This window comes from Bacillus xiamenensis (assembly GCF_001857925.1).
Lineage (GTDB): Bacteria > Bacillota > Bacilli > Bacillales > Bacillaceae > Bacillus > Bacillus xiamenensis.
This window is the reverse complement of record NZ_CP017786.1, coordinates 1038087-1153429: the sequence shown is the minus strand read 5'-3', so window position 1 is coordinate 1153429 and position 115343 is coordinate 1038087. Positions and strand designations below refer to the sequence as shown.

Annotated in this window: 115 protein-coding genes, 11 tRNA genes, 3 rRNA genes, 3 pseudogenes and 2 riboswitches (2 of these 134 cut by a window edge); of the genes and pseudogenes, 100 read left to right on the top strand and 32 right to left on the bottom strand. The window is 42.0% G+C overall.

Annotated elements, in window-relative coordinates; genetic code table 11:
• Positions 1–70 carry the 3' portion of an IclR family transcriptional regulator gene (locus tag BK049_RS05920; RefSeq protein ID WP_008357091.1) on the top strand. 692 nt of this gene lie to the left of the window's left edge, so only the last 70 of its 762 coding nucleotides appear in the window; its start codon lies off the left edge, out of view; its stop codon occupies positions 68–70.
• Between the two features lie 45 nt (positions 71–115).
• Here BK049_RS05920 and BK049_RS05915 read toward each other — a convergent pair whose 3' ends face one another.
• Positions 116–751 (bottom strand): FMN-dependent NADH-azoreductase, encoded by a 636-nt coding sequence (locus BK049_RS05915; protein ID WP_008357093.1) that lies wholly within the window; start codon positions 749–751, stop codon positions 116–118.
• A 413-nt stretch (positions 752–1164) separates the two neighbouring features.
• Between BK049_RS05915 and BK049_RS05910 the strand changes: the two genes are divergently transcribed.
• The 3 genes from BK049_RS05910 to BK049_RS05900 all read left to right on the top strand — a co-directional run bounded on the left by BK049_RS05910 (position 1165) and on the right by BK049_RS05900 (position 5184).
• On the top strand, positions 1165–1797 hold the full coding sequence (locus tag BK049_RS05910; protein WP_071168069.1) for a GDSL-type esterase/lipase family protein: 633 nt from the start codon (positions 1165–1167) through the stop codon (positions 1795–1797).
• Between the two features lie 86 nt (positions 1798–1883).
• Positions 1884–2966 carry a C45 family autoproteolytic acyltransferase/hydrolase gene (locus BK049_RS05905; protein ID WP_071168068.1) on the top strand — a complete coding sequence of 361 codons (1083 nt, stop codon included), beginning with the start codon at positions 1884–1886 and terminating at the stop codon, positions 2964–2966.
• 130 nt (positions 2967–3096) lie between these two features.
• A complete protein-coding gene (locus BK049_RS05900) occupies positions 3097–5184 on the top strand; it encodes a BglG family transcription antiterminator (protein WP_071168067.1) in 2088 nt (695 codons plus the stop codon).
• Positions 5185–5200: 16 nt separating this feature from the next.
• On the opposite strand, the gene BK049_RS05895 is transcribed toward BK049_RS05900, so the two are convergent.
• Entirely contained in the window at positions 5201–5812 is a 612-nt protein-coding gene (locus BK049_RS05895; protein ID WP_034738626.1) for a class I SAM-dependent methyltransferase, read from the bottom strand.
• Between the two features lie 160 nt (positions 5813–5972).
• On the opposite strand from BK049_RS05895, the gene BK049_RS05890 reads away from it, so the two are divergent.
• Positions 5973–6842: an SDR family oxidoreductase gene (locus tag BK049_RS05890; RefSeq protein ID WP_071168066.1), complete on the top strand. Its 870-nt coding sequence runs from the start codon at positions 5973–5975 to the stop codon at positions 6840–6842.
• A gap of 293 nt (positions 6843–7135) precedes the next feature.
• Positions 7136–7549 (top strand): pyridoxamine 5'-phosphate oxidase family protein, encoded by a 414-nt coding sequence (locus BK049_RS05885; RefSeq protein WP_071168065.1) that lies wholly within the window; start codon positions 7136–7138, stop codon positions 7547–7549.
• A gap of 627 nt (positions 7550–8176) precedes the next feature.
• On the opposite strand, the gene BK049_RS05880 is transcribed toward BK049_RS05885, so the two are convergent.
• Positions 8177–8359 carry a FeoB-associated Cys-rich membrane protein gene (locus tag BK049_RS05880; RefSeq protein ID WP_008357110.1) on the bottom strand — a complete coding sequence of 61 codons (183 nt, stop codon included), beginning with the start codon at positions 8357–8359 and terminating at the stop codon, positions 8177–8179.
• Positions 8360–8753: 394 nt separating this feature from the next.
• On the opposite strand from BK049_RS05880, the gene BK049_RS05870 reads away from it, so the two are divergent.
• Entirely contained in the window at positions 8754–11003 is a 2250-nt protein-coding gene (locus BK049_RS05870; RefSeq protein ID WP_244887372.1) for a hypothetical protein, read from the top strand.
• 75 nt (positions 11004–11078) lie between these two features.
• Here the strand turns inward: BK049_RS05870 and BK049_RS05865 are convergent, their stop codons facing one another.
• Positions 11079–11375 carry a DUF3817 domain-containing protein gene (locus tag BK049_RS05865; protein WP_008357116.1) on the bottom strand — a complete coding sequence of 99 codons (297 nt, stop codon included), beginning with the start codon at positions 11373–11375 and terminating at the stop codon, positions 11079–11081.
• 852 nt (positions 11376–12227) lie between these two features.
• Here BK049_RS05865 and topB point away from each other — a divergent pair.
• The 13 genes and pseudogenes from topB (at position 12228) to BK049_RS05800 (ending at position 29315) form a co-directional block, all read left to right on the top strand.
• Positions 12228–14414 carry a DNA topoisomerase III gene (topB, locus tag BK049_RS05860; RefSeq protein ID WP_071168063.1) on the top strand — a complete coding sequence of 729 codons (2187 nt, stop codon included), beginning with the start codon at positions 12228–12230 and terminating at the stop codon, positions 14412–14414.
• 188 nt (positions 14415–14602) lie between these two features.
• Entirely contained in the window at positions 14603–15685 is a 1083-nt protein-coding gene (locus tag BK049_RS05855; RefSeq protein WP_071168062.1) for a glycosyl hydrolase family 8, read from the top strand.
• Entirely contained in the window at positions 15666–16517 is an 852-nt protein-coding gene (locus BK049_RS05850; protein WP_071168061.1) for a GGDEF domain-containing protein, read from the top strand. Before BK049_RS05855 ends, BK049_RS05850 begins: the two co-directional genes overlap by 20 nt.
• Entirely contained in the window at positions 16507–18222 is a 1716-nt protein-coding gene (locus BK049_RS05845) for a DUF2334 domain-containing protein (protein WP_071168060.1), read from the top strand. The genes BK049_RS05850 and BK049_RS05845 overlap by 11 nt, the downstream gene beginning before the upstream one ends.
• Positions 18223–18259: 37 nt before the next feature.
• Entirely contained in the window at positions 18260–19483 is a 1224-nt protein-coding gene (locus BK049_RS05840) for a glycosyltransferase family 2 protein (RefSeq protein ID WP_425304335.1), read from the top strand.
• Between the two features lie 4 nt (positions 19484–19487).
• The gene (locus tag BK049_RS05835; RefSeq protein WP_071168058.1) at positions 19488–21578 is read left to right on the top strand and encodes a cellulose biosynthesis cyclic di-GMP-binding regulatory protein BcsB; all 2091 of its coding nucleotides are present in this window, start codon (positions 19488–19490) and stop codon (positions 21576–21578) included.
• A 66-nt stretch (positions 21579–21644) separates the two neighbouring features.
• Positions 21645–21789, top strand: a riboswitch (cyclic di-AMP (ydaO/yuaA leader).
• A 111-nt stretch (positions 21790–21900) separates the two neighbouring features.
• Positions 21901–23727, top strand: coding sequence for an APC family permease (locus tag BK049_RS05830; RefSeq protein ID WP_071168057.1), 1827 nt, complete (start codon positions 21901–21903; stop codon positions 23725–23727).
• Positions 23728–23797: 70 nt separating this feature from the next.
• Positions 23798–25519: a pyruvate oxidase gene (locus BK049_RS05825; RefSeq protein WP_071168056.1), complete on the top strand. Its 1722-nt coding sequence runs from the start codon at positions 23798–23800 to the stop codon at positions 25517–25519.
• A 195-nt stretch (positions 25520–25714) separates the two neighbouring features.
• Positions 25715–27313: a ribonuclease YeeF family protein gene (locus tag BK049_RS05820; RefSeq protein WP_280513612.1), complete on the top strand. Its 1599-nt coding sequence runs from the start codon at positions 25715–25717 to the stop codon at positions 27311–27313.
• Between the two features lie 14 nt (positions 27314–27327).
• A complete protein-coding gene (locus BK049_RS05815) occupies positions 27328–27837 on the top strand; it encodes a hypothetical protein (RefSeq protein ID WP_071168054.1) in 510 nt (169 codons plus the stop codon).
• A gap of 195 nt (positions 27838–28032) precedes the next feature.
• Positions 28033–28362: pseudogene (locus BK049_RS19630) on the top strand (tRNA-Val4); the annotation flags it as partial.
• Positions 28345–28788 (top strand): toxin-antitoxin system YwqK family antitoxin, encoded by a 444-nt coding sequence (locus BK049_RS05805; protein WP_145939428.1) that lies wholly within the window; start codon positions 28345–28347, stop codon positions 28786–28788. The pseudogene BK049_RS19630 and the gene BK049_RS05805, both read left to right, overlap by 18 nt.
• Before the next feature lie 302 nt (positions 28789–29090).
• The gene (locus BK049_RS05800; protein WP_008362191.1) at positions 29091–29315 is read left to right on the top strand and encodes a hypothetical protein; all 225 of its coding nucleotides are present in this window, start codon (positions 29091–29093) and stop codon (positions 29313–29315) included.
• A 39-nt stretch (positions 29316–29354) separates the two neighbouring features.
• On the opposite strand, the gene BK049_RS05795 is transcribed toward BK049_RS05800, so the two are convergent.
• The 4 genes from BK049_RS05795 to BK049_RS05780 form a co-directional block, all read right to left on the bottom strand.
• Positions 29355–29618 carry a response regulator gene (locus BK049_RS05795; RefSeq protein WP_071168053.1) on the bottom strand — a complete coding sequence of 88 codons (264 nt, stop codon included), beginning with the start codon at positions 29616–29618 and terminating at the stop codon, positions 29355–29357.
• Between the two features lie 98 nt (positions 29619–29716).
• The gene (locus tag BK049_RS05790) at positions 29717–30286 is read right to left on the bottom strand and encodes a GNAT family N-acetyltransferase (RefSeq protein WP_071168052.1); all 570 of its coding nucleotides are present in this window, start codon (positions 30284–30286) and stop codon (positions 29717–29719) included.
• A 72-nt stretch (positions 30287–30358) separates the two neighbouring features.
• Positions 30359–31636: an Nramp family divalent metal transporter gene (locus BK049_RS05785; RefSeq protein WP_008362186.1), complete on the bottom strand. Its 1278-nt coding sequence runs from the start codon at positions 31634–31636 to the stop codon at positions 30359–30361.
• Between the two features lie 415 nt (positions 31637–32051).
• Positions 32052–32312, bottom strand: a complete 261-nt coding sequence (locus tag BK049_RS05780) for a GlsB/YeaQ/YmgE family stress response membrane protein (protein ID WP_003214275.1) — start codon at positions 32310–32312, stop codon at positions 32052–32054.
• A gap of 156 nt (positions 32313–32468) precedes the next feature.
• Between BK049_RS05780 and BK049_RS05775 the strand changes: the two genes are divergently transcribed.
• On the top strand, positions 32469–33299 hold the full coding sequence (locus BK049_RS05775) for an EcsC family protein (protein ID WP_008361842.1): 831 nt from the start codon (positions 32469–32471) through the stop codon (positions 33297–33299).
• A gap of 25 nt (positions 33300–33324) precedes the next feature.
• On the opposite strand, the gene BK049_RS05770 is transcribed toward BK049_RS05775, so the two are convergent.
• Entirely contained in the window at positions 33325–34422 is a 1098-nt protein-coding gene (locus BK049_RS05770) for a TRAP transporter substrate-binding protein (RefSeq protein WP_071168051.1), read from the bottom strand.
• 67 nt (positions 34423–34489) lie between these two features.
• Between BK049_RS05770 and BK049_RS05765 the strand changes: the two genes are divergently transcribed.
• The 8 genes from BK049_RS05765 (at position 34490) to BK049_RS05730 (ending at position 43383) form a co-directional block, all read left to right on the top strand.
• Positions 34490–36109 (top strand): ATP-binding protein, encoded by a 1620-nt coding sequence (locus BK049_RS05765; RefSeq protein WP_071169193.1) that lies wholly within the window; start codon positions 34490–34492, stop codon positions 36107–36109.
• The gene (locus tag BK049_RS05760) at positions 36106–36789 is read left to right on the top strand and encodes a response regulator (RefSeq protein ID WP_008361849.1); all 684 of its coding nucleotides are present in this window, start codon (positions 36106–36108) and stop codon (positions 36787–36789) included. The genes BK049_RS05765 and BK049_RS05760 overlap by 4 nt, the downstream gene beginning before the upstream one ends.
• A gap of 123 nt (positions 36790–36912) precedes the next feature.
• Positions 36913–38181, top strand: a complete 1269-nt coding sequence (dctP, locus tag BK049_RS05755; protein ID WP_008361851.1) for a C4-dicarboxylate transporter DctP — start codon at positions 36913–36915, stop codon at positions 38179–38181.
• Positions 38182–38391: 210 nt separating this feature from the next.
• Complete coding sequence (locus BK049_RS05750; RefSeq protein ID WP_008361852.1) at positions 38392–39414, top strand: AI-2E family transporter; 1023 nt, start codon at positions 38392–38394, stop codon at positions 39412–39414.
• A 63-nt stretch (positions 39415–39477) separates the two neighbouring features.
• A riboswitch (cyclic di-AMP (ydaO/yuaA leader) is annotated at positions 39478–39611 on the top strand.
• A gap of 77 nt (positions 39612–39688) precedes the next feature.
• Positions 39689–40930: a dicarboxylate/amino acid:cation symporter gene (locus tag BK049_RS05745; protein WP_071169192.1), complete on the top strand. Its 1242-nt coding sequence runs from the start codon at positions 39689–39691 to the stop codon at positions 40928–40930.
• 328 nt (positions 40931–41258) lie between these two features.
• Positions 41259–42185, top strand: coding sequence for an ABC transporter ATP-binding protein (locus BK049_RS05740; protein WP_071168050.1), 927 nt, complete (start codon positions 41259–41261; stop codon positions 42183–42185).
• Positions 42163–42930, top strand: coding sequence for an ABC transporter permease (locus tag BK049_RS05735; protein WP_008359526.1), 768 nt, complete (start codon positions 42163–42165; stop codon positions 42928–42930). The genes BK049_RS05740 and BK049_RS05735 overlap by 23 nt, the downstream gene beginning before the upstream one ends.
• Before the next feature lie 117 nt (positions 42931–43047).
• Positions 43048–43383: a hypothetical protein gene (locus tag BK049_RS05730; RefSeq protein WP_008359528.1), complete on the top strand. Its 336-nt coding sequence runs from the start codon at positions 43048–43050 to the stop codon at positions 43381–43383.
• 97 nt (positions 43384–43480) lie between these two features.
• On the opposite strand, the gene fbpB is transcribed toward BK049_RS05730, so the two are convergent.
• On the bottom strand, positions 43481–43630 hold the full coding sequence (fbpB, locus tag BK049_RS05725) for a Fur-regulated basic protein FbpB (RefSeq protein ID WP_008359530.1): 150 nt from the start codon (positions 43628–43630) through the stop codon (positions 43481–43483).
• Between the two features lie 347 nt (positions 43631–43977).
• Positions 43978–44298 carry a thioredoxin family protein gene (locus BK049_RS05720; RefSeq protein WP_008359532.1) on the bottom strand — a complete coding sequence of 107 codons (321 nt, stop codon included), beginning with the start codon at positions 44296–44298 and terminating at the stop codon, positions 43978–43980.
• A gap of 184 nt (positions 44299–44482) precedes the next feature.
• Between BK049_RS05720 and BK049_RS05715 the strand changes: the two genes are divergently transcribed.
• The 7 genes from BK049_RS05715 to BK049_RS05685 all read left to right on the top strand — a co-directional run bounded on the left by BK049_RS05715 (position 44483) and on the right by BK049_RS05685 (position 51939).
• Positions 44483–45565 (top strand): D-alanine--D-alanine ligase, encoded by a 1083-nt coding sequence (locus BK049_RS05715; RefSeq protein WP_008359534.1) that lies wholly within the window; start codon positions 44483–44485, stop codon positions 45563–45565.
• An 81-nt stretch (positions 45566–45646) separates the two neighbouring features.
• A complete protein-coding gene (locus BK049_RS05710; protein WP_071168049.1) occupies positions 45647–47011 on the top strand; it encodes a UDP-N-acetylmuramoyl-tripeptide--D-alanyl-D-alanine ligase in 1365 nt (454 codons plus the stop codon).
• A 26-nt stretch (positions 47012–47037) separates the two neighbouring features.
• Positions 47038–47730, top strand: a complete 693-nt coding sequence (locus tag BK049_RS05705; RefSeq protein ID WP_071168048.1) for an alpha/beta hydrolase — start codon at positions 47038–47040, stop codon at positions 47728–47730.
• A 127-nt stretch (positions 47731–47857) separates the two neighbouring features.
• Positions 47858–48196: an avidin-fold protein gene (locus tag BK049_RS05700; protein WP_008359539.1), complete on the top strand. Its 339-nt coding sequence runs from the start codon at positions 47858–47860 to the stop codon at positions 48194–48196.
• A 165-nt stretch (positions 48197–48361) separates the two neighbouring features.
• Positions 48362–49852 (top strand): degradosome RNA helicase CshA, encoded by a 1491-nt coding sequence (gene cshA / locus BK049_RS05695; RefSeq protein ID WP_008359541.1) that lies wholly within the window; start codon positions 48362–48364, stop codon positions 49850–49852.
• A gap of 112 nt (positions 49853–49964) precedes the next feature.
• Positions 49965–50444 (top strand): PH domain-containing protein, encoded by a 480-nt coding sequence (locus BK049_RS05690; RefSeq protein WP_008359543.1) that lies wholly within the window; start codon positions 49965–49967, stop codon positions 50442–50444.
• Entirely contained in the window at positions 50434–51939 is a 1506-nt protein-coding gene (locus tag BK049_RS05685; RefSeq protein WP_071168047.1) for a PH domain-containing protein, read from the top strand. The genes BK049_RS05690 and BK049_RS05685 overlap by 11 nt, the downstream gene beginning before the upstream one ends.
• Before the next feature lie 56 nt (positions 51940–51995).
• Here the strand turns inward: BK049_RS05685 and BK049_RS05680 are convergent, their stop codons facing one another.
• Entirely contained in the window at positions 51996–52601 is a 606-nt protein-coding gene (locus tag BK049_RS05680; RefSeq protein WP_071168046.1) for a rhomboid family intramembrane serine protease, read from the bottom strand.
• A 94-nt stretch (positions 52602–52695) separates the two neighbouring features.
• Between BK049_RS05680 and acpS the strand changes: the two genes are divergently transcribed.
• From acpS to BK049_RS05610, 14 genes are all read left to right on the top strand, one after another.
• Positions 52696–53061 carry a holo-ACP synthase gene (gene acpS, locus BK049_RS05675; RefSeq protein WP_071168045.1) on the top strand — a complete coding sequence of 122 codons (366 nt, stop codon included), beginning with the start codon at positions 52696–52698 and terminating at the stop codon, positions 53059–53061.
• 160 nt (positions 53062–53221) lie between these two features.
• Positions 53222–54238, top strand: coding sequence for an outer membrane lipoprotein-sorting protein (locus tag BK049_RS05670; protein ID WP_145939394.1), 1017 nt, complete (start codon positions 53222–53224; stop codon positions 54236–54238).
• 140 nt (positions 54239–54378) lie between these two features.
• Positions 54379–55557, top strand: coding sequence for an alanine racemase (alr, locus tag BK049_RS05665; protein WP_071168044.1), 1179 nt, complete (start codon positions 54379–54381; stop codon positions 55555–55557).
• Between the two features lie 296 nt (positions 55558–55853).
• On the top strand, positions 55854–56135 hold the full coding sequence (locus tag BK049_RS05660) for a hypothetical protein (RefSeq protein WP_008359553.1): 282 nt from the start codon (positions 55854–55856) through the stop codon (positions 56133–56135).
• 4 nt (positions 56136–56139) lie between these two features.
• Positions 56140–56490: a type II toxin-antitoxin system endoribonuclease NdoA gene (gene ndoA, locus BK049_RS05655; RefSeq protein WP_003214169.1), complete on the top strand. Its 351-nt coding sequence runs from the start codon at positions 56140–56142 to the stop codon at positions 56488–56490.
• Between the two features lie 117 nt (positions 56491–56607).
• Positions 56608–57438, top strand: coding sequence for an RsbT co-antagonist protein RsbRA (locus BK049_RS05650; RefSeq protein ID WP_008359555.1), 831 nt, complete (start codon positions 56608–56610; stop codon positions 57436–57438).
• A gap of 4 nt (positions 57439–57442) precedes the next feature.
• Positions 57443–57811, top strand: coding sequence for an RsbT antagonist protein RsbS (rsbS, locus tag BK049_RS05645; RefSeq protein ID WP_008359559.1), 369 nt, complete (start codon positions 57443–57445; stop codon positions 57809–57811).
• Between the two features lie 2 nt (positions 57812–57813).
• Positions 57814–58215, top strand: coding sequence for an anti-sigma regulatory factor (locus BK049_RS05640; protein WP_008359561.1), 402 nt, complete (start codon positions 57814–57816; stop codon positions 58213–58215).
• 10 nt (positions 58216–58225) lie between these two features.
• Positions 58226–59233 carry a PP2C family protein-serine/threonine phosphatase gene (locus BK049_RS05635; RefSeq protein ID WP_008359562.1) on the top strand — a complete coding sequence of 336 codons (1008 nt, stop codon included), beginning with the start codon at positions 58226–58228 and terminating at the stop codon, positions 59231–59233.
• A gap of 59 nt (positions 59234–59292) precedes the next feature.
• The gene (locus BK049_RS05630; RefSeq protein WP_008359565.1) at positions 59293–59622 is read left to right on the top strand and encodes an anti-sigma factor antagonist; all 330 of its coding nucleotides are present in this window, start codon (positions 59293–59295) and stop codon (positions 59620–59622) included.
• The gene (gene rsbW, locus BK049_RS05625) at positions 59619–60107 is read left to right on the top strand and encodes an anti-sigma B factor RsbW (protein ID WP_008359566.1); all 489 of its coding nucleotides are present in this window, start codon (positions 59619–59621) and stop codon (positions 60105–60107) included. Before BK049_RS05630 ends, rsbW begins: the two co-directional genes overlap by 4 nt.
• On the top strand, positions 60073–60861 hold the full coding sequence (gene sigB, locus BK049_RS05620) for an RNA polymerase sigma factor SigB (RefSeq protein WP_008359569.1): 789 nt from the start codon (positions 60073–60075) through the stop codon (positions 60859–60861). Before rsbW ends, sigB begins: the two co-directional genes overlap by 35 nt.
• The gene (locus BK049_RS05615; protein WP_008359571.1) at positions 60861–61460 is read left to right on the top strand and encodes a PP2C family serine/threonine-protein phosphatase; all 600 of its coding nucleotides are present in this window, start codon (positions 60861–60863) and stop codon (positions 61458–61460) included. Before sigB ends, BK049_RS05615 begins: the two co-directional genes overlap by 1 nt.
• A gap of 76 nt (positions 61461–61536) precedes the next feature.
• Positions 61537–63696: a Tex family protein gene (locus tag BK049_RS05610; protein WP_071168043.1), complete on the top strand. Its 2160-nt coding sequence runs from the start codon at positions 61537–61539 to the stop codon at positions 63694–63696.
• Positions 63697–63715: 19 nt separating this feature from the next.
• Here BK049_RS05610 and cmpA read toward each other — a convergent pair whose 3' ends face one another.
• Positions 63716–63850 (bottom strand): cortex morphogenetic protein CmpA, encoded by a 135-nt coding sequence (gene cmpA / locus BK049_RS19295; RefSeq protein ID WP_008346893.1) that lies wholly within the window; start codon positions 63848–63850, stop codon positions 63716–63718.
• A gap of 99 nt (positions 63851–63949) precedes the next feature.
• On the opposite strand from cmpA, the gene BK049_RS05605 reads away from it, so the two are divergent.
• The 13 genes from BK049_RS05605 to BK049_RS05545 all read left to right on the top strand — a co-directional run bounded on the left by BK049_RS05605 (position 63950) and on the right by BK049_RS05545 (position 72073).
• Entirely contained in the window at positions 63950–64417 is a 468-nt protein-coding gene (locus BK049_RS05605; RefSeq protein ID WP_008359575.1) for a SprT family protein, read from the top strand.
• 232 nt (positions 64418–64649) lie between these two features.
• Complete coding sequence (locus BK049_RS05600; protein WP_071168042.1) at positions 64650–65627, top strand: thiamine pyrophosphate-dependent dehydrogenase E1 component subunit alpha; 978 nt, start codon at positions 64650–64652, stop codon at positions 65625–65627.
• A 20-nt stretch (positions 65628–65647) separates the two neighbouring features.
• The gene (locus BK049_RS05595) at positions 65648–66685 is read left to right on the top strand and encodes an alpha-ketoacid dehydrogenase subunit beta (protein WP_008359579.1); all 1038 of its coding nucleotides are present in this window, start codon (positions 65648–65650) and stop codon (positions 66683–66685) included.
• A gap of 17 nt (positions 66686–66702) precedes the next feature.
• A complete protein-coding gene (locus BK049_RS05590; RefSeq protein WP_071168041.1) occupies positions 66703–67833 on the top strand; it encodes a dihydrolipoamide acetyltransferase family protein in 1131 nt (376 codons plus the stop codon).
• Positions 67834–67851: 18 nt separating this feature from the next.
• The gene (gene lpdA / locus BK049_RS05585; protein WP_008359582.1) at positions 67852–69231 is read left to right on the top strand and encodes a dihydrolipoyl dehydrogenase; all 1380 of its coding nucleotides are present in this window, start codon (positions 67852–67854) and stop codon (positions 69229–69231) included.
• 106 nt (positions 69232–69337) lie between these two features.
• Complete coding sequence (locus BK049_RS05580; protein ID WP_071168040.1) at positions 69338–71185, top strand: sigma-54-dependent Fis family transcriptional regulator; 1848 nt, start codon at positions 69338–69340, stop codon at positions 71183–71185.
• Positions 71186–71397: 212 nt separating this feature from the next.
• Positions 71398–71472 (top strand) — tRNA-Asn (locus tag BK049_RS05575).
• 4 nt (positions 71473–71476) lie between these two features.
• Positions 71477–71567: transfer RNA gene (locus BK049_RS05570), tRNA-Ser, on the top strand.
• Between the two features lie 9 nt (positions 71568–71576).
• Positions 71577–71648 (top strand) — tRNA-Glu (locus BK049_RS05565).
• A gap of 20 nt (positions 71649–71668) precedes the next feature.
• Positions 71669–71743, top strand: a tRNA-Gln gene (locus tag BK049_RS05560).
• Between the two features lie 32 nt (positions 71744–71775).
• Positions 71776–71851 (top strand) — tRNA-Lys (locus tag BK049_RS05555).
• Between the two features lie 7 nt (positions 71852–71858).
• A tRNA-Leu gene (locus BK049_RS05550) sits at positions 71859–71941 on the top strand.
• A 48-nt stretch (positions 71942–71989) separates the two neighbouring features.
• Positions 71990–72073 (top strand) — tRNA-Leu (locus BK049_RS05545).
• A gap of 604 nt (positions 72074–72677) precedes the next feature.
• On the opposite strand, the gene BK049_RS05540 is transcribed toward BK049_RS05545, so the two are convergent.
• Both BK049_RS05540 and BK049_RS18775 read right to left on the bottom strand, forming a co-directional pair.
• Positions 72678–72902, bottom strand: a complete 225-nt coding sequence (locus tag BK049_RS05540) for a hypothetical protein (RefSeq protein WP_071168039.1) — start codon at positions 72900–72902, stop codon at positions 72678–72680.
• A gap of 161 nt (positions 72903–73063) precedes the next feature.
• Positions 73064–73240, bottom strand: a complete 177-nt coding sequence (locus BK049_RS18775) for a hypothetical protein (protein WP_232532070.1) — start codon at positions 73238–73240, stop codon at positions 73064–73066.
• A gap of 206 nt (positions 73241–73446) precedes the next feature.
• On the opposite strand from BK049_RS18775, the gene BK049_RS05535 reads away from it, so the two are divergent.
• A complete protein-coding gene (locus BK049_RS05535) occupies positions 73447–73650 on the top strand; it encodes a cold-shock protein (RefSeq protein WP_003214229.1) in 204 nt (67 codons plus the stop codon).
• A 262-nt stretch (positions 73651–73912) separates the two neighbouring features.
• Here the strand turns inward: BK049_RS05535 and BK049_RS05530 are convergent, their stop codons facing one another.
• On the bottom strand, positions 73913–74374 hold the full coding sequence (locus BK049_RS05530; protein ID WP_034739418.1) for a CarD family transcriptional regulator: 462 nt from the start codon (positions 74372–74374) through the stop codon (positions 73913–73915).
• Between the two features lie 263 nt (positions 74375–74637).
• Positions 74638–74821, bottom strand: a pseudogene (locus BK049_RS05525) (NADP-dependent alcohol dehydrogenase); the annotation flags it as partial.
• Positions 74822–75255: 434 nt separating this feature from the next.
• On the opposite strand from BK049_RS05525, the gene BK049_RS05520 reads away from it, so the two are divergent.
• The 4 genes and pseudogenes from BK049_RS05520 to BK049_RS05500 all read left to right on the top strand — a co-directional run bounded on the left by BK049_RS05520 (position 75256) and on the right by BK049_RS05500 (position 80105).
• A complete protein-coding gene (locus BK049_RS05520) occupies positions 75256–75828 on the top strand; it encodes a TetR/AcrR family transcriptional regulator (RefSeq protein ID WP_071168037.1) in 573 nt (190 codons plus the stop codon).
• 80 nt (positions 75829–75908) lie between these two features.
• Positions 75909–77348, top strand: a complete 1440-nt coding sequence (locus BK049_RS05515) for a DHA2 family efflux MFS transporter permease subunit (RefSeq protein ID WP_071168036.1) — start codon at positions 75909–75911, stop codon at positions 77346–77348.
• A gap of 118 nt (positions 77349–77466) precedes the next feature.
• Positions 77467–78580, top strand: a pseudogene (locus BK049_RS05505) (IS3 family transposase).
• Between the two features lie 376 nt (positions 78581–78956).
• A complete protein-coding gene (locus BK049_RS05500) occupies positions 78957–80105 on the top strand; it encodes a type II asparaginase (protein ID WP_071168034.1) in 1149 nt (382 codons plus the stop codon).
• Between the two features lie 101 nt (positions 80106–80206).
• On the opposite strand, the gene BK049_RS05495 is transcribed toward BK049_RS05500, so the two are convergent.
• Both BK049_RS05495 and BK049_RS05490 read right to left on the bottom strand, forming a co-directional pair.
• Positions 80207–81100, bottom strand: coding sequence for an alpha/beta fold hydrolase (locus tag BK049_RS05495; RefSeq protein WP_071168033.1), 894 nt, complete (start codon positions 81098–81100; stop codon positions 80207–80209).
• 60 nt (positions 81101–81160) lie between these two features.
• Positions 81161–81613: a MarR family winged helix-turn-helix transcriptional regulator gene (locus tag BK049_RS05490; protein WP_034739421.1), complete on the bottom strand. Its 453-nt coding sequence runs from the start codon at positions 81611–81613 to the stop codon at positions 81161–81163.
• Positions 81614–81844: 231 nt separating this feature from the next.
• Here BK049_RS05490 and BK049_RS05485 point away from each other — a divergent pair, with 231 nt between their 5' ends.
• The 3 genes from BK049_RS05485 to BK049_RS05475 all read left to right on the top strand — a co-directional run bounded on the left by BK049_RS05485 (position 81845) and on the right by BK049_RS05475 (position 84177).
• Positions 81845–82450 carry a TetR/AcrR family transcriptional regulator gene (locus tag BK049_RS05485; RefSeq protein ID WP_008359765.1) on the top strand — a complete coding sequence of 202 codons (606 nt, stop codon included), beginning with the start codon at positions 81845–81847 and terminating at the stop codon, positions 82448–82450.
• Between the two features lie 31 nt (positions 82451–82481).
• On the top strand, positions 82482–83696 hold the full coding sequence (locus BK049_RS05480; protein ID WP_008359768.1) for an MFS transporter: 1215 nt from the start codon (positions 82482–82484) through the stop codon (positions 83694–83696).
• Between the two features lie 142 nt (positions 83697–83838).
• On the top strand, positions 83839–84177 hold the full coding sequence (locus BK049_RS05475; protein WP_242059756.1) for a GNAT family N-acetyltransferase: 339 nt from the start codon (positions 83839–83841) through the stop codon (positions 84175–84177).
• Here the strand turns inward: BK049_RS05475 and BK049_RS05470 are convergent.
• The gene (locus BK049_RS05470) at positions 84169–84642 is read right to left on the bottom strand and encodes a GNAT family N-acetyltransferase (RefSeq protein WP_071168032.1); all 474 of its coding nucleotides are present in this window, start codon (positions 84640–84642) and stop codon (positions 84169–84171) included. The genes BK049_RS05475 and BK049_RS05470 overlap by 9 nt on opposite strands.
• 52 nt (positions 84643–84694) lie before the next feature.
• Here BK049_RS05470 and BK049_RS05465 point away from each other — a divergent pair, with 52 nt between their 5' ends.
• Positions 84695–84964, top strand: a complete 270-nt coding sequence (locus BK049_RS05465) for a YesK-like family protein (protein ID WP_071168031.1) — start codon at positions 84695–84697, stop codon at positions 84962–84964.
• Here the strand turns inward: BK049_RS05465 and BK049_RS05460 are convergent.
• Both BK049_RS05460 and BK049_RS05455 read right to left on the bottom strand, forming a co-directional pair.
• Positions 84961–85500 (bottom strand): GNAT family N-acetyltransferase, encoded by a 540-nt coding sequence (locus BK049_RS05460; protein WP_008359776.1) that lies wholly within the window; start codon positions 85498–85500, stop codon positions 84961–84963. The genes BK049_RS05465 and BK049_RS05460 overlap by 4 nt on opposite strands.
• Positions 85497–85892, bottom strand: a complete 396-nt coding sequence (locus BK049_RS05455; protein WP_008359778.1) for a VOC family protein — start codon at positions 85890–85892, stop codon at positions 85497–85499. The genes BK049_RS05460 and BK049_RS05455 overlap by 4 nt, the downstream gene beginning before the upstream one ends.
• A 192-nt stretch (positions 85893–86084) precedes the next feature.
• On the opposite strand from BK049_RS05455, the gene BK049_RS05450 reads away from it, so the two are divergent.
• The 5 genes from BK049_RS05450 (at position 86085) to BK049_RS05430 (ending at position 89530) form a co-directional block, all read left to right on the top strand.
• Positions 86085–86627 carry a dihydrofolate reductase family protein gene (locus tag BK049_RS05450; RefSeq protein WP_174549224.1) on the top strand — a complete coding sequence of 181 codons (543 nt, stop codon included), beginning with the start codon at positions 86085–86087 and terminating at the stop codon, positions 86625–86627.
• A gap of 108 nt (positions 86628–86735) precedes the next feature.
• The gene (locus BK049_RS05445) at positions 86736–87209 is read left to right on the top strand and encodes a MarR family winged helix-turn-helix transcriptional regulator (protein WP_008359787.1); all 474 of its coding nucleotides are present in this window, start codon (positions 86736–86738) and stop codon (positions 87207–87209) included.
• The gene (locus tag BK049_RS05440; RefSeq protein WP_071168030.1) at positions 87193–87816 is read left to right on the top strand and encodes a nitroreductase family protein; all 624 of its coding nucleotides are present in this window, start codon (positions 87193–87195) and stop codon (positions 87814–87816) included. Before BK049_RS05445 ends, BK049_RS05440 begins: the two co-directional genes overlap by 17 nt.
• Before the next feature lie 17 nt (positions 87817–87833).
• Positions 87834–88886, top strand: a complete 1053-nt coding sequence (locus tag BK049_RS05435) for an LLM class flavin-dependent oxidoreductase (RefSeq protein ID WP_071168029.1) — start codon at positions 87834–87836, stop codon at positions 88884–88886.
• A gap of 350 nt (positions 88887–89236) precedes the next feature.
• Positions 89237–89530, top strand: a complete 294-nt coding sequence (locus BK049_RS05430) for a hypothetical protein (protein ID WP_008359791.1) — start codon at positions 89237–89239, stop codon at positions 89528–89530.
• A gap of 36 nt (positions 89531–89566) precedes the next feature.
• On the opposite strand, the gene BK049_RS05425 is transcribed toward BK049_RS05430, so the two are convergent.
• Positions 89567–90121: a helix-turn-helix domain-containing protein gene (locus tag BK049_RS05425; RefSeq protein WP_008359792.1), complete on the bottom strand. Its 555-nt coding sequence runs from the start codon at positions 90119–90121 to the stop codon at positions 89567–89569.
• A 111-nt stretch (positions 90122–90232) separates the two neighbouring features.
• Here BK049_RS05425 and BK049_RS05420 point away from each other — a divergent pair, with 111 nt between their 5' ends.
• Positions 90233–90820, top strand: a complete 588-nt coding sequence (locus tag BK049_RS05420) for a LysE family transporter (protein WP_008359793.1) — start codon at positions 90233–90235, stop codon at positions 90818–90820.
• Between the two features lie 4 nt (positions 90821–90824).
• On the opposite strand, the gene BK049_RS05415 is transcribed toward BK049_RS05420, so the two are convergent.
• Positions 90825–91376 (bottom strand): GNAT family N-acetyltransferase, encoded by a 552-nt coding sequence (locus tag BK049_RS05415; RefSeq protein WP_008359799.1) that lies wholly within the window; start codon positions 91374–91376, stop codon positions 90825–90827.
• 126 nt (positions 91377–91502) lie between these two features.
• Here BK049_RS05415 and BK049_RS05410 point away from each other — a divergent pair, with 126 nt between their 5' ends.
• Complete coding sequence (locus BK049_RS05410) at positions 91503–91688, top strand: CsbD family protein (protein WP_008359801.1); 186 nt, start codon at positions 91503–91505, stop codon at positions 91686–91688.
• Positions 91689–91842: 154 nt separating this feature from the next.
• The gene (locus BK049_RS05405; protein ID WP_008359803.1) at positions 91843–92505 is read left to right on the top strand and encodes an O-methyltransferase; all 663 of its coding nucleotides are present in this window, start codon (positions 91843–91845) and stop codon (positions 92503–92505) included.
• 36 nt (positions 92506–92541) lie between these two features.
• Here the strand turns inward: BK049_RS05405 and BK049_RS05400 are convergent, their stop codons facing one another.
• Entirely contained in the window at positions 92542–92862 is a 321-nt protein-coding gene (locus BK049_RS05400) for an AzlD domain-containing protein (RefSeq protein WP_008359806.1), read from the bottom strand.
• Positions 92859–93584, bottom strand: a complete 726-nt coding sequence (locus tag BK049_RS05395) for an AzlC family ABC transporter permease (protein WP_071168028.1) — start codon at positions 93582–93584, stop codon at positions 92859–92861. The genes BK049_RS05400 and BK049_RS05395 overlap by 4 nt, the downstream gene beginning before the upstream one ends.
• A gap of 297 nt (positions 93585–93881) precedes the next feature.
• Here BK049_RS05395 and BK049_RS05390 point away from each other — a divergent pair, with 297 nt between their 5' ends.
• Together BK049_RS05390 and BK049_RS05385 are read left to right on the top strand one after the other, a co-directional pair.
• Positions 93882–94757, top strand: coding sequence for a DMT family transporter (locus tag BK049_RS05390; RefSeq protein WP_008359809.1), 876 nt, complete (start codon positions 93882–93884; stop codon positions 94755–94757).
• 65 nt (positions 94758–94822) lie between these two features.
• Positions 94823–95842: a S66 family peptidase gene (locus tag BK049_RS05385; RefSeq protein WP_071168027.1), complete on the top strand. Its 1020-nt coding sequence runs from the start codon at positions 94823–94825 to the stop codon at positions 95840–95842.
• Between the two features lie 38 nt (positions 95843–95880).
• Here BK049_RS05385 and gltP read toward each other — a convergent pair whose 3' ends face one another.
• Positions 95881–97131, bottom strand: a complete 1251-nt coding sequence (gene gltP, locus BK049_RS05380; RefSeq protein ID WP_071169191.1) for a glutamate-aspartate/proton symporter GltP — start codon at positions 97129–97131, stop codon at positions 95881–95883.
• A 370-nt stretch (positions 97132–97501) separates the two neighbouring features.
• Between gltP and BK049_RS05375 the strand changes: the two genes are divergently transcribed.
• From BK049_RS05375 to tsaD, 12 genes are all read left to right on the top strand, one after another.
• Positions 97502–97578 (top strand) — tRNA-Arg (locus BK049_RS05375).
• 12 nt (positions 97579–97590) lie between these two features.
• Positions 97591–97664, top strand: a tRNA-Gly gene (locus tag BK049_RS05370).
• Between the two features lie 177 nt (positions 97665–97841).
• Positions 97842–99390 (top strand): 16S ribosomal RNA (locus tag BK049_RS05365).
• Positions 99391–99572: 182 nt separating this feature from the next.
• A 23S ribosomal RNA gene (locus tag BK049_RS05360) occupies positions 99573–102503 on the top strand.
• Between the two features lie 60 nt (positions 102504–102563).
• A 5S ribosomal RNA gene (rrf, locus tag BK049_RS05355) occupies positions 102564–102679 on the top strand.
• The 16S, 23S and 5S rRNA genes sit together here with 4 tRNA genes alongside, the layout of an rRNA operon.
• 18 nt (positions 102680–102697) lie before the next feature.
• Positions 102698–102774: transfer RNA gene (locus BK049_RS05350), tRNA-Met, on the top strand.
• A 4-nt stretch (positions 102775–102778) separates the two neighbouring features.
• Positions 102779–102855, top strand: a tRNA-Asp gene (locus BK049_RS05345).
• Between the two features lie 278 nt (positions 102856–103133).
• On the top strand, positions 103134–104111 hold the full coding sequence (gene thiL / locus BK049_RS05340) for a thiamine-phosphate kinase (protein ID WP_071168026.1): 978 nt from the start codon (positions 103134–103136) through the stop codon (positions 104109–104111).
• Between the two features lie 10 nt (positions 104112–104121).
• Entirely contained in the window at positions 104122–104601 is a 480-nt protein-coding gene (gene tsaE / locus BK049_RS05335; protein WP_034738314.1) for a tRNA (adenosine(37)-N6)-threonylcarbamoyltransferase complex ATPase subunit type 1 TsaE, read from the top strand.
• On the top strand, positions 104582–105271 hold the full coding sequence (gene tsaB / locus BK049_RS05330; RefSeq protein ID WP_071168025.1) for a tRNA (adenosine(37)-N6)-threonylcarbamoyltransferase complex dimerization subunit type 1 TsaB: 690 nt from the start codon (positions 104582–104584) through the stop codon (positions 105269–105271). Before tsaE ends, tsaB begins: the two co-directional genes overlap by 20 nt.
• 25 nt (positions 105272–105296) lie before the next feature.
• On the top strand, positions 105297–105725 hold the full coding sequence (rimI, locus tag BK049_RS05325) for a ribosomal protein S18-alanine N-acetyltransferase (protein ID WP_008355680.1): 429 nt from the start codon (positions 105297–105299) through the stop codon (positions 105723–105725).
• On the top strand, positions 105718–106746 hold the full coding sequence (gene tsaD, locus BK049_RS05320; protein WP_008355682.1) for a tRNA (adenosine(37)-N6)-threonylcarbamoyltransferase complex transferase subunit TsaD: 1029 nt from the start codon (positions 105718–105720) through the stop codon (positions 106744–106746). Before rimI ends, tsaD begins: the two co-directional genes overlap by 8 nt.
• Positions 106747–107017: 271 nt before the next feature.
• On the opposite strand, the gene BK049_RS05315 is transcribed toward tsaD, so the two are convergent.
• Positions 107018–108940, bottom strand: coding sequence for an ABC transporter ATP-binding protein (locus BK049_RS05315; RefSeq protein ID WP_071168024.1), 1923 nt, complete (start codon positions 108938–108940; stop codon positions 107018–107020).
• A gap of 138 nt (positions 108941–109078) precedes the next feature.
• Between BK049_RS05315 and moaC the strand changes: the two genes are divergently transcribed.
• From moaC to tatC, 4 genes are read left to right on the top strand one after another with little or no spacing between them, the layout of a single operon-like run.
• A complete protein-coding gene (moaC, locus tag BK049_RS05310; protein ID WP_071168023.1) occupies positions 109079–109570 on the top strand; it encodes a cyclic pyranopterin monophosphate synthase MoaC in 492 nt (163 codons plus the stop codon).
• 15 nt (positions 109571–109585) lie between these two features.
• Entirely contained in the window at positions 109586–110239 is a 654-nt protein-coding gene (locus BK049_RS05305; RefSeq protein WP_008355687.1) for a redox-sensing transcriptional repressor Rex, read from the top strand.
• 27 nt (positions 110240–110266) lie between these two features.
• The gene (locus BK049_RS05300; protein WP_008355689.1) at positions 110267–110446 is read left to right on the top strand and encodes a twin-arginine translocase TatA/TatE family subunit; all 180 of its coding nucleotides are present in this window, start codon (positions 110267–110269) and stop codon (positions 110444–110446) included.
• A 6-nt stretch (positions 110447–110452) separates the two neighbouring features.
• Complete coding sequence (gene tatC, locus BK049_RS05295) at positions 110453–111211, top strand: twin-arginine translocase subunit TatC (RefSeq protein ID WP_145939393.1); 759 nt, start codon at positions 110453–110455, stop codon at positions 111209–111211.
• A gap of 40 nt (positions 111212–111251) precedes the next feature.
• Here the strand turns inward: tatC and BK049_RS05290 are convergent, their stop codons facing one another.
• From BK049_RS05290 to BK049_RS05280, 3 genes are read right to left on the bottom strand one after another with little or no spacing between them, the layout of a single operon-like run.
• A complete protein-coding gene (locus tag BK049_RS05290; protein ID WP_008355693.1) occupies positions 111252–111878 on the bottom strand; it encodes an NUDIX hydrolase in 627 nt (208 codons plus the stop codon).
• A 57-nt stretch (positions 111879–111935) separates the two neighbouring features.
• A complete protein-coding gene (locus BK049_RS05285) occupies positions 111936–112130 on the bottom strand; it encodes a YdiK family protein (RefSeq protein WP_008355695.1) in 195 nt (64 codons plus the stop codon).
• Positions 112127–112861 carry a CPBP family intramembrane glutamic endopeptidase gene (locus BK049_RS05280; RefSeq protein WP_071168021.1) on the bottom strand — a complete coding sequence of 245 codons (735 nt, stop codon included), beginning with the start codon at positions 112859–112861 and terminating at the stop codon, positions 112127–112129. The genes BK049_RS05285 and BK049_RS05280 overlap by 4 nt, the downstream gene beginning before the upstream one ends.
• A gap of 228 nt (positions 112862–113089) precedes the next feature.
• On the opposite strand from BK049_RS05280, the gene groES reads away from it, so the two are divergent.
• Together groES and groL are read left to right on the top strand one after the other, a co-directional pair.
• The gene (groES, locus tag BK049_RS05275; protein ID WP_003214120.1) at positions 113090–113374 is read left to right on the top strand and encodes a co-chaperone GroES; all 285 of its coding nucleotides are present in this window, start codon (positions 113090–113092) and stop codon (positions 113372–113374) included.
• 56 nt (positions 113375–113430) lie between these two features.
• Positions 113431–115065, top strand: a complete 1635-nt coding sequence (gene groL, locus BK049_RS05270) for a chaperonin GroEL (RefSeq protein WP_008355697.1) — start codon at positions 113431–113433, stop codon at positions 115063–115065.
• An 83-nt stretch (positions 115066–115148) separates the two neighbouring features.
• Here the strand turns inward: groL and BK049_RS05265 are convergent, their stop codons facing one another.
• On the bottom strand, positions 115149–115343 hold the final stretch of the coding sequence (locus tag BK049_RS05265; protein WP_071168020.1) for a tyrosine-type recombinase/integrase. Its footprint extends 993 nt past the window's final position; only the last 195 of its 1188 coding nucleotides appear in the window; the start codon falls outside the window, past its right edge — the gene reads right to left on this strand; the stop codon is at positions 115149–115151.

Here is a 115343-nt window from a genome sequence, read left to right as displayed (position 1 = left end):
CTTAATTGAGCAGGTCAAAAAAGCCGCCAGCGGCATTTCGAAAGAATTAGGTTTTTCAACTGAACAATAAAAATCCAATGACCGTAAAGATCATTGGATTTTTTTATATGATGGATTAGAATGTTTTTCCTAAAGCTTTTGCACGTTCGATTGCATCTGCTTTAATTTGCTCTGCTTTATCAGGCTCAGCATTGTGACCTTCAACAATAAGACCTTCGAAAGAAGGAATTCCGAAGAAGCTTGCAATTGTACCAAGGTAACGGTGACCTGCTTCAAGCTCAGCAGCAGGACCTTCAGAGTAGTATCCGCCACGTGCTTGGATGTGTAGTGCTTTTTTGTCTGTTAGTAATCCAACAGGACCTTGCTCAGTGTATTTGAATGTTTTACCAGCTACAGCAACAGAGTCGATGTATGCTTTCAAAACTGGTGGGAATGAGAAGTTCCAAAGTGGTGAAACAAATACATATTTGTCAGCAGAAACGAATTGATCGCTTAATTCGTTTAGGCGAGCAACTTTCGCTTGCTCTTCAGCTGAAAGTGTATCGAAGCCAGCACCAGATTGAAGCTTGCCCCATCCAGAGAATACATCTGCATCAATGTGAGGGATATGTTCTTTGTACAAATCAATATGTACAACCTCGTCACTTGGATTTGCTTCCTTATAAGATTCGATAAATGCTTTAGCAGTCGCCATACTGTAAGAAACTGTTTCATCATGCGGATGTGCAGTGATGTATAAAACTTTTGCCATGATTCATTCAATCCTTTCTGTTTCGGGTATTTTTTAGCGTATCCCAAGAATACGCTGAATATGTGGCATCTTTATTCATATTGGAATGCTATGAAAAAGATGTAACAAGCACAGTTACATAAAAACTGATATTTTCATTGTAATCACAATATAGTTTGAAGTCAAGGTATAAAGTCTTGAAATCAAGATAAAAAGTTTGTAAATTTTTCTGAAAGGCGTTGGAACACCCGTTTAAGCAAAAAAGCCTACTCCCATTGAACAAAAAATGGGTCAATATCGCAAGTAAAGTGTTTGTAAATGCACTCATCCTATGCCTTTGAAAAAAAGGTGGATACCCATAAGCCATCTGCTACAAGCATCTGTTCTGATTTTTCGTATATATAAGAGAAGGCATGAGAGAGTGAGGGATAAGAGTGGGACGATCCTATGTTGCGATTGGAGATTCCTTAACGGTTGGGGTGGGGGCTCGTTTATTTGGCGGAGGTTTTGCTGAGCGGTATGCGGTGATGCTTGAAAAAAAGCTGCATACGCCGGTTAAGCTGTCCGTTTTTGCGAAATCAGGGTTAACAACGGAAGAAATCCTGCAGCTTTTCAAGCAGTCTGATGTAAGACGTGCTATTGCAAAAGCTGACATCATCACGATTACAGGCTGCGGGAATGATCTTGTTCAAGCTGTTTTGCAGTATGAAGAAGGTGGAGATGAAAAGACACTGCTGCAAGCGTCTATGCATTGCCAGACGAATTTTAGCAAGATGATTCAAGAAATCGCTCAGATCAAAAAAGGGCAGCATCAGTCATACTGCGTGTATCTCATGAATTTATATAATCCTTTTCCTGACATTCCGATAGCGGAGCGGTGGCTTCAGCAATACAATCAACACCTTCGGTTGCTCGCATCAAGTCCGCATGTAGAAGTAGTAGATGTTTACCGCGCGTTTGAAGGCCATGAAAGAGATTACTTATCGTTGGATCAATTTCATCCGAACCATAAAGGGTATCAAGCCATGGCAGAAGCCTTGTGTCAACAATCCGCTAAACAGCTGTGATCCATAGGATTGCAGTTTTTTTCATCCTTTAAAATAAATGCCTGTTTCGATATGATAAGAGAAACGAAGATAAAAGAGGTGGATGCATGCAGGAGATGAGCGCGTATTTTCATGAAATGAAAGGAACAGCTTATGAGGTAGGAAAGCAGCAGGCTGTCTGGCTTCAGGAGCATCCTTATCTCAAGAAACACTACCTTCAAACCGAACCTGTGGCAAAAGAGGCTGTGAATGAAACGAAGCAGCTGCTGCGTCCATATCTTCCTCAGTTAGAGGAAGAGCTCGCTGGATTTTGTGAGGAACTGCAAATCAATGAAAGTCATTTGACCTTTTTCTTTTCATCACATCTTCAGCCTGGATGTTCGCATTGTGTGAGGCAGGGAAACAAGACGGACAATCAACAAACAGTGATGCTGCGCAACTATGATTTTTCCCCGCTGTTTGATGATATGCGCCTTGTGTCTACACATGTGAAAGGTTTGGCGGTTCATACAGGATCATCATTAATCTTATTTGGCAGATCTGATGGAATGAATGAGCATGGTCTGTCTGTGACCTTTTCTGCATGCGGACCGCCTATTGGCAATGAACCAGGTTTAAAGCCACCAGCCGTTGCTGGCTTGCAAGTATATCACGTGATTCGAGCTGTTCTGGATTCCTGTGAAACGGTTGAGGAAGCCGCCAGCTTGATACAGGAAATGCCTGTCGCCTCAAATGTTCACCTCATGCTCGCCGATCGGCAAGGAGACGCGGCTGTGATCGAAATGATTGATGGGCAAAAGATGGTGAGAAAACCGGAGCATGGATATATTGCAGCAACGAATCATCCGGTAGCTGATCAAACGGCAAAAGGGTTAACCAAACATCACTCTGTTGTCAGATACAATCTGTTGATTCAGGCTTTGGAAGAAAAGCGATCAAGCGAGTCTCTTGCTAAATTGTTCCAGACGGAATATCCCGCTGGTCTGACTGTGCACAATTATGAAGAGCTGTTTGGGACGATGCGAACCGTCCTGTTCCGTCCGGAAGAAGGCACAATCGATTATTGCTTTGGCTCTTCCGTATACAATCCGACTTATTCTTTAAAAGCCGGGGGTTCACTGCCTTTTCAAGAACAAAAGGTTCAATTTCATCAAAAGGAGTATGGACCGTCATTTTGGAAAAACGTATGATGTGGAGAAGGTCTTTCATTTTGTCACAGACCGTTTGCCAAATTTAGAACAACTTCAGATTGCATCGTTTAGTGAAAGCGTTTTATATTAAATTGTGACAATAGACCTAGTAAGCAGAAGGAGGCATTTCATGTACATAACGGCACGAGAACAAAAAGTCATCAAATATATGATTCAGCAAAATCGTTATGTCACCATTCGTGAGATCGCCGATTCTGTTCAGGTGAGTACAAGAACCATTCATAGAGAACTTAAATCCATTAAACCGATTTTAAAAAGTTACAACCTATCACTTGATAAACAGCCGGGGAAGGGCCTGAAGGCAGTCGGTGAACAGGAAGACAAGCAGCGGCTTCTGGCTCACATTTCAAATGAAGATCAAATTGAATATAGTTCTGATGAACGGAAGCTCTTAATCCTGTGTGCACTGCTTGAAGCAAAGGAACCGGTGAAATTATATACACTTGCAGCCGACTTGCAGGTCACAAATGCGACCATCAGCTACGATTTAGATGAACTGACGGACTGGATTGCTCCTTATGGTTTACTGCTCATTCGAAAGCGCGGGTACGGCATTGAATTAAAAGGACCGGAGGAAGCAAAACGAAAAATTGTCGGCAATCTCATTGTCGACCGGCTCGACATTCAATTATTTTTAGAAACGATTGAAATGAATATTAAACATCGAACGAAAGCGACTGAAAAAGTGTTTGGAGTGGTCAGCAGGGGACAGCTGCTCAAGGTAGAGAGGCTACTCTTTCATTTGAAAAACCGACTGTCGCTCTCATTGTCTGATAGTGCTTATATTGCGCTCGTCGTTCACTTAACCTATGCCATCGAACGCATTCAAATCGGCGAAACCATTCGGATGGAAGAGGAAGAATTGCTTGAATTAAAGCGGACGAAGGAATTTGAATCCTCACTGCGAATCGCAAGAGCACTAGAACGCATGTTTAATGTCGAGATTCCTGAAGCAGAGGTCGGATATATGACCATCCATCTGCGTAGTGCAAACCGAAGCTTTAAGGCAGAATATCGCATTGATGAGATTGAACTGGATATTGCGCTGAGAACGAAAAAACTCATCGATTTTATTTCTCATAAAACAGGCTACCATTTAAATGAAAATGATTCATTGTATGAGGGACTCGTGTCTCATCTTGAACCTGCCATGAACCGATTAAAGGAGAAGATGCGGATTTATAATCCGCTCAAACAACAAATTAAAAAAGACTACTTTTTGCTGTTCATGGCGATTGAAGAAGGGGTTGAGCGCTTCTTTCCCGAGATTGAATTTCCAGAAGATGAAATTGCCTTTATCGTGCTTCACTTTGGCTCGGTTCTTGAAATTAAAAAAGAAGAAACGAAGATTCATGCATTGGTCGTTTGCTCAAGCGGAATCGGTTCGTCCAAAATGCTCGCATCACGATTGAAAAAAGAATTGCCAGAGATCGCTAAATTCGATCTATCTTCCTTGATGGAACTAAAGGAAATCGACGCGGCGAGCTATGACATGATTGTATCAACGGTTCCGATCCCATATGAGCATATTGATTACATTATGGTCAGTCCGCTCTTAAACGAGGATGACGCCATGCGTGTCAAGTCTCATATTAAACGCAAGATTCCGTATATCATTGAGAAAAAAAGAGCGCAGGAATCTGTGAAAGAATCGGTGGAGGAACCAGTGGATATGATGGGGCTGGCAGAGCAGATAACGAATTATATGTCTGTCATTCGCAGCATCTTGTCCCATTTTACAATTGAAAAAAAGAACACGATGAATCAGCATGAGGAAACCATCCGAGAGCTGATGCGTCAGCTTGAAAGCCAAGGATATGTAGACCGTGCGGACGACGTGGCGGCCGGCTTACTTGAACGTGAACAGCAAGGAGGTCTAGGCATTCCGGGGACCGAGTTCGCTCTTTTCCACTTAAAGCATGAGTTCATCAAGAAGCCGATCTTTCATATCTATGATCTTGATGAGGCATACGAGATCAAAAGCATGGATGGCAAAGAGCAGCTCATGTCAAGAATGCTCATGATGCTCGCGCCGCTAGAGCTTGGCAAAGAAGGGTCTGAAATGTTTAGTCTGATCAGTTCATCCATCATCGAAAGCGAAGAAAGCACAGCGCTTTATGGACACGGAACAAAGGAAGACATTGAGCAGAAATTAAATCAGCTGTTCTACCAATTTGTCAAAGAGGCAAAATGGTAGGAAAAAGGCCGAGAGCTTATTCGCTTCTCGGCTTTTTTGCTGTGACACAGACAGCGAGGGTAGGACGAATTTCCTCGTACTCAATAGAAAATTGGCCAAATCCAGCAAACTGCAAGTGATGCAGAATCTCTTCACCCATTTCTGTTGTCCGGCTGGCGCCCGCTCCCTTTTCTCTTGGCTGCATCACAATCACGATTTTTCCGCCAGGTTTCAAGGTGTGATAAAGATTGAGTAATCCAGTCTTTGGGTCATCCCAAATCGTGTAATTGTTGACAGAAAGCACTTTGTCGTACTGCTCTGCTGGCAAACGTGAGTTTTCAATTTTCCCGACATACAGCCGGACCTGTTCGTCTTTTAATCGTTTCTTAATGCGGGTCTTCGCCTGCTCCTGCATGGTGGAAGAGGCATCCAGTCCATCAATGTGAAGATCATCATAATGCCTTAGCATATGTTTGATACTGTAACCCGGGCCATAGCCAATTTCTAACAGGTGTTCCCCATCAGCAAGCTCTAAGTGACGGATCGCCCACTGATTCAATGCTTTATTTTCATTTGCCATAATGAAGCCTGCAATGCTTCCAAGCCAGCCTTTTGGTCTGCTAAAGGTTTTTGAGAGAGTTGACAGCATATGAAAATGCTCCTTTTTGATGATCATGTAACCGAATTTTCCCATTTCGAAACATGACAACCTGTTTTTCAAAAACGCATCTGTACGGCATCGTGATGTTTGAAGAACAAGTGAAGTGGTAATGAAAGGATACATCCGCAAATCAAGGAGGAGCTTACACATGGATTTACGTGAATACTTAACAAACGGCATTCCGCGCCAAACACAGGATCAGCAGCCAGGCAGTGAAAGAGAAATGAATCCTGCGCCGATCTTTGAGGATGAGTCGTATCAAGGGTCTGGCAAGCTAAAAGGAAAAGTCGCACTGATTACAGGTGGAGACAGCGGAATTGGACGTGCCGTTTCTGTCGCATATGCCAAAGAAGGAGCACATGTCGCCATTGTGTACTTAAATGAACATGAGGATGCAGAGGACACGAAAAAGCGCATCGAGCAGGAAGGTGTCAAATGCTTAACGATTGCAGGAGATGTCGGGGACGAAGCCTTTTGCGAGGAAGCGGTAGAGAAAACGGTTGAAGCGTTTGGTCAATTAGATATTTTAGTGAATAATGCGGCTGAACAGCATCCGCAAGAACGGATTCAAGATATTTCTAGTGAACAGCTTCACCAAACGTTTAGAACAAACTTCTATTCTTATTTCTATTTGACGAAAAAGGCGCTTGATTACTTAAAACCGGGAAGTTCGATCATTAATACAACATCTATCAACCCTTATCGAGGCAACGCAGTGCTGATTGATTATACAGCGACGAAAGGGGCCATCAACGGCTTTACTCGTTCTATGGCACAGTCGCTTGTGAAAGATGGGATTCGGGTGAACGGCGTGGCACCTGGTCCAATTTGGACACCGCTCATTCCATCTACATTTGATGAAGACAGTGTGGAAAGCTTTGGGGCCGAAACCCCAATGGGAAGACCTGGTCAGCCTGTAGAGCATGTCGGCTGCTATGTGCTGCTTGCTTCTGATGAATCGTCTTATATGACAGGACAGACCCTTCACGTCAATGGTGGTTCCTTTATGAATACATGATCAATAGCACCGCCGCCCAGCTTTTGTTGGGCGGTGTTTTTAGTATTTCCTGCGATTTTTCTGCACAGATGTGACAGACCAGATGATAATCCCCACAACAGCTGCCGCAATGACAAGTGAAACCAAATGAAACATCGTTTCATGATGCATGCTCAACTTCCCCTTTCATTGATCCTGTTTTCTTTATCATCAGCTAGAAGATCTCTTTTTATGAAAAACACATTTCTTTGTTTAATGAATGGATTGTCGTGGAAACCTAACAGTACGGATGATATTTGAAGGAGTGAAGATATATGTCACAAGAAGAGTTAAAGCAAAAGGTACTGAACTTATTAGATGAGCAAAAGGTCGGAACGCTGGCGACGGTTGAACAGGATCAGCCGCATACCCGCTACATGACCTTTTTTCATGACGGGCTGACGCTATATACACCAACGAGCAAAGAAACACATAAAGCAGATGAGATTAAAAAAAACCCGAATGTTCATATTCTCATTGGATATACAGGCGAAGGATTTGGTGATACGTATGCTGAAATTGCAGGCACCGCTACATTAACAGATGACCGAGAATTGATTGACCGCCTTTGGTCAGAGGAAATGGAGAAATGGTTTAAAGGAAAAGATGATCCAAACTTAGTGATTCTGAAAATTGACCCAACCTCCATCCGTTATATGAATGAGGGAAGTCGTACACCAGCAGAATGATCACTTTAACACTTGCGTAAGCAGGGGGAATGTGTTATAGTTTGATATTAAGTGTTGAAATAAGCAAATAAATAAAGAAAGTAAACTTTCTTTTTTCTATGACATAATGAGAAGCAATAGAGCTTCTACTTGATAAGAACGAGACGCTGTCAAAGCGAACAAACTTATTCTTTTCCTTCTGCTCCCGCCCCCCTATATAAGCGGAAGAATGGAAAAAAGACGTTTTGATTTACAATTCACACTGGCACGGCTTCGGAGCCGTAAGGACGAATGAGAGGTAGGGCTTTCGTTGTCTTGTTATCCAGAACTTCCATGGCGTTTACTTTCAAACGTAGGTTCACTCGGAACACATATGACACACTGATATGATCGAATCTTAATTCATACACTCCGTGACGGAGATTAAACATTGATTATTTATTTGCATGAAAAGAGTAAGGAACAGGCTGCCATCTATTTGGCAGCCTTTTTAAGTTTTAAACAATAAAATACCTAAACCGATCATACCGAAAAAAGGCAGGGACAAGGCGGACACAATCCGCATAGCGTCCCCTTCAAAAGGATTCGACATTAAAAATAGAATGATAAACACACAGATAACAGCAGTGAATAGAGCATATTTCATGATCACTCACTGCTTCCTTTCTTCTGATACCGCCAAATCCGCCGAATGAAAAAGAACATCACCGCAAACAAAATAGAAAAGATGAACATGTCCAGCAGTGTCACACCTCTATCTGGATGCACAACCCCAAACCAAACAAATTGCAAAATAAAAGAGACCGCAAAATAAAAGATGGATTCTTTCATGTTTTTCTCCTTTTTACTTGTTTTTTTGACCTTTTAACCACATCATCCAAATGAAGAAAGAACCAATCATACATGAGACCAAGGTGACGGGCGGCAATGTGTGCCAACGAGTCAGCCCCTTTACAAAAAACAGATAAAAAAAGAAAATGGTAATGGATACGAGCAGCCATTGTTTGAACCATCGTGGAACACGGAGCCAAGCAGCTAAAATGAAAGACGAAAGCTTATCCAATCAGAGAACTCCTTTTTTTGAATCTGATTGGATTTTATCGCAAACCATCAAATCTGTAAAATATGGATTTTGCGGTATGTAAAGGGTATTCTTCCAGCGTTTGAAACATTCTCGCTGAACTGACGTATAAGATAAGGGAACCTCATGAAAGGAAGCGGTCATGTGAAAAGAATACCAGTAATTTTCTTGAGATATATGGTCTTCTTTCTTCCAGCCATCATTCTCAGTGTCATGGTGTGGAATCATTATCAAGAGGATTTGGCGGATGGGAAAATCAAAGAGAATGACGTCAAACGAATCTTCACATTTGATGAAGGAAAACGAGTGGTGAGTGCTGTATCAAAAGACCAGCAGCTTCATTACGCAATGTATGACACTCGTTCAGCAAAAAGAATCAAGGAATGGACCATATCAAGCGACCCATTTAACGAAATATGGCCATCCATTCAAGGAAACAACCTCTTACTTGCCTTCAAAAATAAAGATGAGCAGCTGATGATCGAGAAGCTGTCACCAAATGGCGAGAGAAAAGAGCTCGTTCAAAAGAGAGTACAGGTGCCATCATTTTTAAGTTCAAATACATATCAATGGAATGGAAGGCTCGTATTTACAGGAGAAACGGAAGGGGCAGAAGCGGTTATCGGTGAGCTGAAAAATGGTCAGTTTTACTTACACAAGCTCAATCAGCTAAAGCTGCCAGCAAGACCTGTTTCCGTTGATGCAGTCATGAATTCCTTTAAAGGGCAAACCCCTATTCCTATATTTGAAGTCACCTTGAAAAATGACAAGAAGGCGTATGTCAGCGGGATTTCTAATCAAAAACATCAGCTTGGGGTCTATGTATCCAAAGGGGATGAACCGTTTAGTCTCATTGATGATACAGTGGAACAGCAGCTGAAAAAAACGATTGGCTCATCCGAGGACTTTGCTGTCGCCGTAGAATCGGCATATCCAAAAAGAGCAAGGAAAGTAACAGCAGATGGAGGGATTGGAGAAGTCGTTCCAACACCAAAACCGATTTATCAAACGTACGTGTACCAGCTCAATGAGGAAGAAGTTCTCATTGCGGGCTCTACAGCAAAGGACGAGGCAAAAGGCAAACTGACGGGGTATATGTATAACCATCGTACGAATAAGGTGACGTCTGCCAGCAAGCTTTTGCAGTCGTTTTCATATGAATCTTTACAAAGAGAAGAGCTTTCTTTCAATAAAAATGTGAAGAGCGATTGGCTCTATTATTCATTTAACAAGCAATTAACGGGTGCATTTGAGACGAAAAGCAAAGAGCTAAAGGAATTTCCTTTGCAAAAGGTCATCTCAATTGAAAACGCCAGTCCAGCCCACCAAACGTCTGTTGATACCTTTACGCAATATGTAATGAAGGGCGGACCGCTCATTCTTAACTGGGCGATATGGATCTTGATCCCGCTATTATTATTTGTGCTAGCGATCTTCCTGCCGCCAATTTTGAGACGGGTGAGAAAGAACAAGATTAAGGACAGTGTCACATTAGAAGCCAATATTGTGTCTGTTAAAGAAACTGGCACTTACATCAACGAACAGCCTGTTGTCAGCATGCGGCTTCAATTTGAATATGAAGGGCAGCGCATAGAAAAGACGGTTAAAACGGTTGTATCCTACACCCAGATACCGCAGCCAGGCCAGCGTATTGTCGTTCACTATGATCCGAAGAAGAAAAGGGCAATGCTCTTAAAAGAAGTTGACTTCTCGCAGCCAATTCAGCCAAAGTTCATCAAAGGCGCTGTTTTAAGAAAAATAGAATCTTATGGAACCGTAGGACGAGGCACCGTCTTATCACTCACATTTGAATTGGATCAGAAAACGTATATCATTCCAATGATTCAAGCCGCTGGTTTTGAATTTACAACAGGAGAAAAAGCCGATCTCGTCGACATCAACGGCCAGCTCAAAATGGCAGCCTATGGTCATGAAGTGCGGAATCGATCGGGTAAAGATGTGACGTTAACAGGAACGATCCAGCGTGTGAAGCAATATCCAATTGCCATCCATGAACAAAAGCCTATTCAGCTTGATGTGATGGTTTCAAACGGAGATGAGTCCATCACAAAAACGGTCAGCCAGTTCATCCCTGATCATATGCAGATCACATCAGGAACTCAAATAACGATCCAAACAAAGAAAGAAGAGTTAGAGAGAGAAATGGATCTCTTGCAAGAGAAACAAGGAAGTGCAAAAGTAACCAATGTCTCCTTTGCTGGCGTGATCGGCAACCTGCCGTTAGCAATCATTCAAGTGGAGAGAAATGGCATGCTGTACGAGGTGAAGCAGCCAATTGATCCAATCACTAGCGTCTTGCCTGATGATGAATTATGGGTGGCATATCACGACATGATGCGTCAAGCAGCCATTGTGAAATATGCATCAATATAAAAAAGCGTTCCTTTATCAGGACGCTTCAGCGTGAAGACTAAGGGCTAAAACGAATATCGTTTTAGCCCTTTTTGATTAAGCTTTTGTATCAAATTGACGAAGCACCTTATCGTAAGCGAAGTTACCGAAAGGAATAAAAGCCGCAAAAAAGCCAGCAATAGACCATTTCAAATGCCAGCGAACTTTAAAAGTCACATATGCCAAAACAAGCATATAGATCACAAACAATGCGCCATGAAGAGAGCCTACAATCGTGACTGCCATCGGAATATCCGCAAAATATTTTAGAGGCATGGCAATTAAAAGAAGGGTTAAAAGAGACATACCCTCAATAAAACCCGCCTGTCTCAGACGGCTAATACTTGTATGCATATACAAATCCTCCTGTATAAAAGCTAGTTTCTCATCTTCTAATATAAACGAAAGACCGCCTGGACATGCTGAAATCTACGAAAAATTCAAAATATGTTCAATGAATGCTTAAAAAATGGGAGAGTTGCTGTTGTGATGGATTTTAAAGAATAATTGATATCAATGAAACGAGCTATGGCATAAATACTATATTCTTTGTTCTTTTTTCTTCACCTTCTATATTCTGAACATTAAAAATAAAAATGGAATATTATTGTTTATATAATAAAATTTACATAAATTCAGAAAGGAGGTTGTTTGTTTGGAATGGCAAGGATGCCCTAGATGTAATAAGTAATCGTGTGGGAAAGAGAGTAAGAAGTGCATGTTGTGTTTCGGTAGTTCTCATGTTAGGTATTTCTTTTTATATCTCTTATCTGATAACAAGAATAGTGTTTATCCCTTTTATAAAAGAGACACTTGGAATTGTTTTGTTTGTCATCATATTTATTTACTTGTCTGGGTTCAGAGAAAGAATAGTTAGTTACTTGTACTGCAAAGATTGTGAGCTAAGCTTTAAGCCTCGAAAAACTTCAGCCCCCAAAACGCCTTTTTGAATACAGAGGTGTTTTTTGTATGGTTGGAAAACATATTATGGATTGAAAATTTGGCGGGTCGATGCTTAAGTGGCACTACAAGCTCTTATTTCGTGTGACTTTCTGAATGCGTTTCAGTATAGAGATGTTTCTATTTCAAGTGTTGTCTTTACACTAGTGTTTCAGCTCCATTTCTCATTTATGTTCAGCCATTAGAACCGGATCTCCACGTCTGCTATAATAAAAGGATGGATAGAAGAAAGAGATGTGAAATCTAGTGTCAAAAACAGTTGTATTAGCAGAGAAACCTTCAGTAGGACGTGACCTTGCACGTGTACTGAAGTGTCATAAAAAAGGAAATGGTTTCTTAGAAGGAGATCAATACATTGTCACGTGGGCGCTTGGTCATTTGGTTACACTTGCTGATCCAGAAGGCTATGGAAAGGAATTTCAATCTTGGCGTCTAGAGGATTTACCAATTATTCCAGAGCCGCTCAAGCTTGTCGTGATGAAAAAGACAGGTAAACAGTTCCAAGCGGTCAAAGCGCAGCTTGCGAGAAAAGATGTCAAAGACATTGTCATCGCAACAGATGCTGGACGTGAAGGGGAGCTTGTCGCAAGGTGGATTCTTGAAAAAGCGCATGTGAAAAAGCCACTGAAACGACTATGGATCTCATCTGTCACAGACAAAGCCATCCAAGAAGGATTCAAACGATTAAAAGACGGCAGAGAATATGACAACCTGTATCGCTCTGCGGTGGCTCGTGCAGAGGCAGACTGGATTGTAGGGATCAACGCAACAAGAGCGCTGACAACCAAGTTTAATGCACAGTTATCCTGCGGACGTGTGCAAACACCAACGATTGCCATGATCGCAAGGCGAGAGGAAGACATTCAGCAGTTCCAGCCGAAGCCGTTTTATGGAATGACTGCACAAGTAGATGGACTTACCTTGACGTGGCAGGATGCCAAAACAAAGCAAAACCGCACATTCCAAGAGAATGTCATAAAAGAGCGTTTGGCAGGCTGTAAAGGAAAACCAGCAGTGATCGATGCATTGAAAAAAACAGCGAAAAAAGCTTTTGCTCCAGGGCTGTACGACCTGACTGAATTGCAGCGTGATGCGCATAAACGCTACGGTTTCTCAGCAAAAGAAACATTATCTACGCTTCAGCGGTTGTATGAGCAGCATAAGCTTGTGACATATCCGCGTACAGATTCAAGATTTATTTCAGCGGATATCGTTCCTACATTAAAAGATCGACTAAAAGGGATGAATGTCAGACCGTATGCACAGCATGTGAACCGTATTTTACAATCAGGTGTGAAAGCGCACAAAGGCTTCGTCAACGATGCAAAAGTGTCAGATCACCATGCGATCATTCCAACCGAGGAAGAGCTGTATCCTGGTGCATTAAGTGATAAAGAGCGTAAATTATATGATCTTATTGCCAAACGATTCCTTGCTGTACTTATGAATCCTTTTGAATACGAGGAAACAACGGTGATTGCCAAGATAGGCGATGAAACATTCACGGCAAAAGGAAAAACCGTGCAATCAGCCGGCTGGAAAGCTGTGTATGATGAATCCTATGAAGACGAGGAATCAGCCGAAGCAGATCAGCATCTGCCGGCACTGTCAGAAGGTCAATCTTTTGAAGTCAGAACGCTGAAAGAAACAAAAGGAGAAACGAAACCTCCTGCTCGTTTTAATGAAGCGACCCTGTTATCTGCGATGGAGAACCCGGCTGCCTTTATGCAGAATAAGGAAAAGGACTTAGTGAAAACCCTTGGTGAAACGGGCGGCTTGGGTACAGTGGCAACAAGAGCCGATATCATTGAGAAACTGTTTAATAGCTTCTTAATCGAGAAAAAGGGCAAAGACATCTTCATGACATCGAAAGGGAAGCAGTTGCTCTCTTTAGTACCTGAAGACTTAAAGTCACCTGCATTAACAGCGGAATGGGAACAAAAGCTTTCTAAGATTGCGAAAGGCCAATTGAAAGCTTCTCAATTCATGAGTGAAATGAAGTCATATGCAAAACAAGCCGTATCTGAAATCAAACAGACGAACCAAACCTTTAAGCATGACAATATGACAGGCACTCATTGTCCTGATTGCGGAAAACTTATGTTGAAAGTGAACGGGAAAAACGGCACCATGCTTGTTTGTCAGGATAGAGAATGCGGACACCGCAAAAATGTGGCGAAGAAAACAAATGCACGCTGCCCGAACTGTCATAAAAAGCTTGAGCTGCGCGGAGAAGGCGATGGCAAAATCTTTGCTTGTGTGTGCGGCCATAGAGAAAAACTGTCTGTTTTCGAAAAACGCAAATCACAATCCAATCAAAAACGAGCCAGTAAGCACGATGTGTCTAAATATATGAAGAAGCAAAAGAAAGTGGAAGAACCAATCAATAACGCACTAGCAGAACAATTGAAGAAATTAAAATTAGATCAATAGTTGTGTAAAATCCCCCATGCGAAACCGCGTGGGGTTTTGAGTGTTTAGCATAAAATTTTTCTGTAAATAGGAATATGTATGCAAAAAGACTCGTAATTTGCTATAAAATATGTATTTAAATTAAAACAAAAACGCTCTATAATAAATCATTAGATGCTTAGAGAATGGGGAGTTGAAAGGGGGCAAGAATGGATATATCCATACATCGTAAGGCTATCATTATATTCATTGTCATTCTACTAGGTGGATGTACCTGGAAGCTGCAGCGAGAGCCAGCTCATCCAGAATCTGCACAACCAGTATTGCCAGGGGAATATTTTATCACGCACCATTTAATGACAAATCAAGGCATGATTCGCACCTCTTTTTCAAAGCAGCACATCTATTTATCTGAATCACTTGGACTTTGGATGGATTATCTTGTTCGAAAAAAAGACCAACCCTCTTTTGATCAGCAGCTAGACGTCCTGCACACTCAATTCTTACTGGATCATGATCTCCTTAGCTGGAAAATCGAATCCAATCAAACAAGTAAAGTCAATGCTTTAGTCGATGACTTACGTGTAGTGGCAGCACTTCAAAAGGCAGATCAATTGTGGCAGAATTCAGCGTATCAAACCACAGCAAAAGACATCGCACAAGCGTTAAAAGACAAAAACATGTTCAAAGGCATATTGACCGATTATTATGATGCATCGGCAAAGCAAACTTCACACACAATCACACTCTCATATATTGACCCAAAAGCCATCAAAGAATTGGTATCCCTCCAAATATTCACGAACCAAATGCTGAACAGCCAATTGGCCATTCTTCAAAACGCACCGAGACAAAAAGGATTCTTTCCGACATCCTATGACATAGAGAAAAAAGCCTACTCATTTAATCAAGAAATCAATTTGATAGACCAACTTTATACGGCGTTCTATGCCGAATACGCACAGGTTGATACCTCTGCGATCATGAAATGGTTGAAAACGAATTTCCAAGAAGAAGGAAAACTGTACGGACGATATGGGCTGAGCACATTGCAGCCAGCTGTGACGTATGAATCGCCTTCAGTCTATGCACTGGTCATCTTATATGCGCTCAAACAGAACGAGCAAGATTTTGCAAAAGATGTCTATCACCGAATGAAAGGATTACAAATTCAAGATCCTCTCAAGCCTTATTACGGAGGATACATGAACGAAAAAGACACACACTCATTTGATAATTTATTGCCTCTAATTGCAGAAAGGGAGCTTCTAAATGAATCGGTTATTCAGTGACACCTATCGCACGTATTATACTCTGCTCCTCACGTTTGCAGGACTCATTTTATTTATGGGCTACTTAAATGTACATGATGCGGAGAGCTTCATGATCATTGCACTGACATTCGTCGTGTTAGGAAGTGGCATTTTATTTGGTATTTTACCAGCATTGGTTTTTACCTTGCTTATTTTGTTCTTTATAGGAAGCGTGATGTTCTTTACAGAGCTTGGTCACACGAACCCACTCTTTTCTAATCAAACATTGCAAGATGTCGTGATATGGGGTGTGGCACTCCTCTTTTTCGCCATGTCGGCAGGAACCTTACATGAGCGTATCAAAACGATGCGGCACACCATCGAACAACAAAAGCAGGCCATCAAACAATTTGTGGCGATTGATTCGACAACAGGATTTGACAATGCCGAGCGGATGAGGCTGGAATTATCCGAGGAAATGAAACGGGCAGAACGATACAAACAGCCATTTGTCTTTGTCCTTCTTCATATGCACTACGCAGCGGAATTCAAATCCTTATATGGAGAAAAAGAAATGCAACATCTTTTTCAACAATTGAGTATGAAGATTCGCGAGAGTGTGAGAGAAACAGATAAGAAATTTCGATTAACCGAAGAACGAATAGGCCTGCTGCTCACCCACACACCTGAAGAAAACGTCTCTGTCGTCCTTGAAAAGCTAAAAGATAAACTGCAAACGCATGTCTTACTAAATGGGCGTGAAGTGACCTTAACATTTCATGTCTGTCATTTAACAAGCAGCTCGGACTATCGTACACCAGAGCAATTTTTAGAAGAACTAGAAAACGAGATGATGATGAATGAACTTTAAATGTTTGATGAAAGGCTGTTTGTTAATCGCTCTTTTTTCTTTGCTTTCGGTCAAAGACATTGCCTCAGCCGATGCTCTTAAGAAACAGCCTAGCACCCTCATCATCTATTCAACACAATCAGGTGAGGCAACGCCAGCTGTTCAGATGCTTGATGTACTTGTGGGGCATTTTTCCGAACGAACGATGGTCATACCCGATGAACAATTGTCGCAAAAGAAGCTGAATGAATTTCAACACGTCATCTATATGGGGGAAGTCAAGAGAACCCTGCCAAAACAAACCATTCGTATCATGAACGAATCAAAACATCTCATGGCAATTGGATACAATGCGGAACAGCTTCGCCCATTCTCCAAGCTTACTTTTCACAAACAAGATCATACCAGTCAAATCAAAGGTGTTGATGATCAGACATATCGTCACCTAGACAGAGGAATCACAGCTCTGACGGTTCAAGGGGCAGCTCTGCAAAGTGAATTTTATTTGAAGAAACATCAAGCAGATTTGCCATTTGTGATTCAAACAAAAGAAGGTGCGGCATATATCGGCATCTTAGATATCCTTCAGCATAACAAGCTTCTTGCAGAGGTGCTTGAAAGTCTCCTTCAGGCTTCTGATCAAATGACGACGAAGTACTTACAGCTGGGGAGCATCAGTCCAGTCACTGATGAGAAAAAGCTGCTAGAACTTGGACAATACGTGTCCGAACGGCATATTCCTTTTCTCATCTCGGTGACTCCTGTATGGATTGATCCGGCTACAGGTGATGAAGTGACACTGAATGACCGCCCTCAGCTTGTGCAGGTGTTAAAACAATTGCAAAGCAGTGGAGCCAGCGTGATTCTTCATGGGTTTAGCCGTACGTATCGAACAGAGGAATCCGGTCAGGGCTTTGAGTTTTGGGATGCAAAGTACGATCAGCCTATTACTTCAAATGTGCCGCAGAAAGCCGAGAAGAAGCTGAGTAAAAGCCATTTTCCGAATGAGAAAGACTACAAGACTTATATCAAATCCAATCAGCAACAAGACATCATTTATACAACCGAGAAACTCACAAAGGGGATTGAGCTTCTAACGCAGCAAGGACTATATCCGCTTGCATTTGAAGTGCCGAATGATGCCATATCTCAACAAGGCTATGAAGTGATTTCCCGGCATGTGTCAAGTCTATTTGGACAGGTGCAGCTTTCCGACCATACATGGAAAACAAAAGGTGCACCGCCATTTTTGACGACACCATCCATGCTCCATGGCATGACCTTATATCCTGAACAGCTTGTAGAGACAGCAACTGACCAAGAAGATTCAAGCGTAATGACTGAGCAGACGATTCAATCCATGCAGCATCTCCAATCCTCCGCCATTGGGCTGTCCTATGAGGTGGAGGCGGGGATAGATGGACTGCAGGATTTGGTCACACAGATGGATGCAATCCCTTCTAGTCAATGGCTGGATTTAAAGAAAACAAAACAGACGGTTCAAACCGCCCATGTACAGATCAACACATCAGGAAATGGACATATTCAAGTAGAGCAATCCAATATAGCTGAAACAAAAACAGTCAAACGAAGCGGCATGGAAAATATGCTGCGAATACTCACAATGGTGGTGCTGCTCTTTATTGTGGCATTTGCTTTTTACACATTGTATTTAAGGCTGACAATGAAAAAACGTATTTTTAAGGAGAGAAAATCAGGTGGCTGATATCTTATTTTATTTATCATTAATACTGATTTGGGTCATGCTCCTATACCATATGTTCCTAATGCAGGGAGGCTTTCAGCATTATCTCACTTACGAAAAAGTGCTACCTGCATGGATAAAACAAGGGAAAGAACTGCCGGTCGTCAGCATTCTCATTCCAGCTCATAATGAAGAGGTGGTCATTCGGCAAACGCTAAAAGCTATGGTCCAGCTATCCTATCCAAAACATCTCCTTGAAATCATTGTGATTAATGACAATTCCTCTGATCGCACAGGAGAGATTGTGCAAACATTCAGTGAGCAATATGAGCATATCCATATGATTGAAACAAAGTCGCCATTTGCTGGAAAGGGGAAATCCACTGCCCTAAATGAAGGATTGAAGGCTTCGAATGGAGAGGTGATTTGCGTATACGATGCAGATAACATGCCAGAAAAAAAAGCCGTCTATCATTTAGTTCTTGGATTATTGAATGATCCAAAAGCGGCCGCGATTGTCGGGAAATTCAGGGTGATCAATGCAGCCAAAAACCTTCTCACCAAATTCATTAATATAGAGACCATCTGCTTCCAGTGGATGGCGCAAGGCGGAAGGTGGAAGTGGTTTGGCATTACGACAATACCAGGCACAAACTTCGCGATCCGCCGGCACATCTTAGAAGAGCTTGGCGGCTGGGATGTGCATGCTCTGGCTGAGGACACCGAATTAACGATCCGTGTATATAACCTTGGATATGTCATTCGATTCTTCCCTGCTGCGATCACGTGGGAACAAGAGCCTGAGACATGGAAGGTCTGGTGGCGGCAGCGAACACGCTGGGCTAGAGGCAATCAATATGTAGTGCTTAAATTTTTAAAGCAATGGATGAAGCTTAAACGAAAACGAATGATTTTCGATTTGTTTTACTTTTTCTTTACGTATTTCTTGTTTTTCTTTGGCGTATTGCTCTCCAATGGCATATTTATCGTAAATATATTTGTCGATCTTCACCTATCTATTGGGACTGTGGCACTGATTCTATGGGGATTGGCCTTCTTCCTCTTTCTAACAGAAGTGATGATGACATTGAGTATTGAGAAAACAGAGCTGACCAAACAAAACATTCTCATTGTGGTTCTCATGTACTTCACCTATTCTCAAGTATGGATTGCGCTTGTCGTGTACTCCTTATATGCAGAAGCAAAGAGCCGATTATTGAAACAAGAAGTGAAATGGTACAAAACCGAGCGTTACAATCAACAACAAAAGAAAAGCGGGTGACAAATTGAAATCGGTAAAATGGATGATTTTTATATGGGCATTATCCCTTGCGATCCAGCCTTTTTTCATGGCAGGTCAAGCGGTAGCGCAATCAAATCGAGTACAAGTGAAAGATGATTGGATTCGCTCCTCAACAGAAAATAAAACAGAAACGCAGCACCTATCAGAAGATGTAGTGATCCTATACGGACAAGAAGGCCACACTGAATTTTCCTATCAAATGGATAAGGAAAAAGTCGAATCAAGCACATTGACGTTAAATATAGAGGCCTCACCATTACTCATCTCACCATCCTCATTGACGGTCATGGTTGATGGAGAGATTGAAAAAACGATCCCTGTATCAGGGAAAAACCAAAAGAAGTCGATTCAAATCAAATTGAACAACGCACAATTGAAAAAAGGATCTCATCGAATCCAGCTCGCTTTTTATGGTGTCTTAAAAGAAGGTCTTTGTATCAACCAAGAGACACCTGCCAATTGGCTAAAAGTATATCCTGAAAGTGAGCTTACATTCAAAGGAATTCAAACGAAAGACCTCACATTAGACAGCTTCCCATTCCCTTTCATTCAAACAGGTGATCAGCAAGAGCAAACTGATATTGTGCTTCCCAATTCACCGGATGCAGCCGAATTAGAAGCAGCCATCAAACTATACCGTACGTTGAAAAACAAAAATAGCCAAAGAGACATCAAGCTCATCCAGGAAAAGGACATCAAGCAAGTGGCTCACCCAACGATTGCTGTAGGAGCAAAAGGAAGCTGGGATGGACGGATGAAATCAATTGAACAAGCTGCGGGAATAAAAACAGAAAGCAATCATCTCACGTTAGCGGTGAGAACCCTGACAGCAAAGAAGAAAGAACAGCCTATCTTATTTATAACAGCTGAAAAGCCTGCGATAATTGCTGAAAAAATCAATGTTCTAACTCAGCCAGAATTGACAGGTCAACTCACTGGCACAGACTTGCTGCTTCAAAAGGTGACAGCTAAAACGTCTAAGCCATCTCATCATATTCGTTTAAAAGATTTTGGTGGAAATGATCTCACCGTTGGAACCAAAAAGCCAGCATCTGATCATTACTATTATCCAAAGGCATTGATTGCCAATCAAAAATCAGGCGCAAAGCTCAATCTATCATTAAAAAAATCTGCTGCGTCAAGCAAAGCAGAGCGGTTAACTGTTATGATCAATGACGAACCACATGATGTACCATTAACAAAACTAGGAAACAAAGATGCGGATGGATTCTATCATGTCTCTATTCCAGTTGATTCACAGGTGCTCCAAAAAAACGAATATATTGATTTGCAATTTGTCACAAGTGGTTTTAAAAACATGGAATCATGCAGACACACAGATGAAGAAGGCTGGATATTCATTGACAAGAGCAGTTCTCTTCAAATTCCAGAAGGAACATCTAGTGATACGCCGGATTTAGCCGCATGGCCGCTTCCTTTCACTTCAAAAGCACAGCAGGGAAAAATATTGATCATTATACCAGATCAAATCAAGCGTGAAACAATCAATCAAATGGCCATGCTCACGGAATCATTTAGTCAGCCAGAAGCTGCTCAATATCACCTGATCAAAGCATCCAATGTCACAAATAAACAACTGGAAAATCACTCTCTTATTTTCTTCGGAGGCATTCAAACGTTCACCCTTTTAAAAGAAAAAGCAGACGATCTGATCGTTCCAACAAATAAGGATCAATATGATGTATCCACCTTTGGCATGATCAACGAAACAACTGCCCGAATTGTATGGACACAGCCATCGGTTTGGAATAAAGAACAAACCATGACAGTCTTTTCAGGAATGAATGCAGCTGAAGCTGATGTGTCAAATGAAGTGATCCATTTCCTTCAAACAAATACGGAAACCGCAACAGTTGCAATAGAGAGTAAAAACAAAGACATGTTCTCTAATCATCAAACGGTCAGCAGCACATCGAGCGATCTGAAAACTGGTGAAAAACAAAGTAGCAGCGAGTCTTGGATCTACTTTGCATGTATAGCTGCACTCATCCTATTTGTGCTTGTGATGATGGTCTATTTTGTACGAAAAAACCGTAAAAAGACTGAGTTTTAAACGATCAAAAGACCTTGAAAAAATCTCTTTACTTTGGTGTCAAACGGGAGTATGATCTCTTTTATAAAAGACCAATCGCTGAATCATTTCGATGAGCGGGGGAACCAATTGTGGTATAACACACCACGTGGGGTGAATCCTTTTAAGGTAGGGCAAAGTCTCATGCGCCCGAATCCGTCAGCTAACCTCGTAAGCGTTAAAGAGAGCAAAGACCAACCTGTGATCTAAAGAATAGGCACAGGGGCATTCTATTGCCTCTGTGTCTTTTTGGCGATCCATCTTTTGTAATGAAATCGTTTGACACTAAAGGAGCGGGCAACACATGTACAGTTTGTTGAAGCGTATTTTAATTGGTAAACCATTAAAATCACAGGCAGCAGGAGAACAAAAACTATCAAAAATCAAAGCTTTGGCATTATTGTCATCAGACGCATTGTCGTCAGTTGCATACGGTACAGAACAAATTTTGATTGTTCTATCAGTTGTCAGTGCGGCAGCGTTTTGGTACTCTCTCCCGATTGCAGGTTGTGTATTAATTCTTTTAATGGCGTTAATTTTATCTTACCGCCAGATTATTTATGCTTATCCAGAAGGCGGCGGGGCATATGTCGTCTCAAGCAGAAACTTAGGTGAAAAACCAGGGCTGGTCGCTGGTGGATCATTGCTGGTAGATTATATTTTAACAGTAGCAGTGAGCATTTCAGCGGGTACCGATGCCATCACATCGGCTTTTCCAGCACTATATCCATATCATGTCATGATTTCAATCGTATTGGTCTTATTGATTATGGTGCTAAACCTTCGTGGATTGACGGAATCGGCATCTATATTGGCTTATCCTGTTTATCTATTTGTATTTTCACTGCTCATTTTAATTGGAGTCGGCGGCTTTAAACTATTAACAGGGCAAGTACCGCCAGCACCTGAGCATACAGCATTTGGTACACACGTACCTGGCATTACGTTATTTCTTTTATTAAAAGCATTTTCATCTGGCTGTTCTGCTTTGACTGGAGTTGAAGCTATTTCAAATACGATTCCGTCCTTTAAAAAACCAGCTGCACAAAATGCAGCAAGAACTTTATTGATGATGGGGGGATTACTGGCCGTTCTATTTGTCGGTGTGACATTGCTTGCGTTTGGTTTTGGCATCTCACCAAAACCAGAAGAAACGGTTGTGTCACAAATTGCATCAGACACATTTGGACGGACATTCTTTTATTATGTCATTCAGGCTGTTACAGCGTTAATTTTGATATTAGCGGCAAATACAGGATTTTCAGCCTTTCCATTATTGGCTGTCAACTTAGCAAAAGATAAATACATGCCGCGCATGTTTACCGTAAGAGGAGATCGGCTTGGTTATTCCAATGGCATTATCTTTTTAGGTGTAGCCTCCATGTTGCTCATTTGGTTATTTGATGGGAAAACGGAACACCTAATCCCGCTATATGCTGTCGGTGTGTTTATTCCATTTACTTTGTCTCAGACAGGTATGTGTGTAAAGTGGATTCGAGAAAAACCACAGGGCTGGAAAACGAAAATGCCAATCAATATAGTGGGAGCACTGATTTCGTTTACAGTTCTCATGATTCTCATTTTGACCAAGTTCCATCTTGTATGGCCTGTATTTGTTTTCATGCCAATCGTTCTATTTATTTTTCATTCTATTAAGAAACATTATGTGTCTGTTGGAGAACAATTACGTTTATTGAATGAAACCGAGCCTGTCGACATCAAAGGAAATGTGGTCATCGTCCCAATAGCAGGTGTCACACGTGTCGTTGAACAATCTATTCAATATGCAAAATCCTTATCAGAGCAAGTCATCGCAGTTCACGTATCCTTTGATAAAGAGAGAGACAAAAAGATTGAAGAAGATTGGGAAAAGCTGAATAGTGATGTGCGTCTTGTGATTTTGCATTCGTCTTATCGAAGTCTCATTCACCCGCTTGATAAATTTCTTGAAACGATTGAGGCGAAAGCAAATGCGTATCAATATAGAGTGATGGTGCTCGTGCCTCAATTTATCCCGAAAAAAAGATGGCATGCCATTTTGCACAATCAATCTGCTTTTTTATTAAGATTCCGTTTATTATGGAAGCGGGATATTGTGGTCGCCACCCTTCCTTATCATTTTAAAAAGTAACAAGAGCAAGTTGAAACGTTTGATCAACACATGGCAGTGGTATGGAGAAAGAAAAAAGGAGTTTTCTCACATGCCGCAAAGAACCGCAGGAAAAGAAGTAACAGCGCTGCTAGAAGAGTGGGGCGTGAAACATATTTATGGAATGCCCGGCGACAGCATAAACGAATTGATCGAAGAACTTAGGCATGAATCAAGCCGAATTCAATTTATCCAAACAAGACATGAAGAAGTGGCAGCACTTTCAGCAGCGGCTGATGCAAAACTAACTGGTAAACTCGGTGTTTGTTTATCAATTGCTGGTCCAGGTGCTGTACACTTATTAAATGGACTATACGATGCAAAAGCAGACGGTGCACCTGTTTTAGCGATTGCAGGGCAGGTTGCATCAACCGAAGTAGGCAGAGATGCTTTTCAAGAAATCAAATTAGAGCGGATGTTTGATGATGTCGCTGTCTTTAATCAGCAGGTACAAACAGCAGAAGCTTTGCCTGACTTATTGAATCAAGCCATCAAAGCAGCTTATACCCATAAAGGTGTAGCCGTTCTCACTGTATCAGATGATTTGTTTTCTCAAAAAATTAAGCGTAAACCTATTTATACATCTCCTCTTTATGTAGAGGGAGAAGTTCTGCCGAAGAAAGATCAATTGCTAAAGGCTGCTCAGCTCATTAACAATGCGAAGAAGCCAGTCATCTTAGCAGGGAAAGGATTACGAAAAGCAAAAGAAGAGCTTCTTTCATTTGCAGAAAAGGCAGCTGCACCAATCGTCATTACACTTCCTGCAAAAGGTGTTGTTCCAGACAGGCATCCATACTTTTTAGGGAATCTAGGTCAGATTGGTACGAAGCCGGCATATGAAGCGATGGAAGAATGTGATTTATTAATCATGCTAGGAACCTCCTTTCCATATAGGGATTACTTACCGGAAGACACACCTGCCATTCAATTGGATATCAAACCGGATCAAATCGGTAAAAGATATCCGGTAGAAGTGGGAATCGTAAGTGACAGTAAGAACGGTCTGCACGAACTAACCTCCTATATTGAATATAAAGAACAGCGAGGTTTCCTTGAAGCTTGTACAGAGCATATGATGAAGTGGCGAGAAGAAATGGATAAAGAAAAATCCGTTGCCACATCACCACTTAAACCGCAGCAAGTGATCGCTAGACTAGAAGAAGCAGTCGAAGACGATGCCATTTTTTCAGTTGATGTCGGTAATGTGACTGTATGGATGGCGCGTCATTGTGAAATGAAAAAACAGGATTTCATTATCTCCAGCTGGCTGGCCACAATGGGCTGTGGTTTACCTGGGGCGATATCCGCTAAATTAAATGAACCGAACCGCCAAGCCATTGCTGTCTGTGGGGACGGGGGCTTCACAATGGTCATGCAAGACTTTGTGACAGCTGTAAAATATAAACTGCCGATCGTTGTCGTCATCTTAAACAACAACAACCTTGGAATGATTGAATATGAACAACAGGTAAAAGGAAACATCAATTACGGTATAGAGCTAGAAGATATCGATTTTGCAAAATTTGCAGAAGCATGCGGCGGCCAAGGAATCTCAGTATCATCACATGAAGAACTAGCACCAGCCTTTGATCAAGCGCTTCAAGCAGATAAACCTGTGATCATTGATGTTGCAGTGACCAATGAGCCGCCATTACCTGGGAAAATTACGTACACACAAGCAGCAGGATTTAGTAAATACTTGTTGAAAAAATTCTTTGAAAAAGGTGAGATGGATATTCCTCCACTTAAGAAAAGTCTAAAACGCTTTTTCTAAACCAAATGTAGTCGGTCCTCTAAAAAGGGGGACTGACTTTTTTATATTGAACAGAGAAAATCATTTCAATTGTCACTTGTTTTCTTCCATATGAAAATATCCGAAAGATATTTTTGTAACTTAAAGCCTATTTTTCCAATTCGTCGAGAAAGGTAAAATAGACTTTATGATCAATAATGGAGGGAGTGGCTTCTTCTGGGCAAGATACTTGATGCAAAAGCACTAACCAGTGCCATGGATACAAGGGCAAAACACTATCAGGCACTCCGTGAACAAATGGTAGATTTAAAAAAGGCGCTACAAGGCGTGGCAAACCTCGGTGATGATTTCACTGGGAAAGGTGCCGATAACATTAAAAGTTTCTATAAAGAGCTGGCTGGAAATGTGGACATGTTTATCAGCTTCATTGATAAGCAAAAAGCCTTTCATGAAGGGGTTTCAGGTACACTGGATGATACGAGCTTTGGCGGCGACACTTTTGTAGAAGAACACTTTTTAGACAATGCTGTACATATGGGTATCAAAAATGCTAAAAGCATTGTAAAAGATCAAAAAAAGGCACTGAAAACCATTTTTCAAGACATTGATGACCTCATTTCTTTGGAGGTATTTGATAGCCAAACCTTTGATGAAAAGATTGCAGATGCGGAAGATGAAAGAAAAAAGACATTAAAAGATCTACGAGAGCTTGATCAACATTTAAAAGATGAATATGCTTTGTCAGAGACGGAGCAGCAGGCTACAATGGCATTGTACGCTGAAATGATGAATGCGACAAATGACGGAAAAGCCATTTCGCCTATGAATTTTGACAAGAAAGCGTATCAAAATAGTGAAATCTACAAGGCAAAAAGCGATATTGAAAAGCAAACTTCTGAATATCTCAAAATCAAAAAAGAACAACAAGAAGCTCGTGAGATCGCAAAGGAACAAGAAGCCCTTGCCAACCGTCCTTGGTATGAAAAAGCACTCGATTATGGCGGAAATATCGTCAACGAGCTGACCGGCGTAAACGATGCAAAACGTGCCGCAACAGGCGTTGACCCAATCACAGGTGAAGAACTCACCGCAGGCCAGCGAGTCGCTGCAGGCGGCATGGCAGCAGCGGGTTATATCCCAATCGTCGGCTGGGCAGGCCGTATTTTCAAAGGCGGAAAAGCCATCTATAAAACGACTCAAGCTACGTCAGCCGCAGTCAGAGCAGTCGACATTTACAAGACATCACAGAAGTCTTTTGATGCCTTAAAAACATCTCAAAAAGGCTTATATGGCCTCACCGCCACCAACGGCTTCAGCGAAGCGATCACGGGTCGAGATATGTTTGGAAATAAGATCTCGAAGGAACAACAGGAAGCGAGTATGAATGCGGCGCTGGGGATGCTTTTGCCGTTTGGGGCGAAAGGATTTCATGGGAAGATGGGGATTAAGAGTACTGTTAAAAATGTTGATCATGGTACAGTGTGGCAGAATATAAAAATTACTCAACCACTATATGAAGGTACAAAAATCCCCAAATCCTTTGAATTAGCAACAAAAGCAGGTGGAGATTTCTGGGTGCATCCAAATGGAACAAAACATATGGTCGAGTATATAACAAGAGATGCAACTACACATGGTATGCCTATAAATAGTCAAACTTTGTTGGCGAGTTTCCAAAGCTCTGTAAATAATGCTGCTAAGCAAGGAATTAAATATGAAGAGATTATGAAGGTAGGCAATTGGGAATTAATTTTTAGTAAACCCCGTGGAGACGGCTTACTACCAGTAATAAAGCACGCTGTGTATATGCCTTAAAAGGAGACATGATGATGTTAAAAGTAACAGAATATAAAGACAGTCAGCCAATAAATATTGAATATGATCTTTATACACCGATTAATATAGAGTTTGGTAGTTGGAATATATCAAAAGAGCCAACAATATATTGGAGAACTGGAGATTTTAAGAAATCCCTAATTGAAATAGGCATAGGGAAGTATACAGGCAATATTCGTTCAATTACACTTACATTAAGTGAAAATGTACACAAAGTGGAAAGTTTGAAATTAGATCTGAAAGATAGAAATACAATTAACGGAGTACCTATTTTTCAAATAGAAGAATATAATAATAAGATCTATATAGATGAAGAAGGAAAATTAGACGTATTTCTAGGAATAGATGAGGTATTCATTTCATTATCAGAAAATGATACGATGTCTATTTTACAAAATGATAAAGTAGGATTTGCCTTAGATAAAGATGAAGTAGTTTGCGGCATTATAATAAATGATATATTAGAACATGAAAAGAAAATATTAGAAGATGCATTGAAGTAGAATATAATGAAACACAAAAGCCCTTGAATGGTTAAATGCCTTTTAAGGGTTTTAAATATCTCCTTTCTATCAAAAACATTCTATGATAGAGACAAGCAGCGGGTATGGATATTTTTGTTCTGCAATTAATCATTGAGCACAAGTTTGCTATGGAGAGTTATCCTCGCTACGAATATATGAAGGTGATTAATTTATATGAGGTATTCGTTTGAATTTAAGAAAGACAAATTTGGTGATTTAGAAATATTATTACCAGAAAAAATAAGTATTTTCTCAGACTTTATACAAAATATTTCAACAGTAGAAGAATTAGATGAATATATAGGATATATTCAAAATGTTATAGATGGAGTATATGAGAACTTTGAAATTAAATTGAATGCTACCAGTGTAAATATTAAAAAAGATGAGACAGTAGCTGAACATCATTATAGGATTGAAGAACCCTTTGAAAATAAAATTGAAACGAAGGAGTTCATAGAATTGTTGTTAATTTGGAGAGAGGAAATACCAGATATATTACAAAAGGATTTTATTTTAGAAAATGGTACGGAGTTTGAAGAACATTTAGAGTACGGGGGTCCTTACGAACTAGCAATAGTGGAATATACCCCGGATGGTAACGAAAAACTATTTACGGGCTTAGCTTATGATAAATACGAAAATGGAAATATCGAAAGTTACTTCTATGTAGAGCAAGGTGTTAAGCAGGGAAAGTGTGTTGAATTTTACTCAAATGGAAATGTGAAAAAAATAGGTAATATGAATAAAAGTGCTGCAGATGGATATCAAGTCGAGTTTTTTGAGAGTGGAAATAAAAAGTATGAATCTGAATATATAGCTGGTCGGGAAATGACTTATATAAAGTACGATGAAAACGGGAGTATTGTAGAGAAAAAAACAGAACCTGATGAATCTGATTTAAAATACGTCGAAAAATTCAATGGTTAATAAGGAAAAATAAATTCGAATAATGATTTAATAGAATTTGGATATAAAAAAAAGAATAGTGCTATTAGAAAATAAATGGAATAATATTGCTCCGTCTCAAAATAAAGAGAATAAATATACAAAAAATGTGATAAAATTTATTAATCTTGACTACCAATCCCTGTAAGATATGCAGATATCGAGACACGCATTATTCGATATGAGTTATTAACAAAAAAGGGTGAAATGTGAAGTGCTCATTTTTTAAGATTTAGAAAATGACACTATCGAAACTCAATCACCACAAAAAAGGGGAATAAACCATGCTATGGGTTTTCACACAAAACGAGCAAAGTCTAATCCATGTCCATGAAATCACAGTAAGCGGCAAAAAAATTGAAGGAATGATCTTGGGAAGTACATCTTGGGCAAAGACTCTCGGTAAGTATGACTCAAATGAACGCGCAGCAGCAATCCTTCAAGACATTGTGAAGGTGATTGAAGAAAATCAAAATGGCACGATTACCTATCGAATGCCTCAGCAGTAAAAAGAAACCACCTTTCCATCCGAGAAAAGGTGGTTTTGTTTATGATGGTGTTTTCGTAAAGGCTAAGAATAATGGAATGCCTGTGCCGGCAAGTGTTGTGGCAAATAGGAACATACCGCAAATGAATAGAAAATGACTGGCTGAAAAGACAAGTGCCAGAATTAGAAAAACGATGCTGAGTCCGATCATGCTGTAAGATGGGACAAAACGGCGTTTGTATGTGGCTTTCTTTGTTAAGAATGAGAAGAAAATGCCAAATAATAAAGGGACAATCCATAAGTAAAATAAAATAATAAGAGACATACATCATACCTCGATTTTTCCTTCTATTTTATCAGATGCCGGTCACAACGGATACTGCAAAGCTTCACTTTGTAAAATAGTTCATGCAATCGACACAATTACGTGGGCTGGTTCATCGAATGTGTTTTCTGCTGCATATACTCAGGCTGCAAAAGTGCATAGACACAATGATCCGTAAAGCGGTCCCCCAGCCATTCACATTGCTTTAAAATGCCTTCAAGCGAAAAAGATAATCGCTCTGCGATGCGTCTGCTTTTCATGTTGTCGACAGCTGCTCTAATTTCAATGCGGTGCAGGCGGCATTCTTCAAATAAATAGTGAATGACGGCTTGGCATGCTTTTGTCATGATGCCCTTTCCTTGATAGCCTTCTCCGAGCCAATAACCAATGGAAACGGTGCGGTTGATCCATTGAATTTGATGGGTGCCAATGATGCCGACGAGTTCCCCATGAAACCATATACCAGCTTGGAATCCATTGTTTTGCAAGGCTTGCTGCATGGCGCTTTGAATGAACGCCAGGCTGTCTTCCTCTGTCTGCGTTGAATCCACCCAGAGCATCCATTCCCGTAAGTGCTCTCTGGAACGATGGATGAGTACATACAGACTTCTGGCGTCTCTTGGCTCAAGCAGCCTCATAGATATGTCTTGATCCTGATAAAAAAACATGTGCTCACGTCCTCTCTAGGGAAATTCTACCATAGACAAATAGAAAGAAAAAGACAGGATCATGACTTTCCTTTACATAAACGTATCCACAATTAAAAACAGATTGAGTGCGACAACAAGAGCCGCTATTACCCACGATATTCCTGTTACCCAGCGAGCATTCGTTAAATCACCCATAATTCGTTTTTTACTTGTAAACAAAATGAGCGGAATTAAAGCAAAGGCTATACCAAAGGATAAGACCACTTGACTCATCACAAGCGCAGATGTCGGGTTTACTCCGGATGCAATGATTGCAATAGGAGGAATGATGGTAATCAGACGGCGTACATACAGCGGGATTCGGTATTGAATAAAACCCTGCATGATAATATCGCCTGACAGTGTACCGACAGAAGAACTGGAAAGTCCCGCTACAAGCAGACCTAGACCAAATAAGATGGCTGACACAGGACCTGCAAGTGTTCCAAAATGCTGAAATGCTACATCCAGATCCTCAACAAAGAGACCATTTTTATAAAATAAAGCAGCTGCTACAATCAACATGCTGGCATTGATGGCTCCAGCGACTAACATCGCAATGAGGATGTCTAAAAACTCAAAGCGGAAAATCTGTTTTTTCTCTTTTTCTGTTCTGCCGACGACTCTTCTTTGAGTTAAAGCTGAATGCAGATAAATTGCGTGCGGCATCACAGTGGCGCCCAAAATCCCAGCAGCAAGCAGGACACTATCTGCGCCATCAAATCTTGGCATCAACAGTCCGCCTGCGACACTTGCGATATCAGGTTTGGCGACAAAAGTTTGCACAGCGAATGCTATCACTACAATAAACAGCATGCCAGTAATCCCTGCTTCCAATGCTCGATATCCGCGTCTTTGAAGCTCTAAAATCGCAAATGATCCGATGGCTGCAATGATGGATGCTTCAAGCAGTGGGATCCGAAAGAGCAAGTATAAACCAAGAGCCGCGCCGATAAATTCGGCTAAATCTGTGGCGATAATGACGAGCTCACCCTGAATCCATAACCCAATAGAGACGGGTTTCGGAAACTCTTCACGAGCGATTTCAGGTAAATTTTTACCTGTTGCGATTCCAAGCTTTGCAGACAAAGACTGGATGAGCAAAGCCATGAGATTCGATATGAGAATGACCCATAAAAGAAGGTAACCATATTTTGAGCCAGCCGCAATGTTGGTCGCAAAGTTTCCTGGATCAATATATGCAATGGCAGCGATAAAAGCAGGTCCTAGAAAAGGAAGAAGCCTTCTAAATCCTTTGACCTTTCCTTCAAGTGCACGCTCTGCGGCCACTGACATGTGTGCCTGTGCCTCGATGTATTTGTTTGTCATATGTCATCACCTAGATTCTAAAAGTTTTGCTTCGGCACAAAAAGTTTCCTTGATGCAATTTTTAATCATCATATGCCCATCTTCATGAAAAGTCAACTATCTGAACTAATAGGTTTGTTTATCATATGTAAGTGAAAAAAATAGATACCTTGTCAATCAATACATAAAAAAACACCGCCCCTTAGGCGGTGCCAGCGTGTAGCCAAACCCTCGCATTCTCCCGCAGTCCTGTGTGCCGGTGCTCACGAATCTTAAATTCGCTCCGCGCCGGTACTCGTCCTTCCTAGACTGCAAAGGTTTTCAGATCACACTGAAAAGAAGACAAAGGGCTAAAATCAAGATCATTTTAGCCCTTTGTCAACAATCTGACACCGCCTCTTAGGCGGTGCCCCTCTGCTTCCTCTTATTCCGTTTTTTAAGAAACCCTTGATCCCACACTGCGGAAGATCAGGCTTAAAATAATAACAAATATAGCTGCTCCTAAGATCGCTGGAATGATCGCAAAGCCTGCCAGACTAGGACCCCATGTTCCAAGTAATCCATGACCAATCCAAGCACCTGCAAGCCCGGCAATCATTGAGCCGATCCAGCCTCCAGGTACACTGCCTCCAGCGAGTGCACTCCCAATGAGACCAATAACAATCGCTACAACTAATGAAATCAGAAATCCTAACATGTTGATCACTCCTCTTTTGTTTGGTTTATTAAGCAATAACCGTTTTAAAGGGGATTAAAACCTTTCGGAACCGCTTCAATGTTTGATACGTATTATCGACAAGGATTGTGTATAATAACAGTCAAACACAGAACGGCATCTAAGGAGGCACATGGCATGGAGGAAAGAGAGTGGTTAAACGCACAATTAAAGGAGATCGAAAAATGGGAGAAAGACCAGCAGAAGGTGTGGTTTTGGGAGAAACTCAGCCGGCTTCCATTTCAAATGCTGGACAAGCTGACTCCTGCCTTTATTCAAAAGAAAATCGGTGTGTTATTAGATGAAATGGGGCATTACATTCAATCAGGCGGTGTTTATTTGACCTCAGAAAAAGGCATTATTCATCAATTCCAAACGAAATGTGCCGATGAATCCATTCAGCGCATAGAAGATATTGAAAAAGCGCCTATTGAAGTCATGGATGCCATTAGTGAGCAAATGGGGAAAAATAGAACGAATCTTGCCACGGTGCAAGGGGCAACAACAGGTGTTGGCGGCATGTTTACACTAGCTGCAGATATACCTGCTGTGCTTGGACTCTCTCTAAAAACATTACAGGATATTGCCGTCACCTATGGCTATGATCCGAAAAACAAGGAAGAACGGGTATTTATCATGAAATGTTTACAGCTGAACTCTGCTGACGTCGTTGGAAAAAAGTCTATATTAAAAGAGCTGATGAGCTATCATGCATCAGAAGGGAAGCACGAAAACATGATTTCCCAAATTCAAGGATGGCGTGAGGTTGTGTATAACTATAGAGATTCGTTTGGCTGGAAGAAGCTGTTTCAGCTTGTTCCGATTGCGGGGATTTTGTTTGGCGCAGCGTCCAACCGCTCACAGTTAAAAGGAATTGCCGAAACAGGCATCATGCAATATCGAAAGCGCAGAATATTAACAAGATTAGAAGAGCTCTCGCAGCAAGAACAGCGTGACTCAGACGCATAAAAAATCCCTTTCTCGAAGGGATTTTTTATTTGGTCTCAACACCTTCTTCTACCGAATGAATCGGAGAAGATTCATATCGTGTCCGGAGCTCCTTGATTTGTTTGATCAAGGTAGAACCAATGGTTTTTTCGGCTTCATCGTACAACGGATCAAGTGCTTTCATCCATTTTTGCCGCTCTGCTGGTGTTAATTCGTGGATTGCAATCGGAGATTCCCGTTTAATGTCCTCCAGCTGATCTTTATTCATCTGCTCTGCATGTTTTTCGTTCCAAGCGGTTGTTTCTTCCATCGCTTCAAGCAAGATTCGCTTCGTTTCAGGTGTCTGGCGATCAAAAAATGATTGATCTGTTAAGACAACATACCCTAAATACCCGTGATTACTGATCGTCATATAGTCTTGTATATGATAGAATTTTTTTGAATAAATATTTGAAATTGTATTTTCTTCACCGTCTACTTTTTTGGATTCTAACAGTTGAAACGTTGAATTAAACGATTCCTGATACGGTTTTGCGCCTAGAAGTTTGAATTGTTTTTCAATCATGTCACTTTGCATAATGCGGAGAGATTGGTTTTTTAAATCACTAGGCTGCTTGATTGGACCTTTATTAGAGGTGATTTGCTTAAAGCCATTTGTCCAGTAGGCCATCCCTTTTAATCCGTCTTTTTGCAACGTGCCGAACAATCTCTGACCAATTGCACCATGTAAGCCTTCTTGAACAGCATCATAGTTAGAAAAGGCAAAGGGAAGATCAAGTGCCATCCATTCAGGAGACAGCATGCCCAGCTTTGACGTAGACGGAGCGATAAATTGAACTTGATTCTCTTTTAGTGCATTAATTTCTTCGATATCGGAATAAAGGCTTCCGTTTGAAAAAATTTGAATGCTGATTCTGCCATCGGATTTCTCTTGAACGAGCTCAGCAAATTTCTTGGCAGCCAGTCCTTTCGGTGTGTTGTCTGCCACAACATGGCTAAATTTGAACACAAGCTGATCCTTCAGCCCTGTCTGTTCATCATCGAAGATCGTTGTTGATTTTGGCATCATATGATAAAAACCAAAGTATAAAGCGGTTACAAAACCGATGATCAGTAATAGCGTATAGGCGAGTAAATTCTTCATGCGTCAGATCCCCCTTATGTCAAGCATACTTGACAGGGGAAGAATTCGTAAAGATACAGGTGAAAAAATGATGAGAAATCGACTGAAATTACAACAATTATCTATCAGATGGAAGCTCACCATCCTCACATATTTCGTTGTCATTTTCGCCCTTTTAATCGGAGGAATTGTGCTTGTTGGGGGAATCCAGCAAACGGAGGAACGAGAACTTCGAAAAAGGCTCATGAACACAGCAAGAACTGTGGCTGAGATGAATGAGGTGAAGCAGGCGTTAGCTGATCAGGCAAAGGAACGTTCTCGATTACAGCATGCGATTGAAGAGATTCGTATTATTCAAGATGCTGACTACATTGTCGTCATGGATATGGATCACGTGCGATTGACGCATCCAGTGAAAACAAGAATAGGCCAGCGCTCAGAGGGGGCGGATGAAGAACCGGCTTTTGCAGAGCATATTTATTTCTCAGAAGCACAGGGAGAGCTGGGGACTGCCATTAGAGCGTTTTATCCAGTAAAGGATGAAAAGTTTAACCAAACAGGGGTTGTACTAGTAGGAAGAACACTGCCAAGCATGGCAGATATATTAGAAGAAATGAAGCAGGATATCCTCATGATCCTGCTGCTGACGCTCAGCTTTGGGCTTGTGGGCTCATTTTTGCTCGCCCGTCATATTAAACAGCAAATGTTTAAGCTGGAGCCGCATGAGATTGTCAGAATGCTAGAGGAACGCACCGCTACCTTTCACTCGATTAATGAAGGAGTCATTGCCATTGATAATCAGCATATGATCACCATTTTTAATGAAAAGGCGAAGCAAATTTTCGGTGTGACAGGTGATGTAGTGGGCCGAAATATTTGGGATGTGCTGCCTGACACAAGGCTTCCAGAAATCATTGATCGCGCAGAACCCGTCTACAATGAAGAAATTCATATGAGCGGAAAGCGGATTATGAGCAGCCGGATCCCGATTGTGATGAAAAAGAAAATCATCGGAGCAGTTGCGATTTTTCAGGATCGGACAGAGGCGGCCAAATTGGCGGAGGAATTAACAGGGGTGAAGAACTTCGTTGATGGCCTGCGGGTGCAAAATCATGAACATATGAATAAGCTTCATACGATTGCGGGATTGATTCAGCTGGGTAAAACCGATCAGGCCCTCGCCCTTGCGTTTCAAACGACGGAAGAACAGGAACATGTAACAGACTTTCTTCACCGCGTCATTCAGCACGATGCAGTCGCTGGTCTTTTGATGAGCAAGATCAGAAGGGGTAAGGAGCTTGGGATAAAAGTCGAAGTAGATGAAAACAGCCGTCTGCGCGATTTTCCAGAGCGGCTGGATCAGCATGATATGACGAAGCTGCTTGGCAACCTGATCGAGAACGCCTTTGCTTCGTATGATACGGTAGAAAGAGACACGAAACTCATTTCAATTAGTATTGATCAAACGGAGGATGTCCTTGCGATCTTAATTGAAGATCATGGCTCTGGAATAGAAGAGGACATGATTCCTCATATTTTCGATAAAGGCTTTACTCATGGAAAAGAAGGCGGAACAGGCTATGGGCTGTATATTGTAAAAACGATTATCGACAAAGGGATGGGAAATGTAGAAGTCACATCAAGCATCGGCATTGGTACCACCTTCTCAATCGAATTCCCAATGACAATAGAGGAGAGAGACAGATGACTCAGATTAAGGTGCTATTAATTGAAGATGACCCGATGGTGCAAGAAGTGAATAAAGAGTTCATTATGAGTGTCCCTGGCTTTCAAGTTGCGGCGGTAGCAGGGAATGGCGAGCAGGGCATCCAGCTCATCAAAGAGATTCGGCCAGATCTTGTTGTGCTTGATGTTTATATGCCAAAAAAGGATGGTGTCAAAACGCTGCAAGACATCAGAAAGCAAAAGATGCAGGTGGATGTGATTGTGATTTCTGCAGCGAAGGACAAAGAGACGATCGGCATCATGCTTCAAAATGGCGCACGAGATTATATTATCAAACCGTTCAAGTTTGAACGAATGAAAGAATCTCTTGAAAGCTATAAAGCGTTTAAATCAAAAATTCGTACAGCAGCAGAATTTTCTCAAGAGATGCTGGATGATATCATACGAAAGCCTGCTGTTAAGCAGGAAGATACATGGCTTCCTAAGGGGCTGAATGTGCATACGATGAATGAAATTAAGGCCTATATGGGTTTACAAGAAGGCGCGCAGTCTGCAGAGGAAGTCGCCAATGCACTGGGCATTGCCCGTGTCACGGCACGCCGTTATTTAGACTTCCTTGTGAAAGAAGGCGAGCTGAAATTAGATATGCAATATGGCGGCGTGGGACGGCCTGTGAATAAATATATCGTACATTCAGACTAAGAGACCAAAAAGACCAAAATGTACGATATGTTCATAAGCTTCACAGCTTTTGATGAAATCGCTATCATTTATCTACAGATAACAGTTAAGCGTTTACATCAAAGGTGAGGGAGTTGATTTTTTATGAAAAGGCTTTTGAAGAACCTGACATTTCAGGTGATTGCAGCTGTCATTATCGGGATCATTGTCGGGATGGTTTGGCCAAACGTCGGGAAAGAAATGAAGCCGTTAGGTGATACATTTATTAATGCCGTCAAAATGGTGATCGCACCAATTATTTTCTTAACCATCGTTCTTGGGATTGCCAAGATGGGGGATATGAAAAAGGTTGGAAAAGTTGGAGGAAAAGCATTTATCTATTTTGAGGTTGTCACGACGCTTGCGCTTGTCATCGGACTTTTTGTTGTCAATATTATGAAGCCGGGAGCGGGTCTTGACTATAGTAAGCTTGAAAAAGGGGATGTCTCGCAGTATACCCAAAATGGGGGACAGGGTATTGACTGGATGGAATTTGTCACCCACATCGTGCCATCTAACATGGTAGATGCCTTTGCAAAAGGAGATATTTTACAGGTCTTGTTCTTCTCTATTTTATTCGGTGTTGCGCTTGCTGCACTTGGTGATAAGGGGAAAGGAATCATCGAATGGCTCGATAAGTTGTCACTTGTCTTCTTTAAAATTATCGGATACATCATGCGTGCCGCGCCTTTAGGTGCATTTGGGGCAATGGCTTATACGATCGGACACTTTGGTTTGTCTTCAATTAGACCGCTTGCGAGTCTGATGCTTTCCGTTTATATGACGATGTTCTTGTTCATATTCGTTGTGCTGAATATCATTTGTAAAATGTATGGCTTTAGCCTGTTCGGTTATCTCCGATTTATCAAGGATGAGATACTCATTGTCCTTGGCACAAGTTCTTCAGAATCCGTACTGCCAAGAATGATGGATAAAATGGAACGCTACGGGTGCTCCAAGTCAGTTGTTGGACTTGTCATTCCGACAGGCTATTCCTTTAACTTAGATGGAACCTCAATCTACTTGTCTATGGCCGTTGTTTTCTTAGCGCAAGTGTTTGGGGTGGATCTATCCATTGGACAGCAGATCACCATTATTCTCGTTCTGATGCTCACATCAAAGGGAGCAGCTGGGGTCACAGGAAGCGGATTTATCGTGCTGGCTTCTACACTCGCTGCACTTCAGGTTATCCCGCTAGAGGGTCTTGCACTGCTGCTTGGGGTCGACCGATTTATGAGTGAAGGAAGAGCGATTACGAACCTGATTGGAAATGGAATTGCCACAATTGTTGTAGCGAAGAGTGAAGGGGAATTTGACGAAGCAAAGAGTAAAACAGCCCTTCAAGAAATGCGCAATATGAAGCAAGCTGTTTAGTATAAACACAACTCAAAACCGAAACCTTATGTTTTTCATGAGGTTCGGTTTTTTTCTTGTGATGAAAAGAAAAAACATGAAAGCTAGATAAAATTAGATCGAATCGTAAGACCTCATTGACCTTTTGTTATATAATTTACAGAAAGATCCGATATAATGAATATGAGATCCAATGAAAAATAGACTTTAGTCCTGGCAGGTGTGTAACGTATGGCGGCATTTTTAAAATTGTTCGAAAAACCTGGTGTTAAGAGGTTTTCAGTATTTGTAGTATTAGCCACAGTATTATATCTATTAAGAGGAATGATGAATTTAATCCTCCTGACCTTCATCTTCACCTTTTTGATGAACCGGTTAGAAGAGGTCATTAGAGGTTTTTTAAATCGCTTCCTGAAAATAGGACAGAAATCAGTCATTACCATTTTGTACATTCTCTTAGCTGGAGGATTGACGTTTGGCGGATTTGTATTTGTGCCAATTATCGCCAAACAAGTGGAGCAGTTATTTCATTTAGGGAAGAAAATTGCAGATCACCCACAAGATTTACCCTTCTTTGATGTCATCACCAACGTGTTCGGAGATTTCAAAATATCTTCTTTCTTCGAGAAAGGGTTTAATTTCCTCTATACATACTTAACAGATTTCAGCACGTTCAGTATCCAGGTCATTATGTCCTTAATATTAAGCATGTTCTTCCTGTTCGAAAAGGAACGCCTTATTCAATTCATGAATAAGTTCAAAACGAGTAAAATCTCCGTGTTCTATCATGAAATTGCCTTCTTTGGACGTAAGTTTTCCAGAACGTTTGGAAAGGTGCTTGAAGCACAATTCATCATTGCAACGGTTAACTGTGTCTTAACAACCATTGCGCTTGGCATTATGGGCTTCCCGCAATTATTTGGACTAGCGGTCATGGTCTTTTTGTTAGGCTTGATTCCTGTAGCGGGTGTGGTCATCTCCCTTATTCCACTTAGCATCATTGCGTATACACTTGGAGGCGGGGTGTACGTCCTTTATATTGTGCTGGTCATTGTGATTATCCATGCAATTGAAGCGTACTTCCTAAATCCAAAGCTCATGTCAGCTAAAACAGAACTCCCTATTTTCTTCACATTTATTGTGCTGATCTTCTCTGAACACTATATTGGCATTTGGGGACTTATTATCGGTATCCCAATCTTTGTGTTTATTTTAGATATTCTTGAGGTCACAAATAAGGAAGAAAGTAATTAAAAAGTTCATATGAACCTGTTTACAACTTTCCGAAAATAAGGTATAAATGGTATGAAAATATCATATTACCACACGCTTAATCCTTCTAAAGGAATGGGGGACCCATGTTTTTGGGGTGAATTTTTCTTTCATGAGAAAAAAGGACATCTCTTCGTCCTAACCCGTCAGCTAACCTCATCAGCGTGAAGAGAGTAAACAGTGGTACACGTATGGACACGCAGGCCCACGAGAAGACTCTCTCGTGGGCTTTTTTGACGAGGAAGGGGAGATTTTATTGAAGCTGGCGACGAAAATTATTATTGCCTTGTTTGTAGGTGCAATCACAGGATTAATACTCAACATTTTTGCTCCAAATGTATTCAAAGTGTTAGACCCTTATCTATTTACACCTCTAGGTCAAATCTTTTTAAACCTAATTAAAATGTTAGTTGTGCCGATTGTCTTCTTCTCGATCACACTTGGTGTAGCAGGCCTTGGCGATCCGAAAAAGCTTGGCAGAATTGGTGCAAAAACCATTACTTACTTTCTACTCACGACGACTTTTGCCATCATTATTGGCATTACATTGGCCTTACTCATTAAGCCGGGCGCGTTCGGCAATTTTGATACGAAAGCGGCTGATTATTCCGCAGAGGAAGCCCCATCAATGGCAGACACACTACTCAACATTATTCCAACCAATCCAGTCCAATCTTTAGTTGAAGGAGATATGCTTCAAATTATCGTCTTCTGTGTATTTTTAGGCCTTGGCATTGCCATGCTCGGTAAAAAAACGGAAGGCTTGCTGAAACTGTTTGAACAAGGAAATGAATTAATGATGTATCTTGTCGGTGTTGTGATGAAATTCGCACCGTATGGGACATTTGGTTTGATCGCAACGGCGATCGGCAGTCAGGGGCTGGATGCCATGAAAGCGATGGGACTCTACTTCTCGGTCGTTTTAATTTCGCTCATCCTGCATTTCTTCCTGACATACGGCACAACTGTTGCTGTTTTAGCTAAACGAAATCCAATGGCATTTTTCAAAGGGTTTTCTCCAGCAATGGTTGTGGCATTTAGTACATCAAGCAGTAACGCAGTCTTGCCGATATCAATGGAAACAGCTCAAAAGCGTTTAAAGGTGCCAGAGCCTATTTCAAGCTTTGTTCAGCCGCTGGGTGCAACCATTAATATGGATGGTACAGCGATCATGCAAGGGGTAGCAACCATTTTTATCGCACAAGTGTATGGGGTTGAATTGACGCTTGTTCAAATGCTGACTGTTGTCTTAACCGCTGTATTAGCAAGTATCGGTACAGCAGGTGTCCCAGGGGTAGGGCTCATCATGCTAGCCATGGTTTTAAATTCGGTGAATCTTCCTGTTGAGGGTATAGCGCTTATCCTGGGCATAGACCGCTTATTAGACATGGCAAGAACTGTAGTTAATATTACAGGTGACGCAGCATGTGCGGTCATTGTTACTGAAACCGAAAAGAAGCATGAGAAGGAAGCACCAACACCTCACTTATCACTGTAATAAGCAAGAAGGGCTGACTGGATCAGCCCTTTCAGCGTGCAGACAAACCCTCGCATTCTTTGTCAGTCCTGCGTGCCGGTGCTCACGAATGTCAAATTCGCTCCGCGCCGGTACTCGTCCTTCCTAGACTGCAAAGGTTTTCAGGTCACGCTGAAAAGAAGACAAAGGGCTAAAATAAAGATCATTTTAGCCCTTTGTCAGTAATCTGTAAGGGCTGACTGGATCAGCCCTTTTTTTCATGGGAAGGCTTGTCTAGCGTGATATACTTTTTACAGGATGAGCGGTCCTAGCTGCCGCCGTAGGCTTTACATCAGAAGGAGGAACTACTTTGCAGTCTGCTGTTCTAAAAGTAGAGAAAGTCGATAAACGAATTGGCCGTCATATGATCTTGCAAGATATTTCGTTTGAAATTGGACAAGGAGAGATTGTCGGTTTACTTGGGCCAAATGGGTCTGGAAAAACGACCTTAATAAAACTGATTGTCGGTTTGATGAAAAAAAACAACGGACGAATCATGATCAATGGGTATTCTCAAGATGACGAATTTGTCAAATCGTTGTCATCTGTTGGTGCTATCATAGAAAACCCTGAATTTTATACATATTTAACAGGCTTTGAAAACCTTGAATTGTATGCGGCCATGCATGATGAGGTTTCCGATCAGCGCATTCATGAAGTAGTGAAAAGAGTACGACTGGAGCACGCCATTCATCAGAAGGTTAAAACGTATTCCTTAGGGATGAAACAAAGGCTTGGGATCGCACAAGCCATTTTGCATCAGCCCCATCTGCTCATTTTAGATGAACCGACAAATGGACTTGATCCTGCAGGAATGAAGGAATTCAGAGAGCACTTGCAAACACTTGTACAAGAAGAAGGTACCTCTGTGTTATTTGCTACGCATCTATTGCATGAGGTCGAGGAGCTTTGTGACCGCATGATGATCATTCAAAAAGGAAAGATCAAAGTCAATGCCAATCTTCGAGATATGGATGGCAAAGAGCAGGTTCTGATGAATATTCAGCCAATTGAAAAGGCCGTTTCATGGCTCGACACTCATGGACATACATATGAACAAAATGGTCAGCATGTGCTGCTTCAACTAAACAAAGAACGTGTGCCAGAGCTCAATAAACAGCTAGTTTTGGCAGGGTTTGATGTACTTGAAATAACGCCTCAAAAACAATCGATTGAAGAGGCTTTTATGAAATGGACGGAAGGCGGGACAGCAGATGCTTCAACTCATCAAGAATGAGCATAAAAAAATCATGAGACAAAAGATCACATTCATTGCACTTGGATTGATTACTGTCTTTCAATTGACAATGGCGCTAACGTTGAAACGAGTCATATCCGGCTTTGGTGGGCAAGACACAGTCGCAAATTATTTTGCCTATTCAACGAATGTCGTATTTATTTTACAAGTGCTCGCTGTCGTCATTGGCGCCACACTGATCTCAACAGAGTTTCAAAAAAGGACGATTAAATTCTTATTGATCCGGCCAAAGACAAGGCTGCAGATTTTTCTAGCGAAATACATGACACTTGTGCTGACGGTTATTTACCTGTTTGTTTTTTATTATGTACTAGCGTTCCTTTTTGGCCTTATTTTCTTTGGGACTGATTTTGATGAAAGTACCGGGCGGTTATTTCAGCATACATTTGCGGTCATTGGATCTCAGTGGGTGGAAGTGGTCATGATGGCAAGCTTCGCTTTTATGTGTTCCAGTCTGTTTAGAAACAGCCTGATTGCGCTTGTGATTTCATTTTTTGTTTTATATGCGGCGAAATCACTTGTGCCGATTATGTCTCTGTTAGAAAATCAGTGGGGGAAAATCCTGCTTTTCGCCAATACGGACTTTACACAGTACAGTTTTCAAGGCCCGCCGCCTTTCCAAGGCATGAGTCCGTTATTTTCGCTATTCATTGTGGGGGCGCATTTTGTTTTCTTTGTTGGCACGGCTTGGCTCCTTTTTTGGAAGCGTGATGTAAATGTGTAAAAAATGTGTCAAATAACAAGGAAAATTCGTGACATCTTTGTGAAAACGGGTCTGTATTTCACGATAAGCGGCTGATTTTGTCTTATAATAAGAAGGAGTCATGGAGGTGGCACTATCGTGAAAAATTTCATTACGGCTTTACCAATTTTGTTGTTGCTGTCGTTTTCGTTTGTGTCTTTTGCCTTCCAGTTTGATCATCTTGTTTATTTCAGACTAGCGCTAGGGATCTTTTCATTAGCGGGTCTTTTCTTTCTGTATACACTTAAAAGAAATATGAAATGGTTTATGGTCTATTTATATGCGAGCTGGATCATTCTTGCTGCCGTTACGACATTTGAGGAACCTGTGTTTTCTCAATTCTTCTTCGGTGGTTTAACGATGACAATGGGCTATCTGACATATATGCTTATCTATTTAGGAATGAAGCAAGACCGCGTAGCGAAATCACATTAAACCAGCAAAAGCCGATAAAATCGCATAAAGATTTTATCGGCTTTTTTCATTCTGGAGTCAAAAAAAGCAGCCAACTGTTTGACTGCTCTACTTGTGCTTATGATTCACGTCCAGCAGCTGCAAGCTGCTTCTGATGCTTTTTGTCGATGGTTTCGTATATACTTTCCATCATTTTAGGATCGTGCATGATCGCCTTTTTGTTCTCTTCAATTAATTGCTGGTATGTTTTGATTTTCTTCTTAGACATGTGACTCATCGCTCCTTTATAAGAATGGACGTCTATAGGATTTCACACAGATGAAATTGATAATCATTTTCAATTAGCAATTCCATTATACAAAGCCAAATGTCATAAGTAAAGATTCAATTCAGAAAATTCACGTAACCGACATATTCCCATTCATATCGACGGTGAATTCTTTCCCAGGAAATAATCCACTGTCAATTCTTGTCGTGAAATCACATCAAACATTCTTGCTTACGTTGAAACGTTTTGGCCGGACATCTCGTCTTATGTAGAGATTTGATATAAGAGGATACAGAAGAGCTAAAAAAGACACCAGCAAGAATTTGCTGATGTCTTGATTCAACCAATTATGAAACGTGTTCTTGAAGAAACTCAGTTACTTCTTCAGGTGATTTTGCGTTTGCGCTGTGTAAATGACCTGTTTTTTCACCATTTTTGAAAATGAGCAGGCTTGGAATCCCCATGACCTGATAGGTTTCCGCTAATTCAGGGAAGTCATCTTTGTTTATTTCAAACCATTCATTCTGAGCATAAGCCTCTAAAATGTCTGGTATGAACATGTCCATTCTTGTGCAATCAGGACACCATGTCGCAAAGAATTTCACGATGACTTCTTTGTCTGATTGGATGATTTCATTGAATTGTTCAGTGCTTGTGATTGTTTTCAATTTGTCACAACTCCTTTTCAATGTCATTTTAATATAAAATAAAGGCGAATGACATACAAATGCTCGGGGGGCGCTTACAACCTTTACAAATCATTTCAATTACGTAACAACAAAAATTAATTAGAGCATTTTTGCTTGAAAGTGATAAGATAGTAAAGATGAATTTTAGTGGGGGGAGTATCCATTGAAAATAAGTTTAGGATTGGTTTACGGCGGAAAGTCAGCCGAACATAATGTATCACTGCAAACAGCCCTTGCAGTGACAAAAGCACTTAACACTGAGAAGTTCGATATACATCCAATTTATATCACAGAAGAGGGCGAATGGCTAAGAGGAGAAAAACTCACTGAACCAGTATCAAACGTCAAAATGCTTCAATTCGAACAAAATGCAAAGACGTTTTTACCAACTTCTTTAAATGAAAGCATGTTCCCACAGCCTGCATCAGCCGATGAGAAGATTGATGTCGTCTTTCCATTGCTGCATGGACCAAATGGTGAAGACGGAACCATGCAAGGATTACTTGAACTATTAAATATCCCGTATGTTGGCAACGGCGTTCTCGCATCTGCTGCGGGTATGGATAAAGTCATGATGAAAGATGTTTTTGCTCAAGCAGGACTTGCACAAGCGAAACACCTTTCCTTCAATAAAAAAGACTATGAGAAAACGACACAGGACAGCTTAGAACAAGTAGAACAAGTACTTGGCTATCCTTGTTTTGTGAAACCTGCCAACATGGGGTCAAGTGTTGGAATTAGTAAATGCCGCAGCAAAAAAGAGCTGCAAGCTGCATTTGACTTGGCTTTCCAATATGATCGCCGTGTGGTTGTGGAAGAAGGCGTCGTAGGACGAGAAATCGAAATTGGTGTGTTAGGAAATGATGAGCCGAAATGCTCAGTCGTTGGTGAAATTGCACCTAAAACAGACTTTTATGACTACAAAGCAAAATATGAAGATGGCGATACAGATTTGATCATTCCTGCAAGTGTGTCAGACGAAGAATACAAGAAGATTCAAGAGATGGCGATTAAGGCATTTAAAGCCATTGATGGATCTGGCCTTGTGCGTGCAGACTTCTTCCTGACAGAAGAAGGCGAAGTGCTGATCAATGAAGTGAATACGATGCCTGGGTTCACACCATTTAGTATGTTTCCGTTGCTTTGGAAACATACTGGTGTAGAATATCCTGAGTTGATTGAGAAGCTGGTGTCACTTGCGATTGAGCGTCATCAAGAAAAACAAACCATTAAAACAACTTTTTAATGTGAGTAACAAGCAGACACTATCCTACAGGTAGTGTCTCTTTTCCTTCAAACGTGAAATGAGAAAGAGAGGCGAAAAATCATGATCAAACGTACAGTGAAACAAGTCGCCCAAATGGCTGGTGGAACATTATCAAATCAAGCTTTTGGCGAAGAACAGATTCACGGGGTGACAACAGATACACGCAAAGTATCAAAGGGCGCACTGTTTATCCCACTTATTGGAGAACATTTTAACGGTCACAATTTTGCTTCAAAAGCAGTGGAGCTTGGCGCCGCAGCTGTTCTGTGGAATCAAAATGAAGCCAATCCACCGGAGGGCGTTCCAGTCATTCTTGTAGAGGATACGCTGTCTGCACTTCAACAGCTTGCTAAATCATACTTAGCAGAGGAAAACCCTCGTGTTGTCGGTATTACCGGAAGTAATGGCAAAACAACGACGAAAGACATGATTCATTCTGTATTACAAACGGCCTACCGAGTCCATAAAACAGATGGGAACTTTAATAATCATATCGGTCTTCCTCTCACCATTCTTGCAATGCCAGAAGGAACAGACATTGCGGTTTTGGAAATGGGCATGAGTGCCAAAGGGGAGATCGAATTTTTATCAAAGCTGGCTGAACCTGATGCTGCTGTCATCACCAATATTGGTGAATCTCATATGCAAGACCTAGGATCAAGAGAGGCCATCGCAGATGCAAAATGTGAGATCACAAAAGGGTTAAAATCGGACGGCATTTTTTATTACTTAGGAGATGAGCCTTTACTCCGCGAAAGAGCGAATGAGCTGACCCGCAGAGCAAAGACGTTTGGAGAAGCAGATGACTGTGATATCAAGGTGACTCACATCAATCAGCTCGCAGAAGGAACTGAATTTCAGGTAGAAGGGTACGCTCAGGCGTTTCTCATTCCTGTATTAGGGAAACACAATGTAAAGAACGCACTTGCTGCCATTGCGATTGGCCAGCATTTTGGGCTGAATGAAAGTCAGATAGCCCAAGGACTGCTGCAAACGAAAATAACTGGAATGCGTCTTGAATTGTTTAAAACAGATAAAGGGATCACAGTCATAAATGATGCGTATAATGCGAGTCCGACGTCAATGAAAGCGGCGATTGATCTTGTAGGTGATATGGACGGCTTTGCAAATCGCATTCTAGTTCTTGGAGATATGCTGGAGATGGGCAGTGAAGAAGAAACATATCATTATGAACTAGGCGAATACATCAAGCCTGAGTTTATTGACCATGTCTTAACGTATGGTCGTCTAGGTGCATTCATTGCTGAAGGAGCGAAGAAAGCATTTGGAGACGCGCGTGTGTCCTCTTACATGGACAAAGAAGATTTAAAGGCAAAATTAGCTGATGTGGCAGGACCTGACGATGTGGTTCTTGTCAAAGCCTCTCGCGGCATGAGGTTGGAAGAAGTCATTACGGCACTATAAAAGAGAGCGGCAAAGAAGGTGATCAAATGATTGGCTGTCTATGTATACACGGTTTTACGGGTGCCCCTTATGAAGTAGAACCACTGGCGCAATATTTAAAGCAGACGACCGATTGGAACGTGCAGTCTGTCACGCTCCCCGGGCATGGGGAGGAGCTTCAGCTCAAAGGCATTCTCTATCAAGAATGGATTGCGACCGCTGAACTTGAACTCCTATCCCTCTACCGAACATGTGGCACCATTTATTTGATCGGCTTTTCAATGGGCGGGATGATTGCCTCTTACTTAGCAGCGAAGTATCCGGTTGCCCGTCTTATCCTGTTAAGCGCTGCAGCGAAATATGTGAATCCAAAACAGATGATTCAAGATACAAGGCAGATGGTAAAAGAATCCTTGTCCGGATTAATTGATACGAATCCTTTGTATGAGCGGTACCGTCATAAGCTAGCGAGCACACCTTTGTCAGCAGCTGTAGAATTTATGAAGCTGGTTAAGCAAACGAAGAGCTCTCTTGAAAAGCTTCATCTACCCGTTTTAATCGTTCAAGGTGAAAGTGATGGGATTGTACCGGCTTCTAGTGCAGAGTTTATTTATCATAAAATCCCGTCTCGTCATAAAGAAATGTTCTATTTACCCGATTGTAAACATCATGTTTGTCATGAGCCATGTGCACAGCAATTGTTTGAAAAAGTAGAACAATTTTTAAAAAAAGCAATTTAATCTATAGAAAAGCTAAAATGTGGCTAAACTAATATAAATTGAATCCCACTTGTTAAAATTTGCATCATTTTTGTCGAATGAGTGACAGGCCTATGTTACAATAGGGAAGAAAAGGTGGTCGATTCGGTTGTTTCAATATGATGGAAAAACCTTTATCCCGCAGTTTAATTCGAGCAACGGGGAAGTATCGGAAGGAACCATATTTCAATATCGTCAGGACGGAAATATATTAACGGGCACATATCAAGGCGGCAGTATTGTATCTGGGGTACTTGTAGGAACTGTGAATAAAGACGCAACACTTCATTTTAGATATCACCATGTCAGCAAGGATGGCAGCATGAGAAGTGGTTCTTGTCATTCGACCCCTAAGCAGCTGGATAACGGAAAAATCCAACTGTTCGAAAAGTGGAAATGGATGGACGGAGATCAAAGTGAAGGTGAATCTGTCATTGTCGAGCAGTAGATATATCCATTTCTGTCTTGTTGAAAAACAAATAGTGTAATGGTAAGATATAATGTAGGGTAATTCGGGCTTTGTATATAATGGACCTGTCCTTTCATCAAAGGGCAGTTTTTAATGATCATTCACGAGATTACTGAAACAGCAATTAGAAGGAGTTTGAATAAATTGACTATAACGTTTCAAGATTTTCAATTAAGCGAAAGTCTCATGAAAGCTATTAACCGCATGGGATTTGAAGAAGCAACACCGATTCAAGCAGAAACCATTCCTCTCGGTCTTCAGAATAAAGATGTCATCGGACAAGCACAAACAGGAACAGGAAAAACTGCAGCATTTGGTATTCCTCTGGTAGAAAAAATCGATCCAGCGTCTCCTAACATCCAAGCGATTATCATTGCGCCAACAAGAGAATTAGCGATTCAAGTATCTGAAGAGCTATACAAAATCGGCCAAGACAAGCGTGCACGTGTACTTCCAATTTACGGTGGACAAGATATCGGCCGCCAAATCCGTTCGCTCAAGAAAAATCCTCATATCATTGTAGGGACTCCAGGACGTTTACTCGATCACATTAATCGTCGCACAATGCGTCTTCAAAATGTTGAAACAGTCGTGCTTGATGAAGCAGACGAAATGCTCAACATGGGTTTCATCGAAGACATTGAATCGATCCTTTCAAATGTACCAAGTGAACACCAAACACTTTTATTCTCTGCGACAATGCCTGCACCAATTAAGCGTATTGCAGAGCGTTTCATGACAAACCCAGAACATGTAAAAGTAAAAGCGAAAGAAATGACTGTTTCTAACATTCAGCAGTTCTACTTGGATATCCATGAGCGTAAGAAGTTCGACACATTGACTCGTCTTCTTGACATTCAATCACCAGAGCTTTCAATTGTTTTCGGACGTACGAAACGCCGTGTGGACGAATTGACTGAAGCACTGAACCTTAGAGGCTATACAGCTGAAGGAATTCATGGTGACTTGACTCAAGCGAAACGTATGGTTGCGCTTCGTAAATTCAAAGAAGGTTCAATCGATGTACTTGTGGCAACAGACGTTGCAGCACGTGGACTTGATATCTCAGGTGTTACACACGTATATAATTTCGACGTACCACAAGATCCAGAAAGCTACGTACACCGTATTGGACGTACAGGCCGCGCTGGACGTACAGGTATGGCGATGACATTTATCACACCACGTGAAAAAGATATGCTTCGTGCGATTGAGCAAACGACGAAACGTAAAATGGATCGTATGAAAGAGCCAACTTTAGACGAGGCGATTGAAGGACAACAACAAGTAACAGTTGACCGTCTACGCACAATCATTAGTGAAAATAACTTGAACTTCTACATGACAGCAGCTGCTGAATTACTAGAAGATCATGATTCTGTCACAGTGGTTGCGGCTGCTATCAAAATGATGACAAAAGAGCCAGATGCAACACCTGTTCGTTTAACAGATGAAGCACCAATGGTTTCAAAACGCAATCGTAACAACCGCAGCTCTTCAAAACGTAGAGACGGTGGCGGCGGAGGCGGCTATCGCGGAAAAAGCCGTTCATCTTACGGTGATAAAAAACGTTCTTCAAATGACCGCAATCGTTCTTCTAACGATCGTCGTCAAAAGAAATCTTATAACAGCTAACATACAAGAGCGAATCCTTTGCAGGATTCGCTTTTTTTAAAAGGCTGATTGAAACTTTTCAGGCTTTGTTTCGTAATATATTGATAGAAAAGTAAGAGAATGGGGGAAGAATGTGAGAAAACAGCCGCAACGTCAAATTAGTTTAAATGGTTTAAAGGTATGGCGTCTTCAAAATGGAATTATCTCATTGATTTTCTTACTCGTTATCATTGGGGTATTTGTTGCTAGTTATTATTTTCAATGGCCATATTGGATTGGGGCCATCCTCGTCGGATTGTGGATTCTACAGGTCATCTTCGGAATCTGGCTCATACCGAAAATCCGTCATCACATTTGGCGCTACGAAGTATTCGAAAACGAAATTGAAATACAGCATGGACTTATTCGTGTCACACGTGTGATTGTGCCAATGGTACGTGTCCAGCATGTCGATACATCTCAGGGGCCGCTTTTAAGACGCTATCGTCTGGCATCTGTTCAAATATCTACTGCTGCTACAGTGCATGATATTCCAGCACTGGAATTAGAAGAGGCAGATGAGCTTCGTGATTACATATCTCGTTTAGCAAGGGTGACTGAAGATGATGTCTGAACCAAAACGAGTACATCCCATCTCGATGTTCATTGATTTTATCTCAGATGCCGTATCCATGATCAAAAACTTCATTATCCCTTTTTTCGTGCTGATTTTTGTGAATTCGAATTCAAGTATTCGTTTTTATGCGTTTATCATACTTGGGGTACTTCTATTATGGAAAGCGGTTTTAACCGTTTTAGCATGGAGACGATTCACCTACCGAATGGAAGACGATGAATTTCGCGTGGAATCAGGTGTCATCACAAAGAAGAAAAAATATATATCGTTCGAACGAATTCAAACGGTCAATACAAGTGAAGGCATCTTTCAGCGGATTTTCGGTTTGGTGCGAGTTCAAATTGAAACGGCAGGCGGGACGGATGGTCCAGAAGTGAGCCTGACGGCGATTACAAAAGCGGAAGCAGAACAGTTGAAACAGTCGATTTTCAACCGAAAGAAAAGCTTACAGCAAGAAGAAGGGGAAGCATTCAATGAAAATGGTGAGGGAACGAATGAACATCTGACCGTGCAAAAACCTATGGAGGAAGAAGTCCATGTTTCCTATCGCATGGGTGTCCCGGAGCTGCTTTTGGCGGCGACCACCTCCAGCGGAATCGGTGTGATCATTTCAGGGTGTCTCGCCATCTACACACAAATAGATGAAATTCTTCCATTGGACGGGTTCGTCAAGCAATTCTCCTTTTTAAGTCATGCGAGCATTGAAATATATGCGATTCTCATTTTTCTGGCAGTATTGATTGCGTGGATACTTAGTGTTGGGGTCACAGCGCTTCAATATGCGAATTTTGCTGCAAAACGAAAAGGAAATGACATCATCATTACAAGAGGACTGATTGAGAGGCATCAAATGACCATTCCACTTGCGAGAATTCAAGCAGTGAAATTGAAAGAAAATATTCTCCGTGAACCCTTTGGTTTTGCGACGGTAATGCTTGTTAGTGCAGGAGGTTCGATTACAGAAAAAGAAACATCTTCTGTCTTATTTCCACTCATACGGAAGAAAAAAATCAATGAATTGTTATCTCAATTTACAGATCAATATCATCTGACACCGGAACGTGAGCTGAATAAGGTGCCGAAGCGTTCACTGAAACGTTATCTGATTTCTTATGGATTTGTTCCATTACTTGTAGGGATCATCCTTTCCGTACGGTTTCCGCCATGGGGATATTTGGCGCTCATTCCATTACCATTTGCCTTGTTCTTTGGGTATTTAGCCTATAAACAATCAGGGTATGTCATAAAAGATCAATTGATTCAGTTAACGACAAGAGGGATCGGCAAAACCACTGGACTCATCTTGAGAAAACGAATGCAAAACTATACGATGACCCAATCATACTTTCAAAAAAAAGGCCGAGTGGCGAGTATTCACACCTTCGTGAAATCCTCTGCACTGCTTGATTCCTTTGGTGTGCATCATCTTAAAGAGGAAGATGCGGCACGTGTATGTGATTGGTATTCCTATGAAACAAACAAATCTTCTTAAACCAAAAAAATGTCGATCCGCTCCCTTAAAAGGAGTGATCGACATTTTTTATGAGATTAATAGCGTCTTTTTTTTGAGTGGAAGAATAGGGTGATCGGTGCTAGGATCATGCCGCCAATCAATCCAAACAAGTGGGCCATGATATTGATGTTCGAATTGACGAACGTCATGATGACAGAGACACCAAGAATCGTTAAGATGACCTGAGAATTGCCGCGGTCCATCATGTGCGGTTTAAATAGGACAAGATAAAGATAAACGCCGAACAAACCAAATATAGCACCAGAAGCCCCGACATGTACGTACTCTAAAGGCTCGACCCAATAGGTTCCGAGATTGCCAATGAATCCTGCACCAATATAAATCAGGAGAAATCGCACCTTACCAAGCAAAGATTCAAGTGCTGGAGCAAATAGAAAGAGTGACATGGAATTGAACAAAATATGTGTCAGACTCCCGTGGAGAAAAATAGGCGTCACAAGCCGCCACCATTCTCCTGCGGCGACACCATAATTGAAACCAACGAGATGGTCCTGCCCAAGCTGTATAATAGGGATGGGAATCGCAAATACAAGCCATAGGACTATTTGTAAAGCAAGAATGGCTGTGACGATTGGATACGATCTAATAAATTGTTGAAAGCTCTCCGTTCGAATAAACATAACAAACCCCTTTTGACTAGATAATGGTAAGTTTATAGTAACACGTTTATGAAGCGAACATCCAAATTAGTACGAGTATCCTAGGAGGTACCCCATGATCAAAGGAATTGGCATTGATATTGTAGAGATCGACCGTCTGTCACGAGTGCTCGGAAGGCAGCCCCGTTTACCAGAAAGAATTTTGACTTTAAGTGAACAGGACGCCTTTCACACACTAAGTAAAAAGAGACAGCTCGAATTTTTGGCAGGACGCTTTGCGGCAAAGGAAGCATTCGCTAAAGCATACGGTACGGGAATTGGTCAGCATTTAAGCTTTCATGACATCGAGATACAAAAAGATGCGAGCGGAAAGCCTTTCATCAAAAGTGAGAAAACGAAGGAAGATCACGTTCATCTGTCCATTACACACACAAGAGAATATGCTGCTGCACAAGTTTTAATTGAAAGGTTGTCAAGCTAGTCTGCATATTGTTTGTCCCCCCTTCATATATTGGGTAGTGCGATAAGGAAGGGCGAGTTGCTAACAGGCTTTGATGGTTCGCGGTACGCAGTTAACTCTTGAGGCGTACTGTTAAAGTCAAACAAGCGGTTTCTTCCTTTTAACACAATTAACGAAGGGGTTGAAAAGGGTGAGAAAAAGCTTTGTTTTGCTTGTAACGGGGATCCTTTTTGTACTGATTCTCTCCGCATGCGGTCAAAAATCTCAACAGGATATCGTTGGAGATTTAAACAAAAAGGCAGAGGAAATGACATCATACAAAGCCAAAGCAAAAATGACCATTGAGACAGGAAATGATCCGCAGGAATACCATGTAGAAATTTGGTACAAGAAGCCGGAGCTTTACCGTGTCTACTTAGAAAATCCGAAGAAGGATCAGAGTCAAGTCATTTTAAGGAATGGCAATGGTGTGTTTGTGCTGACACCTTCATTAAACAAAAGCTTCCGTTTCCATAGTGATTGGCCGAATAATAGCAGTCAGGTCTATTTATTTGAATCACTAGTAAAAGACATTAAAAACGACAGTGCAGCGCAGTTCAAGGCGAAAGAGTCGAAGTATGTTTTCGAAACAAAAACCAACTATCAGCACAACCAAATGCTGCCAACCCAAGAGATTACCTTTCACAAAAAAACAATGGCACCAGCCAGTGTGAAAGTACTGGATAGCGATAAAAAGCCAATGGTGAAAGTAGAATTCTCTCACTTTGAATTCAATAAATCTTTTGACAAAGATGCATTTGATGAGAAGAAAAATATGACACTCTCTCAAATGGATGTGGCCACAAGTGCAGATCCATCTGACAGCTTTGCAGTGAAAACACCGGTGGATGTGCCAGAGGGCGTGAAGAAGATGGAAGAGAAAGAAATGACAACAGATGCTGGGAAGCGGTATGTGATGACGTATGGCGGAAAGAAATCCTTCACACTCATTCAGGAAAAAGCGCGGGTAGCACAAGCGTCTACACCTGTGACGATGAACGGTGAGCCAGTCGATCTTGGCATGACAGTGGGTGTTCTGACAGATCAATCCCTTTCATGGACATCTGACGGAGTAGACTACTTAATTTCTTCAAATGATTTAACGAAGGAAGAGCTCTTAATGGTCGCAAAAAGTGTAGAGGGCCAGTCAGCCAAATAACTGAATATATCAGGTGAAAGCCTTGAAAATGAAACATCAGCCCTGTGCAAGGGTTGATGTTCTTTGATTTGTTTCACATTATTCTTGATTTTTAGTATCATAATGAAGGTATTGAATCATTCAATAGGGAAGTGTGACGAATGGACACAAATGCCTTTTATAGAGACACATGGGCAGAAATCGACTTAACCGCAATCAAGCATAATGTTTCACATATGAAAGATCATATCGGTCAAAACGTTCAACTGATGGCTGTTGTGAAAGCCAATGCATATGGTCATGGAGATATAGAAGTGGCAAGAGCTGCCCTCAAAGCAGGATCAGACTTGTTAGCCGTAGCCTTTTTAGATGAGGCCATTTCTTTAAGAAATAAAGGCATCAAAGCACCGATTCTTGTACTCGGCGCAGTACCGGCAGAGTATGTCAAAGTCGCCGTGAAATACAACGTGATCATGACAGCATACTCCATCGAATGGCTGAGAGAAGTGGTCAAAGTGGTGCAAGGGCAGATGGGACAACCGATTCGTTTCCACTTGAAAATGGACAGCGGCATGAATCGTTTAGGTGTTAAAACATTAGAGCAAGTCAACGAAGTAAAAGAGCTTGTCCGCGAACATTCATATTTAAAGCTGGAAGGTGTATTTACTCACTTTGCAACGGCGGATGAACAGGATGAGGACTACTTTAACAGACAGGTAGATACCTTTCACACATTGCTTCAGCCGCTTCGTGCAGACCAACTGCTCGTTCATTGCGCCAACAGTGCAGCAGGTCTAAGGTTCAAAGAAGTGTTGTTTAATATGGTTCGTTTTGGCATCAGTATGTACGGGCTGTCACCTTCAGAGGAAATCAAAGATGAATTGCCTTTTAAGCTGGAGGAAGCATTGTCTCTTCATACAAAGCTTGCACATGTAAAGCTCATTCAAAAGGGTGAGAGCGTGAGCTATGGAGCGACTTATACAGCCAATCAAGATACATGGATTGGCACGGTTCCAGTCGGCTATGCAGACGGCTGGATCAGGAAGCTGGCGGGAACGGAAGTACTCGTTGGCGGAAAGCGCCGGAAGATCGCTGGAAGGGTATGTATGGATCAGTTCATGGTTGAATTGAAAGAGCACATGCCGGCAGGAGAGCCAGTCGTTCTCATCGGAGCACAAGGCGCGGAAAAGGTATCAGTTGATGAAATTGCCAAACGACTTGAAACGATTAACTATGAAATCACTTGCTCTATAGGTCACCGCGTCCCAAGAGTCTATATAGAGGACGGCAAAAGGGTTTATGTACGGAATCCGCTCCTTCAAGACGGACCAAACTTTTGATCAACAGCTTTCACGGGAACGATGGTCAAACGGACATCGTTCTCTTTTATTCTACAAACAAAGAATAAACATTCTCCCTTTTTTAGAGATTTTGGAAATTCCGTATGATTTTCGGAAAAAAGCGTATAATGGGAAAGAGGAACTCCATTATCATCTTGATTTACGGGTGGCGGGCCGCTTCATGTTCTAATAAGAAATCATGAAAAAACAGCTTTGCTTGTGCATTGAATAATGGTATGATTAATCTTGGAATGGATCGAAACGGTATCCGTAAGTTTTGTGGAGGTGTATGTTTTTTGTCTGAATCCAGCGCAACAAACGAAATGAAGATTCAACTGCCGGAGGCTTTAATGTCTGAAATCGAACGAGTAGCAGAGCAGGATAAGGTAACAAGAAATGAATTGATCTACCGAGCGACAAAAACGTATATTCGTGAACGTAATATTCGACAAAATCGTGAATCGATGAGACGCGGCTACATGGAGATGGCGAAAATTAATCTGAATATCTCTTCAGAGGCACAATACGCAGAATTTGAGGCTGAGAATACAGTTGAGCGATTAGTCAGCGGGGGTTAAACATTTGATTGTTAAACGCGGTGATGTTTACTTTGCTGATTTATCTCCTGTTGTTGGCTCCGAGCAGGGCGGGGTTCGCCCGGTATTGGTGATCCAAAATGACATTGGAAATCGCTTCAGCCCGACTGCTATCGTTGCAGCCATAACAGCCCAAATACAAAAAGCGAAATTACCGACTCACGTCGAAATTAATGCAAAGCGCTACGGCTTTGAACGAGATTCTGTCATTCTCTTGGAACAGATTCGTACGATTGATAAACAAAGATTGACAGATAAAATTACACATCTTGATGATGAGATGATGGAGAAGGTTGATGAAGCCTTACAAGTTAGTTTGGCTCTTATTGATTTTTAATATGGTGAGATTTGGTTGCTCTCTTGGGAGCAACTTTTTTTGTGTTCAATTTTTATTAACGTTATAATGAAGAAAGACTAATAAGAAGTGCTTTTTTATGTACGCAGGGGGTAAATCATGTCGAATCATATCGTGTTAGCATTCGCAAGAGAGCATCAAAAGGAATTAGAAAAAGAGTGGACGGACATTTTTAAACGACTTGGGGAAGAAGAAACGGACATGATGCTGAACGACAAAATGTATGAAACCATCTGTTCGGAATACGTTCAGCTGATTATTACATCCCTTTCAGAGGGATATGCTGAAGATTTTGAAGAAAAAGTGCAAACTTTTGCTTTAAAAATTGTTCAAATGGGTATATCACTTAAGTTACTGGCAAATGGTCTAACGAAAATTCGTACCCACTTATATCAAAAAATGAATAATGACAAAGATACAGCAGAAGAAAGTCATGACCTCATCTGGCAAATTGACCGATTCATCACACCAGTTCATAACGAAATCTTGAATCAGTATTCCATCTCATGGGAGAAAACCGTAAACCTTCAAAAAATTGCGCTGCAGGAACTGTCTGCTCCTCTAATCCCGGTGTTTGAGCACATCACTGTTATGCCGCTTGTTGGAACAATTGATACAGAACGTGCGAAAAAAATTATGGAGAATCTGCTCAATGGCGTTGTGAAACATCGTTCACAGGTTGTCTTGATTGACATTACGGGTGTACCTGTCGTTGATACAATGGTCGCGCACCATATCATTCAAGCGTCAGAGGCTGTGAGATTAGTAGGTGCAAAGTGCCTGCTTGTCGGAATTCGTCCAGAAATTGCCCAAACCATCGTCAACCTTGGAATTGATTTATCTCAGGTTACAACAAAGAATACCCTTCAAAAAGGAATTCAAACTGCTTTAGAAATGACAAATCGAAAAATTGTTTCATTGGAGGGATAACCCAGTGAGAAATCACCCGAAGATTCCGATTTTAAAATTATATAACTGTCTACTGATTTCAATACAGTGGGAGCTTGACGACCAAACTGCTCTTCACTTTCAAGAAGATTTACTGAATAAAATTCACGAAACAGGAGCAAGCGGTGTTGTGATTGACCTAACGTCTGTTGATATGATTGATTCATTTATCGCAAAAGTATTAGGTGATGTCATCACAATGTCTAAGCTCATGGGGGCAAAAGTAGTATTAACAGGAATACAACCAGCGGTCGCTGTGACGCTGATTGAACTTGGCATTTCGCTGGAAGAAATTCAGACAGCACTAGATCTTGAACAAGGGCTTGAGACACTGAAGCGGGAATTGGGGGAATAGATATGAAAGACCAATCCTGTGTAAAAATATTGACGGAATGGGACATAGTCGCAGCAAGACAATTGGGGCGCAATGTTGCAAAAGAACTTGGTTTTGGAACTGTTGACCAAGCAAGAATTACGACGGCCATTTCAGAATTAGCTCGTAATATCTATTTATACGCTGGTAAAGGTCAGATTTGTATAGAAGAAGTAATGGAGCGCGGAAAGCGCGGACTCAAAGTCATCGCAGCCGATGAGGGACCTGGCATTATGGATATACGCAAAGTGATGGAAGATGGATTCTCTACATCAGGCGGACTCGGAGCAGGCCTTCCGGGAGTGAAAAGGCTGATGGATGATTTTACATTAGACTCTGCACCAGAACAAGGAACTGAGATTCAAGCTGTCAAGTGGCTTCGCTAGGAGGGAAACCATGGATTTTAAGGAGGTAATGGAGCAGCGGTACCATCAACTGCTCAGTCGTTATATCAGTGATTTAACTGAAACATCGCTTTATCAAGCTCAAAAATTCAGCCGAAAAACCATTGAGCATCAAATACCTCCTGAGGAAATAGTGAGTGTTCACCGAAAAGTGATTCAGGAGCTTTATCCTGATTTACCAGAAGATGTCTTTCATTCACTAGACTTCTTAATTGAAGTCATGATTGGATATGGACTTGCCTATCAGGAACATTTAACACTAAGAGGCATCCAGCAAGAAATTAAATCAGAAATTGAAATTGCTGCAAATGTACAGCAAACCCTTCTGGAAACAAAAATTCCAGAAGGAGACACATTTGATATTGGAGCCATTAGTGTGCCGGCAAAACAGATGAGTGGAGATTATTATCACTTTGTCACTGATCACGATACAATCAATATCGCGATCGCAGACGTGATTGGGAAAGGTATCCCAGCTGCGCTCTGTATGTCGATGATTAAGTATGCGATGGATTCCTTGCCGGAGTCAGGAAGCGGTCCAACAAAAGTGCTGAAAACCCTGAATCGTGTTGTCGAACAAAACGTAGACCCAAGCATGTTTATCACCATGTTTTATGGGAGCTATAATAAAGAAACACATGAATTTAAGTATGCATCGGCTGGGCATGAGCCGGGCTTTTTCTATTGTAAAAAAGAGAATCAATTTTACGATTTAGATGCGAAAGGACTTGTCCTTGGGATCGCACCAGATTTTGATTACAGACAGTATGAGAAGCATTTGGACGTAGGAGATATGGTGATTTTATTCTCTGATGGTGTCACAGAATCCAAGGTAGAGGACGGTTTCTTAGAGCGGGAGGATATCAAAGCGCTCATATCAGAGAACCTATCTTACTCAGCGCAGGAAATGGTGGATGCCATCTATGCGAGCTTACTCAAGTTACAAGATTTTCAGCTTCACGATGACTTTACTTTACTTGTCCTCAAAAGAAAGGTTTAGAAAGTGGCTATGCGGGTATATAAAACTTTAGGAAACAAGAATTTCGAGGTGAATGCATAATGAATATGTCTGTAAAAGAGCATCAAATAGATCAGAAGACAAAAATTAGTGTCAGCGGAGAAATCGATGTGTACTCCGCTCCAGAGCTAAGAGAAACGCTAATGCCTAAGGCAGAGCAAGGAGAGCATCTTGAAATCTGTCTGAAGGATGTTACTTACATGGATAGTACAGGTTTAGGTGTGTTTGTTGGGCTGTTCAAAGCGGTTCAAAAAGCTGGAGGATCATTAAAGCTTGAGAACTTGTCAGATCGGCTTGTCAGATTGTTTGAAATCACTGGATTAAAGGACATCATTGACATTTCTGCAAAGTCAGAAGGTGGGGTACAATGAACGAATCAGTAGATCTAATTGAGATGAAAATTCCGGCGAAACCAGAGTACGTAGGGATCATTCGTCTAACTCTTTCAGGCATAGCAAGCCGGATGGGCTATGCCTACGAAGAGATTGAGGACTTGAAAATTGCTGTCAGCGAGGCTTGTACAAACGCAGTTCAGCATGCCTATGAAGGTGCAGATGGCGAAGATGGAGAGGTAGCGGTTCGCTTTCTTGTCTTTGAGGATCGTCTAGAAATCATTGTGGCGGACAAAGGCGGCAGCTTTGACTTTAAGCAAAAGCAGGAAGACCTTGGGCCGTACACATCTGCTCATACGGTGGATCAATTGGCAGAAGGAGGTCTTGGTTTATACTTAATGCAAACATTGATGGATGAAGTCGAGGTGCAAGCAAACTCCGGCGTTACCGTGGCGATGACAAAGTTTTTAAACAGGGAGCGAGTTGACCATGACACAACCATCCAAAACTATGAAACTAACTAAAGATGAAGTGGATCGCCTCATCCAAAGCTATCAATCCAATCAAGACGAGCAGGCACAGCTGACGCTAGTTGAATGCTATACAAACCTTGTTGATATGCTGGCAAAGAAATATTCCAAAGGAAAAAGCTTTCATGAAGATTTAAGACAAGTTGGAATGATTGGTTTACTCGGCGCAATGAAGCGATACGACCCGCTTGTCGGTAAATCATTTGAGGCATTTGCCATTCCAACCATTATCGGGGAAATCAAACGCTTTTTACGTGATAAAACATGGAGTGTCCATGTACCAAGGCGGATTAAAGAGCTTGGACCAAGAATCAAGATGGCAGTGGATCACCTGACAACGGAAACGCAAAAGTCACCTAAAGTACAAGAAATTGCAGAATATCTAGATGTAACAGAAGAAGAAGTTCTTGAAACAATGGAGATGGGCAAAAGCTATCAAGCGCTGTCTGTTGACCAAGGCGTAGAGGCTGATTCTGAAGGAAGCACTGTGACGATTTTAGACGTCGTCGGCTCACAAGAAGAAGGCTACGAACGCGTAAATCAAAAAATGATGCTTGAGAGTGTGCTTCACGTTCTGACAGATAGAGAAAAAGAAATTATCAATCTCACGTATTTGCAAAATAAAAGTCAGAAAGAAACAGGCGACTTACTCGGCATATCTCAAATGCATGTATCAAGACTGCAGCGGAAGGCAGTTAAAAAGCTACGAGATGCATTATCAGAAGATGCGTCTATGGAGCTAGGATAATGAAGCAGATTGAACAGCATGAGCATGTGAATGCCATCATCTATCAATCGAATAAAGAAGGGAAATCATGCTGCGGGGACAGTTTTTTTATTAAAGCAGATGATGAAGAACTAATTTGTGCTGTAGCAGACGGATTAGGCAGCGGCCCGTTCGCCAATGAATCATCTTCTTTAGTCAGCGAAATTGTCGAAGAATATGGACATGAGGATGTGACGACCCTCATTGACAGATGCAATCAGGCCATGAAAAATAAACGCGGGGCCACTGTAGCCATATTAAAGGTGAATTTTTCCCAGCAGCAATTTACCTATTGTTCGGTTGGTAATATCAGATTTATCTTGAATGCACCTTCTGGCGACTATATATATCCACTTCCGACATCAGGATATCTATCAGGTAAACCTAGAAAATATAAAACATACACCTATTCCTACGAAAAAGGATCGACATTCATTATGTATTCAGACGGACTGAATGTGCCAAACATGCGAATGTGTTTAAAGCACAGCCATTCAGTTGCAGACATCGCAAAACAACTTGAAACATACACACAAGACAAGAAGGACGATCTCACCTATGTACTTGGTCAGCTCATATAAAATAGCTGACCTTTTTTCTGTTTTGCCGGTTTTTTTGATACACTAAAAGAGAAGACACAGTGAGAGGATGCAAAGTATGAAGACATCTGACTTTTTATTAAAACAAATTGCAACAGAATTAAAGCTTTCAACAAAACAAATTGACCAGGTGATCCAGCTATTAGAGGATGGCAACACCGTCCCATTTATTGCACGCTACCGGAAAGAGCAGACAGGCTCACTGGACGAGGTGCAAATTCAAACCATATCAGAGCGCTATACATATATTCAAAATGTGACGAACCGAAAAGAAGAAGTCATTCGCTTAATTGCTGAACAAGGCAAATTGACCGATGAGTTAAAAAAGAAGATCGAACAGGCTCATAAACTGCAAGAGGTCGAAGATTTATATAGACCATTCAAGCAAAAGCGAAAAACGAAGGCAAATGTAGCCAAAGCAAAAGGACTTGAGCCGCTGGCGGAATATTTACTGAAGCTGCCGAATGATGATATTGAAAAGAAAGCGTCTGCTTTTATTAACGAAGAGAAAGAAGTGACAAGTGTAGAAGAAGCGCTAGAGGGCGCACTGCACATCATTGCGGAACATCTGGCAGATGACCCTGATATGCGGAAATGGATTCGCAGTGAAACGTATCAAAAAGGCAGCCTTGTCACAACAAGGAAAGACGTGGAAAGCGATGAGAAAAACGTCTATGAAATGTATTACGATTATCAAGAGCCGATTAAAAAAATTGTGCCCCATCGTGTACTTGCGGTCAACCGAGGAGAGAAAGAGGGCATTTTGAAAGCAGCCATCGAACCACCTGCTGAAAATATTCGTTTCTATCTCGATAAGCAAGTCATAAAAGGCAAGCAAACGACGGCGAGACCGTATATTGAAGCGGCCATTGATGATGCATACAAGCGCCTCATCCAGCCGTCAATTGAACGGGAAATACGAAAAGAGCTGACAGAAAAAGCTGAGGAGCAAGCCATTCATATTTTCGCTGAAAACCTAAGAAAGCTCCTGCTTCAACCGCCGATGAAAGGAAAACGTGTACTTGGGGTAGACCCTGCGTTTCGTACAGGCTGTAAATTAGCCGTCGTGGATGATACAGGAAAAGTCCATCATATTGGCGTCATTTATCCGCACCCGCCTGTGCAGAAAAAAGCGGAAGCCAAACAAAAAGTGAAAGAAATCATTCAATCATTTAACATTGAAGTCATTGCGATCGGAAACGGAACAGCCTCAAGAGAGACCGAACAATTTATCGCAGACTTGATTCAAGAGCTGGATCAGCCCGTTTCATATTTGATCGTGAATGAAGCAGGGGCAAGTGTATACTCCGCATCTGCGCTGGCGAGAGAGGAGTTTCCAGACCTGCAAGTGGAAGAAAGAAGCGCCATTTCCATCGCCAGAAGATTGCAAGACCCATTAGCAGAGCTTGTGAAAATTGATCCGAAATCTGTCGGGGTTGGTCAATACCAGCATGATGTCAGTCAAAAGCAATTAAACAGCTCGTTAACCTTCGTGGTAGAGACGGTCGTCAACCAAGTTGGTGTAAACGTCAATACGGCCTCGCAGGCGCTGCTGCAGTATGTGTCTGGTCTTTCAAAAGCTGTCGCAGGGAATATCATCAAGCGCCGCGAAGAGATTGGTAGATTCACAAGCAGAAAAGAGCTGAAGGATATCCCAAGACTTGGCGCTAAGACATATGAACAGTGTATCGGCTTTCTACGCATTTCTGACGGACAAGACCCACTTGACCGCACGGGCATTCACCCTGAAAGCTATAAAGAAACAAAACAATTCTTACGCATGATGAAAATGACGCCAGACGATCTTGGAACAGAGCAATTAAAAGAGAAAATCGCTGAGGTGAAGCTGGAAGAAGCAGCAGAGCAGCTTGGAATTGGTTCAATCACCCTTCAAGATATTATTGATCAACTGACAAGACCTGAGCGTGATCCGCGCGATGAAGTACCAAAACCGCTTTTAAAAACAGATGTATTGAAATTAGAGGATTTGAAGCAGGGAATGGAGCTTCAAGGAACGGTGAGAAACGTCGTGGACTTCGGCGCATTTGTTGATATTGGCGTAAAGCAGGATGGACTTGTCCACATTTCGAAGCTAAGCAACCGTTTTGTGAAGCATCCGCTTGATGTCGTGTCAGTCGGTGATATTGTGACTGTATGGGTAGACTCCGTCGACCAAGCAAAAGGCCGAGTGGCTCTTTCCATGCTAAAACCAGAGTAAACAAAAAACGAGGCGCACCTTAGGATGGGGTGTGCCTTGATGTGACTGAATGTTTTTTTCTATAGAAGTACCAGCATTGATTGAGCAATTTGATTTGATAATGATTTTTCTCATAAAATGCTTTCTGCATCTGATTTTTCAGCCAATTGGGCATCGCCCATTCCTCCTTTGATCGAAACAGTGGATGTACCTTCAATGTATGCAAAGGGGAAATTGTCCCGTTCGAGGTTTTTATAGAAAGGAACGATCTTGATTGAACGAGCGAGAGCTACAGCAGTTAACAGAGCACATTTCCGAGCAGTTCTTTGGAAAGGTGTTCCGCCATCAGGCTGTTTTTAATGCCCGTCTAAAAACGACAGGCGGGCGATATTTACTGGGTACACATCATATTGAGCTGAACCGCCGATATCTAGAGGAGCATGGAAGAGACGAATTGATCGGTATCATTAAGCATGAACTGTGCCATTATCATCTGCATCTAGAAGGAAAGGGCTATCAGCACCGGGACCGGGATTTTCGTGAGCTCTTGCAGCGAGTGGGAGCCCCTCGATTTTGCACGCCGCTACAAACTGTACGAAACAAGCGGCGTGTGCAAAAACGACATGAATATGTTTGTACAGAATGCGGACAGCATTTTATAAGGAAAAGACGATTTGATACCACTCGTTATGTGTGCGGTGTCTGCAAAGGGAAGTTGAAATGGCTCCGTACAAACGATTGAGTGTGAGAAGCATTCCTCTATGGGAATGTTTTTTTATTGTCCAAGTAAAATGGATCATCATGATAGATGCGAGAGAAGTAGACAGATTGAGACAAAGAGAGACGCGTGTCTCATGTTGTTTCTTTTTTTATCGGTTTGAATCGTTCAAAATCTCAATTTTCATGTGCCATCATGTTGGCACGCTTTTTGCTTGTATATAAGTGCAAGCAAAAAAGATAGGAGGTTTTACAACATGGAAATAGCATTGACAAAAGAAAAAGCCGTCTGGATGTATCAAAAGATGCAGGAGATCCGCCAATTTGAAGATCAAGTACACACGCTTTTTACAAAAGGGATTTTGCCGGGTTTTGTCCATCTTTATGCTGGCGAAGAAGCTGTTGCTGTAGGAGTCTGCGCTCATCTGAATGAACAAGACAGCATCACAAGTACCCACCGTGGCCACGGCCATTGTATAGCAAAAGGCTGTGATTTAAAAGGAATGATGGCAGAAATCTATGGAAAAGCCACAGGTCTCTGTAAAGGAAAAGGTGGATCCATGCACATTGCAGATTTTGATAAAGGAATGCTCGGTGCCAACGGAATTGTTGGAGGTGGTTTTCCTCTTGCGTGTGGAGCAGCCCTTACGACCAAATATAAAAAGACGAATAATGTAAGCGTTTGCTTTTTTGGAGATGGTGCAAACAATCAAGGGACATTTCACGAGGGAATCAATCTCGCGGCCATCTGGAAACTGCCTGTTATTTTCATCGCAGAAAACAATGGATACGGGGAAGCGACACCTTTTTCCTATGCTTCAAGCTGTACATCGATTGTGGATCGAGCCGCCGGTTATGGCATTCCTGGTATTCAAGTAGATGGAAAAGATGTGACAGCAGTTTATCAGGCAGCAGAACAAGCAATACAACGAGCAAAAAATGGAGAAGGTCCAACACTGATTGAATGCATGACATATCGAAACTATGGCCATTTTGAAGGAGACGCCCAGCGTTACAAAACAACTCAAGAAAGAACCGAACATCAAGAAGATAGAGATGCCATCGCTCTTTTTAAAAATAAATTGATACAAAAACAGCTACTTACGGATCAAGAGATCGCAAATATCGAAGCGGCTGTAACGGAAGCGATAGATGAAGCCGTTAGATTCAGTGAAGAAAGTGAATATCCAGATCATACTGAATTATTGACCGACGTGTATGTTTCGTACCAATAAATCAGAAAGGGGAGAGGAACATGACAAGAGAAATCAGCATGTCTAGTGCATTAAATGAAGCAATGAAAATGGCAATGAGAAGAGACGAATATGTCATTTTAATGGGGGAAGATGTTGCTGGAGGCGCTCATGTAGATCACTTACAGGATGATGAAGCATGGGGCGGTGTCCTTGGTGTGACCAAAGGAATTGTTCAGGAATTTGGACGTGAGCGTGTGCTTGACACGCCGATTAGCGAAGCGGGCTATGTAGGGGCCGCCATGGCAGCTGCTTCAACAGGGCTAAGACCCATTGCGGAACTCATGTTTAATGATTTTATCGGTACCTGTCTGGATCAGGTGCTGAATCAAGGCGCCAAATTTCGATATATGTTTGGCGGAAAAGCAGAGGTGCCGATCACCATTAGAACAACACATGGAGCGGGCTTTAGAGCAGCTGCCCAGCATTCGCAAAGCTTATATGCGCTATTTACAAGTATCCCTGGATTGAAAGTGGTTGTGCCTTCCTCACCATATGATGCCAAAGGGCTGCTGCTTACAGCAATCGAGGATCAGGACCCTGTCATCTTTTTTGAAGACAAAACGCTGTACAATATCACCGGAGATGTTCCGGAAGGATATTACACGCTGCCGCTTGGCAAAGCAGATGTGAAGAGAGAAGGCTCGGACGTGACCATCTTTGCAGTAGGCAAACAAGTGTATACAGCACTCGAAGCGGCAGAACAATTAGCTGCACGTGGTATTGAAGCTGAGGTGATTGATCCAAGAAGCTTGTCACCACTCGATGAAGAGGCCATTTTGGCTTCGGTAGAAAAAACAAATCGGCTTGTCATTGTAGATGAAGCCAATCCTAGATGCGGAATTGCCGCAGATATCTCTTCTTTGGTTGCGGATAAAGGCTTCGATTTACTCGACGCCCCAATCAAAAAAGTGACAGCTCCTCATACACCAGTACCGTTTTCACCGCCACTTGAAGATATATATTTGCCAACACCTGATAAGGTGGTGAACACCGTATTAGAGATGGTTGGCCAGAGTCATGACAAGATATTGAACTAAAGAAAGGAGAGAGGGAGATGGCTGTTGAGGTTGTGATGCCGAAATTGGGCATGTCGATGAAAGAAGGAATGGTATCCGTCTGGAATAAGTCAGTCGGAGAGACCGTAAATAAAGGGGAAAGCATTGCAAGCATCAACTCTGAAAAAATTGAGATGGAGATCGAATCACCTGTTGAAGGCACCATATTGGATATAAAAGTGTCTGAAGGAGAAGGTGTACCGCCTGGCACGGTCATCTGTTATATCGGTGAAGGAAATGAACAGGCGAAGGAAAAGACAGAAAGAGACGTGCAGTCAAAACCAAAGAAAGAGAGAAAGAAAATTTCCCCGGTTGCTCGGAAAATTGCTAATAGCGCCAACCTAGACATTGATACCCTGGTGGGGACAGGACCCGGAGGAAGAATTACGAAAGAGGATGTGCTTCATGCGCTTCCAGAACAGACAGAGAAAAAGCAAAATGAGCCAGCGCATCCACCTGTTAACATGATGAGGAAAACAATTGCCTCAAGGATGATGGAAAGCCTGCAAACAAGTGCACAATTAACAATTACGATGAAAGCGGACGTGACAACACTGACAAAATTACAACATGAACTGAATGTAACAGCCATAGAACGTTACGATACAAAGTTGACCATCACCGACTTTGTAGCCAAAGCAGCCATCCTTTCATTACTAGAGCACCCTGCGATGAACAGTCAATATCAAAATGATAGAGTGGAAACGTTTGACGACGTTCATCTTGGGATAGCGGCTGCTTTAGATAACGGGCTGGCTGTGCCGGTTATTCGCCAAGCGGAGCGGTTAACGCTCATAGAGCTTGCGAGGAAGATTAAATCGTATGGCAAAAAAGCACGTGAAGGCAAACTTCAGCATGATGAAATCAAAGGTTCTACCTTTACGATGACCAATCTTGGAGCCTATGGTGTAGAGTATTTTACGCCAATTTTGAATCCGCCTGAAGCGGGTATCCTTGGCATCGGCACCATGTATGAAACCCCTGTTTACCAAGAGGATGAATTGTGCAAAGGTACCTTCCTGCCACTTAGCCTTACGTTTGACCACCGTGTACTAGACGGGGCACCAGCATCCGCATTTTTATCAACGGTTACATCATTTTTAGAAAAACCAGCATCCATTCTTTTATAGGAAGAAGGTGAAAACACGATGACACTTGTCATTATCGGAGGTGGACCTGCAGGGTATGTAGCGGCATTGACAGCCGCTCGTTTTGGCAGGGAGGTTGTGTTAATTGATCAAGGTCAGTTGGGGGGAACCTGTCTTAATGAAGGTTGTGTGCCAACCAAAGCACTTTTACAAAGCGCTGATATGTACGAGCAGGTGAAGAAGGCTAGACATTTTGGAATTGAACTTTCAGACCCAAAGCCTATCATCCAATGGGATGTTGTTCAAAAGCGAAAACAGTCAGTCATCAAGCAACTGACTGATGGTGTTCGCTATTTGATGAAAAAAAACAAAATCAACGTGTTACATGGGAAGGCATCATTTCTTTCTGCACATGAGATGTTGGTTGAACGTGACGGAAATGTTGAAATCATTCAAGCAAAACAAATCATCATTGCATCAGGGGCTGTGCCTGCTTCCTTACCTTTTGCTCCATTCGATGGGAATTGGATCATTCACAGTAAGGATGCCATGTCGCTCTCTTCGATACCAGATTCGCTTTGTATCATTGGTGGAGGGGTTATCGGTTGTGAGTTTGCGAGCATCTTTAGCAGAATGGGGACAAAGGTTGTCATGGTTGAGCAGGCAGTACACATTTTACCTGAAGAAGATCGCGATATTGCACAATGTCTTCACGATCAACTTGAAGAAGATGGGGTGGAAATGTTGACGTCGTCTTCAGTCAAACAGCTTGATTCAACCTCAAGAAAAGTTGTCATTGAGAAAAGTCAAGGTGAGCGGTGTGAAATCCAGTCTGATCTTTGTTTAGTGGCAATTGGCAGAACGCCGCAGCTTGGAGAGTTGAACCTTGATCAGATTGGCCTTGAATATGACAGGAACGGAATCTACGTCAATGAGCATATGCAAACCAATCTCCCGCATATCTATGCGTGCGGTGATGTGACAGGCGGTGTTCAGCTTGCTCATGCTGCTTTTCATGAAGGGACAATTGCGGCATCACATGCATCAGGAGAAGATTTAAAGGTCAATGAACAAGTGATTCCGAGATGCATCTACACATCTCCTGAAATTGCCAGTGTGGGTTTAAATGAAGAGAAAGCTAGACATCAGTATGGGGATATTCAGATAGGGACATTTTCATTTTCTGCAAATGGAAAAGCGTTAATCTTAAATCAACCAGTTGGTCACGTAAAGGTCATTGTAGAACCGCAACATCAAGAAATTATAGGTGTATCCATCATTGGGCCGAATGCAACAGAACTGATTGGACAAGCGGCGGTGATGATGCATACAGAGTCGACCGCTGATTCATTAGAGCAGTTTATTGCGGCACATCCGACACTTTCAGAGGCGATACACGAAGCCTTGCTGCAAACAATTGGACGAGCAGTGCACTGCTGAAAGAGACTTTTTTCTATCCGCCTGACTTCGTGGGTTAGCAACGTTAATTGAAAGCGCTTTTATAATTAACTATAATGAATAAAAAGCCCCCAGAGGAGAGGATGGAATGAATCCGACGCCTTGTTATTTAAATACATGGAAACGTTTTGTTCGTGAAGGTTTGCTTGATAGGTCACGTCTGAATAAGAGAGTGGTGGAGTCATGGCACAGGTGTAAACAGGCAAATGTAAATCCGTATTTAGATAAAGGACAGTCGTTGTTAGATCATGAATTATTCAGTGCCCAAAAAAAGAAATATTCATTATGTCTAAATGCCGCTCTTCCCTACTTAAATAAAATCAGTCAGCAATTAAAAGAATCTGACATGGTGGCCTTACTCATCGATGCAGACGGTTATGTGCTAAGTCTGACAGGTAGCCAAAGGACGATGGTAGACGCAAGAAAAATTAACTTTATGGAGGGCGCGCGCTGGACCGAAACAGATGTAGGGACGAATGCTATTGGAACGGCACTGGTCATCGGGGAGGCTGTGACGATAAACGGAACGGAGCATTTTTCTGTCGCTTCCCATCATTGGAGTTGTTCAGCTGCTCCTATCCGTGATGCAGACGGTACGATCATCGGGGTGATTGATATCTCCTGTATGGCGGATAACAGGCACCCTTTTATGCTTGGAATGGCTTCAACAGTTGCTTATGCCATAGAAAGAGATATTCAAGTCCAGCAAAAAAAGAGAGAGATGGAGCTGATCAGTCATTGTCTCCATCAGGTGGAAGCGGACGAACCATATGTTGTCTGTAATGAAAAAAAGCAGATTGTTTCTGCGAGCAGGCCGATTAGAAAACGATTTTCAGACTGGTACGGAATGGATGTCGAGCGGCTGATGGGCGAACCATTTGCGATCCGGGGCACGCAGCTCATTCAGTCGGAGCAAGACGGGAAGATGCTTGGCATGTCTTTTTCGCTTGAAGAAGCAACCAAAAGCAACATAACCGTTTCTTTTGCTCAATTTCCCGGGGAATCTGGTACAAGTAAGGTATTTCAACAGACGCTCAGTGAAATGAAGCGAGCGGCACAAACAGATGCAAATGTATATATATGGGGAGAAACAGGTACAGGGAAAGAACTGGTAGCTAGAGCAATTCACTTAGCCAGTGAAAGGCATAAAGGACCGTTTGTTGCTGTTAATTGCGGGGCCATTCCTGAAAGCCTATTAGAAAGCGAATTGTTTGGTTATGCTGAAGGGGCTTTTACTGGGGCAAGGCGTCATGGAGCTAAAGGGAAATTTGAACAAGCCCATAAAGGCACTCTTTTTTTAGACGAAATTGGCGAAATTCCATATGCGATGCAAGTGGCGCTTCTTCGGGTCATAGAAGAAAGGAAAGTCGTACCGCTTGGCGGGACACATGAAATCCCTTTGGATATTAGAATCATTACAGCGACACACCGTAATATGAACGAACTATTGAAGGAAGGGAAAATACGTGAAGATTTGTATTACCGTCTTCATGTCTATCCAATCAACATCCCGCCACTGAGAGAAAGAAAGGAAGACATTCCTGATTTATATCGTTACTATCAAAAGAAACATCGCTGGAATGCGACGTTTCCTGAATCATTTTTTCATAAACTGGAAGCGTATCATTGGCCGGGAAACATACGTGAGCTTTTTAATCTTTTTGAACATATAAGGGTACTGTTTCCTGAAGGAGGATGGATGGGTGCATCACAATATGCTGAAGTATTAGAAACGATCGATCAGAAAAAACAGAAGCTGCACCCACCACAATGTACCGAAATTCCAAAAGAACTCACGTTTAGGGAGCAGATTCAAAAGCAAACAGTGATAGAGGCACTGCATACAACGAAAGGTCATGTGTCAGAAGCAGCGAGGTTAGCAGGGGTGCCAAGAAGCACTTTTTACAAGTGGATGCGAAAGTTTAGGCTGTCGTAATCATCCGGAAGAAGCCTGTATCAAGGGACTCTGGTCTCCGTTAAGAGGTCGGGGTCTTTCTGCCATGTTACCAAAAGGAAGGGAAAAAGGCTTGACTGTTATATTAGTATATGTTAAATTATAAAAGCCGTCGCAAATGGAGCAGGAATGAAACGCTTAAAAATTCTTGACACATTTTTCTGGCATAGATATAATGAAACATGTCTTATTATTCCGCAGTAGCTCAGTGGTAGAGCTATCGGCTGTTAACCGATCGGTCGTAGGTTCGAGTCCTACCTGCGGAGCCATAATGGAGAAGTACTCAAGTGGCTGAAGAGGCGCCCCTGCTAAGGGTGTAGGTCGCGCGAGCGGCGCGAGGGTTCAAATCCCTCCTTCTCCGCCATGATCATATGGCCCGTTGGTCAAGCGGTTAAGACACCGCCCTTTCACGGCGGTAACACGGGTTCGAATCCCGTACGGGTCATGTTTTGTTTTTTGATTCGTTGGGCTATAGCCAAGCGGTAAGGCAACGGACTTTGACTCCGTCATGCGTTGGTTCGAATCCAGCTAGCCCAGCCATTTTTATATATATGTTTTTCTGCATAGCAGATGAGCCATTAGCTCAGTTGGTAGAGCATCTGACTTTTAATCAGAGGGTCGAAGGTTCGAGTCCTTCATGGCTCACCATTGTCACGCGGGTGTGGCGGAATTGGCAGACGCGCTAGACTTAGGATCTAGTGTCTTTATGACGTGGGGGTTCAAGTCCCTTCACCCGCATTGTTTTTTCAAACAGTGCACATATGAACATATGAGCACACCATACATGCGGTCGTGGCGGAATGGCAGACGCGCTAGGTTGAGGGCCTAGTGGGTGAATAACCCGTGGAGGTTCAAGTCCTCTCGGCCGCATTAATGAAACCAAAGGTGGTTAAACCTTTGGTTTTTTAGTTTCTAAATGTGAATCTAATCAGTATCTACCCACCTATTTTATGTAAGTGTTTTTTTTGTTTAAGATTGAATTTTTATTATATAATGTCGTCTGATTTTTCTGCCGTGGTCTTTGAAGTTATTCTCTCTTTTAAGCTTTAATCATAAAGCTGTTCCAATTGGAACGGTGACGCTACTGTCTTTAGATGTGATTGACTTCGGTCGTTAAAAATAAATCTTCTGTTGGTACTAAAAGATTTATTTATGATTATTTGGGTTTGTTCTGGAAAATAGAAAACTGTGGCATTTGGAGGAATTCCCCTCAAAATAACATAATAATGGTCATTAAAAGCGTTGAAATCTCTTTGCAGGTGATAAAGAAATTTTTTACTTCCTAGAGGAGACGGGGGAATTTTTAAAGGCTATAGAGGATCTTTTAGCAATGCTTTTATAAATGTGACCTTCATATCTAAACATTGATTAATGACACAACCAAAAAATATAGAAATTGAATAATCTATCTCAAAAACACTCACTGTTTAGGTGAGTGTTTTAAATATAAATAAATCAGGCTACATGAGCTTGTTTAAATTAAAAGCTCTTTTTTATATTTTTCATTATCTAAAATTTTATAACCGATAAAGTTAGTATAATCTTCATTTTCAAAAAGGAATTCAATCCCTAAAAATGTGGATGAGCTTTTTACAGGTTTATCAACCAATAAAAAATAATATGAACCATCTATTTGTTTATACATTTGAGAAATTTCGTTATTTTTTATATAAATTGCTTCTTCCCCGAAAATCTCCAAACCGACTATCTTGTTTTCTCTATCAATATCTAATGCTATTAACTCGTTAGCTTCTAACTCTTCTGTTTCCTAAATTTTATATTTATATTTTTTATTAAAGACATATATATATCCAAAGTTAGCTGCTTTATCAAAAGTTATCCTATTTTTCATTATCTTCATTATTTCCACCTCTTTTTAATTCCACTTTTATATGTTGTAGTCAAAGTATTGCCCTGTTTAGCTACTGCTACACCCTTATAATGATATATTGTAGAGTTATACTTTGGATCATAATACTTTTTACCGTATTTCACCGCTTCAAAGACTTGTTTAGGAGTAATCTGACGTTGAATCATTCTCCTGTCTTATTTGTGTCACTATGTCATGTGTGATTCTTTTTCAAATCAACAAATTGCAATAATTTCCGATTCATGCTATAATAAAAATAATTATTTTTGTTCGGCGTAAAGGATAGCATGAAGATTGACTTTTCGTCTTGAGGGTACTTTGGGCAAGGATAGTATAATACATTGTGTGGTAAACGCACGAGGAGGCAACAATCATGGAACAAGGTACAGTAAAATGGTTTAACGCAGAAAAAGGTTTTGGATTTATCGAACGTGAAGAAGGAGACGATGTATTCGTACATTTCTCAGCTATCCAAGGTGACGGATTCAAATCTTTAGACGAAGGTCAAAAAGTAACATTTGACGTAGAGCAAGGTTCTCGTGGAGCTCAAGCTGCTAACGTTCAAAAAACTGCTTAATCTTCATTTTTTTTAAACAGGTTCTCTAACAGAGAGCCTGTTTTTTTGCATCAAAAAACCCTACTCAGCGTGCAAGTAGGGAGATGTTACAAGGTAATCGCAAAAAAATTCATGCTTCAAAGGTTTAGTTACAGTATAGCATATTAGATTTACAAAATGCGGAATTTTCCTAAATAATTTCTTTTTCTTTACTGAGCCGAAGATAGGGGGATTTGTTCGTAGAGAACATGTATTCAAAAAATGGGGAAGCAGGTAGACAATATTAGCAGAAACTCTTGATTTGTTTTTCAGTGATTCCTTTGATGACTTCTAGCTCACTAAGCAAATACCCATAAGCATCGTCAAGCATTTTCTTTTCGCTTGCATTCAGTCTTTTTTCTTTCTTCATTCGCATGAGATCACGTACCACTTCAGCGCCTTCTAATATGTTACCCGTTTTTATTTTGTCCGTGTTGATTTTATATCTCTCTTTCCATGGCAATAACTTATCTGATGTTCCATTTTGAAAAGTGTATATGATGTTCTTTAAGGCAAGTATATCTGTAACAGGTCTTATCCTTGACCTTGACATCTTCTTTGTAGGAATCATCACTTTCATATGGCTAACGGCCATCTTAATGACATAATACGATTGTTTTTTATCAGAAAATTCTTTTTCTTCTATGGCCTCAATTATACCTGCACCATGCATTGGATAAACAATGTTATCACCGACTTGAAACATATCATCCACCTCCATATATAGAACCTACTTTAAGGGTACCACACATAAGAGTAAAATAATCAAATTTTTAATAATAACACGATTAATTATTTTATGTCAACGATTTTTGATCAAAATATAAGAGGGTTATTGATTTATTCCATAACATCACGAAAACGAAGATAAGCAAGAAATGTTTAAACAGGATATCTCCACCTTCACCATAAATGGTTGAAGCATCAAAAGGCCAGCTAATCAGGCCAGCCTTTCAAAATCAATTTCGATCATAATGTTGAAATATCAATAACAAAGCGATAACGCACATCACTTTTCAGCACACGTTCGTACGTTGATCACTTCAATTTGTGGCGCGATGTTGTGAGCAGCTGCAAAATCAAGCATTTCTTGTGTTTCTTGAATGCCGCCAACGAGTGACCCGGCAATGCTACGCCGGCCGGTGATTATGGTTGTCCGTTCAAAATTCGCTTTTGCATGTGAAACACTTAAAACGTTTGATTGATGCGTCTGACACATTCTTGATCATCCTTTCAAAAGTAAGTTTCGGTTGTTCCACTATACTGTACGTCTTAAAGTGAACTCTAAGTCAAGAGAGAACCTTCTGCTGCCATCAATTCAGGCTTTTGCATCATCCTTGAATAAAGAATTGAACCAAAAGCATCTTGTTTTCTTTATTAAAAATGCCTGTGACGAGTCACAGGTTTTGTTATGAGGTTCTTTTTTGAAGGGAAAGAAGGAGGATGAGTCGAAAATAACAATTGACAAGGCGGACAATTGTCCGTAACATAAGATCGGGACAATTGTCCTGAAAAGAACCTAAAGAGTCTTGATGTAAAATATAGAGATAAGTGCAGTGTGGATGAAGGGAAAGAAGGTAAGGCATCATGGAAAAGGATATTGGAAAGGAAATTGAAGAGGTCGCCTTCTCCTTGTTTGAAGAGTTTGGTGTAGAAAATGTCAGCATGCATAAGATCGCAAAAACAGCTGGTGTCGGTCAAGGGACTCTTTACCGCCGCTATGCAAATAAAAGTGACTTGTGTCTTTCTATATTAGGAGAAAAATTTGAACAGCTGATCCCTGCTTTACATCTGTATTTGAGCAAAATAAGTGATCAACCGGTTCGAGATCGTCTGCAATATGTTCTCGAGGAGATCCATCTGATTGTCGGACACCACTTAGACTGGGTTCGGATGCTCACGATCTCTGGGAATTTAGAGCAGACAAGTAAATTATATGATTGTCATTACAGTCAATCACTCAAACAAATCATTCGCGGTTTGCTGGAGGAAGCGAAAGAAAAAGGGGAAGCGAACATACAAGATATTGAGCTGACGACATTATGTATGTCCTCTCCAATGACGCCTGAACTCATGTTTTATATTCATGAATCTGGCTATTCAATCGAGAAAATTGCACAATTCGCTGCAGAAAGACAGGTTTTATCCGTTTTTTCATAGACTTTGAAGTGGCTCATTTCTGACCAGCCTGACTTCTTATGATTTACCCTTATTTGAAAAAGAAAAGGAGCCAACTTAATATGAACAAACAGCAAGCGGCAGCTTCTGATATTCGAACGCTGCCCATAATTATTTCATTTATCACAGCTGGGTTTATTGGTCTGTTTAGTGAAACGGCACTAAACATGGCGCTCAGAAGCTTAACATTAGACTTTGGCATTGAAGCGACGACTGCTCAGTGGCTGACAACAGGATATTTATTAACACTTGGTATTCTCGTTCCAATTTCAGGCCTCATTCTTCAATGGTTTACAACAAGACAGCTTTTCATTACGTCGCTCGTCTTTTCGATCATTGGGACATTTATTGCCGCAGTTGCACCAGTCTTTAGTATTTTAATGATTGCACGTGTGGTGCAGGCAGTCGGAACAGCCTTACTTCTTCCATTGATGTTTAATACGATTTTGGTCATCATTCCACCTCATAAGCGAGGCAGATCAATGGGGATTATTGGTCTTGTGATTATGTTTGCACCAGCAGTTGGTCCAACGGTCTCAGGTCTTATTCTTAAATCGTTAACATGGCATTGGATTTTTTGGATTTCGCTTCCATTATTAATGGCTGCACTTGTATTTGGTTATATCTTTATGCAAAATATTACGGAACCAACAAGACCCAAAATCGACATCCTATCAATTGTGCTTTCAACGATCGGTTTCGGTGGAATTGTATATGGCTTTAGCAGTGCCGGTGAAGGCGGCGGCTGGAGCAGTATGCATGTGATTGTGGCGATTGTAGTGGGGGTGATTGGTATTCTTGTGTTCTCCCTCAGACAGCTGAACATGAAAGAACCAATGCTGAATTTAAGCCCATTTAAATATCCGATGTTTGTCATAGGATTACTTCTGATCTTAGTATGTATGATGGTGATGCTATCTGCTATGATGATTTTGCCGTTATATTTGCAAACGTCTCTGGCGCTTTCTACATTTACAGCTGGTTTAATGCTGCTCCCAGGCGGCATTATCAACGGATTACTGTCTCCAATTATGGGGGGCCTATTTGATAAGTTCGGACCGAAATGGCTTGTCATCCCAGGCCTTGCGATTGTCGCAGTCACGATGTTTGGCTTCACGAATTTAAGTGTGAATACGTCAATCGGCTATATCGTGACGCTTCATATTACATTAATGGTAGGGATCGCTATGATTATGATGCCAGCTCAAACAAACGGATTAAATCAGCTCCCACCAGAGCTATACCCGCATGGTACAGCGATTATGAATACATTGCAGCAGGTGGCTGGAGCGATTGGCACAGCGGTCGGGATCTCGATCCTGTCTTCAGGTGCTCGCAGCTTTATGAAAAATGTGGCTGATCCGTCAAATCCGGTCAATCAGCTGCTAGCCTTTACAAACGGCGTACAGCATGCATTTATCTTTGCTGTCATCATGACCGTCATAGGCTTGATCATTGCTTTCTTTATAAAACGAGTGAAGGTCGAACAGCAAGTATCATAAGGCATTCAAAGCACTGAGGGCATTGGGGACTGACCCCATAAAGTGAGACAAATAAAAACACCTTTAAGTTGAAAATCGGGTATATCATACCTGAAAACAATTTGGAGGTGTTTTTTGTATGGGAACAAGAGCCAGTTACCCCGCAAGTGTAAAAGAAGAGGCGGTTCAGATGAAGTTGGCAGGAGTCTCAACAAAAGAAATCATGGACAAGCTAGGAATTAAGAATAAAACACAAGTGAAAACTTGGATGAAACCGGTGGGTATCACAATGGTGAAACCCACCGGTTTCATCAACCTGTTGGAAAGCAGTATTCATACGGTAAAGGACCTGAATACCAAGATGAAAACGAGAGATTGAAAACAGAAAATCGCTATCTAAATCAACAAATAGACATATTAAAAAAGTACCGAGAATGGGAAAGGTGGTGGAAAAAGAAGCACTCGTGTCGATCTACGAAACGGTAAAAGATAAAGTGAGTGTCAGTGAATTCTGTCAGCTATTTGAAGTGGCTAAATCAACATTTTATCGTTGGAAAAAACAAGATCATCATCACTCAAAGCAACATGGGTTAATCAAGCTTATTTCAACACTTTGTAAGTTGCACAAGTATATGTATGGGTATCATAAAATAACGGCTCTTCTACGCAAAGAAATGAAGATCAACCATAAGAGAGTACAACGAATGATGCAAACCTACGGTTTGCAGTGTCGTGTGAAAGTGAAAAAGCGTAAACAGACCGGTCAACCCTATTACATTGCAGAAAATCACTTAAAACGAGATTTTTCTGCGACAAAGCCACTTGAAAAACTGGTGACAGATATCACGTATTTGCCATTTGGGCAAAAAATGCTTTATCTATCCAGCATAAAAGATTTATATACAAGTGAGATTGTGGCTTATACGATTGGTGATAAACAGGATGTTTCTCTTGTTTTAGATACATTGAAGCAGTTAAAGACACTGCCTAAAGGCTGCGTACTTCATAGTGATCAAGGTTCGGTCTACACTTCCTATGCTTATCAAAAGGAGATAAAGGAAAAAGGCATTACCATGAGCATGTCCCGTAAGGGAATGCCCGCTGATAATGCCCCCATCGAATCCTTCCACTCCAGTTTAAAATCAGAAGGATTTTATCTCCACCACCTGACAAACACTACAACAGCCATTGTAGAAAAAACAGTCAGGGAATATATTGATTATTATATCAATATCCGAATTCAATTGAAATGAAACAGCCAGTCACCAAAAGAGTTTCGGCAACTGGCTGTTTCGTAAAGGTGTTTTGATCCCTGTCTCAAAAACGGGGGTCAGTCCCTGAATCCTCTGCTAAAACAAAGAATCACAAATCCAGTAGATGAGACTGCTTAGGATCATTATGGGAACGGATGCCGGGCTATCATCAATAGGTTAAGTGGGACCGGCTCACTCTATATTCTGTGAAATTAGGTATTTGGATAGAAATAAATGTTGATCACCATGATTTTTTACCTTTATTTGGTACTAGCTCTTTTGCCTCATGCTGATGAATGAAGGAATGGTATAAAGTAAATCCTATAGACAGAGATATAGCCTTTCATCCATTACATTTAAGAAAAGAGATGATCGAATGAACGTAACAAAATGGTTTGGAGCTGTTCTTCTTTCTGTTTCATTATTGATGACAGCAGCTTGTGCCAACACGAACACGCAAGAGAATAATCAAAGCGAAAAAGAAAGCGCAACCAGTGAAACAAAAGAAAAAAACACGACTGTTGAGACAGGGAACAAGTCATTATCCAATATTAAGGTGCTCGCAACAGGCGGGACAATTGCTGGTAGTTCGGACAGCGATACAGATACGACGGGGTATAAATCTGGTTCACTTGGCATTGATAAAGTCATTGATTCAGTTCCTCAGCTGAAGGATATTGCGAACGTGACAGGTGAGCAGGTAGCGAATGTTGGCAGTGAAAATGTTGATAACGCACTTCTTTTAAAATTAGCCAAACGAGTCAATCAACTGTTAAATGATGACGAAGTGGATGGCATTGTGGTCACACATGGCACAGATACGCTTGAAGAGACGGCTTATTTTTTACATTTGGTTGTCAAAAGTGATAAACCGGTTGTGGTCGTTGGCTCTATGAGACCTGCCTCAGCTATCAGTGCAGATGGTCCGCTTAACTTGTACCATGCTGTAAAAATTGCATCCACAAAAGAAGCAAAAGGCAAAGGTGTGATGGTGACATTAAATGACCGAATTGCCTCTGCCCGGTTTATTACAAAGACGAATACCACCACAACAGATTCTTTCAAGTCTCTTGAGCAAGGATACATTGGAGAAGTGGCTGGTGAAGTGGTGTCTTTTTACAACGAACCGACAAGAAAACACACAGCTGACAGTGAATTTGATATATCTAAACTAAAAGAACTTCCGCAAGTCGATATCTTATACGGCTATCAAAATGATCAAAAATATATGTATGATGCAGCGGTCAAAGCAGGAGCGAAGGGCATTGTTGCTGCCGCAGCAGGAAATGGAACGATGTCCACCGAAGCGATCAAAGGAGCAAAAGAGGCAGTGAAAAAAGATGTGGTTATCGTGAGATCAAGCCGCGTAGGAAATGGCATTGTCACACATGAAAAGATGGATGACGAGCTTCATTTTGTGTCATCGGATTCATTAAATCCACAAAAAACACGTATTTTGCTCATGCTCGCATTGACGAAAACAAAAGATCCAGATAAAATTCAAACCTATTTCGAGCAGTATTAATAAAGAAAAATCCCCTCCAAGTATAGTGTAACAGCCGAATGAAAAACAGGAATTTCACACTATTTACCTAGGGGGGATCATCTCACATAGTAGGTCTTCTTTTATACATCTTCCTGATGTTCAGCACGCTTCTTTAAAGAGAGTAAAATATCTCGCCAAATCTCGTCTACGTCAGTAAGAAAATGTCCCGCTTGATCTATATAAGAGGTTTTGACGTTTGGAATCGTTGCAGCTATTCTTTCTATCTCTGCAAATGGAGCCATCGTATCTTCCTTTCCATGCCAAACATCAACCGGGATTTGTATATCTTTTATAGCGAACCCCCACGGTCGAGTGAGCAAATCTGGTTCATGAATGCATTCATCCACAGATTGACGAGTAGCTTCGTATAAATGAAGCATCATTAGCTCCAGCTGCTCATCGGTTTGAAGGAATTGACGATCCCAAGGATGTAAATGTTTGTTCCCTTTTTTCGTGAGTTTCTTGAATTTCTCTGGTTTTTTTTCAATTAATTTTTTCTGAGCGCGATAGCTTGCCTTTAACAGCCAAGGAAATCTTTTACTGAGGAAAAAGGCAAGCTTATTTTCCTTTAGCATACTTTTAGGTGGTTTACCGTCCTGAAACGGGGTGGCACTTGAGACGAGAGCAGCTGAAAGAATGCGGTCTGGCAATTGATAGGCACAACCAGCAGCGAATGCTCCGCCTCCAGAGACTCCAATGACTGAAAAATGAGAGATGCCAAGGTGATCGGCCGCTTCCTGTACGTCTTTTGCCCAGTCTAAAATGGTACGGTCAGGCTTCGGATCAGATAAACCAAAACCCGGTCTGTCTAAAGAAATGAGACGAATGCCAAGCTCTTTTGAAAGAGGATCATCTTCTAAAAACATGATTCTAGAACCAGGTGTACCATGAAAAAAGAACACGGGATAGCCTTCACGATCACCGTATTCGATTACCCCCAATCTACGTCCATCTTGCAAATGAATTATATTCATCAATACATTCAACTCCTTAATAGTTAAGTTGTCTTAAATATTGAACGGAGAAACACCCTGTTAAGGTGTTTCTTTTGCAATTGTATAGAGCTTTTCATAAAGAGATAAGAGTGTTTTTAAATCTTCCTTTGGAAGCTTTGCATAGTATTTTTGAATAAGGTGCAGTTGAATTTTTTCGATATTTTTGTGATATTCATGCCCCTTTTGCGCAAAATCAACAATAATCTCTCTTCGATTATGTGGATTAATTTCTCGTTTGACATATCCTAGCTGTTCAAGCTTTGAAATGAGCTGGCTAGCGGCACTAGAAGAAATCGAAAAATAATCAGCTAGTTCATTGATTGTTCTCGTTTTGGTACGCAATAATTCTAGAGTCAGCTGTTGCTTCGTTGATAAATCCGCATATTCATTTTTTAAAAATCGTTGGTACTCTTCTACATAAATAGAGCCTAATGCATTCGAGTAATCTATAATCTGTTTGCTGAAATGTAGGATTTCCTCATCCAAATACATCACCTCTTTTCTTTTTTATTATATGCCATTTTAATAGTTAAGTGAAGTTAAATGTTTAGATAAATTAATTAATGGAAATGCCCGGCTTAGTTTTACGTGTTTCAATCCTTGTGGATATGGGCGCTTTTTCATTGTGCTGTGGGTGAGATCATTTTATAATGAAAATAAACCAACTGGTCGGTTTTATTTTGTCCGTATGAAGAAATGTAAGGGAGAAGGGATTGTAAAGAGATGACAAGTACACAAAGCGGCGCTGAAAAGAGTGAGAAGACGAAGCAAAAGATTGTCACCGCGTCACGTGATTTATTTGCGAAAAAAGGATATTCCGAAACATCTGTGCGAGATATTCTAGAGGCTGCTGAGATTAGTAAAGGCAACCTCTATCATCATTTTAAAGGAAAAGAGTTTTTGTTCCTTCATATTATGGAAGAGGATCATCGATTGATGATGGAGACGTGGCATGAGAAGAAGAAAACGCTGCATCTGGCCATTGATAAGCTCGCAGGGTTTGCAGAGCTGCTCAGTCAAATGGGGATTAACTATCCTTTAATGAGAGCTAGTGAAGAATTTTGTGCCAGTGCATTTACATCAGATGAAGTCATGGAACGGCTGAATAAAATTGATGCCGACTTTGATGATGTGATGAGAGACATATTGCTTGAAGGGAACGAAGACGGCAGTTGGTCGATTGAGCATGTTGAATCGAAAGTGAAAATCTTACTTTCCGTTTTTTACGGATTAGACGTGTTATATAGAAATGACACGATGCAGGAGAAAAAGGAATTACAAAAAGAGGCGATCTCATTGTTTATTCACGGAATCAACCATCATGAGTAACAAGTGAGTCAGTAAAGGAGAAACAAACATCATGCAAAAAGCGATTCGTGAGCAAAAAGCGGTACTCGTTATTTTATTAAGTAATATATTTATTGCGTTTTTAGGCATCGGCCTCATCATTCCTGTCATGCCGCTCTTTATGAATGTGATGCATTTAACGGGCAGTACAATGGGATACCTTGTGGCTGCGTTTGCTGTTGCGCAGCTCATAGCATCACCCATTGCTGGAAGATGGGTAGACCGCTACGGAAGAAAGATGATGATCGTGTCAGGGCTGTTTCTATTCGCATTATCAGAACTCGTCTTTGGCTTAGGGACACATGTGTATGTTCTTTATTTTGCAAGGGTTCTGGGCGGCATTAGTGCGGCATTTATCATGCCGGCTGTCACTGCCTATGTCGCAGATATTACAACTGTTCAAGAAAGATCAAAGGCGATGGGATATGTATCTGCGGCCATTAGTACCGGCTTTATCATTGGACCTGGAATTGGCGGGTTTATTGCAGAATACGGTGTTCGCCTGCCATTTTTCTTTGCAGCTGGTATTGCATTTATTGCCGTCATTTCGTCTATGTTTATGCTAAAGGAGCCGTTAACAAAAGAAGAACGAGCGAAACAAATAGATCAAGCGAAGGAATCGACCTTCTTTAAAGATTTGAAAAAATCTATTCATCCAAGCTATCTCATCGCCTTCATCATTGTGTTTGTTCTGGCGTTTGGACTATCTGCATATGAAACGGTCTTTAGCTTGTTTACAAATCATAAGTTTGGATTTGGTCCAAAAGATATTGCGATTATCATTACTGTCAGTTCGATTGTAGCAGTCATCATCCAAGTGCTTGTGTTCGGTAAACTGGTGAATGCTCTTGGGGAGAAACGAGTCATTCAGCTATGCTTGATTATCGGGGCGGTCCTCGCTTTTGTTTCGACAGTCGTTTCAGGCTTTTTGGTCGTGCTGATCGTCACATGCGTCATTTTCCTTGCGTTTGATTTATTGCGGCCGGCATTAACGACCTTCTTATCAAAAATCGCTGGTAATCAGCAAGGATTTGTCGCGGGCATGAATTCTACCTACACGAGCCTCGGTACAATTTTCGGTCCAGCGCTTGGCGGTATTTTATTCGATCAAAATATTCATTTCCCCTTCCTATTCGCGGGTGTTGTTTTATGTCTTGGGTTAGGCTTAACCCTTATTTGGAAGGGGAAGGTGACAGAAGCGGCAGCAGGGACAGCAGCTGACGATTGAGTCATCGACAGGATGAGAGTCAGCCACACAATCGAGACAAAGGACGTTTGCATAAATTGATGTTTCATTTCCTTAATCATTTGAATCGCTCCTTTATATAAGTTGATCCATAAGATACAGAATCATCCCTCCATTCACAAATATGCACTTTAGCTATTACGAAGCCTATTGGGGAGAAATAGATCATTTTCTATCCAATGGGATCGGGGTGGCCGTTTTAGATGGTGAAGATGTGGTCAGCGAATGTATCTCTATTTTTTCAAGTGAAAAACGTGTGGAAATCGATATTTGGACAGATGAAGCCTGCCGTGGAAAAGGATTGGCTTTGTTAGCAGCTCAGCGAATGATCAGCATCTGTGTTGAAAAAGGGAAGACGCCTCATTGGGATTGCGATGTCCATCACCTAGTCTCAGCCAAATTGGCAGAGAAGCTGGGATTTCATTGGACAAAAACGTATGTCTTATTTTATGCCTCACGCTGAGAAGGTTTTGAGATACCAAGCATCCATGGCAGAATGCTCCGAGCCTTCAAGTGGCTTAGAAAGCAGAGAAAAGTCATACCGTTGATAAAGGCCAGTAGCAGCTTTTAATTCACGTCGGGTTTCTAAATAACAGGCATCATAATATGTAGAGGCGTATTGCAGTGCCGTATCCAACAGCTTCTTGCCCGCCCCTTTTCCCTGTGCTTTTGGACTTAAATAAAGCTTTTGTAGCTCACATATGCTATCTGTGAAAGGGGCGATGCCAACGCCGCCAACAATTTCACCATGCTTTTCTGCAATCCAATAGGCTGCATGAGTCAATGATTGATAGTATTCGAAAAGCTGATCCAGATGTGGGTCTGTATAGGCTGTACCTTCAATCGCAAGATTCGCTGATTCTAATGACTGACGAATAATGTCCGCGATAAAAGGATTGTCCTGTGGTTGAATAGGTCTAATGTTCATTGGAAAAACCTCCGTTGTCGTAGGATAAAAAGAGAATAGGAGTTGTCGTTATATGTTCTGGCTGCAAACCGCTATTTTTACGATCGTTGTGCTCTGCCTCTCATGGTGGGCAGGAAAAAGGCGAAGACACCGCCATGCTGGGCTAATTGTTCCGATATGTATCACCTTGTTTGGATTGGTCCTATTGGTGAGCAGTTTCTTCATTGGCAGATGGGAAGGAATGATGCTTAGTATATCAGGCGTCTCTATCGTTCTATCTTCTATGATTTGTTTGATCATCGTCACAGGGCTTCTTTTTTTTAAAAAAGATGACGCTTCTTAGATGGGGGTATCTTGATTGTTGATTTGATTGTATTCTTCACGCAGGATGCCCATCATGATGACATCTGAATAAGTCCCGTTGAAATAGAACGCTTGACGTCTTTTTCCTTCATATTGAAATCCGGCTTTCTCATAGCTTCGAAAAGCTCTTTGATTATGGGAAAAGACTTCAAGCTCAAGGCGGTTGAGTTCTAATGTATCAAAAGCGAATGCTTGAACCATCCGAGCCGCCTCTGTCCCGTAGCCTTTGTGAAAATGCTCTGGTCCATGAAGTGCAATGCGAAAGCTGGCCGTATGATTGATTGGATCAATGTCCACAATCGCCGCATCCCCAATCATCTCCTTTGTGTCAAGCAGACAAATGGCGAAGTCCCGTCTACTGTCATCCTGCAGAAAGCGGGTATAGGCTGAACGAATTTCCTCTAGTGTGAACGTTTTGCGTGTGCCAGTCATGTAAAGAGTTTCTTCATGCTGGCAACCTCGATGGATACCAGGATAATCTGGCTCTTCAATCGGTCTCAAAAATAAACGACTCATGATGGATCATCCTCCTCTATATATCGGGAGATTTCAATTAAATTCATATCAGGATCACGGATATAAATGGATTCAATCGGACCTAATGTACCTGTTCGCTTTACGGGTCCCTCTTCAATGGGAACAACTTGCTTTCGCAAATGCAGCAGCAAACTGTCCATATCTAAATCGGTGATAAAGCATAGATCAGCAGATCCAGGCTGGGGGTGAGCCGCTTTTGGTTCAAATTCATGTCCGGCTTCATGAAGGTTGATTTTTTGCAAACCAAAACGAAGGGCTTTACGGCCTTCTCCAAAAGTTTCTTCCTTCATTCCTAATACGGTTGTATAAAAGCGAATGGTTTCCTCCATATGTTGAACAGTCAATACGATATGATCAAGTCGTCGTATCATCAGCCTCTCCTCCAAGTATGATCATTGATTGAACTGATTTTATTATATCATTACCTGAAGAGGATACCTTATTGAATCACGGTGTTGAAGACATGAATCTGGATGATGACAAATCCATGTATCCTTTGTCTTTCCTTTCTGATACAATCAAAATAGAATGTGTGTTCTTATTTAGGTTAAGGAGTGATGAGATTGAGTCAGAAAAGGAAATTGCTTTTTTATGGGGCAATGAGTATTGATGGCTATTTAGCGAGAGAGGATCACCGGCTCGATTGGCTAATAGGGACAGAGGGCGAAGAAGATACGAACTATGATGACTTTTATGCGTCAATTGATACGCTGATCATGGGGCGCAATACATATGAACAGGTTCTTCAGCTGTCACCAGAGGAGTTTCCTTATGAAGGAAAGACTTGTTATATCATGTCACGTACTTTACAAGACAGTCTGAAAGGAACTCACATCATTCGCGAAGATATCCTATCATTTGTGAAGAAAATAAAAAATGAAACAGGTCAGCATATCTGGATTGTCGGCGGCGGGGAACTGCTCCAATCTTTCATAAAAGCAGGATTGGTTGATGAGCTTTATCTTCAAATCGTACCTGTCATGATTGGGAGAGGCATTCCTCTGTTTTCCCCAGCGGATATGGAATCCAGATTTTCATTAAAAGAAGTACGACAATATAAGCAAATAGCTGAAATGCATGTTGTCTTAAAAGAAGAGGATCACTGACCTGGGGTGGTCTTTTTTTGATGAAACAAACACGTTGACAAGAAAATATCCTAGTGTTAGGATAAATTTATCCTAGTTTTAGGATTTCTTGAAAAAGGAGTAGTTGCCATGGTGCAGCCAGAACATGAATTAGACTTAAGGCTTTTCCGTGTATGGATGAAAGCCTATCAAGCCCTTTTTACAAATATCCAAAAAGACATTGAACGCTATGATATCGGATTTGAAAATTTTCAAATCCTTGAATTGCTTTATAGTAAAGGACCGCATCCCGTCCAAAAAATCAGTGAGATCTTGTCCATTCCAAGCGGAAGCATTACATATGTGGTCAACAAGCTAGAAAAACAAGAACTGGTCAAAAGGCAATGTGCACCCACGGATAAACGTGTATTCCATGTAGTGCTGACGGATAAAGGGAAGCAGCTATTTGACGACATTTTTCCAAAACATACAGATGTCATTTCACAAAATCTGTCCTTTGTTACATCAGAAGAAAAAGAGCAGCTCATTGAATTGCTAAAAAAAATCGGTTTAGGTGCAAAACAACTTCATGAAAAGGGGAAACAGGATGACACTCAGCTTTGATACATTGGTACGTGAAAGACGATCAGCATCCAATTTTTTACCAAATATCTCGATTTCGAGAGAAGAGCTTAACAGCATCTTTGAAGAAGTGAAGCTGGCACCTTCAGCCTTTAATTTACAGCATACGCAATATGTCGTCGTCCAATCAGAAGCGCTGAAAGAGCAAGTAAGAGATGCAGCATTTGGACAATATAAGGTGCATTCCGCTTCAGCAGCGATCATTTTGCTCGGCGATCCGAAAGCTTATGAGCAAGCAGGAAACATTTATGAAGGCCTAAAAATGCTCGGCATCTTAAATGCGCAGCAATATGAGGAAATGGTCAGAGAGACAAAGAGTTTTTATGAGCAGAGAGGGTCAGATTTTCAGAAAGAAGAAGCGATTCGCAATGCTTCATTATCTGCCATGCTATTTATGCTTGCCGCCAAAAACAAGGGCTGGGATACGTGCCCGATGATCGGTTTTGATCCCGAAGCAATGAAAAAAGTGTTAAACATCGAATCCGATCTGGTTCCTGTGTTAATGATCACGCTCGGTAAAGAAAAAGTAGAAAGCAGACAAGCGAGAGGCTACCGAAAGCCTGTCTCTGAATTTGTAACATATTTATAAGATAGGAGGTTCCATCCATGGAACTAGGAATTAGTACATTTGTAGAAACAACACCTGATTTTCAAACAGGGAAAACAGTCAGCCACGCACAGCGTATTCGAGAAGTCGTAGAAGAAATTATTTTAGCAGATCAAGTAGGTCTTGATGTATTTGGAGTAGGAGAGCATCATCGTAAAGATTTTGCCGCATCGAATCCAGCAGTCGTATTAGCAGCGGCAGCCACGCAAACAAAGAATATTCGCCTGACAAGTGCTGTCACAGTCCTTTCATCGGCAGATCCTGTGCGTGTATTTCAAGACTTTGCGACATTAGATGGACTATCTAACGGACGTGCAGAGATCATGGCTGGCCGAGGATCATTTATTGAATCATTCCCGCTCTTTGGCTATGACTTAAATGATTATGAAGAATTATTTGAAGAAAAATTAGATTTACTGTTGAAATTACAGCAGTCAGAGCGTGTGACGTGGAGCGGAAAGCACCGTCCAGCCATCCAGGATGTTGGCGTATATCCAAGACCTGTTCAAGACCCGCTTCCAATTTGGATTGGCAGCGGAGGAAACAGAGAATCTGTCGTACGTGCTGGATTATTAGGGTTACCGCTTGTACTTGCCATCATTGGTGGTAGTCCTAGACAATTCGCACCGCTTGTTCAGCTATACAAGCAAGCCGCTGTTCACGCGGGACATGATCCTGAGAAATTAACAGTTGCTTCACATTCACATGGGTTTGTAGCGGAAGAAACAGAACTGGCAGCAGATCAATTTTTCCCTTCTACACAGCATGTCATGAATACATTAGCAAGAGAAAGAGGTTGGGGACCTTATACTCGTTCTACGTTCGATGCAGCGAGAACGTTAGAAGGTGCCTTGTATGTGGGAGATCCAGATACTGTTGCAGAAAAAGTCATTCATCTGCGAAAAAATGTAGGAATCACACGCTTCATGCTGCATGTACCAGTTGGTTCAATGCCGCATGATCAAGTGCTGAAAGCCATTGAGCTATTTGGAAAAGAAGTCGCTCCTAAAGTAAGAGAAGAAGTTACCCGCTGGGAAGCAGAGCAAGAATAAACAAAAAGGTCGATCAAGTGAATAGGCTTGATCGACCTTTTCTTATGCTTAAGGATCAATAACACATGGTTTCACTGTAGGACATGAAGCAGCAGAAGCAAGTGGTGTGGCCGTCAAGGTAAAGAGGAAAACAAGTTGAAAACAGATGAGCCATTTTTTCATGAAATCACCTCCGTTATCAATTGTTTCACTAGAATGAGATGAGGAGAAAATCATAGTAGTATGTAACGATCTCTATCCGGTATAAGACAATCATATCATAATTTTCAAAAAAATGAAAAAATAACTTACGAAAGTTCTAGATTATGGTATGGTTAATATGTTCAACAAAAAAAGGGAGGGATTTTTTTATGAAAAAGGTCATGTCTTCTGTTTTGGTTGGAGCAATCGTTTTAACAGGTGCTGGGGTCACTACTGTCCCGGTGGAAGCAAAAGAGAAAGCGAACAGTGACATAACGGTTCAAGCGAGTCGAACGGTCTCGGAAACAAGAACTTATACGACGTCAAATATCCCATCAAGTATTACATATGCAAAGGATGGCTGGGTCGGTATTTTATATCAATCATCAATTGAAGAGTTAGGCCTTGGAAAATACAACGTCACATTTACTGGAACGGTTGTGCGTGATCCGGGGTTTGAATAAATAAAAGCTGACAGGTGGACAAGCCTGTCAGCTTTTTTAATGAGGATAATAAAGAATCATTTGCATTCGGACCATCTGTTCTCCTGATTGTTTATACTCATGGGCACGATCCGCTTTGAAACGAATAGAGTCGCCAGCTTCTAATGTATATTGCTCATCACCGATGGATAAATCAAGTGTTCCTTCAAAAACGGTAATCAATTCCTCTGTACCGCCAATATGTTCTTCGGCACTTAACGACCCGTCGGGATCAATTTCTACCTGATACACTTCGAATTTTCTTCGATCATCAAAGGGAAAAGTCGTATACACACGATACCTTCCCTCATCCTCAGTTAAAACCTGTCCGTCTTCTTTTCGCACTACCTTGATTTCAGGCTGCGGTGCGTAAATGAGTTCACTAAAAGACACCTTTAATCCATTCGCAATTTTCCACAAAGTCGTGATGGTGGGGGTTGATTCTCCTCTCTCGATTTGTCCAATCATCGTCTTACTCACACCCGTTATGTCAGCCATCTTCTCTAGGCTTAATTTCTTTTGTTCTCTTAGATGTTTTACATTTCTAGCAATAATCGATTGTACATCTTCCATCAAAAAACTCCTTTCTGCATTTACTTTATAACGACCGAATAGTACAATAAAACGTAATATACGCAATAAAGACTTTTAGGTCTAAATAACGTATGAAAGAGGGGTAACATCTTGATTGTTTCAATGCTGATCTATGCTTTTGTCACCAGCTTCACCCCGGGACCAAACAATATCATGGCCATGGTCTTTACAAACAAATATGGGGTCAAGCAAACATTTCGATTTTGTTTAGGTGTGGGTATCGGGTTTTTCGTCATTTTGTGTTTGAGTGGTTTCTTCAATATGATTCTTTATCAAGTCATGCCGAAAATAAGCTGGGTGATGGCATTCATCGGAGCTGGCTACATGATTTATTTGGCTGTCAAAATCATGAAAAGTAAGGGCGGCAATGACGATACACTAGACCGCTACAATCATTTTATCCCAGGCATGCTGCTGCAATTTATCAATCCGAAAGCGATCTTGTATGGGTTAACGGTGATTTCAACCTTTGTTCTGCCATATGGACAGTCCAATATGCAGTACATGTTAATGACGCTGATTCTCGCACTCATTGGATTTTTAGGTACGTTCAGCTGGAGTCTATTTGGCTCTGTATTCAAGCGTTTTTTGAATCTTTATCAACGGCCGTTCCAGCTCGTCATGGGACTTCTGCTTATGTATAGTGCATTTTCGATGATCTGGGGCTATGTCATGTAAGCGGTTAGGAGGCCGGCCACTGCCTGCCCATCACAACAGTATCATAATACATTCCGTCCGCCAGCCGTTTATCTTTTTTTAACACCCCTTCAATCTCAAAGCCATAGTGTTCATATAACCGAATGGCTTTTTGATTGGTTTCCAGCACTTGAAGTGACATCTTTTGAATGCCTTGCTGGTCTGCCCATTTGATCGATGCGGATAAAAGCTCTTTCCCGATGTGATAGCCCCAAGCTGTCTTCTGTACAGCGACGCCAAACGTCACTTTGTGAGCGAAGCGCTTTAGTGAATGCCCTTCGCATCTTGAAAAGCCTACAATTTCCCCTTCAATGTCCGCGACCAAAAATAGATGCCGGCTTTCCTTAGAATCCTCTTGAATGAGAGCTGCAAATCCTTTTTCATCAAGAAAGGCTTCTCCTGGTTCACGGTCTAAATATTCTGTTTCCCCATCAATTTTTAGTCTGAGAGCAGATAACGGTTTGGCATCTGCTAGTGCAGCGGATCGAATACGATAGGTCAAACCACGAACAGTGAACATGTTTTCAGATATGATCATTAAACAGACCACCAGCCTTTCATTCCATTATGTCTATCATACCTGAAACGTGCACGCAGCACACTCAGATGTTTTGTCATGTTCAAAAAGGCTAAATAAGCAGTATCAAACGTGGAGGTGGAGCAAATGAGTGAACAAAAAGGACATATGGATAAAGCGAAAGGAAAAACAAATCAAGTCAAAGGTCAATTGAAAGAAAAGCTTGGCGAAGCGACAGATCATGAAAACCTGAAAGCAGAAGGAAAGAAAGATCAAGCAAAAGGAAAGCTTCAAGATAAAAAAGGTGACGTGAAAAATAAGCTGAATCAGTAGTTTGCACATAGCTGTAGGTACTCGCCTCATGTCTCCATCATCACATGCCTTTCATCAATTAAATGAATAGGTGTGTGAAAAGAATTGATTATACGTCCTCTTGTACGTCATGTAGACTTTAGGTAGAAGACATGAATCAAGGGAGATGGATGAAATGGACCAAGTATGGGGGAAAGTTGACGAGTATATCAAAGACAAATTGATGGCTCAAGATGACGTATTGGAGCAAGCGCTTACCAATAATAAACAAGCGGGGCTGCCAGAAATTGATGTGTCTCCGGCCCAAGGGAAAATGCTTTATTTATTAGCAAAAACCAAAGGAGCAAAGCGTATTTTAGAAATCGGGACACTTGGCGGATATAGCACCATTTGGCTGGCACGAGCTCTTGAAGAGGATGGAGAACTCATGACATTAGAGGCTGTCAGCTATCATGTAGAAACCGCGCAGCAAAACATCGACAGAGCAGGCTTGACAGAACGGGTAACGATTTTACAAGGAAAAGCGTTAGATACTTTATCTCAGTTAAAAGAGAGGGGTACGCCCCCATTCGATTTGATTTTCATTGATGCAGATAAACCAAACAACCCGAAGTATCTGAAGTGGGCGTTACACTTCTCAAAGAAGGGAACCGTCATTATTGCAGACAATGTTGTCAGAAATGGAGCAGTCATTCATGCCTCTGATCAAGATGAGCGAGTGAAGGGAACTCGTGAATTATTTGATTTACTCAAACAAGAGCCGAGAATTGAGGCAACAGCTATTCAAACTGTTGGTGAAAAAGGCTATGACGGGTTTATATACGGAATCGTCAAATGAAACAAAGCTTAACCGCAAACGGTTAAGCTTTTTCTTTTAGAAAAACCATCTAGCTGTACCCATCAGCAAGACGCCAACCAGAACAGTGAGGGACAAGCTTTTTGTCCAAACAGCCATAAGCACCGTTGGAATCAACACAGCAAGATACATCCAGTGAATGGTGACGCCTGTTGTTGTATGTATGAAAAGGTGTTCAGCAATCAAAGCAGTGAATATACAAATTGGAATAAACGATAGCCATTTCAGCACCACTTCAGGCAGCCGAATACTCCGAACAAATATAAATGGAAGGATTCTTGGAATGATGGTTACGAGCATACAACCAAGAATCAGCCATATCATAAAGCTGCTGATCATTTATCTGTCACCACCCCAATGGTTGCGACAAGCACAGTTGCTAACAGAACAGCCACGTGTGAAGGAACAAAATGAAGCAGAACAAACATCGCAACGACCATATACAAAACAAGCGACAGGCGATGGGTTAACTTATTTTTGGGGACTGTTTGCAAAGAAAGGATCAATAGCGCAGCAAACATCGCCGATAAAGCAAAATCAAGACCAAGCGCCTCTGGATTTGAGATCCAGTGTCCAAAGATGCCGCCAAGTGTACATGCCGCAATCCAGCACAAATAAGCCGTTACATTCAGTCCATGCATCCACCGATTATTCAACCTTCCTTGCTGCGCTAATTTATTCATCGCCACACCGAAGGATTCGTCTGTCAGCAAAAGACCAAACCCAATGTTCTGTTTCACAGAGTAGCGTGTAAAATGAGGGGCGAGCGTAAGGCTGAGTAATAAATGGCGCAAATTCACAATAAATGTGGTGAAAATAATTGCGGAAAGAGGGCTCCCTGTTACGAGCAGTGCGCAGATGATAAACTGTGAAGCGCCTGCGTAAATAAAGATGGATAAGAGCGCAATATCCCATATACTTAATTGTGCACTTATGCCAACAATTCCAAAGGCAAACCCAATACTCATATAGCCGAGTAAGGTCGGTACACAATCTTTTATTCCCTCGAAAAACGGCTCGTGTCCCGCGCTGGGAATGCGTTTTCTAGCTTCAATATCCAACGACCTCTACTCCTTTTCTCTTGACCGTCTATCGTTTTACTTACTATATGAAAACGAATTTATCATGTCAATCCTATGTAACTTCTATTATATGAAGAAACATGGCGATAAAAAAGGATTGAAGTCAACCAGAATTTGTTATAAAGTAATCAGAAAATAATAACAATTGGGGTGACTGTCATGCAATGGAAACCTTTATTTGAAGATGATGTACCAAATCACCTCCGTCCATAACGGAGAGTGATCTCCGTTTGTGGATATCGCAAATGATATATCCAGTAACGGAGGGGAAAAAAGATGAATGGAAAATATATAGGAGCCCTTTACTTAGCGGCAGCCGCTAGTATTTGGGGTGGTATGTACGTAGTTGTCAAAGTAGCAGTAGCGGTTGTCCCGCCACTTGAACTCGTATGGATGAGATACGCAGTAGCAGGAGTCGTTCTTGTGTTCACCATTTGGCGTTTAGGATATTCTTTTCGGTTAGATAAAAAAGATATCCCGCTTATTGCGGCCATTGGATTGATCGGTAACTTTCTTTCAATCGTGACTCAAGAAATTGGTACGATGTACACGTCTGCGCAAATGGGTGCTGTCATCACATCGGCAACACCTGCCTTTATGGTGCTTTTCGCTTTCTTTCTATTGAAAGAATCATTCACTGTTAGGAAGTGTGTCTCTATCTTGCTTGCTACAGCAGGTGTACTCACCATGATTGGGCCTGTCACTGTTCAAACAGATGAGTTTGTTGGCGGTCTCTCATTGGTGATCGCTGCATTAACATGGGCGCTGATGTCTGTTCTGCTGAAACGGGTTCCAAGAAAGTACCCTCAGGCAGTGATAACAACATATGCGATCATTATTGCCTTTATCGTATTAACTCCGCCTGTTCTATTTCGTCTGCCACATTTAGATGTGCAGCAAATGGCGAGACCGGAAATTTGGGGTGGTATTCTTTATCTTGGTATCATCTCAACAGCCCTTGCTTTCTTTTTGTGGAATAGGGGGCTTCAACTGATGGATGCCGCGAGCGGAGGTCTGTTTTTCTTCTTTCAACCAATCGTTGGCACAGTCCTTGGCTGGCTGCTTCTGGGTGAAGAGATGGGTTTACGCTCTTTCATTGGAATTCTATGTATCTTTGCAGGTGTATACACTGTACTGCGTCAGAAAGAGTAAGACGAGATGCCCCTTTTACCAAGGGGTATCTTCTTTACAATGAATAGAAGGGGGAGGGAAGCAGGATGATACAGTATCCGCATTTGCAAAAAGGACAAACGATTGGCGTTACAGCCCCGTCCTCAGGTGTACAACCATCTTTGCATGAGATGTTTAAGCTGTCATGTGAGCGGATGAAAAATAGAGGGTATGAGGTTATATGTGGAAAGACGGTATGGCAGCAGGAAAAAGCAAAATCAGCCCCTGCCATAGAACGCGCAAACGAGCTTCAGATCATGATGACAAGTGATGAGATTGACCACATCATCCCGCCATGGGGTGGACAGCTGCTTATTGAAATATTAGAGCATCTTGATTTCTCAGTGATGCCAAAAAAGTGGATTCTTGGTTACTCAGATACGAGTGTACTTCTGCTGGCCTTGACATTAAAAACAGGCATTGCGACAGCGCATGGACCGAACTTTGTAGATCTTCGGGGGGAAGAGCTTGATCAGGTGACAGCGATGTGGGAACAAATACTTTCCACTCCAGAGAAGAAGGACGTTACTCAATTTTCTTCTTATATGTATCAAAAGGAATGGCAGCATGACAATCCAAGTATACATGTCTTTCATTTAACCGAGCCAACCGCATGGCGTACTGTTGATCAGCAGGAGATGATGGTGAAGGGGAGATTGATGGGCGGCTGCATTGATGTGATACGCCACTTAGCAGGAACGCCTTTTGGAGATGTCAAAGCCTTTCAAGATACATTCCTGAAAGGTGAACCCATTCTCTGGTATTTCGAAAACTGCGCATTAAATGCTGCGAGCATGAAGAGATCTCTTGTTCAATTAAAATTAGCAGGGTGGTTTGATCACTGCTCTGGGATCATGTTTGGCCGAAGTGCAGTAGATGCCCCTGTAGAAGGATATGAATATACGGATCTATATGAAGAATTACACAAGGAACTGCAAACGCCGATTTTTTACGATATTGATTGTGGACACGTCCCGCCGCAAATGACCCTGATTAATGGAGCATATGCAGAAGTGCACATACAACAAGGAGGCAAAGCGGTGCTGAAGCAAACATTTTTGCCGTAAGAAAGGGAAAGGGCGAGCCCTTTCCTTCATAGAAATCATTACATTCCTTTTGTTTCCTCACCTGCTTTTGGAACTTCCCACGCAGTCACACGAAATACTTTTTCCCATTTAGAGACGACAATACATGCAATCGCATGCCCTGGAACATTCACGCCTGTTCGGGCCATATCCATAATTCTATCAACACCGGCAATAATGGCGACACCTTCGGCTGGAAGACCTACTGCATGAGCTGTTGCCAAAAGAACGACGAGTGAACCGGAGGGCACAGCTGCAATGCCTTTACTTGTTAAAACAAGGACAAGCATCATCAGGAGCTGCTGTGATAAACTCATATCGACACCAAACGCCTGCGCAAGAAATACACAGGAAACCGATAAATATAAGCTTGAACCATCACAATTGAGAGAAAGACCAGATGGAATCACGAAGGAAACGATTCTTTTTGGACAACCGTATTTCTCCATTCGTGCCATGAGCTGAGGAAGAACAGTTTCTGTGCTTGTGGTGGAAAAGGCGACTAAGAACAAATCCCAAATCATTTTTAACACTTCGAAGTAGTTAAAACGGAAGATCAGTGCGACAAGAGGGAACAGAACAAATAGGATAATAAATAATCCTAAGAAGACAGTTCCAACAAGTTTCATCATAGGGATTAATAATACAATGCCATATTGGCCGACAGAAGAAGCCATTAATGCAAGAACCCCAAGAGGTGCTGTTACCATCACCATTTGTGTGAGTTTAAACATAATTTGTGCCACTGATTCAAAGAAGGTCAAAACAGGAGCGGATGCTTTACCAATCCCACTTGCGGCTACACCGAATAAAATGGCGAAGAAAATGACGGCGAGTAAATCATTCTGAGCCATAACATCGACGATATTGGTTGGAATGATATCTAATACCATTTGTTTAAAGTCGACGACTTTTTGAGTATAACCATCTAGTTCCCCAATATCTTTCTTCGCTAATTGAGAGAAATCAAGTCCAACGCCGGGCTTTAAAACATTAGCCAATAATAGACCGATTCCAAGAACGATGGTCGTGATGACCTCAAACCAAATGATTGTCTTTAAACCAAGGCTGCCCATTTTCTTCATCCCGCCGCTGCCAGCTGCGCCGATGACAATCGTAGAGAAAACGATAGGAACAACAATCATTTTAATCAATCGGATAAAGCCATCCCCAATGGGCCGCAGTGCCATTCCGAAATCAGGGAAGAAGTGGCCAATAAGAGCCCCTATCACCAAAGCGATCATGATTTGAAAAGCGACGAACTTTTTCATCATCTCCTACCTCCTTTAAATGCTCAGGAAAATATTAAGAATTTTCCAATAAATAAAAATTCTAGATGGTCATGTTTTGTCCTTCTTTGGATTTAGAAAGATTTTATTTAAGAATCATTAGAATGATGAAGAAAGAAATGAAAATGGAGCTATCGCATCTCTATTTATCTAAGAAAAGAGCACTTCTTAAAAAATAGTAAACTTTTTCAGAAAAATGTATTGACCCTTTTAGATGATCCGTGGTATATTATTATTCGTCGCTGATGACGCAAATGAAACACGGATGTTCAAACGCATTCGATCAACAAGTTCTAAAAAGATGTTGACTTAATAAAAACGATATGTTAAGATGATTAAGTCGCCTGATTAAGCGCCCGTAGCTCAATTGGATAGAGCGTTTGACTACGGATCAAAAGGTTAGGGGTTCGACTCCTCTCGGGCGCGCCAATAATAATTCATGCGGGTGTAGTTTAGTGGTAAAACCTCAGCCTTCCAAGCTGATGTCGTGAGTTCGATTCTCATCACCCGCTCCATTTTGAAACATGATCTTTGAAAACTAAACAAGACAAAACGTACCTGTTAATTCGAGTTTTAATAAAAAAATCCTATGAAACATCATAGGTAGTTAGTCAAACTGACGAGGCAGGAAATGATCACATGCTAAGTTCGCTACATCGTGTAGCAACGCATGTGTGGTATGCATCCTGCATACCTCGGAGAGTTTGATCCTGGCTCAGGACGAACGCTGGCGGCGTGCCTAATACATGCAAGTCGAGCGGACAGAAGGGAGCTTGCTCCCGGATGTTAGCGGCGGACGGGTGAGTAACACGTGGGTAACCTGCCTGTAAGACTGGGATAACTCCGGGAAACCGGAGCTAATACCGGATAGTTCCTTGAACCGCATGGTTCAAGGATGAAAGACGGTTTCGGCTGTCACTTACAGATGGACCCGCGGCGCATTAGCTAGTTGGTGAGGTAACGGCTCACCAAGGCGACGATGCGTAGCCGACCTGAGAGGGTGATCGGCCACACTGGGACTGAGACACGGCCCAGACTCCTACGGGAGGCAGCAGTAGGGAATCTTCCGCAATGGACGAAAGTCTGACGGAGCAACGCCGCGTGAGTGATGAAGGTTTTCGGATCGTAAAGCTCTGTTGTTAGGGAAGAACAAGTGCAAGAGTAACTGCTTGCACCATGACGGTACCTAACCAGAAAGCCACGGCTAACTACGTGCCAGCAGCCGCGGTAATACGTAGGTGGCAAGCGTTGTCCGGAATTATTGGGCGTAAAGGGCTCGCAGGCGGTTTCTTAAGTCTGATGTGAAAGCCCCCGGCTCAACCGGGGAGGGTCATTGGAAACTGGGAAACTTGAGTGCAGAAGAGGAGAGTGGAATTCCACGTGTAGCGGTGAAATGCGTAGAGATGTGGAGGAACACCAGTGGCGAAGGCGACTCTCTGGTCTGTAACTGACGCTGAGGAGCGAAAGCGTGGGGAGCGAACAGGATTAGATACCCTGGTAGTCCACGCCGTAAACGATGAGTGCTAAGTGTTAGGGGGTTTCCGCCCCTTAGTGCTGCAGCTAACGCATTAAGCACTCCGCCTGGGGAGTACGGTCGCAAGACTGAAACTCAAAGGAATTGACGGGGGCCCGCACAAGCGGTGGAGCATGTGGTTTAATTCGAAGCAACGCGAAGAACCTTACCAGGTCTTGACATCCTCTGACAACCCTAGAGATAGGGCTTTCCCTTCGGGGACAGAGTGACAGGTGGTGCATGGTTGTCGTCAGCTCGTGTCGTGAGATGTTGGGTTAAGTCCCGCAACGAGCGCAACCCTTGATCTTAGTTGCCAGCATTCAGTTGGGCACTCTAAGGTGACTGCCGGTGACAAACCGGAGGAAGGTGGGGATGACGTCAAATCATCATGCCCCTTATGACCTGGGCTACACACGTGCTACAATGGACAGAACAAAGGGCTGCGAGACCGCAAGGTTTAGCCAATCCCACAAATCTGTTCTCAGTTCGGATCGCAGTCTGCAACTCGACTGCGTGAAGCTGGAATCGCTAGTAATCGCGGATCAGCATGCCGCGGTGAATACGTTCCCGGGCCTTGTACACACCGCCCGTCACACCACGAGAGTTTGCAACACCCGAAGTCGGTGAGGTAACCTTTATGGAGCCAGCCGCCGAAGGTGGGGCAGATGATTGGGGTGAAGTCGTAACAAGGTAGCCGTATCGGAAGGTGCGGCTGGATCACCTCCTTTCTAAGGATATATGGAGCAGTGTGCGTTTTGGTCTTGTTTAGTTTTGAAGGATCATTCCTTCAAAACATGTCTCTAGCGAGACAGGATTGTTCTTTGAAAACTAGATAACAATAAGTAATACATTCACATTGAATGCAATGCAAAGTTCATCACACATAGTGATTCTTTCTAGAGTAAGAAATGGTTAAGTTAGAAAGGGCGCACGGTGGATGCCTTGGCACTAGGAGCCGATGAAGGACGGGACGAACACCGATATGCTTCGGGGAGCTGTAAGCAAGCTTTGATCCGGAGATTTCCGAATGGGGAAACCCACTGCTCGTAATGGAGTAGTATCCATACTTGAATACATAGAGTATGAGAAGGCATACCCGGGGAACTGAAACATCTAAGTACCCGGAGGAAGAGAAAGCAAATGCGATTCCCTGAGTAGCGGCGAGCGAAACGGGAACAGCCCAAACCAAGAGGCTTGCCTCTTGGGGTTGTAGGACACTCTATATGGAGTTACAAAGGAATGATATAAGCGAAGAGGTCTGGAAAGGCCCGCCAGAGAAGGTAACAGCCCTGTAACTGAAATGTCATTCTCTCCAGAGTGGATCCTGAGTACGGCGGAACACGTGAAATTCCGTCGGAATCCGGGAGGACCATCTCCCAAGGCTAAATACTCCCTAGTGACCGATAGTGAACCAGTACCGTGAGGGAAAGGTGAAAAGCACCCCGGAAGGGGAGTGAAATAGATCCTGAAACCGTGTGCCTACAAGTAGTCAGAGCCCGTTAACGGGTGATGGCGTGCCTTTTGTAGAATGAACCGGCGAGTTACGATCCCGTGCAAGGTTAAGCAGAAGATGCGGAGCCGCAGCGAAAGCGAGTCTGAATAGGGCGCATGAGTACGTGGTCGTAGACCCGAAACCAGGTGATCTACCCATGTCCAGGGTGAAGTTCAGGTAACACTGAATGGAGGCCCGAACCCACGCACGTTGAAAAGTGCGGGGATGAGGTGTGGGTAGGGGTGAAATGCCAATCGAACCTGGAGATAGCTGGTTCTCTCCGAAATAGCTTTAGGGCTAGCCTCAAGGTAAGAGTCTCGGAGGTAGAGCACTGATTGGACTAGGGGCCCCTACCGGGTTACCGAATTCAGTCAAACTCCGAATGCCGATGACTTATCCTTGGGAGTCAGACTGCGAGTGATAAGATCCGTAGTCGAAAGGGAAACAGCCCAGACCGCCAGCTAAGGTCCCAAAGTATACGTTAAGTGGAAAAGGATGTGGAGTTGCTTAGACAACCAGGATGTTGGCTTAGAAGCAGCCACCATTTAAAGAGTGCGTAATAGCTCACTGGTCGAGTGACTCTGCGCCGAAAATGTACCGGGGCTAAACGTATCACCGAAGCTGCGGACTGTTCTTACGAACAGTGGTAGGAGAGCGTTCTAAGGGCTGTGAAGCCAGACCGGAAGGACTGGTGGAGCGCTTAGAAGTGAGAATGCCGGTATGAGTAGCGAAAGACGGGTGAGAATCCCGTCCACCGAATGCCTAAGGTTTCCTGAGGAAGGCTCGTCCGCTCAGGGTTAGTCGGGACCTAAGCCGAGGCCGAAAGGCGTAGGCGATGGACAACAGGTTGATATTCCTGTACCACCTCCTCACCATTTGAGCAATGGGGGGACGCAGGAGGATAGGGTAAGCGCGGTAATGGATATCCGCGTCCAAGCAGTTAGGCTGGGAAATAGGCAAATCCGTTTCCCGTGAAGGCTGAGCTGTGATGGCGAGCGAAATATAGTAGCGAAGTTCCTGATTCCACACTGCCAAGAAAAGCCTCTAGCGAGGTGAGAGGTGCCCGTACCGCAAACCGACACAGGTAGGCGAGGAGAGAATCCTAAGGTGATCGAGAGAACTCTCGTTAAGGAACTCGGCAAAATGACCCCGTAACTTCGGGAGAAGGGGTGCTTCTTAGGGTGTTAAAGCCCCGAGAAGCCGCAGTGAATAGGCCCAGGCGACTGTTTAGCAAAAACACAGGTCTCTGCGAAGCCGTAAGGCGAAGTATAGGGGCTGACGCCTGCCCGGTGCTGGAAGGTTAAGAGGAGCGCTTAGCGTAAGCGAAGGTGCGAATTGAAGCCCCAGTAAACGGCGGCCGTAACTATAACGGTCCTAAGGTAGCGAAATTCCTTGTCGGGTAAGTTCCGACCCGCACGAAAGGCGCAACGATCTGGGCACTGTCTCAACGAGAGACTCGGTGAAATTATAGTACCTGTGAAGATGCAGGTTACCCGCGACAGGACGGAAAGACCCCGTGGAGCTTTACTGCAGCCTGATATTGAATGTTGGTACAGCTTGTACAGGATAGGTAGGAGCCTTGGAAACCGGAGCGCTAGCTTCGGTGGAGGCATCGGTGGGATACTACCCTGGCTGTATTGACCTTCTAACCCGCTGCCCTTATCGGGCAGGGAGACAGTGTCAGGTGGGCAGTTTGACTGGGGCGGTCGCCTCCTAAAATGTAACGGAGGCGCCCAAAGGTTCCCTCAGAATGGTTGGAAATCATTCGCAGAGTGTAAAGGCACAAGGGAGCTTGACTGCGAGACCTACAAGTCGAGCAGGGACGAAAGTCGGGCTTAGTGATCCGGTGGTTCCGCATGGAAGGGCCATCGCTCAACGGATAAAAGCTACCCCGGGGATAACAGGCTTATCTCCCCCAAGAGTCCACATCGACGGGGAGGTTTGGCACCTCGATGTCGGCTCATCGCATCCTGGGGCTGTAGTCGGTCCCAAGGGTTGGGCTGTTCGCCCATTAAAGCGGTACGCGAGCTGGGTTCAGAACGTCGTGAGACAGTTCGGTCCCTATCCGTCGCGGGCGCAGGAAATTTGAGAGGAGCTGTCCTTAGTACGAGAGGACCGGGATGGACGCACCGCTGGTGTACCAGTTGTTCTGCCAAGGGCATCGCTGGGTAGCTATGTGCGGACGGGATAAGTGCTGAAAGCATCTAAGCATGAAGCCCCCCTCAAGATGAGATTTCCCATTCCGCAAGGAAGTAAGATCCCTGAAAGATGATCAGGTTGATAGGTCTGAGGTGGAAGCGTGGTGACACGTGGAGCTGACAGATACTAATAGATCGAGGACTTAACCTATATTTAATGTGAAGTATGAACATTGTTATCTAGTTTTGAGAGAACATTCTCTCCATCAGGTTTGGTGGCGATAGCGAAGAGGTCACACCCGTTCCCATACCGAACACGGAAGTTAAGCTCTTCAGCGCCGATGGTAGTTGGGGGTTTCCCCCTGTGAGAGTAGGACGCCGCCAAGCTTGTTGTTTTTATATCGTCGCGGGGTGGAGCAGTTCGGTAGCTCGTCGGGCTCATAACCCGAAGGTCGCAGGTTCAAATCCTGCCCCCGCAACCAAAATGGTCCGGTAGTTCAGTTGGTTAGAATGCCTGCCTGTCACGCAGGAGGTCGCGGGTTCGAGTCCCGTCCGGACCGCCATTTTTATGACTTGTAAACGAAAACGTATAGTTTCGTTTTTTTTTATGTCTTTTTCTTTCAACAAGTATGAATGATGCGATGAAATATCGTCTGTTTGGCTACACTATATGTGAAAAGAAAAGATAATGACTTCATTCAACAAAGCCTGGTTTTTTTATACCAGGCTTTCTTTATATCATTTTTAGTTGGAACTGAGGCTCATATTCGCTACACTAATACTAACTGTGTCTGACATCATGTCTACTCAATCATTTGATTGGATGAAGGGGCTGTCTTTTATGGATGAATTTGATCTTATTCGCCGAATTACACCAAAAGAAACACATCAGCGTTCTTTGGTCATGGGTATCGGTGATGATGCTAGTGTTTATCAACCTCATTCACATTGTGAAGAGGTCGTTTGTGTTGATACAATGGTGGAGCATGTACATTTTCGATTTGATTTTTCCACACCCTTTGAAGTTGGATTTAAAGCACTGGCAGTTAATGTAAGTGATATTGCGGCCATGGGAGGAACCCCAAAGTATTATCTTGTATCCATTGCGATCCCGCCTCATGGTGATGAGGCAATTGTCACTGCTCTTTACGAGGGAATGAACGCTTTGGCTGACACCTATCATATGGATTTAATCGGTGGAGATACGGTAGCCACCCGCAGTGACTTTGTTATTACAGTGACGGTCATTGGTGAAGTGCCAAAGGGAGCAGCCTGTTACCGTCACAGTGCCAGGGCAGGAGATGTTGTCTTTGTCACAGGTGAATTAGGTTCAGCTGCTGCTGGGCTATCACTCTTAATGAATGAAGTGAATGCTGCACATTCAATCGACACTGCTTTTTTTCTTGAGCGTCACAAAATGCCGCAGCCGCACGTTGCTGCTGGTCTTATTTGTTCAAGCTTCCCCCGGGTGACCTTGAATGATGTGAGTGACGGATTAGCGAGTGAGCTGAACGAAATTGCGGAAGCCAGTCATGTGACGTTGGAAATCGAAGCTGATAAGCTTCCGAAGCACCCAGATTTACCGTTGTTACGTAAAGACTGGCTTGAATGGGTGTTGTTCGGGGGAGAAGACTTTGTTTTAACTGGTACGATTCCAGCGGCTGATTGGGAAAGCTTTGAGACACAATGTAAAAAGCAGGGCATTCAGGTTACGTGCATTGGACAAGTCAAAGGTGATGAAGCAGCCAGTGTGATCTTAAAAGACAATGATCAACAAACAATATTAATGAAAAAAGGATATAATCATTTTAAGAAATGAGGTGACACCCATCGTGCAGTTAACGTGGAAAACAAAAGGTGCGGATGAGACGAAACGAATTGCCGCTGCCTTGGCCAAACTTGTGATGCCAGGAGATGTACTGACATTAGAAGGAGATCTAGGCGCAGGTAAAACCACTTTTTCAAAAGGATTTGCAGAAGGCCTCGGTATTACCCGTATCGTCAACAGCCCTACTTTTACAATTATAAAAGAATACACAGATGGCAGGCTGCCACTTTATCATATGGACGTGTACCGTATGGAAGATGCGGAAGAAGATATTGGGCTCGAAGAATATTTTGAGGGAGAGGGTGTATGCTTGGTTGAATGGGCACATCTCATTGAGCCACAATTGCCTTCATCCTATTTAAAAATTGAAATGCTGAGAACAGAACGTGAAGAAGAACGTCATCTCACGTTTTATGCAAAAGGGGAGCGCTATGAGACCCTTTGTAAGGAGATGAAAGAATTTGACCATACTGGCGATTGATACGTCAAACCACACACTAGGAATTGCTCTTGTCCGAGACGACACTGTGATTGGAGAAAGCATTACGTACTTAAAAAAGAATCATTCAGTCCGAGCGATGCCGACAGTTGAAGCACTGATGAAAGAATGCGGTATAGCGCCGAGTGAATTAAGCAAAATTGTTGTGGCAAAAGGACCTGGTTCTTACACTGGTGTCAGAATCGGTGTGACCATTGCAAAAACACTCGCTTGGACGCTGTCTATTCCGGTATCTGCTGTTTCAAGTTTAGAAACGCTGGCAGCTAATGCTCAATATTTTGATGGATGGATCTCGCCTATATTTGATGCGAGAAGAGGACAAGTTTATACTGGGCTATATACGTTTGAAGCTGGAAAAATAAAAGAAGTCAAACCAGACCAAAATATCCTGCTCACAGATTGGCTTCAAGAGCTGAAGAAGGAGGGGAAGCCTGTCTTATTTCTTGGACATGATGTGCATCTTCATCAAGAGAGCATTCGCTCCGTACTTGGAGAAAAGGCTGTTTTGGCGGAGGGGACATTTCATAATCCAAGACCTTCAGTGCTTGCATGTTTAGGGGCAGATCGCTCTGCTGAAGATGTACATCAGCTAGTTCCTAACTATATTCGTTTGGCAGAAGCGGAAGTGAAATGGCTTGAAGGACAAAAATAATCTCCACACAGTAGGGATTCGAAGAATGACAGTAGAGGACATTCCTGAGGTGTATACGATCGAAGTGCATTCGTTTACAGCACCTTGGAAAAAAGAATCGTTTGTCTATGAGATTCTCCATAACCAATACAGCCATTATTTCCTCATCGAAGAAGCTGGTGAGCCTGTTGGTTATTGCGGGGTCTGGATTGTCATGGACGATGCACAAATTACGAACATTGCGATTCTGCCTGAGCATAGAGGAAAAGGTTACGGAGAAGCATTGCTGCGATATGTTATGGAATTTTGCAAAGAAAAAAAGACAGATCATCTTTCATTAGAGGTGCGGGTATCGAATACTCCAGCACAATCCCTTTATGAAAAACTTGGTTTCCGACCAGCTTCTATTCGAAAGAACTATTATACAGATAATGGGGAAGATGCATTAGTCATGTGGGTGAATATAAATGAGTGAACAAAAAGATCGATTCATATTAGGTATAGAAACAAGCTGTGACGAAACCGCTGCGTCCATTGTGAAAAATGGGAAAGAGATTGTAGCGAACGTTGTCGCCTCACAAATAGAAAGTCACAAACGATTTGGCGGTGTTGTGCCAGAAATCGCTTCAAGACATCATGTGGAACAAATGACCATCGTATTAGAAGAAGTGATGGCTCAGGCCAATATGACCTTTCAGGATTTAGATGCCATTGCTGTGACAGAAGGACCGGGCTTAGTCGGTGCACTATTGATAGGTGTCAATGCAGCCAAAGCACTGAGCTTCGCACATCAAATTCCACTTGTCGGTGTTCATCATATTGCTGGACACATTTATGCGAACCAGCTCGTTGATGAACTGGTGTTTCCATGTTTAGCTCTTGTCGTTTCTGGGGGACATACTGAGCTCGTTCTCATGAAAGAGCATGGGTCTTTTGAGGTCATTGGAGAAACATTGGATGATGCGGCTGGAGAAGCGTATGACAAAGTGGCTCGGACGATGGGTCTTCCATATCCAGGTGGACCTCACATTGATCGATTAGCACATGAAGGGGAGCCTGTAATCAAGCTTCCTCGCGCATGGCTTGAAGAAGGCTCCTACCATTTTAGTTTTAGCGGTTTAAAATCAGCTGTGATCAACACACTGCACAATGCGTCTCAAAAAGGTGAAACGATTGCTCCAGAGGATTTGGCTGCAAGTTTCCAAGAAAGCGTCATTGAGGTGCTAGTCGGAAAGACATTAAAAGCGGCTGAAGCGTACGGTGTGAAGCAAGTCGTTTTAGCTGGTGGGGTTGCTGCCAATAAAGGCCTTAGAGAAGCCTTAACATCAGCCTTTGCGAAGCTGCCTGAAGTCAATGTTATCATTCCGCCATTGTCTCTTTGTACAGACAATGCAGCTATGATTGCTGCTGCGGGAACCATTGCGTTTGAAAAAGGAATAAGAGGCGATATGGCTATGAATGGTCAGCCGGGATTGCCGCTTGTGTCCTATGAATGAGAACTCCTGTGGATATACAGGGGTTTTTTTATGAAAATGAAAACGATTTATTCACATGTAAACGTTATATATCCACAATTGTTAGAAAATTTTGTTTTAAAATGAGAAGAATGTGTATAAACAGGATCTTTTATGTGGATATGTGATTAAAACACTGTGGATAAAGTGGATAACTTTAATATATTTAAGGATAATCAAGAAGTTGTTGTGGGTACTTTTGTGGATAAGAAGTTTTCGCTCACAGAAAAAAGAGCACCCGTTAGGGCGCTCTTTAAGCATTTAATAGATCTTCCCATTCTGCAAAAAGGGATTCCATCTCTTGGTTGAGAGAATCATTTTCTGTTTGCATGGCTTGTACCTTCTCATGATCTTGGAAAATAGCAGGATCACACAAAAGCTGTTCATTTTCAGCGAGCTTGTCTTCAATAACAGCGATCCGCTCTTCAATTTCTTCGATTCTGCGTTGTTTTTGTCTTTCTTTCTTTTTCAATTCTTTTTCTTCCGCATAAGAAAGCTTGGCTGTTTCTACTGGTTTTGCTGCTTGTTTTTTATGCGTCTCCTGAGTTTGAAGTGCTTCAAGCTCTAATTGTTCGTTTTTCTTTTCAAGATAGTAGTCGTAGTCACCGAGGTATTCAGTTGTTTCATTTGGTGAGAGCTCGAGTACTTTTGTTGCCAGGCGATTGATAAAATATCGGTCATGCGAAACGAACAAAATGGTTCCTGGATAATCAATTAGTGCATTCTCTAAAATTTCTTTACTATCTAAGTCAAGATGGTTCGTCGGTTCATCGAGAATGAGGAAATTGGCCTTTTGCAGCATCAGCTTTGCGAGGGCAAGGCGTGCTTTTTCTCCACCGCTTAATGCATGTACAGGCTTTAAGACATCATCCCCTGAGAAAAGGAAGTTCCCTAAGCATGTCCGAATTTCTTTTTCAGTCATATGCGGATAATCATCCCAAAGCTCATTAAGTACTTTCTTGGATGATGTGAGCTTGGCTTGTTCTTGATCATAGTAGCCAATCGTCACATGAGAGCCAAAGATGATATCTCCTTTTACAGGCTTCAGCGTATTCGTTAATGTTTTTAAAAGAGTTGATTTGCCGATCCCGTTAGGACCAATCAGTGCCACGCTATCCCCGCGTTTTATATGAAAAGAGAGGGAGGATAGAAGCGGCGTTTTTTCATCATAACTAATATCAAGATCATGTACCTTCAGCACATCGTTACCGCTCTGTCTTGTAATATCAAAATGGAAGCTTGCCGATTTTTCATCACCTAATGGCTTGTCTAAGCGATCCATTCGTTCCAGCTGCTTCCGTCTACTTTGAGCGCGTTTTGTTGTAGAGGCTCTTGCTAGGTTGCGATCGACGAAATCCTGGAGCTTCGAGATTTCTTCTTGCTGTTTTTCATACAGCTTCATATCACGCTCTAGCTGTTCAGCTTTTTGGTCAAGATACTTGCTATAGTTTCCCGCAAACTTCTTCATGGCTGTTCTTGATACTTCATATACATGGTTCACGACTTTGTCTAAGAAATATCGGTCATGGGAAACGATGAGAATCGCCCCTGTATAATTTTGCAAATACTGCTCAAGCCATGATAAGGTATCAATATCTAGATGGTTGGTCGGCTCATCCAGAATTAAGAGTTCTGGTTTCATCAATAAGAGCTTTCCAAGCGCTAGACGGGTTTTCTGGCCGCCGCTTAAGGATTGGACGGTTGTGTGATCTTCAAAATGGCTAAAGCCGAGTCCATGAAGAATGGAGCGGACATCTGCTTCATATTGATAGCCGCCTTGATCTTTAAAAGCCTGTTGCAGCCTGTCATAGGTTTTCATCAGGGAATCTAGTTCTGAGCCTGTGGAAGAAGCCATCTGTTCTTCAATGGCTCTCATCTCTTGTTCCATCTCTTTTAAATGATCAAAAACCGATAGGAGTTCGTCCTTTAACGTACGTGTAGACGTCACATCGGTGTGCTGTGCTAAATAACCAATAGATAGGTCTTTCGGTTTGATGATCTCACCTTGTTCGTAAGACATTTGACCGGCAATGATTTTTAAAAGCGTGGATTTGCCTGCACCGTTACGGCCGACAATGGCAATACGATCCTTTGCTTTGACTTCCAATTTTATATTCGTTAAAACGGTATCAGCGCCAAACGATTTTGACAGCTGATTCACTTGTAGAATCATCATGTAACTTCACCTCTGCTATAATATGTTAAGTGTAGCTTATCAGCAGTAAACCGGCAAATCTTATAGACGACAGCCATGGTCAAATGAAAGACAGATAAGGAAAAATAGTGTATGATTTGAGTGAGGGAGCGTTGAAAGATGAGTCAATTTAGCCACTTTAACGAACAAGGAAGAGCAAAGATGGTCGACATTAGTGATAAATCGTCTACAGTGAGAACCGCCGTTGCTGTTTCAAGCGTTCGTATGATAAAAGAAGTGTTTGATAAAATACAACATCGTGAAATTGGAAAAGGGGATGTGCTGTCTGTCGCACAGGTAGCCGGCATCATGGCAGCAAAGCAAACGTCCAATATCATTCCAATGTGTCATCCGCTTGCACTAAAAGGCGTGGATATCTCCTTTGATTGGGAGGAAGACGGAAATGCGCACATTCTGAACATACAAGTACAGGTGAAAACAAAAGGAAGTACGGGTGTGGAGATGGAAGCGCTCACTTCTGCGTCAGTATGTGCACTGACCGTTTACGACATGTGTAAAGCGATTGATAAAGGCATGATCATCGGTCCGACCTATCTAGTTGAAAAGACAGGCGGGAAAAACGGTGATTTTCACAGAGCATCTGATATTTAAGTTGGAGGATCTTATATGAATATAGACCAGTCAAAAATTCCACAAGCGACAGCCAAACGTTTGCCGCTTTACTACCGCTTTTTAAAAAATCTGCATGCATCAGGAAAACAAAGGGTGTCATCGGCCGAGCTTAGTGATGCAGTCAAAGTGGATTCTGCCACTATTCGCCGAGATTTTTCGTACTTTGGTGCACTTGGGAAGAAAGGGTATGGCTATAATGTCGATTACCTCTTGACCTTCTTCAGAAAAACCCTTGACCAAGATGAAATGACGAATGTCATGCTCATCGGTGTCGGGAATTTAGGGACTGCTTTTTTACACTATAATTTCATCAAAAATAATAATACAAAAATTTCAATGGCTTTTGACGTCAATGAGAGTAAAATAGGAAGTGAGATAGGCGGCGTGCCTGTCTATGATTTGGATAAGCTTGAAGAGCATGTTCAAGAGGTAGGAGATATTCCTGTTGCGATTTTGACAGTACCTGCCGTAGCAGCTCAGTCCATTACAGATCGTTTGATTGCCCTTGGCATCAAAGGAATCCTTAACTTTACGCCGGCTCGATTGAATGTGCCGGAACACATTCGAATTCATCATATAGATTTGGCGGTTGAACTTCAGTCTCTTGTGTATTTCTTAAAGCATTATTCTGTTACGCAGGAGGACTGACGAAAAGGGGTAAAGGGGGTGGAGCAAATGGGTCCGATTGGTCCTGGAAGTTTGATTCTAATTGCGATTGTTGCGCTCATTATTTTTGGGCCGAAAAAGCTTCCTGAATTAGGAAGAGCAGCAGGAGATACATTACGTGAATTCAAAAATGCCACAAAAGGTTTAGCTGATGATCAGGAAGAAAAAAAGAAAAAAGAAGATCAGTAGAATAGGATGAGCTTCATGAATGTCAAAGATATGCCGCTTATGGAGCATATTGTGGAACTGCGAAAACGTTTAGTGATCATTGCGATGTTTTTTGTCACCTTTATGGTGGCAGGTTTTTTTCTCGCTAAGCCGGTCATTGTGTATTTGCAAAATACTGATGAAGCGGCAACATTGACATTGAACGCATTTAAGCTCACAGATCCACTGTACGTGTTTATGCAGTTCGCATTTGTCATTGCACTCGTTTTGACGTGTCCCGTGATTTTATATCAGCTTTGGGCGTTTGTGAGTCCTGGCTTATATGAAAAAGAAAGAAAGGTGACACTTGCTTACATTCCGATTGCACTGCTTTTATTTTTGAGCGGTGTGGCTTTCTCTTATTTTATTTTGTTCCCGTTTGTCGTCGATTTTATGATGCGGATGTCGAATGATTTACATGTGGAACAAGTGATTGGGATTCATGAGTATTTTACATTTCTGATGCAGTTAACACTTCCATTTGGGTTTTTGTTTCAGATGCCTGTCGTGTTGATGTTTTTCACAAGACTTGGCATCATTACACCGATGTTCTTATCGAAAATACGGAAGTATGCCTATTTTGTCCTCCTTGTCATTGCCGCACTGATTACACCGCCAGAGCTCGTTTCTCACCTCATGGTTACCTTGCCAATGCTCGTTTTGTATGAAGTGAGTATTATCATTTCAAGAGTGACCTATCGCAAAATGCAGCAAACAGAGGAGAAAGAAAGTGCTGATGTCTCATAAAAAAAGCATCGTGATCCAACATGTGATCACGATGCTTTTTCTATTGTGAAAGGAATTGATGGATTGCATGAAATAGGTGCTTGTAATATGCGGACTCATGCGGGACAAAATCCTGTACGTCTACTTCTCTGCTTTCCTCACGTCGTTCTCCGGCTGCATCAACGTCAAAGCCCTCGATCTGAATTCTTTCGCATTCTCCTGTTAAAAGCTGCTGTGCATCCATTAACTTTGCTCTATAAAGACCAGCAACTTCTTCTTTCTGTAGATGAACATCCATGTGTTCCTTTTGCTCCATATAAAGATACACATGGCAAAATTCACGGTCGATGAACGATGGCAGATGAATTTCATCTTGGATGATTCCTGTATAGGTCACTTCCTTAAAAGGGATGGAGAGACCGAGCTCTTCTTCGACCTCTCTCATACCATCAGGAGGCTGTTCAGCTGCGAGAAGATGGCCTGCTGCTGTGATATCAAGGAGAGAAGGAAAATCCTTTTTTTCGGGACTTCTAAGCTGAAAATAAAGGAACACTGTGTCATCTTCTTTTTTTAAAAGCCAGAAATGAAATGTTTCATGCCAAAGGCCCTGGGCATGAACATCAGACCGGGCGGCTGTACCTATCGTTTCATGACGATCATTCATGATGTTCAGTTCTTCCTGTTCCATGAAGACATCCCCTCCATAAAAAAACCATTTTCCAAGCAGAGGAAAATGGTTTTTGGTTTATTTTTGCTGCTGTTTTTTCAGTTTGACAGAAAAAGCAAACATTTTAAACGCGATATTAATATTATAGGCCGCAAACACCATCAGCAAAATGTTGTAAAATGACCACATATCACCTGGATTTTGAATGGCCATATAGGTGAACGCCACACCTACGGCAAAATAAATAATGCCCCATACGACAGGGTTTCTCATGAGAAAAAGCCTCCAATAATCATTTGCATTGTTTGAGTTTGTTCTTCAATCATTTTTTTTACTGGCTCAATCTGCACAAGAATGACGAGCGAGTTCATTAGCATATGTGCGCCGATTGGAACAATGATTCGTTTTGTTTTTGCATATAAGAAAGAAAAAGTAAAGCCCATTGCGGTATAGAGCAAGAAGTGGGCAAAATCAGAGTGTGCAGCAGCGAAAAATACCGAACTAACAAGTGCCCCAATGAAGAAATTCGTTCTTTCATAGATCACACCAAAAATAATTTTCCGGAAAATGATTTCCTCAAGTATTGGCCCAATCAGCGCAATGATGATGACAAGTAAAGGAAAAGTCTCCATAATAGATAAAATATTTTGTGTGTTTTCTGACTCACGGCCAATGCCGAATGCATATTGTTCAATCATGCCAGCAACCGATTGCGTGAACAGAGAAAGAAAGAAACCGCCAATGATCCAGGCGATAGCAGAACCGATGGAAACAGGTGCTTCATTCCGAAGTGAAGCTTTTGGCACAGTCCGAAGAATGAGCAGAATTATGATTAATCCGACACAGAAGCTGATGATGGTCCAGGTTCCTGACAATTCAGAGAGCTCTGCTTGTGTCATCGGTGTCTGAATGTATCCTAACCATTTCATAATGAACACATAAGGAATCGCAGAAACCTGTACCAATATATACGTTAAGATGATGTACCAATATTGTTTTTTCAAGTAACGAAAACCCCTTTACTAAAAGAACTAGATTTATTGTAACACAAGTCTTCTTTTTCGTTGAAAAGGAAAGAATCGGTGATAAAAAAAGATCATGAAAGCGTAAAAATTTTTGAGTTTTTTACTTGAAATTGCAGAAGACATTCTTTATTATAATAAATGTGTTAGCACTCTCTAGTGATGAGTGCTAAAAGAGACTACATATAAAAATTGAGGAGGTTGTTTCTTATGTTAAAGCCATTAGGCGATCGCGTAATCATTGAACTCGTTGAATCTGAGGAAAAAACCGCTAGCGGTATTGTCTTACCGGATTCTGCAAAAGAAAAACCGCAAGAAGGTAAAATTGTTGCAGCAGGTTCAGGGCGTGTACTTGAAAGTGGTGAGCGCGTTGCGTTAGAAGTCAATACAGGCGACCGCATTATCTTCTCAAAATATGCAGGCACTGAAGTGAAATATGAAGGAAAAGAATATTTAATTCTTCGTGAAAGCGACATTTTAGCTGTTATTGGTTAATCACATAAAAACGCATTGAGATATATTTCTAAAAAGACTGAGGAGGTTTCGTTATTATGGCAAAAGATATTAAGTTCAGTGAAGAAGCACGTCGTGCGATGTTACGTGGTGTAGATGCACTTGCAGATGCTGTAAAAGTAACTTTAGGACCTAAAGGACGTAACGTGGTTCTTGAGAAAAAATTCGGTTCTCCACTTATCACAAATGATGGTGTAACAATTGCAAAAGAAATCGAATTAGAAGATGCATTTGAAAACATGGGTGCAAAACTTGTGGCTGAAGTTGCAAGCAAAACAAACGACGTAGCTGGTGACGGTACAACAACGGCAACAGTTCTAGCTCAAGCAATGATCCGTGAAGGCCTTAAAAACGTAACAGCTGGTGCAAACCCTGTTGGCGTTCGTAAAGGAATTGAAGAAGCAGTGAAAGTCGCACTTGAAGGCTTACACGAGATTTCTAAACCAATCGAAGGCAAAGAATCAATTGCTCAAGTTGCGTCTATTTCTGCAGCAGATGAAGAAGTAGGAAGCTTGATCGCTGAAGCTATGGAGCGTGTTGGAAACGACGGAGTTATCACAATCGAAGAATCTAAAGGTTTTACAACTGAGCTTGAAGTGGTTGAAGGAATGCAATTTGACCGCGGATATGCTTCACCGTACATGGTGACGGATTCTGATAAGATGGAAGCAGTTCTTGAAAATCCTTACATCTTAATCACTGACAAAAAGATCACAAACATTCAAGAAATCCTTCCTGTACTTGAGCAAGTTGTACAACAAGGTAAACCATTATTGATCATTGCTGAAGATGTAGAAGGCGAAGCACTTGCAACACTTGTTGTGAACAAACTTCGTGGTACATTCAATGCAGTGGCAGTGAAAGCACCTGGATTCGGTGATCGTCGTAAAGCAATGCTTGAAGACATTTCTGTTCTAACTGGCGGAGAATTAATCACAGAAGACCTAGGACTTGATCTGAAATCAACTGAAATTGGTCAGCTTGGCCGCGCGTCTAAAGTGGTTGTCACAAAAGAAAACACAACCATCGTTGAAGGTGCAGGAGATTCTGCTCAAATCGCAGCACGTGTGAACCAAATCCGTGCGCAAGTAGAAGAAACAACTTCTGAATTCGATAAAGAAAAATTACAAGAACGTCTTGCAAAACTAGCTGGCGGCGTCGCTGTCATTAAAGTTGGTGCTGCTACTGAAACAGAACTAAAAGAGCGTAAACTACGCATCGAGGATGCACTGAACTCAACTCGTGCAGCAGTTGAAGAAGGGATCGTATCCGGTGGTGGTACAGCACTTGTGAATGTATACAACAAAGTCGCTTCAATCGAAGCTGAAGGTGACGTTCAAACTGGTGTCAACATCGTTCTACGTTCTCTTGAAGAGCCGATCCGTCAAATCGCTCACAACGCAGGTCTTGAAGGATCAGTCATCGTTGAGCGCTTGAAAAACGAAGAAATTGGCGTAGGCTTCAACGCAGCAACAAACGAATGGGTAAACATGATTGAAAAAGGAATCGTTGACCCAACAAAAGTAACTCGCTCTGCACTTCAAAACGCAGCTTCTGTTGCAGCTATGCTTCTTACAACTGAAGCAGTCGTAGCTGACAAACCAGAAGAAGGCGGCTCAGGTGGCGGAATGCCAGACATGGGCGGCATGGGCGGCATGGGTGGAATGATGTAATTACGGATTTAAACCCTTGATTAATAAGGGTTTATCCGTAAGTCACACTCGTTTTGGTGCCATTTTGATGCCATATAGATAAATTAGAGGCTTTTCATTAGTTCTCCGAACTTTTGAGAAGCTTCTTTTTTTCGGTCTTTTGTTATGTGAAGGTATATTTTGGTTGTTGTTTGATCTTCTGTATGTCCAAGTCTATCCATTATCCTTTGAAGATCCACACCAGCCTCAGCAAGAAGTGAAGTATGGGTGTGTCTTAAAGAATGAGGAGTTAGTTTCTT

Bases quoted from the DNA above. Each gene is read 5' to 3' on its own strand.
- BK049_RS05915 (WP_008357093.1), bottom strand. From the start codon at position 751: ATGGCAAAAGTTTTATACATCACTGCACATCCGCATGATGAAACAGTT.
- BK049_RS05905 (WP_071168068.1), top strand. From the start codon at position 1,884: ATGCAGGAGATGAGCGCGTATTTTCATGAAATGAAAGGAACAGCTTAT.
- BK049_RS05900 (WP_071168067.1), top strand. From the start codon at position 3,097: ATGTACATAACGGCACGAGAACAAAAAGTCATCAAATATATGATTCAG.
- BK049_RS05895 (WP_034738626.1), bottom strand. From the start codon at position 5,812: ATGCTGTCAACTCTCTCAAAAACCTTTAGCAGACCAAAAGGCTGGCTT.
- BK049_RS05890 (WP_071168066.1), top strand. From the start codon at position 5,973: ATGGATTTACGTGAATACTTAACAAACGGCATTCCGCGCCAAACACAG.
- BK049_RS05885 (WP_071168065.1), top strand. From the start codon at position 7,136: ATGTCACAAGAAGAGTTAAAGCAAAAGGTACTGAACTTATTAGATGAG.
- BK049_RS05880 (WP_008357110.1), bottom strand. From the start codon at position 8,359: ATGAAAGAATCCATCTTTTATTTTGCGGTCTCTTTTATTTTGCAATTT.
- BK049_RS05865 (WP_008357116.1), bottom strand. From the start codon at position 11,375: ATGCATACAAGTATTAGCCGTCTGAGACAGGCGGGTTTTATTGAGGGT.
- BK049_RS05855 (WP_071168062.1), top strand. From the start codon at position 14,603: ATGGATATATCCATACATCGTAAGGCTATCATTATATTCATTGTCATT.
- BK049_RS05850 (WP_071168061.1), top strand. From the start codon at position 15,666: ATGAATCGGTTATTCAGTGACACCTATCGCACGTATTATACTCTGCTC.
- BK049_RS05845 (WP_071168060.1), top strand. From the start codon at position 16,507: ATGAACTTTAAATGTTTGATGAAAGGCTGTTTGTTAATCGCTCTTTTT.
- BK049_RS05840 (WP_425304335.1), top strand. From the start codon at position 18,260: ATGCTCCTATACCATATGTTCCTAATGCAGGGAGGCTTTCAGCATTAT.
- BK049_RS05830 (WP_071168057.1), top strand. From the start codon at position 21,901: ATGTACAGTTTGTTGAAGCGTATTTTAATTGGTAAACCATTAAAATCA.
- BK049_RS05825 (WP_071168056.1), top strand. From the start codon at position 23,798: ATGCCGCAAAGAACCGCAGGAAAAGAAGTAACAGCGCTGCTAGAAGAG.
- BK049_RS05815 (WP_071168054.1), top strand. From the start codon at position 27,328: ATGTTAAAAGTAACAGAATATAAAGACAGTCAGCCAATAAATATTGAA.
- BK049_RS05800 (WP_008362191.1), top strand. From the start codon at position 29,091: ATGCTATGGGTTTTCACACAAAACGAGCAAAGTCTAATCCATGTCCAT.
- BK049_RS05795 (WP_071168053.1), bottom strand. From the start codon at position 29,618: ATGTCTCTTATTATTTTATTTTACTTATGGATTGTCCCTTTATTATTT.
- BK049_RS05790 (WP_071168052.1), bottom strand. From the start codon at position 30,286: ATGTTTTTTTATCAGGATCAAGACATATCTATGAGGCTGCTTGAGCCA.
- BK049_RS05785 (WP_008362186.1), bottom strand. From the start codon at position 31,636: ATGACAAACAAATACATCGAGGCACAGGCACACATGTCAGTGGCCGCA.
- BK049_RS05780 (WP_003214275.1), bottom strand. From the start codon at position 32,312: ATGTTAGGATTTCTGATTTCATTAGTTGTAGCGATTGTTATTGGTCTC.
- BK049_RS05775 (WP_008361842.1), top strand. From the start codon at position 32,469: ATGGAGGAAAGAGAGTGGTTAAACGCACAATTAAAGGAGATCGAAAAA.
- BK049_RS05770 (WP_071168051.1), bottom strand. From the start codon at position 34,422: ATGAAGAATTTACTCGCCTATACGCTATTACTGATCATCGGTTTTGTA.
- BK049_RS05765 (WP_071169193.1), top strand. From the start codon at position 34,490: ATGATGAGAAATCGACTGAAATTACAACAATTATCTATCAGATGGAAG.
- BK049_RS05760 (WP_008361849.1), top strand. From the start codon at position 36,106: ATGACTCAGATTAAGGTGCTATTAATTGAAGATGACCCGATGGTGCAA.
- dctP (WP_008361851.1), top strand. From the start codon at position 36,913: ATGAAAAGGCTTTTGAAGAACCTGACATTTCAGGTGATTGCAGCTGTC.
- BK049_RS05750 (WP_008361852.1), top strand. From the start codon at position 38,392: ATGGCGGCATTTTTAAAATTGTTCGAAAAACCTGGTGTTAAGAGGTTT.
- BK049_RS05735 (WP_008359526.1), top strand. From the start codon at position 42,163: ATGCTTCAACTCATCAAGAATGAGCATAAAAAAATCATGAGACAAAAG.
- fbpB (WP_008359530.1), bottom strand. From the start codon at position 43,630: ATGTCTAAGAAGAAAATCAAAACATACCAGCAATTAATTGAAGAGAAC.
- BK049_RS05710 (WP_071168049.1), top strand. From the start codon at position 45,647: ATGATCAAACGTACAGTGAAACAAGTCGCCCAAATGGCTGGTGGAACA.
- BK049_RS05705 (WP_071168048.1), top strand. From the start codon at position 47,038: ATGATTGGCTGTCTATGTATACACGGTTTTACGGGTGCCCCTTATGAA.
- BK049_RS05685 (WP_071168047.1), top strand. From the start codon at position 50,434: ATGATGTCTGAACCAAAACGAGTACATCCCATCTCGATGTTCATTGAT.
- BK049_RS05680 (WP_071168046.1), bottom strand. From the start codon at position 52,601: ATGTTTATTCGAACGGAGAGCTTTCAACAATTTATTAGATCGTATCCA.
- acpS (WP_071168045.1), top strand. From the start codon at position 52,696: ATGATCAAAGGAATTGGCATTGATATTGTAGAGATCGACCGTCTGTCA.
- alr (WP_071168044.1), top strand. From the start codon at position 54,379: ATGGACACAAATGCCTTTTATAGAGACACATGGGCAGAAATCGACTTA.
- BK049_RS05650 (WP_008359555.1), top strand. From the start codon at position 56,608: ATGTCGAATCATATCGTGTTAGCATTCGCAAGAGAGCATCAAAAGGAA.
- BK049_RS05640 (WP_008359561.1), top strand. From the start codon at position 57,814: ATGAAAGACCAATCCTGTGTAAAAATATTGACGGAATGGGACATAGTC.
- BK049_RS05635 (WP_008359562.1), top strand. From the start codon at position 58,226: ATGGATTTTAAGGAGGTAATGGAGCAGCGGTACCATCAACTGCTCAGT.
- BK049_RS05630 (WP_008359565.1), top strand. From the start codon at position 59,293: ATGAATATGTCTGTAAAAGAGCATCAAATAGATCAGAAGACAAAAATT.
- rsbW (WP_008359566.1), top strand. From the start codon at position 59,619: ATGAACGAATCAGTAGATCTAATTGAGATGAAAATTCCGGCGAAACCA.
- sigB (WP_008359569.1), top strand. From the start codon at position 60,073: ATGACACAACCATCCAAAACTATGAAACTAACTAAAGATGAAGTGGAT.
- BK049_RS05615 (WP_008359571.1), top strand. From the start codon at position 60,861: ATGAAGCAGATTGAACAGCATGAGCATGTGAATGCCATCATCTATCAA.
- BK049_RS05610 (WP_071168043.1), top strand. From the start codon at position 61,537: ATGAAGACATCTGACTTTTTATTAAAACAAATTGCAACAGAATTAAAG.
- cmpA (WP_008346893.1), bottom strand. From the start codon at position 63,850: ATGCCCAATTGGCTGAAAAATCAGATGCAGAAAGCATTTTATGAGAAA.
- BK049_RS05600 (WP_071168042.1), top strand. From the start codon at position 64,650: ATGGAAATAGCATTGACAAAAGAAAAAGCCGTCTGGATGTATCAAAAG.
- BK049_RS05595 (WP_008359579.1), top strand. From the start codon at position 65,648: ATGACAAGAGAAATCAGCATGTCTAGTGCATTAAATGAAGCAATGAAA.
- BK049_RS05590 (WP_071168041.1), top strand. From the start codon at position 66,703: ATGGCTGTTGAGGTTGTGATGCCGAAATTGGGCATGTCGATGAAAGAA.
- lpdA (WP_008359582.1), top strand. From the start codon at position 67,852: ATGACACTTGTCATTATCGGAGGTGGACCTGCAGGGTATGTAGCGGCA.
- BK049_RS05580 (WP_071168040.1), top strand. From the start codon at position 69,338: ATGAATCCGACGCCTTGTTATTTAAATACATGGAAACGTTTTGTTCGT.
- BK049_RS18775 (WP_232532070.1), bottom strand. From the start codon at position 73,240: ATGATTCAACGTCAGATTACTCCTAAACAAGTCTTTGAAGCGGTGAAA.
- BK049_RS05535 (WP_003214229.1), top strand. From the start codon at position 73,447: ATGGAACAAGGTACAGTAAAATGGTTTAACGCAGAAAAAGGTTTTGGA.
- BK049_RS05530 (WP_034739418.1), bottom strand. From the start codon at position 74,374: ATGTTTCAAGTCGGTGATAACATTGTTTATCCAATGCATGGTGCAGGT.
- BK049_RS05520 (WP_071168037.1), top strand. From the start codon at position 75,256: ATGGAAAAGGATATTGGAAAGGAAATTGAAGAGGTCGCCTTCTCCTTG.
- BK049_RS05515 (WP_071168036.1), top strand. From the start codon at position 75,909: ATGAACAAACAGCAAGCGGCAGCTTCTGATATTCGAACGCTGCCCATA.
- BK049_RS05500 (WP_071168034.1), top strand. From the start codon at position 78,957: ATGAACGTAACAAAATGGTTTGGAGCTGTTCTTCTTTCTGTTTCATTA.
- BK049_RS05495 (WP_071168033.1), bottom strand. From the start codon at position 81,100: ATGAATATAATTCATTTGCAAGATGGACGTAGATTGGGGGTAATCGAA.
- BK049_RS05490 (WP_034739421.1), bottom strand. From the start codon at position 81,613: ATGTATTTGGATGAGGAAATCCTACATTTCAGCAAACAGATTATAGAT.
- BK049_RS05485 (WP_008359765.1), top strand. From the start codon at position 81,845: ATGACAAGTACACAAAGCGGCGCTGAAAAGAGTGAGAAGACGAAGCAA.
- BK049_RS05480 (WP_008359768.1), top strand. From the start codon at position 82,482: ATGCAAAAAGCGATTCGTGAGCAAAAAGCGGTACTCGTTATTTTATTA.
- BK049_RS05475 (WP_242059756.1), top strand. From the start codon at position 83,839: ATGCACTTTAGCTATTACGAAGCCTATTGGGGAGAAATAGATCATTTT.
- BK049_RS05470 (WP_071168032.1), bottom strand. From the start codon at position 84,642: ATGAACATTAGACCTATTCAACCACAGGACAATCCTTTTATCGCGGAC.
- BK049_RS05465 (WP_071168031.1), top strand. From the start codon at position 84,695: ATGTTCTGGCTGCAAACCGCTATTTTTACGATCGTTGTGCTCTGCCTC.
- BK049_RS05460 (WP_008359776.1), bottom strand. From the start codon at position 85,500: ATGAGTCGTTTATTTTTGAGACCGATTGAAGAGCCAGATTATCCTGGT.
- BK049_RS05455 (WP_008359778.1), bottom strand. From the start codon at position 85,892: ATGATACGACGACTTGATCATATCGTATTGACTGTTCAACATATGGAG.
- BK049_RS05445 (WP_008359787.1), top strand. From the start codon at position 86,736: ATGGTGCAGCCAGAACATGAATTAGACTTAAGGCTTTTCCGTGTATGG.
- BK049_RS05440 (WP_071168030.1), top strand. From the start codon at position 87,193: ATGACACTCAGCTTTGATACATTGGTACGTGAAAGACGATCAGCATCC.
- BK049_RS05435 (WP_071168029.1), top strand. From the start codon at position 87,834: ATGGAACTAGGAATTAGTACATTTGTAGAAACAACACCTGATTTTCAA.
- BK049_RS05430 (WP_008359791.1), top strand. From the start codon at position 89,237: ATGAAAAAGGTCATGTCTTCTGTTTTGGTTGGAGCAATCGTTTTAACA.
- BK049_RS05425 (WP_008359792.1), bottom strand. From the start codon at position 90,121: ATGGAAGATGTACAATCGATTATTGCTAGAAATGTAAAACATCTAAGA.
- BK049_RS05415 (WP_008359799.1), bottom strand. From the start codon at position 91,376: ATGATCATATCTGAAAACATGTTCACTGTTCGTGGTTTGACCTATCGT.
- BK049_RS05410 (WP_008359801.1), top strand. From the start codon at position 91,503: ATGAGTGAACAAAAAGGACATATGGATAAAGCGAAAGGAAAAACAAAT.
- BK049_RS05405 (WP_008359803.1), top strand. From the start codon at position 91,843: ATGGACCAAGTATGGGGGAAAGTTGACGAGTATATCAAAGACAAATTG.
- BK049_RS05400 (WP_008359806.1), bottom strand. From the start codon at position 92,862: ATGATCAGCAGCTTTATGATATGGCTGATTCTTGGTTGTATGCTCGTA.
- BK049_RS05390 (WP_008359809.1), top strand. From the start codon at position 93,882: ATGAATGGAAAATATATAGGAGCCCTTTACTTAGCGGCAGCCGCTAGT.
- BK049_RS05385 (WP_071168027.1), top strand. From the start codon at position 94,823: ATGATACAGTATCCGCATTTGCAAAAAGGACAAACGATTGGCGTTACA.
- gltP (WP_071169191.1), bottom strand. From the start codon at position 97,131: ATGAAAAAGTTCGTCGCTTTTCAAATCATGATCGCTTTGGTGATAGGG.
- thiL (WP_071168026.1), top strand. From the start codon at position 103,134: ATGGATGAATTTGATCTTATTCGCCGAATTACACCAAAAGAAACACAT.
- rimI (WP_008355680.1), top strand. From the start codon at position 105,297: ATGACAGTAGAGGACATTCCTGAGGTGTATACGATCGAAGTGCATTCG.
- tsaD (WP_008355682.1), top strand. From the start codon at position 105,718: ATGAGTGAACAAAAAGATCGATTCATATTAGGTATAGAAACAAGCTGT.
- BK049_RS05315 (WP_071168024.1), bottom strand. From the start codon at position 108,940: ATGATGATTCTACAAGTGAATCAGCTGTCAAAATCGTTTGGCGCTGAT.
- moaC (WP_071168023.1), top strand. From the start codon at position 109,079: ATGAGTCAATTTAGCCACTTTAACGAACAAGGAAGAGCAAAGATGGTC.
- BK049_RS05305 (WP_008355687.1), top strand. From the start codon at position 109,586: ATGAATATAGACCAGTCAAAAATTCCACAAGCGACAGCCAAACGTTTG.
- BK049_RS05300 (WP_008355689.1), top strand. From the start codon at position 110,267: ATGGGTCCGATTGGTCCTGGAAGTTTGATTCTAATTGCGATTGTTGCG.
- tatC (WP_145939393.1), top strand. From the start codon at position 110,453: ATGAGCTTCATGAATGTCAAAGATATGCCGCTTATGGAGCATATTGTG.
- BK049_RS05290 (WP_008355693.1), bottom strand. From the start codon at position 111,878: ATGGAACAGGAAGAACTGAACATCATGAATGATCGTCATGAAACGATA.
- BK049_RS05285 (WP_008355695.1), bottom strand. From the start codon at position 112,130: ATGAGAAACCCTGTCGTATGGGGCATTATTTATTTTGCCGTAGGTGTG.
- groES (WP_003214120.1), top strand. From the start codon at position 113,090: ATGTTAAAGCCATTAGGCGATCGCGTAATCATTGAACTCGTTGAATCT.
- groL (WP_008355697.1), top strand. From the start codon at position 113,431: ATGGCAAAAGATATTAAGTTCAGTGAAGAAGCACGTCGTGCGATGTTA.